Here is a 115,343-nt window from a genome sequence, read left to right as displayed (position 1 = left end):
GCCCAATGGAATTTCGCCGACCACAGTGACCATCACTTTGCCAGAAGGCGTAGTCAAGTGGCGTGAAACTGCAACGGTGGGGCCTAACTGGGCGCGAGTATCGGTGCCTGCGCCTTCCGGCACGGGCTCAAGGAACACCGAGAAGCGGGCAAGGCCATCGTCGTACATGAGGCTGCTGACCGTGCTCTTGCGTGCAGGGTCGCGGCGCACAGCACTGTTGATCAGCTCGAAACCTGGCGGAAGCCAGTCCGAACGCCAGCCGGCGACGGCTTGAGCAGTAGTTGTAGCGACCGGCTCGACCGCTTTGCAGGCATCACTGCCGGCAAGGTCGCTGTCGCTGAGGGCGTCGTCGGTATCGAGACGGGTCATCTGGAAGCGCTCAAGCAGTTGCCCTTTGTCGTTGAGCATCAACGAGCGCAGGGGCAGACCGGTCTTGCGGTCCAGGTGCAATTCGAACGCGTAGCGATGCTGGTCACGGGGCGTGAGGGTCACGATCACCGCATCACGACCGGCGACGCGGGACTTGCCCGCAACGCTCAGGTCGTACCAGCTGATGAGTTTCAGAGGATCAAGCACTCGCAGCGTGGTGTCGGCAGGGGCACCCACGCCACTCACCAACGCACCACTGACGCACTGTACCTTGCCATCGACACGCACGATTTCCTGGGCTTTGCCATCGAGCTGCAACAACCGCTCGCTGATTTTGCCGTTCTGGACGCGGTGCCAGATATCGTGGCTCGAGAAGCTACCATTGCGTTCATAGACGAACGAACCCTGGTAGCTCTGCGCTTGTTCGGCCCGGGCCAGCTTGTTCAGCCACTCAGTCGCCTCAGGCGATGAGTTGGCGGCCAAGGCCTGCACCGTGAAGCTGCTGGCCAGCAGCAGCGACAGGAGAGGTAGCGCGCGCATGATCTTCCTTACTTAACGGTTTTCCAGGCTGGCAGCGCGGGCGTAAGGCAGTGCGGTTTCGGTGCCTTTGAGCGCAGATTCCTGAGCGTGCTGGCGCAGGTAACCTGGCAGACGCTGATCCCAGCCGGCCTGGTTCTGCAGTACACCGTTGGCCATCGGGCCAGTTGCCTGGTCGGCGCTTTCGCTGTAGCCGGCCAGCACTGCCGGCCCCTGTGCCTGAGGCACGGTCACGCCTTGCTGCACGGGCTGCTGAGCAGCAAGCTCGGCACCGGTGATTTCATCCTGGTTGTACAAGCGCACGCCTGCCAGCACCGCAACGGTTACCGATGCCGCAACAGCCAGACGGCCGAGGCTACGCCATGGGCCTCGCTTGACCTTGGTCGGCACGGCTTCATCAGCCAGTGCAGCCGACACGGCCGCCGCGATATCCAGCTTGGGCAGCAGCAGTTCCTTGTGCATCGCTGCACGGGCTACCTGGTAGCGCGCCCAGGTGGCACGGGTTTCGGAATCGTCGGCTGCACTCAGCACCCGGCGCAGTTCCAGTTCGTCCGCTTGGTTGTCCATTACTGCGGACAGCGATTCCTGCAAAGCTTCACGACTCATGGCGGTTCCTCTCTTGGCTGTCGCCGCTGTCTCAGGTGTCCTGCAACAACGGTTGCAGGGCTTTGTCAATGGCCTCCCGAGCGCGGAAAATTCGAGAGCGCACGGTGCCCACCGGACATTGCATGACACTGGCAATGTCTTCGTAACTCAGACCATCGAACTCACGCAGCGTCAGGGCCGTACGCAAATCTTCCGGGAGTTGCTGGATGGTGCGATGGACAGTGCCTTCGATTTCATCCCGCAACAACGAGCGCTCTGGGGACTCGAGATCCTTGAGGCCATGATCGCCGTCGTAAAACTCCGCATCCTCGGAGCTCACATCACTGTCTGGCGGCCTTCTACCGCGGGACACCAGATAGTTCTTCGCCGTGTTAATGGCGATGCGGTACAGCCACGTGTAAAACGCACTGTCACCGCGGAAATTGCCGAGCGCCCGGTATGCCTTGATAAAGGCTTCCTGCGCCACGTCCTGCGCCTCATGGGTGTCGTGTACGAAACGCACGATCAACCCGAGAATCTTGTGCTGATACTTCAGCACCAACAGATCGAACGCTCGCCTGTCGCCGCGCTGCACGCGCTCGACAAGCTGCTGATCCTCTTCCTGGGTTAGCATGAACACTCCTCAGTAAGCTCGAAGGAGCGTTGCGCTTGCCATCGTTCAGGCTTGCAACCATAGACTCGGGCTTTACGCAAAAGTTCTCCCCCTCCAAGCAAGTTTCCTGCGGCCCTTGGTCGGCTCGCACGAAAGTCGCAGCGCGATCACTGCCGGCTGCGTCAATAATCAGGTTTCGTTACACAGGTGCCAGCCCAAGATAGAGCTGCCGCCCTGCGTCGCCGCGACAATATGTGGCGTACGGGCAGCCTTCATAGGATTTCCACGGGCGTCGGAAAGTTCCCAAGAAGATCACCGGCAGCTCGCAAGCGCCAATGGAAATCTGCCACTCAGGGCTGCTATAAAGGCGTCCCTGGGCGATTTCACGATAGTTTCACATTGCCATCTACGCTCGACTATTGTGCCGTGCCCCCCCTCAAGATTACTAGTGCCCCGACATGAGCCAACAATTCCAACATGATGTCCTGGTGATCGGCAGTGGCGCGGCGGGCCTGAGCCTTGCCCTGAACCTTCCTGGCCACCTGCGTATTGCCGTGCTGAGCAAGGGCGACCTGGCCAACGGCTCGACGTTCTGGGCCCAGGGCGGCGTGGCCGCTGTACTGGACAACACCGATACCGTGCAGTCGCATGTCGAAGACACGCTCAATGCCGGCGGCGGCTTGTGCCATGAAGACGCGGTGCGTTTTACCGTGGAGCACAGCCGCGAAGCCATCGAGTGGCTGATCGAGCAAGGCGTGCCGTTTACCCGCGACGAGCAGCATGGCGTGGAGGACGGTGGTTTCGAATTTCACCTGACCCGCGAAGGCGGCCACAGCCATCGGCGCATCATCCACGCCGCCGATGCCACCGGGGCGGCAATCTTCAAGACCCTGCTGGAGCAGGCGCGGCGCCGGCCCAACATCGAATTGCTGGAACAGCGCGTAGCCGTCGACCTGATCACCGAGCGGCGCCTGGGGCTTGATGGTGAACGTTGCCTGGGGGCCTACGTGCTGGACCGCAACACCGGTGAAGTCGACACCTTCGGCGCGCGCTTCACGGTGCTGGCCACCGGCGGCGCGGCCAAGGTGTACCTCTATACCAGCAACCCCGACGGCGCTTGCGGCGACGGTATCGCCATGGCATGGCGCGCCGGCTGCAGGGTGGCCAACCTTGAGTTCAACCAGTTCCACCCGACCTGCCTGTACCACCCGCAGGCCAAGAGTTTTCTGGTGACCGAAGCACTGCGTGGCGAAGGCGCCCTGCTGCGCCTGCCCAACGGCGAGCGCTTCATGCCGCGCTTCGACCCGCGCGAAGAGCTGGCCCCACGCGACATCGTCGCCCGCGCCATCGACCATGAAATGAAACGCCTGGGCGTGGACTGCGTATACCTGGATATCAGCCACAAGCCCGCCGAGTTCATCAAGGCCCACTTCCCCACCGTCTACGAGCGCTGCCTGACGTTCGGCATCGACATTACCCGCCAGCCGATCCCGGTAGTGCCCGCTGCCCACTACACCTGCGGCGGGGTGATGGTCGACGAGCGCGGCCATACCGACGTGCCAGGCCTGTACGCCATCGGCGAGACCAGCTTCACCGGGCTGCACGGCGCCAACCGCATGGCCAGCAACTCACTGCTTGAATGCTTCGTCTATGGCCGTGCGGCGGCTGCGGACATCGAGGCGATGCTGGGCGAGGTAGGCATGCCCACTGCCCTGCCCTGCTGGGACGCAAGCCAGGTCACCGACTCCGACGAAGATGTGATCATCGCTCACAACTGGGACGAACTGCGGCGCTTCATGTGGGACTACGTCGGTATCGTGCGCACCAGCAAGCGCCTGCAGCGGGCCGAACACCGGGTGCGCCTGCTGCTGGACGAGATCGACGAGTTCTACAGTAACTACAAGGTCAGCCGCGACCTGATCGAGCTGCGCAACCTGGCGCAGGTGGCCGAACTGATGATTCGCTCGGCCATGCAACGCAAGGAAAGCCGTGGCCTGCATTACACCCTGGATTACCCGGCGATGCTGCCCGAGGCGATGGATACCATACTAAGCCCGCGCTGAGGCGTTGGCCTGAGGCCGTGCATGCCTGCACTGGCCTCATCGCAGGCTGTCGCCAGCTCTCACAGAGCTCGCCCATCCCGTATCGGTGCCGTCTACGCGGTCAGTGTAGGAGCGGCCTTGTGTCGCGAAGGGCTGCGGAGCAGCCCCAGCGATTCTGGTGGCTGCACAGATCCTGGGGCTGCTTCGCAGCCCTTCGCGACACAAGGCCGCTCCTACACAATCAAAAGCGACTTGCCCGAAACCATAGAATCTCCCACAGTCACCGCGCCCAGCCGCGAGAGTGATACCGGACACGGTCACTGTGGGAGCTGGCGACAGCCTGCGATGAGGCCGGCACTGGGTTACGCAGACTCCAACCCCATGAACACGGCTTGGCTTATCGCCCCACCGCTGCAGCCCACCGGCGCCGGCTGAATTTCAGCCTGACCCTGAGCCTGCGGTGCTGTTCGGGGTCGAGCGCGTCGCGGGCAATACACTGGCTACGCGGCAACCATCGCCCTTGGGGCACGAAGCGCAACACCACCAGCCCGGGCAGCGCCATGCTGTCACGGCACAGCCTCACCGGTTGCCAGCCCTGCGCGCGGCTGAACAACTGCCAACCCCGCGGATCACGGCGCAGCCCGGTGATCGCGCTGGCATGGCCAAGCAAGATGCGACGGGGTATGACCCAACAGGCGTGGGCCAGGCAGCCAGTAAGCAGCAGCAGACGAAGCCAGCCCGGCACGGCGATCAGCAGAAGGGTTGCGCAGGCGGCCAGCAAGGCTGCGAAATAGGCCGCGAGCAGCAGCCGTGAGCCCTGCCAGCGGCACTCGAAGGCATTACTTGGGCTGGACACGGTCCAGGATGATGCGGACCATGCGCTGCAGCTCAGGGTCTTCGGATTCGCTACGCCCCATGAACCAGCCAAACATGTCCTGGTCTTCGCAGGCCAGCAGGCGAACGTACAGCTCGCGGTCAGCTTCGCTCAGGGTCGAATAAACTTCCTGGGTGAAAGGTACCAGCAGCACGTCGAGCTCCAGCATGCCGCGGCGGCTGTGCCAGAAAAGCCGGTTGATTTCAGTTTGTTCGACCATGGGGCCCTCCTCGAATGGGCGCGCAGTATACCGCGCAGCGAACACGGCGACACCGGGCGTTGGTCTAGTCACCTACCTATTTTGTTACTGGCGTTCTATGATGGCCGCCAGTCTCCAGTTACCGCGATGACCCATGGCCGATTCCGCTTTTTTCTGCACGCTCACCCACGAGGGCGTTCTCGCTGTCCGCGGCTCCGATGCCGGCAAGTTCCTGCAAGGCCAGCTTACCTGCAACATCAACTACCTCAGCGACGAGCACGCGAGCCTTGGCGCCCGCTGCATGGTCAAAGGGCGCATGCAGTCCAGCTTCCGCATCCTGCCGCAGGGCGATGGCTACCTGCTGGCCATGGCCTCTGAGCTGATTGAGGCGCAACTGGCCGACCTGAAGAAGTACGCCGTGTTCTCCAAGGCCACCCTCAGCGACGAAAGCGCTGCCTGGGTGCGCTTTGGCGTACAGCAAGGTGACGCTGCCCTGCAGGCGCTCGGCGTAGCACCGGCAGACCACGCCGGGGCCACCGCCCGCGGCGACGGGTTGATCGCCGTGCGCGTCAGCAGTGGCCGTTGCGAGCTGTGGGTTGCAGCTGCGCAGGCAGACAGCACCGCGCAGGTGCTGGCCGCGACGCTTGCGCAAGGTTCGCTCAACGATTGGCTGCTGGGCCAGGTCCGGGCCGGTATCGGCCAGGTAATGGGCCCGACCCGCGAGCTGTTCATCCCGCAGATGATCAACCTGCAGGCCGTCGATGGCGTCAGTTTCAAGAAAGGCTGTTATACCGGCCAGGAAATCGTTGCGCGCATGCAGTACCTGGGCAAGCTCAAACGGCGCCAATACCGCCTGGCCCTGGATGGCGCTGACGTGCCGCAGCCAGGCACCGGCATTTTCTCGCCGCCCCATGGCTCTTCGGTCGGCGAAGTGGTGTTCGGCGCAGATACCGGCAGCAATGTCGAACTGCTGGCCGTGCTCAGCGCCGATGCAGTGGCCGATGACAACCTGCACCTGGGTAGCCTGGAAGGCCCGCGCCTGACCCTGCTCGACCTGCCTTACGAACTGGACCGCGACCGGGAAATCCAGCGCTGACCAGCCTGCCCCGCCGCGTTTGCGGGGCCGTACCACCTTTGCGGTAGAGAAGTTCATGAACAAGCTGGCCGAGACGGTTCAAGCACAACTGCTGGCAGCCATCGACAACGATGACCTGGTCCTGCCGACCCTGCCGGAGGTCGCCTTGAGCATCCGCGAGGCAGCCGAGGACAGCGAAATCAGCGTCCTGGACCTGAGCAAGGTGATCGGCCGTGACGCGGCCCTGTCGGCGCGCCTGATCAAGGTGGTGAACAGCCCGTTGCTGCGTGCAGCCGCCGAAGTCACCGACCTGCACACTGCCATCACCCGGCTGGGCATCAACTACAGCTGTAACCTCGCCATTGGCTTGGTGATCGAGCAGATCTTCCATGCCCGCGCGCCGGCAGTCGAGCACAAGCTGCGCGATATTTGGGTAAACAGCATGGAAGTTGCCGGCATCAGCTACGAAGTGTGCCGGCGCTACACCCAGCTCAAACCCGACCAGGCCACCCTTGGCGGGTTGGTGCATCAGATCGGCGCCCTGCCGGTGCTTATTTACGCCCAGGAGCACAACGAGCTGCTCTCAGACCCGGTCTGCCTGCACTATGTGATCGAACAGATTCAGCCAGTGCTGGGCGACAAGATCCTCAGCGCCTGGGAATTCCCCGAGCAACTGGTCAAGCTGCCAGGCCAGGTCCAGGACCTCGACCGGCAAACCAGCCAGGTGGACTACATCGATGTGGTGCAGATTGCCCGCTGCATCAGCCAGCGCGGCCGCAGCCGACCGTTGGCAGCCCTGCCCGCCTATCGTCACCTGGGCCTGCCGTTCGGTACCGAGCTGGATATCAACGAACTGCTCGACGCCCGCACCATGCTGCGCTGAAGCGGCGCCCGACCAGGGTCTAGCCTAGGGCTAATCAGCGATAAAGCTGACTCTCACCTTCAAACCGCCGCGCTCGCCATCATGCAGGCTGATCTGCGCCAGGTGTGCGCGGCAGATCTCGCCAACGATGGCCAGGCCCAAACCGCTGCCCTGGGCGCTGCGCCGGTAGAAGCGCTCGAACACCCGCTCGCGCTCGCCTTCGGGAATGCCGGGGCCGTCGTCTTCGACCTCCAGCACCGCCGGCGTCAGCACCCGCAAAATCACATTGCCGCCGACCGGGGTGTGGGCCAAGGCGTTATCCACCAAGTTGCTGAGCAATTCGTTAAGCAGGGTCGGCTCGCCCTTGAGCCACACCGGTGCTTGGGCTTCAAGCGCCAGGGAAACCCCACGGGCGTGGGCCAGCGGCGCCATGGCCATGCCCAGCTCGCGGGCCAGCTGGCTCAAGTCCAGCCGCTGAGCCCCGCCTTCGGCAATGGCTCGCGCGCCGTTCTCGACCCGCGCCAGCGACAGCAACTGGTTGGCCAGGTGCGTCAGGCGGTCGGTGCCCTGGGCTGCGGACTCAAGCGTCTTGTGCCATTCGTCGGGTTCCTTTGAGCGCAGCCCCAGCTCTACCCGGGCCTTGAGCGCCGCCAATGGCGTGCGCAATTCGTGGGCGGCATCGGCGATGAACTGCGCCTGGCGTTCGAACTGTCCGCGCAAGCGTTCGGTGAAATGGTTGAGCCCGCGCACCAACGGCCCCAGCTCGCGCTGCACCTGCACCAGCGGCAAGGCGCGCAGGTCGTCGGGCTGGCGTTCCTCCACAGCGCGGCGCAGGCGTTCCAGCGGGCGCAGCGCGGCGCTGACGGCAAACCACACCAGCACCAGCGCCCCCAGCGCCAGCATGCCAAGGCGCAGCAGTGTATCGGCCATCAGGCTGCGCGCCATGCGCACCCGCGCCTCCTCGGTTTCGGCCACGCGAATTTCTGCCATGCCATTCATGTTCGGCTCGCTGACCGCCTTGAGCAGGCTGACCACGCGCACGTCCTGGCCCAGATACGTGGCGTTGTAGAACCGCGCCAGCGCCGGGTAGTCATCGGTGCGCGGGGTGTCGGGCGGCGGGGGCGGCAAGTGCTCGTACCCGGAAATCAGCTTCTGGTTGATGTCCAGCACCTGGTAGTAGATACGCCCTGCGCTATCGTAGGCGAAGGTATCCAAGGCCACGTAAGGCACATCGGCGCTGAGGGTGCCGTCACGCTGCGAAAGGCCGGCGGCGATGGTCCGCGCCGAAGCCAGCAAGGTGCGGTCGTAGGCCGTGTCGGCGGCTTCGCGGCCGTTCCAGTAGGCGCTAAGGCCGCTTGCCAGCATCAACACCACCAGCAACAGCGCCAGGTTGCCGAGCAGGCGCCCACGCAAGCTGCCGTTGTCACGCATCGCGGTGTTCAAGCAGGTAGCCCAGGCCGCGGAAGGTGACGATGGCAATCGGGTGGCCATCGAGTTTTTTACGCAGCCGGTGGATGTAGATTTCGATGGCGTCGGGGCTGGCTTCCTCGTCCAGGCCGAACACTTGGGCGGCCAACTGCTCCTTGCTCATCACCCGGCCTGGGCGGGCAATCAGTGCTTCGAGCACGCTTTGTTCGCGCTGGGTCAGGGTCAGTGGCTGCCCTTCCAGGCTGAAACGCCGGGTATCAAGGTCGTAGATCAGCGGCCCGCAGCGCTGCTGGCGCTCCCCTCCGAGCACACTGCGGCGCAGCAAAGCCTTGACCCGCGCCTCAAGCTCGGTCAGCTCGAACGGCTTGGCCAGGTAGTCGTCAGCGCCCAGGTTCAGGCCATGAACGCGGTCCTTGACGTCGCTGCGTGCGGTCAGCATCAGCACCGGCAGGGTCTTGCCGCGCCCACGCAGGCGCGCCAGCACCTCGAAACCGTCCATCCGCGGCAGGCCGACATCGAGCACCGCCACGGCGTAGTCCTCGCTGGCAAGTGCCAGGTCGGCCGCTACGCCGTCGTGCAGCACATCGACGGTCAAGCCCTGGCTTTTCAGGGCCTGGGCGACGCTTTCGGCCAGTTGCAAATGGTCTTCGACCAGCAACACACGCATCGGATTCTCCCTGCTCGGGTGGGGCAATGGCGCGGAGTGTACCGCTGTCATCGAGGCTGTGAAGCCCCTTGTAACAAACCTTTCTGGTTGAAAGGTTAGCGAAAGGTTCAGGCCATAGCATCGCACCACGGTCGCTCCACGCGCCGAAAAAAGCACCAGCAAGGTGCAACGAATAAGAACAATAAAACGGAGTCATCCCGATGCTGTCATTGCAGCCTCAGGCGTTCGCGCCTAGCCGTTCGCTCCCCGCACGCCCCTCAGCAGTTGCCTGCGCCGTCGCCCTTGCCGGTGTCGCGCCGCTTAGCCAGGCCGGCTTCTTCGAAGACAGCTCGGCCACCTTCGAAACCCGCAACATGTACTTCAATCGCGATTTTCGCGATGGCACCAGCGCGCAGCAGTCAAAGCGCGACGAATGGGCCCAGGGGTTCATGCTCAACTTCGAGTCTGGCTACACCGACGGCACCGTAGGCTTTGGCCTGGACGCGCTGGGCATGCTCGGGGTCAAGCTCGATTCCAGCCCCGACCGCACGGGCACTGGCCTGCTGCCCACCCACGATGATGGCAAGGCTGCTGACGAATACGCCAAGCTCGGCCTGACCGGCAAGGTGAAGATCTCCAAGACCGAACTGAAGATCGGCACCCTGATCCCCGAACTGCCCACCTTGCAGCCCAACGACGGGCGCATCCTGCCGCAGACATTCGAAGGTGGCCTGCTCACCTCGCAGGAGATCAAGAACCTGACCTTCACCGGCGGGCGCCTGGACAGAGCCAAGGACCGCAATGACACCAATTGGGAAGAGCTGGCGCTGAACAACAAGAACGGCCGTTTTGGCGGCACGTTCACCTCCGATCACCTGAACGTGGCCGGCCTCGACTACAAGCTCACCGACCGCATCACCACCAGCTACCACTTCGCTCAACTCGAAGACATCTACCGCCAGCACTTCATCGGCCTGGTCGCCACCCAACCCTGGGGCCCGGGCGCCTTCGGCGCCGACCTGCGCCTGGCGGTCAGCGATGAAGCCGGCCAAGCCAAGGCCGGGCGCATCGACAACACCACCTTCAGCAGCATGTTCAGCTACGGCCTGGGCGGGCACAAGCTCAGCGCCGGCTGGCAGCAACTGAGCGGCGACAGCGCCTTCCCCTACGTCGATGGCGCCGACCCGTACCTGGTCAACTTCGTCCAGATCAACGACTTCGCCGGGGCCGACGAGCGCTCCTGGCAAGCGCGCTACGACTACAACTTCGCAGCGCTCGGTGTGCCCGGCCTGACCTTCATGACCCGTTACATCAACGGCGACAACGTCAGCCGTGCGGCGGGCGGTGAAGGCAAGGAGTGGGAACGCAACACGGAACTGAAGTACGTGGTACAAACCGGCCCGCTGAAAAACGTCGCCGTGCGCCTGCGCAATGCCACCTTCCGTTCCAACTTCACCCGCGATGCCGACGAAGTCCGGCTGCTGGTGAGCTACAGCCTGGCCCTGTGGTAACCCATAACAACAATGCTCACGGAGACTGACCTATGACTTTTTCACTGCGCCGTCTGGTTCTGGCCACTGGCTGCCTGCTACTGGCAGGCAACGCGCTGGCCGCCGAGCCGAAACGCCCTGAATGCATCGCCCCGGCCTCGCCTGGCGGCGGCTTCGACCTGACCTGCAAACTGGTGCAAAGCGCCCTGGTGCAGGAGAAGATCCTCAGCAAGCCCATGCGTGTGACCTACATGCCCGGCGGCGTCGGCGCAGTGGCCTACAACGCCGTGGTCGCCCAGCGCCCGGGCGATGCCGGCACTTTGGTGGCCTGGTCGAGCGGCTCGCTGCTCAACCTGGCCCAGGGCAAGTTCGGCCGTTTTGACGAGAACGCAGTGAAATGGCTGGCGGCCGTGGGTACCAGCTATGGCGCCATCGCCGTGAAAAGCGATTCGCCCTACAAGACCCTCGACGATCTGGTCGCGGCGCTGAAAAAAGACCCGAGCAAAGTGGTGATCGGCTCCGGCGGCACCGTCGGCAGCCAGGACTGGATGCAGACCGCGCTCATCGCCAAGGCAGCCGGCATCAACCCACGCGACCTGCGCTACGTGGCGCTCGAAGGCGGCGGCGAAATCGCCACTGCCCTGCTGGGCGGGCACATTCAGGTGGGTTCGACCGACATCTCCGACTCCATGCCACACATCCAGAGCGGCAACATGCGCATTCTGGCGGTGTTCTCCGAAAAACGCCTGGATGAGCCAGAGATGAAGGACATCCCGACCGCCAAGGAGCAGGGCTACGACATCGTCTGGCCCGTGGTACGCGGTTTCTACCTGGGGCCAAAAGTCAGCGACGAAGACTACGCCTGGTGGAAAGAATCGTTCGACAAGATGCTGGCCTCCGAAGAGTTCGCCAAGCTGCGTGACCAGCGCGAGCTGTTCCCGTTCGCCATGACCGGTGAAGAACTCGACACCTATGTGAAGAAGCAGGTTGCTGATTACAAGACCCTGGCCAAAGAGTTCCAGCTGATTCAGTGATCATCGCCCTGTGGGAGCGGGCTTGCCGCGCGATATCGCAATCGCGGGGCAAGCCCGCTCCCACAGGGTCCGCCTTCGACCATGAGGATTTCTCCAATGATCCTGCAACGCATCTTTGCCCTCGTGCTGCTGGCCGTGTGCATCGCCCTGGCCGTGATGGCCTGGCCTTACCAGGCCGCGTTTTCCTATGAACCGGTAGGCCCGCGCGCCTACCCGTTGCTGATGCTCGGTCTGATGGGCCTGGGCTTGCTGTACCTGGTGTTCCGTCCCACGCCGATCGTGCACAAGGACGACGAGCCGGCGCTCGACCGCCCGACCCTGATCAAGATCGCCGCCTGCGTTGGCCTGTTGATCGTGTTCGCCGCCACCTTCGAATCGCTGGGCTTCATCGTCAGCGCGATCCTCATTGGCCTGCCGATGGCACGCCTGTACGGCGGCCGTTGGCTGCACAGCGCCATCGTGGTGGTGGCAATGAGCATCTTCCTCTACTGGCTGTTCGACCGCGTGATGGACGTGCCCCTGCCCCTTGGCCTGCTGAGCGTACTGGAGAACTGACACATGGATACCATGAGCTACCTGGGCCAGGGCTTCGGCGTTGCCCTGAGCCCCTACAACCTGGTCACCGCCCTGTGCGGTACCCTGATCGGCACCGTAGTCGGCCTGCTGCCGGGCCTTGGTCCGATCAACGGCGTTGCATTGCTGATCCCTATCGCTTTCGCCCTTGGGCTGCCGCCTGAGTCGGCGCTGATCCTGCTGGCTGCGGTGTACCTGGGCTGCGAATACGGCGGGCGCATCAGCTCGATCCTGCTGAACATCCCTGGCGAAGCCTCCACCGTGATGACCACCCTGGACGGCTACCCGATGGCCCGCCAAGGCCTGGCCGGCGTTGCCCTGTCGCTGTCGGCGTGGAGCTCGTTCATCGGCGCCTTCATCGCCACCTGCGGCATGGTGCTGTTCGCCCCGCTGCTGGCCAAATGGGCGATTGCCTTCGGCCCCGCGGAATACTTCGTGCTGATGGTGTTCGCGATTGTCTGCCTGGGCGGCATGGCCGGCGACAAACCCCTCAAAACCTTCATTGCGGCGCTGATCGGCCTGTTCCTGTCGGCGGTCGGCATCGACGCCAACAGCGGCGTGTACCGCTTTACCGGTGACAGCGTGCACCTGGCCGACGGTATCCAGTTCGTGGTGTTGGTGCTGGGCCTGTTCTCCATCAGCGAAATCCTCCTGCTGCTGGAAAAGACCCACCATGGCCACCAGGCGGTCAAGGCCACCGGGCGCATGCTGTTCAACTTGAAAGAGGCGGCTTCGGTATTCACGGTCAACATCCGATGCGGCCTGCTGGGTTTCATCATGGGTGTACTGCCCGGCGCCGGCGCGACCCTGGCCAGTGCCGTTGCCTACATGACCGAAAAGCGCATCGCTGGCGCCTCCGGCAAGTTCGGCAAGGGTGACGCCCGTGGCCTGGCGGCACCGGAAACCGCCATCGGCGCCTCCTGCTGCGGCGCCCTGGTGCCGATGCTGACCTTGGGCGTACCGGGGTCGGGCACCACTGCCGTGATGATCGGCGCGCTGACGCTGTACAACATCACCCCAGGCCCGCTGCTGTTCGAACAACAGCCCGATATCGTCTGGGGCCTGATCGCCTCGCTGTTCATCGCCAACATCATGCTGGTGATCCTGAACATCCCGATGATCCGCATCTTCACCCGCATTCTTGCCGTGCCGAACTGGGCGCTCGTGCCGGTGATCGCAATCATCACCGCAATCGGCGTTTATGCCGTGCATGCCACCACCTTCGACCTGTTCCTGATGGTCGGCATCGGCATCATGGGCTACATCCTGCGCAAGCTGGACTTCCCGCTGTCGCCGATCCTGCTGGGGTTCATCCTTGGCGGCCTGATGGAGCAGAACCTGCGCCGTGCGCTGTCGATCTCCAACGGCGAGCTGGGCATCCTCTGGTCGAGCCCGATCAGCCTGTCGGTCTGGGTACTGACTGCGTGCATGCTGACCCTGCCGCTGCTGCGCATCTGGCGCCGCCGTGCCCTGCAACGCCGGGCGATGGCGGATGCCTGAGCGCAGGTTGCCGCTGTACTGGGCTACCGGGCTGGTCGGTCTTGCTGGCGGTTTTGCCGCCAGCAAGGTCGGCTGGCCTTTGCCGTGGATGGTCGGCTCGTTGCTGGCGATCATCCTGGTGCGTTGCCTGACCCCGTGGCAGCTCAGTGAAATCCCCAACGGGCGCAAGTGCGGGCAGTGGATCATTGGTATCGGCATTGGCCTGCACTTCACCCCGGCGGTGATCGAGCAGGTGGCCGATCATTTCATGCTCATCGTGTTTGGCGCGCTGTTCACCACAGTCTCCAGCGTGATCAGCGTGTGGATACTCAGGCGCACCGGCGAAGACCGCGCAACCGCGTTCTTTGCCAGCATGCCGGGTGGTTCGGGCGAAATGGTCAACCTTGGCGCGCGCAATGGCGCGGTGCTCAGCCAGGTGGCTGCGGCGCAGAGCCTGCGCGTACTGGCGGTGGTGTTGTGCGTACCGGCACTGTTCAAGCTGCTGCTTGGGGATGGCGTGCCATTGCACAACGCCGGCAGCGTCAGTTGGGGCTGGCTGGCACTGGTGGCACCGCTGGGGGTACTGATGGCGCTGCTCTGGCAACGCCTGCGCCAGCCCAACCCATGGCTGTTCGGCCCACTGCTGGTAGCGGCCACAATCAGCCTAGCCGGCAACCTGCAAATTGGCCTGCCCGACGGCGCCAGCCAGGTTGGCCAATGGCTGATTGGCAGCGGCCTGGCCTGCCACTTCAACCGCGCGTTCTTCCGCCGGGCACCGTCGTTTCTCGGCCGTACGCTGCTGGCCACCTTGCTGTGCATGCTGATTGCCGCAGGCGCTGCCTGGGTGCTGAGCCTGCTGACCGAACTGGACCTGCGCTCGTTGACGCTGGGCATGATGCCAGGCGGCATTGCCGAAATGAGCCTGACTGCCGAAACCTTGCAACTGTCGGTGCCGCTGGTGACAGCGTTGCAAGTGCTGCGCTTGCTGTTGGTGCTGTTTTTGGCAGAGCCGTTGTTCAGGCGCTGGAACCGAGGCGCCACTCAATAACTACCGCCAGGCGCATTAACGGCGCCTGGCTCAGCCCCCTGTCCTGGCCCCATCGCAGGCTGTCGCCAGCTCCCACAAAGCTCGCCCATCCCATATCGATGCCGTCTACGCGGTCAGCCCTTTCGCGACACAAGGCCGCTCCTACACAATCAAAAGCGACTTGCCCGAAACCATAGAATCTCCCACAGAAACCGGGTCAGGCCTCGCTATTGTGGCTGTGCGCGGTCTTTGTGGGAGCTGGCGACAGCCTGCGATAGGGCCCGTGCAGGCTGGCTCGAAACCCCGGTTCACTGCGCCAGCGGCGGCAGCGCCCAGTTGATGGGCGCCATACCGCGCTGCTCGAGGAAGCCGTTGGCGCGGCTGAAATGCCCGCAACCAAAGAACCCGCGGTACGCCGACAGCGGCGAGGGGTGCACCGACTTCAGCACCAGGTGCTTGCTGGCGTCGATCAGTTTCTGCTTGCTCTGGGCGTGGGCGCCCCACAACAGAAACACCACGTTCGGGCATTGCTCACTGACCACCTCGATAACCCGGTCGGTAAACGACTCCCAGCCCTTCTTCGCATGGGAAGCGGCGTTGGCCCGTTCAACGGTCATGGTGGTATTGAGCAGCAACACGCCCTGCTCCGCCCAGCTTTGCAGATAACCATGGCTGGCAATCGGCAGATTGAGGTCGCGCTGCAGCTCTTTATAGATGTTCACCAGCGAAGGCGGCGTGGCAACGCCCGGTTGCACCGAGAAGCACAGGCCGTGGGCCTGGCCTGGGCCGTGATACGGGTCCTGGCCCAGGATCACCACTTTTACCTGGCCCAGCGGCGTCGAGTTCAAGGCATTGAAGATCATCGGCCCCGGTGGGTAGATCTCCTTGCCGGCAGCGTGCTCGGCACGCAGGAACTCGCGTAGTTGGTGCATGTAGGGTTTGTCGAATTCCTCGCGCAGGGCAGCTTTCCAGCTAGGTTCGAGCTTGATGCGATCATCGTCGGTCATGGGGCAGTCCAAAAGCACAATGGCGCGACACTAGGAAAGCTGCACCGGCTTGTCAATCCAGCCGACCGACGACCAGCAGCTTCGCAAGCGCAGGCCATACTGGTGGGACGACTTGCGCGAGGTAGTCCATGTCCATCCAATGCGGGGTACTCACCGGCGCCGATGGCGCCCGTATCGGCATCGCCACGCTCGATGCCGCCCTGACACTCAATGCCCTGACGTTGCCAATGATCGAGCAGCTCGATGAGCGTTTGCGCAGTTGGGCGCGCGACCCTGGCGTGGTGTGCGTGATGCTGCGCGGCAATGGCCCCAAGGCGTTCTGCGCAGGCGGTGATGTCCGCGCGCTGGCGCAGGCCTGCCGCGAGCAGCCAGGCAGCGTGCCGCCGCTGGCCGCAAGCTTCTTCGCCAGCGAATACCGCCTTGACCATCTGTTGCACACCTACCCCAAGCCGCTGCTGTGCTGGGGCCATGGCCATGTGCTGGGCGGCGGCATGGGCTTGCTGCAAGGCTCGGCGGTGCGCATCGTCACACCCAGCAGCCGCCTGGCAATGCCCGAGGTCAGCATTGGCCTGTATCCGGATGTCGGCGCCAGTTGGTTCCTGTCCCGCCTGCCGGGCAAGCTCGGGTTGTTTCTGGCCCTGACCGGCGCGCCGATCAACGCCCGCGATGCACTGGACCTGGGCCTGGCCGACCGTTTCCTGGGTGAGCACCAGCAACAAGCACTGATCGAGGAGTTGTTGCAGCTCAACTGGCAAGAGCAGACCGCCTTGCAGCTCAACAGCCTGCTCAAGGCCGAACAGCACCGCGCCTGGGCACAACTGCCCGAAGGCCAGTGGCTGGCACGGCGCACGTTGATCGACGACGTGCTGGATGTGGCCGACCCGGTATCGGCATGGCGCGCCTTGTGCGGCCTGGCCCGGCATGCCGACCCCGTGCTGGCCGCCGCCGGCAAGCAACTGCGCGAAGGCTGCCCGCTGACCGCGCATCTGGTGTGGGCGCAGCTTGAGCGGGCGCGGCACCTGTCATTGGCGCAAGTGTTCCAGATGGAATACACCCTGAGCCTGAACTGCTGCCGTCACCCCGAATTCAGCGAAGGGGTACGGGCGCGCCTGCTCGACAAGGACGACACGCCACACTGGCACTGGCCGGATGTGGCGCAAGTGCCAACGGCTGTGGTGCAGGCGCATTTTGCCAAGGCGTGGGAGGGCCGCCATCCGCTGGCGGACCTTGCATGAAGGTCGCAACCGTTAACGGGCAGCGGCTCAGCGCTGCCAGTTACGGTCCCCACCCCGCCCGCCGTCGGGGCGACGATCACGGTCGCGGTTGCCTTGGCCGTTGGAGTGCCAGCGGTCGCTCTGAGTCGGGCGCGGGCCTTGACGGTAGTCGCGCCGTTCACCCTGATGGCTACGGTAATCCTGCCGATCACGGTCGCGGCCATGGTCATAGCGCTGGCGGTTGCCGTAGTCATGCCGTGGGTTGCCCTGCCACTGCGGCGGCCTACCCGGAGGCGGGCCTGGGCGGTAATGCGGCGCAGGCGGCGCGCTGTAGTAACGCGGGGCCGGTTGATAGTAATAGCGCGGCTGCGGCGTTACGTAGTAACGCTCCTGGCGGTAATAGCCCGGAGTCGCATAGCGTTCACTGCTGTAATAGTTGCTACCGTAATAGCTGTCGCTCTCGTAATAGGGCGCGCAGCCGGTGGCTAACAGAGCAAGCAGGACGATGATAAGGATTCGTGGGGACATGGCGGCCTCCCGGACCGCTGAGGTGCCCGCATCAGCGGCGCTGACGGGCGTCGAGACAAGGCGATCGTCGACACCTGGTAGGACATCGCTGCCAGGATTCAGTGCCATTTCGGCAACAATTTGAAACAGCTGCTCCGACCTTGAAAAACATGCAGTTATTTACTGGCCACCTCTCTAGAATGTGGCCACCGGCACATATCACAGGACGATCATGCCTTCGCCTTCCGCGCTGTTTTCGCACCGCTCGCTGTTCCTGACGCTGCTGCTATTGCTCGGCTGCGGGTTTCTGGCTACCTCGCTGCTGAGCTACTACGCCTCGCGCGGGGCGATTCGCGACGGCATCATCAATACCGAACTGCCGCTGACCTCTGACACGGTCTATTCGGAAATCCAGAAGGACCTGGTCCGCCCGGTACAGATCTCGGCCATGATGGCCCAGGACACCTTTATGCGTGACTGGGTGCTGGCAGGCGAACACAACCCCGAGCGCATGACCCGCTACCTGAACGAAGTCATGGCCAGCCAAGGCACCTGGACCAGCTTTTTCGTCTCTGATCGCACCCTGACCTATTACCAGGCCAAGGGCGTACTCAAGCAGGTCAAGCCCGACGCCTGGCGCGATGCCTGGTACTTTCGCCTGCGCGCCTCGCCCGAGCCTTACCAGACCAACGTCGACCTGGACATGGCCAACCATGACAGCCTGACGGTGTTCATCAACCACCGCGTGCTCGACTACCAACAGCGCTTCATCGGCGCGGTCGGTGTAGGCCTGAGCGTCGCCTCGGTGGTCAAGCTGATCGACGATTACGAGCGGCGCTTCCAGCGCTCGATCCTGTTCACCGATGCCCAAGGCAAAGTGGTGCTGACCGGCTCCGAGGGCAGCCTGCACGGCCTGCGCGCGGGCCAGCAACTGGCCGACAGCGCCGAGTGGCAAGAGCTGCTGGCGCGCATGCCGACACCGACCGCCGGCAGCCACGAGTACACCGACAGCGACGGCCACAGCCACTTCCTGAATGTGCGCCAGTTGCCGGAGCTGGACTGGTACCTGCTGGTCGACAAGCGCGAGAGCGATGCCCTCGACCGCATCCGCCAGTCGCTGTACCTGAACCTGGCCATCTGCGCGATGATCACCTTGGTGGTGCTGTCGTTGCTCAACGCCATGGTCAAGCGCCATCAGGACAACACTGCCGCGCTGGCCACCCTGGACAGCCTCACCGGCCTGCCCAACCGCCGAAGTTTCGACCTGCTGGCCGCCCAGGCACTGACCGAGGCCCAGCGCGACAATGCACCACTGGTCGCGCTGCTGATCGACCTGGACCATTTCAAGGTGCTCAACGACACCCACGGCCACCTGGCCGGCGATGAAGTGCTACGCCAGTTCGCCAACGTGCTGCAAAGCAGCCTGCGCCAGTCCGACATCCTGTGCCGCTGGGGCGGTGAAGAATTCATCGTGCTGCTGCGCGAAGCCGAAGGCCGCCAGGCCATCGAGGTCGCCGAAAAAATTCGCCGGCGCACCGAACAGCTGATTTTCAGCTACGCCGACAAACCGCTACGCCTGACCGTGAGCATCGGCCTGTCCGGCCTGCAACCCGACGACACGCTGCACAGCCTGCTGACCCGCGCCGACCATGCGCTGTATCGTGCCAAGCAAGGTGGGCGCAACCGCGTCTGCAGCGAAACACCCGGAACCCTGCATGACTGACAAAACGGCCTGCCCCGCCTGCGGCGCGCGCAACCAGTGCGGCCTGGCCGACCCAGGTACTGCCACCCGCGGCTGCTGGTGCTTCGCAGTGACCATCGACCCGGCCATTATCGAGGCCCTGCCTGCACATCTGCGCAACAAAGCCTGCCTGTGCCCGCAGTGCGCTGCGGTGGACGAGCAGCTCAAGGCAGCGCCCCCGCCTGCAGTTCGGTAAACTGCGCGCCGATTCCAGCGACCTGCAGCCCATGCGCCTCGACCGTTTTCTCACCAACCTGCCCGCCTACAACCGCCAGCAAGTGCGCCTGCTGCTGGTGCAACGGCGTGTGCGCGTCGATGGCGTGGTCACCGCCGACCCACTGCACGAAGTGCGTGAGTTCAGCCGGGTAGAGGTCGATGAACACGTGCTGCAAGCGGGCCGAGCGGCGCGTTACCTGATGCTGCACAAGCCGGCCGGCTGCGTCAGCGCGACCCGCGACCCGGTGCACCCCACCGTGCTCGACCTGCTGCCGGCCGAACTGCGCGACGAGTTGCACATTGCCGGGCGGCTGGACTACAACACCACCGGGCTGATGCTGTTGACCAACGACGGTCAGTGGTCGCGGCGCCTTACCCAGCCGCGCACCAAGCTTGCGAAAATCTACCGGGTGCACACCGAGGACGAAATCGGCGCGCATTACGTCGAGAAATTTCTTCAAGGGTTCTATTTTGCCTTCGAGGACCTCACCACACAGCCCGCCCAGCTGGACATCCTCGGCCCGCACGAGGCGCGCCTGGCAATCGTCGAGGGGCGCTACCATCAGGTCAAACGCATGTTCGGGCACTTTCAGAACAAGGTCATCGCGCTGCACCGCGAACGCATGGGGCCTATCGAGCTCGACGCCGGGCTGCTGCCAGGGCAATACCGGGATTTGCGGCCCGATGAAATCGCGGCGATCTGACTTTCTGTAGCCCAATGGGCGAGGCCTGCCACGCAAACGATTGGGTAGCCCTCCCTTCGCATGCACTACACGACCGCCCGGCGGTCAGGGATAAAAATTCCCCCTGAAGCCCCTTGCGCGAGCCGCCCCCCACTGCTTGACTGCACTCTTGTCGGTCCGCATGTGACCAAGCAGTCACGCATGCAGTCCAAGACACCTTTTGCCGGCCACCCAGGGCCTTGATGCCTTGGGGCACGGCAAATTGCCCGCCACAACAATACCGTCGACTCAACGCGTCAAGGATCGACACAAGGGCCCACCGGTTTCAATTCCAGGCGAATGCCTACCTGTCATAAAGCACGTGCACCCTAGGTTTTGTTCGAAAGTGCCTGCGCGACGATCATGCCGCTCGGCGACTTTTCGTACAAAACCGAGGTGACGCGAATACCCTTTTTGCGCCAGGAGTCGATGACATGAGGCCAGAAATCGCTGTACTTGATATCCAAGGCCAGTACCGGGTTTACACGGAGTTCCATCGCGCGGAAGGCGCCGAGAAGACGATCATCCTGATCAACGGCTCACTGGCCACCACGGCCTCCTTTGCCCAGACGGTGCGCAGCCTGCACCCGCAGTTCAACGTGGTGCTGTACGACCAGCCGTATGCCGGCAAGTCCAAGCCGCACAATCGCCAGGAACGCCTGCTCGACAAAGAAACCGAGGCGCACATCCTGCTCGAACTGATCGAGCATTTTGCAGCCGACCATGTGATGTCGTTCTCATGGGGCGGCGCCTGCACGCTGCTGGCGCTGGCGCATCAGCCACGCCTGGTGAAAAAGGCCATCGTCAGCTCGTTCTCGCCGGTGATCAACGAGCCCATGCGCGACTATCTGGAGCGTGGCTGCCAGTATCTGGCTGCGTGCGACCGCTATCAGGTGGGCAACCTGGTCAACGACACCATTGGCAAGCACCTGCCGTCGCTGTTCAAGCGCTTCAACTATCGGCACGTGAGCAGCCTGGACAGCCACGAGTACGCGCAGATGCTGCACCACATCAACCAGGTGCTGGCGCACGACCTTGAGCGGGCCTTGAACGGCGCGCGCAATATCAATATCCCGGTGCTGTTCATCAACGGTGACCGTGACGAATACACCACCGCCGAAGATGCCCGGCAGTTCGCCCGGCATGTCGGGCAGAGTCACTTCAGCGTGATCCGTGAGACCGGGCACTTCCTCGACATGGAACACAAGGGTGCCTGCGAGCAAACCCGCAGCGCCATGCTGGGCTTCCTCAAGCCAAGCGTGCGCCAGCCGCGCGCGCGCTACGCCCACACACAGGGCCAACATGCAGTGGCCATCTGAGCGCATCGGCGACCTTCAGCCCACAGTTACCCGCTGGCTGCAGGCTCGCCGACAAGCTTTTTTATAACGTGGGCTTCTATTTCGAAGGGAGTTCTGGTAAAAAGTCGTTCGCTGACGCGGGTATAGTTTAGTGGCAAAACGAAAGCTTCCCAAGCTTTAGTTGAGGGTTCGATTCCCTCTACCCGCTCCAACCGCCTATCTAGAGCCGCTCGGCTCGCCTCCCTAGTACCCAGCGTATTTCTTGCCAAGCGCCATGCTATGCCTGGCCGCGCGTTACAAGCCCCTGGTCGACCTGCCACATTTCAACCAGAATTTCAGCCAAATCTGGCGCATCTATCAGCTCTACGTCATCAACCGCGTGTGTGGTTGTGTGGCATGCCTGGTGTATACTTCTGCAGCAAACGGAGGGCGGATGACCAGTCTAATCAAAGCGTTTCGCTCAAACAGCAAAAGCGACTTCACCACTAAAGTTTTGAATCGCTACAGCTCGAAGAAAGCTGTGGGCAGCTTCGCTCGCGGCCTGTTCAGCACGGAGAATGCTGCTTCCATCAACGAGCGTTTTGCCAACGCAAAGCGTAAACTGCAGGCATAGTGGGTAGCCGAGGGGAATCCCCCGAACTGGCCCCAGCAGCCTGCGCAGCCCCTTCAACCTCCGCCCCACCTTCCCCTCAGCACAACGGGGAGTACAACGTTGTCTATCAAAAGCTAGTCCCTGACGATACTGACATCGTTGGCCAGTTGGCCTACTGCTTGTACAAGCAGAGCAAGCAAAAGTACCTCCGCGAATTCCAGCGCCTGCACAACAGGCGGCCTACCGATGCCGAGCTTAGCATCCACGTGAGTTGCGCCGAGATACCAGCGCTCGATGACTACCGGGACAAAGCGACCCAAGTGATGGCTGAAGTCCTGGCCCAAGCTGCACAGGAAAAGCAGGAAGAACTCGAAAAGCATTTCAAGAAGCAACTGTGGGACTTCATCGACAGGCACGAACCCGAAACCCTCATTAAACGGGGATGGCGGGGCTTCAAAGGCTTGGTCTATGGAGGCGCTGGAGGCGTCTTGGGTAACCTGTTCACTACCGTGCTCGTACTACTGATTCTCTTCGGCGCCGCATCCAGCGCCACCCAAGACGAATTCACCAAGAGGGCCAAGGAAAACCTGGTTTCAGGGCTGGCCAAAGTGATGGGTGTCGCCGTCGACATCAGCGCCAAGGATGAGCAGCAACCTTCGCCCGCCACTGGCGCTGTGGATCAGCCCAATTAAACGGGCATGTAGCCAGAAACCATCAGGAGTGACCGGGCACAGCCAAAGCACTGACGCAGCCCGGTCACCGCTGCACCACTTCTGCATGGGCCGACCAGCCACCGCCCAGGGCACGATAAGCCGCAATCGCAGCACGCGCCGCTTCTGTTTGCGCAACCGCTCGCGCATCCGAAGCCCTGAGCAACTGTTGATCGGCGTTCAACACGTTTATGAGGCTTGCCGCGCCGTTCTCGAAGGCAACGAATGACGACCGCCGGGCGCGCTCCAGCGACAACTCGCCGCTTTGCAATGTGCGGGCCTGGGCCTGGCGGTTGACCAAGGCAGACAGGGCGGTTTCGACGTCTTGCGAGGCACTCAACACCGATTGCCTGTAGAAGGCCAGCGCTTCAGCTTCGCGCCCTTTGGCTTGGTCTATCTGTGCGTTGATGCGGCCAAAGTCAAACAGCCGCCACCTCAGGCCGAGCAAAACGGCTGATTGATTGGCATCGCCGCTGAACAGCGTTCCTGCGGACGTGGAGGCACTGCCGATCAGGGCGCCTAACGAGAACTTGGGGTAGTACTCGCTGATCGCACTGCCGATCATGGCATTGCTCGACATCAGCCTGCGTTCGGCAGCTATCAGGTCGGGGCGACGACGCAGCAGATCAGCCGGTGCGCCGATTTGCGCAAGCGCAGGCACCTGTGGGATGGGCGACTCAGTTGCCATCAGCGTTCGATGGGTACCCGGCGCACTACCCAGCATGACATCCAAGGCATTCAGTGCAGCCTCCAGGCCCGCGCGCAAAACCGGCACAGTCGCCTCGACCTGCGCCAGTTCGCCCTCGGTTTGGCGAACCTCGAAATCGGCCGCCACACCTTTGCGGTTGAGCAGGCTGACTTTGGCCAGAAGGTCCTGTTGCGTTTGCACCTGCTTGTGCGCAATCGCCAGCCGCGCTTGCAGCCCCCTCACCGTGGTGTAGATGTCTGCGGTTTGCGCCGCAACGGCCAGACGCGTTGCAACCGCCCCCGCTGCAGACGCCTGGTACTCGCCAAAGGCCGCTTCACGGTCACGTCGCAGCCCGCCAAACAGGTCGATTTCCCAACGTGCACCCAGGTCGAGTTCATAGCTGTTGCCGTAGCGGTCATAGCCAGGCGTTGAATTCAGCACCTGGCCCAGTGGCGTTTCCACCGACTGGCGCGCGCGAGCAGCCTGGCCATCCATAGCCGCCGAAGGCACCAGGGCGGCGTTGGCGGCCCCTAGTACAGCGCGGGCCTGCACGACACGGGCTTGTGCCTGCGCCAACTGCAGGTTCTGCTCAAGCGCCTGGTTGACCAGCCCGGTCAACACAGGGTCGGCAAAGCCCTCCCACCAGGTATCGAGGTTGACGGGCGGGGCACCACTGGCGGCATCCACCTGCGCCGCGGTGATGTAATGATCGGCCAGCGCGAGCTCTGGCTGTTTATAATCCGGGCCAACCATGCACCCTGCGGTGAGACTGGCGCTCAACAGCAGGGCAAGCGTTCGATAGGGCAGCATGATGATTCTCGTAGACCAAGAAGGGTTGTGACCATATTATATTTTGGTCACAAACTGTCAATCAGTTCCAGGATGCTTCAAGAATGACTAAATCTTCTCCACCCTCGCCGGCGCGGGGGCCTGCTGACCACGACGTGAGGGATCAGATCATCCAGGCGGCCATGGAGCACTTTGCCCATTATGGCTATGACAAGACCACGGTCTCGGACCTGGCCAAGGCAATCGGCTTTTCAAAGGCCTACATCTACAAGTTCTTTGAATCCAAGCAAGCCATCGGCGAGGTGATCTGCTCCGGCCGACTGGCGCTGATCAGGCAGCGCATCGAAGTCGCCACCGGCGATGCGCCCACTGCCTCGGAAAAGCTAAGGCGTCTGTTCCGGGCCATTGCCGAGGGCGGCTCGGACCTTTTCTTCCACGACCGCAAGCTCTATGACATAGCCGCCGTGGCATCGCGCGACCAGTGGTCGTCGGTCAAAGCCCATGAAACCACCATCAGCCAGGTCATCCAGCACATCCTTGCACAGGGGCGCGATGCCGGGGAGTTCGAGCGCAAGACCCCGCTGGACGAATCGACCTTGGGCATCTTTCTGATCATGCGGCCGTACGTGAATGCCGCACTGCTTCAACACAACCTGGACACACTGCAGGACGCGATCATCCAGCTGCCGGCCTTGATACTCAGAAGCCTCGCACCTTGAACGATCGTGACCATTGACAGAAATGGTCACCAGTATAAAAATGGGATTCCTATGTCGCCTTTCGAGAAAGGGATCCCATGCGCCTGCGTCCTGCCGCAATAGTCGGTTGCCTACTGCCACTCACCCTCGTCGCCTGCGGCGATTCAGCCCCTGCCAAAGACCCGCGCGACAAGCCGCCGGTGGTCAGGGCAGCGATCGTGCAGGACGCGGTGGAGCCTGCACGTTCATTTACTGGGGTAGTGGTCGCTCGCACCCAGAGTGACCTCGGCTTTCGCGTCTCCGGCAAGGTTCTGCAACGCCTGGTCGACACCGGCGAAACCGTCAAGCGCGGGCAACCTTTGATGCGCCTGGACCCGGTGGACTTGAACCTGCAGGCACGCGCCCAGCAGGAAGCGGTGACGGCGGCCCGGGCCAGGGCCCGGCAGACCGCTGACGACGAAGCGCGCTATCGCGGGCTGGTGGCCGAGGGCGCGGTCTCGGCCTCGGCCTACGACCAGCTCAAAGCGGCGGCCGACTCGGCAAAGGCCCAGCTCAGTGCCGCCCAGGCACAAGCTGACGTTGCCAGAAACGCCACTGAATACGCCGTACTGCTGGCCGATGTCGACGGCGTGGTGATGGACACCTTCGCCGAACCCGGCCAGGTCGTCGCTGCAGGCCAGGCCGTAGTGCGAGTCGCCAAGGCCGGCCAACGCGAAGCTGTCGTGCACTTGCCCGAAACCTTGCGCCCAGCGCCTGGTTCCACAGCCCTTGCAACGCTGTTCGGCAAGCCCGCGCAGCCCTTTCCCGCCAAACTGCGCCTGCTTTCCGATGCCGCCGACCCCACCACGCGCACGTTCGAGGCCAGGTACGTGCTGACCGGGGCGTTGGCGAGCGCACCACTGGGGGCAACCGTCACGCTTGATATTGCCAAGCCAACCAGCACTTCCCAGGCCAGACAGGTGCCCGTCGGTGCCCTCTTTGACCAGGGCGCAGGTGCAAGTGTGTGGGTGATTGCCGGCGAGCCGGCCAAGGTGACCCAGCGCGCGGTCGAAGTGCTGAGTGTCAGTGACGAAAACGCGGTCGTGAAAGGTGAGCTGAACCCTGGCGAGCGGGTGGTGGCACTGGGTGCGCACCTGCTGCGCGACGGAGCCGAAGTCATGGAGCAGCCTCAGGTCAACCAGGCCACGGAGCAGCAGCGATGAGCCAGCCGCGTTTCAACCTGTCGGCGCTGGCAGTGCGCGAGCGCTCGATCACCCTGTTTCTCATCGTGCTGATCGCCTTCGCCGGCACCCTCGCCTTCTTCAAGCTGGGCCGCGCCGAAGACCCGCCCTTCACCGTCAAGCAGATGACCATCATCACCGCCTGGCCCGGCGCCACCGCGCAGCAGATGCAGGACCTGGTTGCCGAACCTCTGGAAAAGCGCATGCAGGAACTGCGCTGGTACGACCGCAGCGAAACCTATACCCGGCCTGGCTTGGCCTTCACCATGGTTTCGCTGCTGGACAAGACCCCGCCTTCTGCCGTGCAGGAAGAGTTCTACCAGGCCCGCAAGAAGGTCGGTGATCAAGCCACGCTCATGCCTGCCGGTGTGGTTGGCCCTATGCTCAATGACGAGTTTTCGGACGTCACATTCGCCGTGTACGCCCTGAAGGCCAAAGGCGAACCCCAGCGCGAACTGGTACGCGATGCCGAAACCCTGCGCCAGCAACTGCTGCATGTGCCCGGCGTCAAGAAGGTCAACATCATCGGCGAGCAGGCCGAGCGGATCTTCGTGTCGTTTTCCCATGACCGCCTGGCCACGCTCGGGGTCACCCCGCAGGACATTTTTGCCGCGCTGGGCAGCCAGAATGCGCTGTCGCCGGCAGGCTCCGTTGAAACCAGCGGCCCACAGGTGGTGGTCCGGGTCGATGGCGCCTTCGACCAACTGGCAAAAATCCGCGAAACGCCGGTGGTGACCCAGGGCCGTACGCTCAAGCTTGAGGATGTGGCCACCGTCGAACGCGGCTACGAAGACCCGGCGACATTCCTGGTACGCCATGACGGGGAGCCTGCGCTGCTGCTGGGCATCGTCATGCGCGAAGGCTGGAACGGCCTGGACCTGGGCAAAGCCCTGGAGCTGGAAACCGCCCGGATAAACGCAGGCATGCCATTGGGCATGACACTGAGCAAAGTGACCGACCAGGCGGTAAACATCACCTCGTCCGTCGACGAATTCATGGTCAAGTTCTTCGTGGCCTTGCTGGTGGTGATGCTGGTCTGCTTCGTCAGCATGGGCTGGCGCGTCGGCGTCGTGGTTGCAGCGGCAGTGCCCTTGACCCTGGCGATCGTGTTCGTGGTGATGGCCGCAACCGGCAAGAACTTCGACCGGATCACCCTCGGTTCGCTGATCCTGGCGTTGGGGCTGCTGGTCGACGATGCAATCATCGCCATCGAAATGATGGTAGTGAAAATGGAGGAAGGCTACGACCGGATCAAGGCGTCGGCCTATGCCTGGAGCCATACCGCTGCCCCGATGCTCGCCGGCACCCTGGTCACCGCAATCGGCTTTATGCCCAACGGTTTTGCCCAGTCCACCGCCGGCGAATACACCAGCAACATGTTCTGGATTGTCGGCATCGCGTTGATTGCATCCTGGGTGGTGGCGGTTGCCTTCACGCCCTACCTGGGGGTGAAGTTGCTGCCCCAGATCAAGACAGTCGAAGGCGGCCACGCGGCTATCTACAACACCCGCCACTACAACCGCTTCCGCGTATTGCTGGGCTGGGTGATCGCCCACAAATGGCTTGTGGCAGGCACGGTGGTGTCCACGTTTGTCATTGCCGTGCTGGGCATGGGGCTGGTGAAGAAACAATTCTTCCCAACCTCCGACCGCCCCGAAGTGCTGGTGGAGTTGCAGCTACCCTACGGCACGTCCATCGAGCAGACCAATGCCACCGCAATCAAGGTCGAGGCCTGGCTGCGCAAGCAGGAAGAAGCCAAGATTGTCACCAGTTACATCGGCCAGGGCCCCCCGCGCTTCTTCCTGGCCATGGCACCTGAGCTGCCAGACCCGTCCTTCGCCAAGATCGTCGTGCTGACGGAAAACCAGGACGCTCGCGAACGCCTCAAGCATCGCCTGCGTGAGGCAGCCTCGGAAGGTTTGGCGCCGCAAGCTCAAGTGCGGGTCGCGCAACTGGTGTTTGGCCCGTATTCCCCCTACCCCGTCGCGTACCGGGTAATGGGCCCGGACCCCGCGCAACTGCGCCAGATTGCAGCACGGGTTGAGGCCGTGCTGCACGCCAGCCCGATGATGAAGACCGTCAACACCGACTGGGGCCCACGGGTGCCTACGCTGCATTTTGCCCTGGACCAGGACCGCTTGCAGGCGGTTGGCCTGACGTCCGCCTCAGTGTCGCAGCAGTTGCAGTTTCTGCTGAGCGGCGTGCCGATCACCTCGGTCAGGGAAGACATCCGCTCGGTGCAGGTGGTCGGCCGCGCCGCCGGCCAGATCAGGCTCGACCCTGCGCAGATCGAAAACTTTACCTTGGTGGGCGCGAGCGGCCAGCGGGTGCCGGTTTCACAGATCGGCGAGGTGAGTATCCGCATGGAAGACCCCATCCTGCGCCGCCGCGACCGCACGCCGACCATGACGGTTCGCGGCGATATCGCCGAAGGGCTGCAACCGCCTGATGTATCCGCTGCCATCTGGAAAGACCTGCAGCCGATCGTCAGCTCGCTGCCGCGCGGCTACAAAGTCGAAATGGCGGGTTCCACCGAGGAATCGGGCAAGGCCAGCCAGGCAATCGTTCCGCTGCTGCCGATCATGATTGCCCTGACATTGCTGATCATCATCCTGCAGGTTCGCTCGATCTCCGCCATGGCCATGGTGTTCCTGACTTCGCCGCTGGGGTTGATCGGTGTGGTGCCGGTATTGCTGCTGTTCGGGCAGCCATTCGGGATCAACGCGCTGGTTGGCTTGATCGCGCTTTCCGGGATTCTGATGCGCAACACGTTGATCCTGATTGGCCAGATTCAACACAACCAACTCGATGGCCTTGAGCCCTTCGACGCTGTGGTGGAGGCCACGGTGCAACGCGCACGGCCAGTGCTGCTCACAGCGCTGGCCGCCATCCTGGCGTTCATCCCGCTGACCCACTCGGTGTTCTGGGGCACCTTGGCCTACACCCTGATTGGCGGCACGCTCGTGGGCACCATCATGACCCTGGTGTTCCTGCCGGCGATGTATTCGATCTGGTTCAAGATCCGCCCGCGGGTGGCCCACACAGACGCTGCACAACCTGCCTGAATTCACATTCCAACCGCGCACTCCCGGCGCTAGCCGAAGGGGGTGCGCATGGTCCTACGAGAGGTCGAAATGGCTGCCAATCTGTCGCAAAAACGAATCGTGGTAACCGGTATGGGCGTTGTCAGCCCGCTGGGTTGCGGCGTCAAGGAAGTGTGGCGCCGGCTGCTGGCCGGCCAGTCAGGCATCCGCGCCCTGCCCACTGATGTGGTCGACGGCACAGGCGTGTCGGTGGGTGGCCGCGTGCCTACGCTGGATGAGGACGCAGCGGCCGGCTATCAGCCAGAGCGCGTGATCCCCGCCAAGGAACGCAAGAAGATGGATCGCTTCATCGAGTTCGCGCTGGTTGCCGCCGATGAAGCATTGCAGCAAGCCGGCTGGCACCCCGAGAGCGCGGCAGAGCGCGCGCGCACCGCCACCATCATCGCCTCGGGCGTTGGCGGCTTCGGCGCCATCGCCGATGCAGTACGGACCACCGACACCCGCGGCCCGCGCAGGCTGTCGCCGTTCACGGCGCCCGCGTTTCTGGCCAACATGGCCGCCGGGCAGGTCTCGATCCGCTACGGCTTCCAAGGGCCGCTGGGCGCACCCGTTACCGCGTGCGCAGCCAGTGTGCAGGCCATAGGCGATGCGGCTCGGCTGATCCGCAGCGGTGAAGCGGACATCGCCATCTGCGGTGGCACCGAAGCCGCAATCGACCGCGTGACCTTGGGTTGCTTTGCGGCAGCTCGCGCACTTTGCACCGGCCATGCAGACGCCCCGCAAAAGGCTTCGCGCCCCTTCGACCGTGAGCGCGAAGGCTTCGTCATGGCCGAAGGGGCTGGCCTGTTGGTGATCGAGTCGCTGGAACATGCCCTGGCCCGCGGTGCGGTGCCATTGGCCGAGCTGGTCGGCTACGGAACCTGCGCTGACGCCTACCACCTGACTGCCGGCCCCGAGGACGGAAGCGGCGCCAGGCGCGCCATGCAACTTGCCTTGCAGCAGGCAGGCGTGGCGCCTGAAGCGGTGGACCACATCAATGCCCATGCAACCTCGACCCCGGTGGGTGACGCTGGCGAACTCGCCGCCATACGCGCTGTGTTCGGCAGTGGCAGTGGCGTAGCCATCACTTCGACGAAGTCGGCAACCGGCCATCTTCTCGGTGCGGCAGGTGGCATCGAGGCCATTTTCACGGTGTTGGCGCTGCAAGATCAGGTCATGCCGCCCACGTTGAACCTGACGCACGCCGACGATGCCGCCAGCGGGCTTGATCTGGTTGCACTCAAGGCCCGCAAAAAAACCATCGAGTACGCGCTATCCAATGGCTTCGGCTTTGGCGGGGTCAACGCCAGCGTGCTGTTCCGTCGCTGGGGGGCAGGCGCTTGAACAGCCACAGCGGCAACCAAGCCCGTACTGATGACGGCGAGGCGCAAAACCCAGGCGGCCTCACTGCCAGGGTAATCATTCTGCTGGCAGCACTGGCAGCGATCAGTAACCTGTCGACCAACATCATCCTGCCCGCTTTTCCGGATATCGCTCGGCAACTCAAGGTTGCCCCGCAAGCACTGGGGCTGACGCTCTCCAGTTTCTTCATCACCTTTGCCTTTGCCCAGCTAGTGGTCGGCCCGCTTGCCGATCGCTATGGACGCAGGCGGCTGGTGTTCGGCGGCTTGATGATTTTTGTGCTGGGCACGTTCTGGGCGGCGAACGCCCAGACCTTGGACATGCTGATCATGGGACGGGTGATTCAGGCGGTCGGCGTCTGCGCGGCTGCGGTTTTGGCACGCGCGATTGCAAGGGACCTCTATGAAGGTGAGGCGCTGGCCCGGGCGATGTCGCTGACCATGATCGCCACCGCGACAGCTCCAGGGTTCTCACCCTTGCTTGGCAGCCTGCTCAACACTGCACTGGGGTGGCGAGCGCTGTTCGTGACCGTAGCCATCGCTGCGTTACTCATCGCAGTGTTCTATCTCAAAGGCATAGGGGAAACACTGCCACCAGCACGCCGCACCGCCCAGTCGTTGGCAGCCATCTTGAATACCTACACAAGGCTCGCCGGCAACAGACGCTTCATACTCCCTGCGCTCTCTACCAGCTTGCTGATGAGCGGGTTGTTCGCCTCTTTTGCCGCCACACCGTCGCTATTGATGGCTGGCATCGGCCTGTCGTCGCTACAGATGGGGCTGTACTTTGCAGCAACCGTGTTCATTGTCTTTGCGGCAGGCCTGGCGGCGCCGCGCCTGGCGCATCGCTACGGGAGCAAACCCGTCACGCTGCTGGGGCTGGTCATCGCATGTGTGGCAGGCGCACTGCTTGTTGCAGGCCCCGCCGACCCGGGGTTAGGGTGGTACACCTTGTCAATGGTCATGTTCCTATGGGGCATGGGGCTTGCGAACCCATTGGGAACGGCACTGACCATGAGTCCATTTGGCAAAGAGGCCGGCCTGGCGTCAGCATTCCTGGGCTTTCTGACCATGGGCCTTGGGGCCGTTTCTACCTGGGCCATTTCAACCCCCGGATACCCACCTGCGGTGGTACTGGGGATCACCCAAAGCGCTGCATGTGCACTGGCCATCCTTTGTTTTTCAATCTACATGCGCCCAAGCACAGAGCCGGCAAGGTAGCCGCGCGTGCTGGCTTGGCCGTATCTGCACCTTCCTTGACCTGGCCCATCACCACCTGCGCGCTGATCGGGTTGAATGCCGGCCGATTGCGCGCTTGCAAGCCAAGGGGCTTGCAGCGCATAAATGCCGACGTTCCCTGAAACATTTCCAAAGGACTGTTCATGTTTCTTTCCCGCTGGCTGCCGGGCCTTGCCAACCTGCTGCACTACCGCCGCGAGTGGTTCCACGCCGACCTGCAAGCCGGGCTTTCGGTCGCCGCCATCCAGATACCGATCGCCATCGCCTACGCCCAGATCGTCGGCTTGCCGCCGCAATACGGGCTGTATGCCTGCGTACTGCCGATGATCGTCTACGCACTGATCGGCAGCTCGCGCCAGTTGATGGTCGGGCCCGATGCGGCCACCTGCGCCATGATCGCGGGCGCCGTGGCGCCCTTGGCCATGGGCGACCCGCAGCGCATCGCCGAACTGTCGGTAATTGTCACGGTGCTGGTGGGGGTGATGCTGATCGCTGCCGGGCTTGCCCGCGCCGGGTTTATCGCCAGCTTCTTCTCGCGGCCGATTCTTATTGGCTACCTCAACGGCATCGGCCTCAGCCTGATTGCCGGGCAGTTGTCCAAGGTGGTGGGGTTCAAGATAGAAGGCGACGGTTTCATTCTCAGCCTGATCAACTTCGTCCAGCGCCTGGGCGAAATCCAGTGGCTGACCTTGTTCATCGGTTCCGCGGCACTGGCCCTGCTGATCTGGCTGCCACGGCGCTACCCGCGCTTGCCGGCCGCACTGGTGACGGTGGTCGCGTTCACCGCGCTGGCCGGGCTGTTTGGCCTGGACCGCTTCGGCGTGGCGATACTCGGGCCGGTGCCGGCGGGCATGCCGGAGCTTGCCTGGCCGCAAAGCAACCTCGCCGAAACCAAGAGCCTGCTACGCGATGCCTTGGGTATCGCCACCATCAGTTTCTGCAGCGCCATGCTGACCGCCCGCAGCTTCGCAGCCCGGCACGGCTACGCGATCAACGCCAATCATGAATTCGTCGCCCTTGGCGTCAGCAACCTGGCCGCCGGGATGTCCCAGGGCTTTGCCATCAGCGGCGCCGACTCGCGTACGGCAGTCAACGACATGGTCGGCGGCAAGAGCCAACTGGTGGGCATCATCGCGGCCCTGGTGATCGCGCTGATCCTGATGTTTTTCACCGCGCCCATGGCGTGGATCCCGCAGGCGGCGCTCGGCGCAGTGTTGCTGATGGCCGGCTGGGGGTTGATCGATGTGAAATCGCTCAAGTACATCCACACCCTCAGCCGTTTCGAGTTCTGGCTGTGCCTGCTGACCACCGTTGGCGTACTGGGCCTGGGCGTGCTGCCGGGCATCGTGTTCGCGGTCACCCTGGCCATCCTGCGCCTGCTCTATAGCATCTACCAACCGACCGATGCCGTGTTGGGCTGGGTGCCGGGCATCGAGGGCCAGGTGGACGTGCGCCAGCACCAGGACGCCCGGACCGTGCCGGGCCTGCTGGTGTACCGCTTCGACGACGCGATCCTGTTCTTCAACGCCGACTACTTCAAGATGCGCCTGCTCGAAGCGGTGCAAGCCCAGGAGCAGACGCAAGTGGTGCTGTTCGATGCAGAGGCGGTAACCAGCATCGATGTCAGCGGCATCGCTGCGCTGCGCGAGGTGCGCGACACCTTGGCAGCCCAAGGTATTCACTTTGCCATCGCCCGCGCCCGCGGCACCTTCCTGCGCATGCTGGTGCGTTCAGGCATGGCGCGGGAGATGGAAGACCGGCTGCTGTTCGGCTCGGTGCGGGCCGGTATCCGGGCGTATCGGGTGTGGCGCAACAGTGAGAAGCGGCGCGATCAGTAGCCCAACGTGCGCAGCAATTGCCCCTCGCTCTGCGCCACTGGGCGCCCGTAGAAACGCATCAGCTCGCCGGCGCGGTTGGTAAAGATGCCGTCCACGCCGGCTTTCATCGCCCGCTCGAAGTCCACGGCGTCGTCCAGGGTATAGGCGTGCACCAGCAAGCCGCGGGCATGGTTATCCTCGATCATCCAAGGCTGAATCAGGTCGGCGTAGCTTTGTTCGCCAAGCGCGTTACGCGTGGCCGAAGGGCCGGTGCCTATGGCGCCGCCCGCCTTGGCGTAGTCCAGCCAGCGCTCGAATTCGGCGTGGTCCTTGGGTTGCTGCTGGGCGTAGAACGCCGCTTTGTCGTCATCGGTGGTACCGGCGAAACTTCTGCCCGAGGCAGGCTCGATGCCGCCTTTGCCAACCCACAGCAACAAGATCTTCGGCGCTTGCGGCATGGCTTGGTGCAGCAGCTCCAGGCTGTGCCGGTCGAAGGTCTGCAACACTACACGGCCCGGTTGCTCCAACCAGCCGCGCGCGGCCAGGCGCTGTTTGAGGTCTTCCTCGATGCCTGGAAACTGCGCGGGTTGCTTGGTCTCGATGTACAGCCCTGGCCGGCGCTCAGGGTTGCCTTCAGCGATATCGATCACCTCATCCAACGTGAGAATGCGCAGGTTGCGGTACGCTGCACGGGCGCGCTCGGGGTAGACGCGGTTGAACCAGCTGCCAACATCCAGCGACTTGAGTTCGGCCAGGGTGAAAGCGCTGACCGGGCTGCCCTGCCGCTCGGGGAAGCGCTCGGCAACGTTGCTGGTGCGGGTGAGTACATCATCGTGCACGGCTACCAATACACCGTCGCGGGTGCGCTGCAGGTCCATTTCCAGGTAGTCGGCGCCGATCTCCCGAGCCAGCAGATAAGCGGGCAAGGTCGACTCCGGTGCATCGTAGGAAGCGCCGCGATGGGCGATGACCGCGGGGTTGGGGATGCCGTGCGAACTCACCGCAGCAGATGCCAGGGTCACGACGGATAACAGTGCGGCCAGGGTGAACGAATGCATGAAACAGTTGCGCATGGAGCAGTCCTCTTGTGTGCGGCAGCTGCATGGCCGCAGCCAACGGGCGCACATCATCGCCATCTCGCCCCTGCGTCCACAGGGGGCTTTGTTTCCCTGTGTGGCCACAAGCCTCGCACATTGAGCATTGCATGCTAAAGTCGCGGCGTTTTCCGCCACACCTATGGACCTGCCGATGCCCGCACACGACCTGCCCTCCTGGGCCGACCTCAACCAGCGCCACCCGTGCAGCGCCCTGTTGCTGGGCAATGGCGCCAGCCGGGCCGTGTGGAAGCCGTTCGGTTACTTCTCATTGCATGAGCAGGCCCAGCGTGCCGGGCGTAAAAAAGGCCTGGCCGTCAGCGACATGGCGCTGTTCAAGGCCTTGGCGACCGAACTGTTCGAGCCGGTGTTAAGCACCTTGAATCAGACGGTGCGGGCTAACGCGGCGCTGGCGATCAGCTCGACCGCGCCCCTTAACCGCTATTACTCGATCAAGGAAGCACTGATCCACGCCGTGCGTACCGTACATGTGCCGTGGTCACGGGTGCCGCAAGCCACCTTGACCAGCATCAACCAGGCGCTGCGCCAGTTCCGCAGCGTCTACACCAGCAACTACGACCTGCTGCTGCCTTGGGCTGTGCAACAGGCCCCGCAGGGGTTTGCCGAGCTGTTCGATGAGCAGGGCTTTTTCGATGTGCGTCGCACCCGCACCACCGGCATCCGTGTGTTGCACCTGCACGGCGGGCTGCACTTGCTGAAGCTTCCGGACGGCACTACTCGCCAGCGCAGCGCAGACGCCGCCGAATTGTTGGACGGTTTTGCGGTGAACATTCCTGGCGAGGTGCCTTTGTTCGTCAACGAAGACCGCAGTGACGAAAAGCTGCGCGCCATCCGCCACTCGGACTACCTGAGCTGGAGCCTTGGCGAACTGGCCCGTGAGCATGAAGGGCTATGCCTGTTCGGCCAGCACCTGGACAGCAGCGACCAGCACTTGCTCGATGCCATCCGCCAGGCGCGGCCCAAACACCTGGCGATTGCCATCAGGCCACTGAACGAAGCGTCCATCCTTAACCAGAAACAGCACTATATCGACAGGTTCGGCGACCTTGACCAGGTTTCACTGCACTTTTTCGATGCCAGCAGCCACCCATTGGGGCACGCGGAGCTGGCGATCAATGCACCGCTTGGGTTGCATTAAGAAGGCATTGCCAGCCACTAACCCACAAGCGGCGCGGTCTTGTGTAGGAGCGGCCTCAAGTCCGCCTAGACCATGCCAGCCTTGCTCCCTCTGAAAGCAACCGCCTCAGAGGGCAAGGCGCTCGTAAGCCTTGCACACGTTGACCCGCCTCGCCGCCTGGGCCAGTTCCAGCACCGGCTCGGCCACCGGATAACCGCCACGGGCCTGCATCCAGGCCAACACATCGGCCAGGTGCCATAGCGCCGTGCCGCCGTCGTGCACCGGTGGCGGAAAACTGCGGTAGTGGGCAAGCATGAGCTTGCGCATGTTCTGCCGGGTTACCCCTACCCGCTGCGCCACGTCAGTCAGGCCGACCAGGTCGGGGGTTGCTTCGATCAGCTGTGCCACGGGCAATGCCTGGCGCACATCTGCCAACGCGCTGTTCAAAGCGGCTTGCGCGCTTTCGGCCTCCCGGGCAAAGGCCAGCGCCAGGCGCCCTGGCTGGCCGAGGCCGACCATGGCATCGTCACAACCCGCCGCCCCCAGGCGCTCGACCAAGGCCTCAAGGTCTTCATCGCTGGCAAGTTGATACTTGAGCGTGAACTGGTACTCCATCATGGGTACTCCACTGGCTGAATGAGGGGACCGCGCTCCACCGCGCAGTTGTCTACAACACGCCGCAACTGGCGGGCGAATGTGTCGGGATTGCGTGGCGTGCTCCACACGCTGGTAATACAGAACTCACCGCAACGGCATTCGCGATCATTGCTGGGGCAATACATGCGCCCCCAACAATGGCCGCGCCCAGGCACAACGGTCCAGCCCTGCTCCTCTGCATGCCTCAGGGCGTGCTCGACTTCCTTGTTGGGGTGCGCGGGGCGGGCCATCGAATGTGCTCCAGTATGAACGTGGGATAAAAGTTGTCAAGTGACAACCCGGTGACGCCAGATTGCGTCGATCCCAAGCCAGCCTAGATAGATTCGGGGCAGTGCTTCCCTGATAAATGGCGCTTCAGACGTTTCCCCTGCGCATGAGGAAACGCCCGACATAATGCGCGAAAGATATCAGCCAGCAATCAAGCCATCAGCCCGCAACAGCGTCTCCAGGCAATGCGCCTGCACCCCGTAGAACGCCTTCAGCTCGGCAATTTTTGCCAACAACGCGCTGTTGTCCTGAGGCTGGCGCCGTTTCACCGCAAGAATCATCTTGTTCTTGTTGGTGTGTTCCAGGGAGATGAACTCGAACACCTTGGTTTCATAGCCGCAGGCCTCGAGGTACAGCGCACGCAAGCTGTCCGTCAGCATCTCGGCCTGCTGGCCCAGGTGCAGGCCGTACTGCAGCATCGGCTGCAGCAGCCCGGGGCTCTGCAACTGCGGGCGGATCTGCTTGTGGCAGCACGGCGAGCACATGATGATCGCGGCGTTGCATCGGATACCGGTGTGGATGGCGTAGTCGGTGGCCACGTCGCAGGCATGCAGGGCAATCATCACCTCGATGGCTTCGGGCACCACGCTGCGCACATCGCCGCACTCGAACACCAGGCCCGGGTGTTCCAGACGCGCCGCCGCGCCGTTGCACAGCTCGACCATGTCTGCGCGCAACTCAACGCCAGTCACCTGGGCCTCGCGCCCCAGGCTGTTGCGCAGGTAATCATGCATGGCGAAGGTCAGGTAGCCTTTGCCCGAGCCAAAGTCGGCCACCCGCAGCGGCAGGTCCGGCGCCAGCGGCGCGCCGGCCAGGGCATGGTCGAAGACTTCGATGAACTTGTTGATCTGCTTCCACTTGCGCGACATCGACGGGATCAATGCGCCGTGGGCGTCGGTCACGCCGAGGTCACGCAAAAACGGCCGGCTCAGCTCCAGGTAGCGTTTTTTCTCGCGGTCATGCCCGGCGCTGGCTTCGCGTTGCGGCTGCTGGGCCAGGTGGCGCTGCAACAACGCCTTGCCCTTCTTGCTGAAGCTCAGTTGCACCTCGCCCGCAGCGCTGAACAGGTGGGCATTGCGAAAGCTCTCAGGCAGCAACTCGGCCACCAGTTGCCCAACCTCCGCCCACGGCAGGTTGCGGGTGATGTCGCGGGTTTGATGGCGGTAGACCAGTTGCAGATAGGCTTCGCCCTTGATCTGCACAGGCTTGGCGATGATCCGCTGCAGCGTGGCATCGGCGCCGACGTGGCGGGCCAGCACCAGTTTGCTCAGGCTGGCGTCACCCAGCGCATCGGCCAGCAGGCTCAGGAACTGGGCACGCGCATCGGGCGCGGCAGGGGCGGAAATGGCGGACGACATGGGGGAAAGGTGCCTCGAAATACGGGAAGCGCTGTGCGCAATGCCGCGCATTCTACGTGGCGCACCGCCCTGCGCGAAGGGTTTGGCGATGGACGCGGCTCAATCAAGGATCACCAGCCGGTTGGGCAGCTCGTTGCGCGCCTGGGTCGGCGGCACATGCTCGCTGAGCAGCGCGCCGCAGGCTTCGATGCATTCGACAAAGCCCTGCAGCGTGTTGCCCTGGCGGACCTGTTCGGTAAAGCGCGCCACCATCGCCTCGCGGGCGCGCGCCGGCAAGTGCCGGGCGATGCCTTCATCTACCAGGATTTCCACATGCTGCTCAGCCTCGCTGACGAATATCAGCACACCGGTCGCGCCGGCAGTCAGTTGCAGGTTGAGCTCGAGAAACTGCTGGCGGGCCAGGCCCGAGGCGCGCCGGCGGCGCAGAATGGCCGGCACCAGCCAACAGGCCAGGCGCGGGTGACGCAACAGCAGGCACAGGCTGATGAAGGTCAAGGTCTGCGCCAGCAACAAGGCATTCAGGCCGATGCCGCCCTGCCAGCGGTGCAGCAGCAGCGGGATCAACAATGCCAGCAGTGCAGCCCACAGCAGCGGCAGGTACGGGTAATCGTCGGCGCGGCGCGCAAGTACCGTCACCAGTTCCGCGTCGGTACGCCGCTCGGCGCGAGCGATCGCCTCGGCGATCTGGCGCTGTTCGTATTCGGTCATGCCATCGTCTCTCGGGCGTTCTTATCATTGTTATCCCGGCATCGGGCTGGGCAGAGTGTATCTCAACATTGGCGGTAGATAAGGCATAATCGCCGGCTGCCACAGGTTCAAAACAGTGCAGCCCGGCTACGACGTACGCCTGGGGCATTGAACAATAAACAGCTGCCTGAACAACTTCGGCCGCGCACGGCCTTCGTGCCCGCCTTTATAACGGAATCGACGATGAAACTGTCCTTGCTGGGCCTGGCCATGGCCCTCGCCAGCCAGGCGGCCCTAGCCGCCCCTACCGCCCCGCCCCTGCAAGACAAGCAGGCCTTCATCGCCCATCTGCTCGGGCAAATGACCGAAGCCGAAAAAATCGGCCAGTTGCGTCTGATCAGCATCAGCCCGGAAATGCCCCGCGAGAAGATCCGCGAAGAAATCGCCGCTGGCCGTATTGGCGGTACGTTCAACTCGCGCACCGCCCCGGAAAACCGGCCAATGCAGGACGCTGCCATGCGCAGCCGTCTGAAAATCCCGATGTTCTTCGCCTACGACACCATCCATGGCGAACGCACCATCTTCCCGATCAGCCTGGGCCTGGCCGCAACCTGGGATATGGACGCCATCGCCAAGGTCGGCCGCACCTCGGCCATCGAAGCCTCGGCCGATGCGCTGGACATGACCTTCGCGCCAATGGTCGACATCGCCCGCGACCCACGCTGGGGCCGTACCAGCGAAGGCTTTGGCGAGGATACCTACCTGACCTCGAAGATCGGCCAGGTGATGGTCCGTTCGTTCCAGGGCTCAAGCCCGGCCAACCCCGATAGCATCATGGCCATCGTCAAGCACTTCGCCCTGTATGGCGCAGTGGAAGGCGGGCGCGACTACAACACCGTCGATATGAGCCCGGTGAAGATGTACAACGACTACCTGCCGCCCTACCGCGCCGCACTGGATGCCGGCGCGGGCGGGGTGATGGTGGCGTTGAATTCGATCAACGGCGTACCGGCCACCTCCAACACCTGGCTGATGAACGACCTGCTGCGCAAGGACTGGGGTTTCAAGGGCGTCACCATCAGTGACCACGGCGCCATCCAGGAGCTGATCCGCCATGGCGTGGCCCGCGACGGCCGCGAGGCGGCCAAGCTTGCGATCAAGGCCGGTATCGACATGAGCATGAACGACTCGCTGTATGGCGAAGAGCTGCCGGGGCTGCTCAAGTCCGGTGAAGTGAGCCAGGCCGAACTCGACCAGGCCGTGCGCGAGGTGCTCGGCGCCAAGTACGACATGGGCCTGTTCAAAGACCCATACGTACGCATCGGCAAAGCCGACACCGACCTTGCCGACTACTACGGCAACGACCGCCTGCACCGCGAGGCCGCCCGTGATGTAGCGCGCCGCAGCCTGGTTTTGCTTGAGAACAACAAACAGACCCTGCCGCTGAAAAAGGCCGGCACCATCGCCCTGGTCGGCCCGCTGGCCGACGCCCCGATCGACATGATGGGCAGTTGGGCCGCCGACGGCCGCCCCGAGCACTCGGTGACCGTGCGTGAAGGCCTGGTCCGCGCCACCGTCGGCAAGGCCAAGCTGGTTTACGCCAAAGGCTCGAACGTCACCGGCGACAAGGCGATGTTCGATTACCTCAACTTCCTCAACTTTGCCGCACCCGAGATCATCAACGACCCGCGCCCAGCGGCGGTGCTGATCGACGAAGCGGTCAAGGCCGCGCAGCAGTCGGATGTGGTGGTGGCGGTGGTTGGCGAATCGCGCGGCATGTCCCATGAATCGTCAAGCCGCACCACCCTGGAAATCCCGGCGGTGCAGCGCGACCTGATCAAGGCCCTCAAAGCCACCGGCAAACCGCTGGTGCTGGTGCTGATGAACGGCCGCCCGCTGTCGATTGCCTGGGAACGCGAGCAGGCCGATGCCCTGCTGGAAACCTGGTTCAGTGGCACCGAAGGCGGCAACGCCATTGCCGACGTGCTGTTCGGCGACTACAACCCATCCGGGCGCCTGGCCATCACCTTCCCGCGTTCGGTCGGGCAGATCCCGATGTACTACAACCACATGCGCATCGGCCGCCCGTTCACCCCAGGCAAGCCGGGCAACTACACATCGCAGTATTTCGAAGAGCCCAACGGCCCGCTGTACCCGTTCGGCTACGGCTTGAGCTACACCAGCTTCGAGCTGTCGGGCTTGCAGCTTTCCCAGGCCACGCTCAAGCGCGGCGGCACCCTGCAGGCCAAGGTCACGGTGAAGAACACCGGCAAGCGCGACGGCGAAACCGTGGTGCAGTTGTATGTGCAGGACGAAAGCGCCTCGATGAGCCGCCCGGTCAAAGAACTGAAGAACTTCCAGAAGCTGCTGCTCAAGGCCGGCGAAGCCAAGACCTTGACCTTCGACATCAGTGAGCAGGACCTGAAGTTCTACAATAGCCAGCTGCAGCATGTGGCCGAGCCTGGGCAGTTCAATATCCAGGTTGGCCTGGACTCGCAGAACGTGCAGCAGCAAAGCTTCGAACTGCTCTGACCCAGCGCGCCAGGCCCCGCCCCACCGCCCTCGCGCCGTGGGGCGGGCGAGCTCCGCGAAGCACCACCACCGACCACCGAACCTGCGGACCTTTGCCCATGCCCTCACCCATCCGCGCTGTGCGCCTGGGCCTGATCATCCTGCTGATCGTGGTCGGTACCGTACTCAGCGCCGGCTGGGCCATGCACCAGGCCAAGCGCGAATCGATGCAACTCGATGCGCAGCGCGCCAACCAGCAACTGGGCCTGTACGCCAACGCCTTGCACACCCTGATCGAGCGCTATCGCGCCCTGCCTGCGGTGCTGGCGCTGGACCCCGAGCTCATCGATGCCCTGAGCAGGCCGCTGAGCGAGCCGGTGCAGCACGCGCTGAACCTCAAGCTTGAACGTATCAACGGCGCGGCCAACTCCTCGACCCTGGAGCTGCTCGACGCCAGCGGCCTTGCCATTGCCGCCAGCAACTGGCGCTTGCCCACCACCTACGTCGGCTCCAACTATGGCTTCCGGCCCTACTTCAAACAGACCCGCGTCCAAGGCAGCGGGCGTTTCTATGCTGTCGGCGTGACCAGCGGCGTACCGGGTTACTTTTTATCCAGCGCCGTGAGCAATGCACAGGGGCAGTTTTTGGGTGCCATGGTGGTCAAGCTTGAGTTCCCCGAGCTTGAGCGCGAGTGGCGCCAGGGCAGCGATATCCTGCTGGTCAGCGACGCGCGCGGCATTACCTTCATTGCCAACCAGGACGGCTGGCGCTATCGCGAACTGCTACCGCTGACGCCTGCGGACCGCGCCGAGCTTGAGCAGACCCGCCAGTACGACAAGCAACCGCTGGTGGCCCTGCACAGCCAGGTGCTGACGCGTTTTGCCGAGCACAGCCACCTGTCCCGCGTGCAAGGCCCGCAGGGCAGCGTCGACTACCTGTGGGAAAGCCTGCCATTGCCCGCCGAAGGCTGGACCTTGCACCTGCTGCGCAAGCCGCAGGTTGCCGAGGACGAGCGCAACGCCGCCCTGGCCGCTGCTGCCGTCTGGCTGAGCCTGGTGTTCGCCGCGCTGTTTGTCAGCCAGCGCATGCGCCTGGCCCGCATGCGCCAGCGCAGCCGCGAAGAGCTCAAGCGCCAGGTCGAGGAGCGCACCCGCGAATTGCGCACCGCCCAGGAAGGCCTGGTGCAGTCGGCCAAGCTGGCGGCGCTGGGGCAGATGTCCGCCGCCCTCGCCCACGAAATCAACCAGCCGCTGACCACCCAGCGCATGCAGCTCGAAACCCTGCGCCTGCTGCTCGACCATGGCCGCCATGAGCAGGCGCGCCAGGCCCTCGAACCCCTGGAGCAGATGCTTACGCGCATGGCCGCGCTCACCGGCCACCTGAAGACGTTCGCCCGCAACAGCCCCGGCGGCCTGCGCGAGCGCCTGGACTTGGCCACGGTTGTCGATCAGGCGCTGCACCTGCTGGAGCCGCGCATCCGCGACGAAGAAGTGGAAGTGGCGCTGTACCTGGCACGCCCGGCCTGGGTGCGCGGCGATGCCATCCGCCTGGAGCAGGTGCTGATCAACCTGTTGCGCAATGCCCTCGACGCCATGGCCGATAAACGCTACAAACGCCTGGAAATACGTATCGAGTCCGATGCCGAGCTGTGGCGCCTGAGCGTGCTCGACTCAGGGGGCGGCATTGCCGAGGCCGACCTTGGTAAAGTCTTCGATCCGTTCTTCACCACCAAACCGGTCGGCGAAGGCCTGGGCCTGGGCCTGGCCATCTCGTATGGCATCGTTGCCGATGCCGGCGGCGCTCTGCAGGTCGAGAACCTGCCTGGCGGCGCCCGCTTCAGCCTGACCCTGCCGCGCGACCTGGAGCCTGCATGTTGAATTCCGTGATCGTCGTCGATGACGAAGCCAGTATCCGCAACGCCGTTGAGCAGTGGCTGAGCCTGTCCGGCTTCAATGTGCAGCTGTTCGCCCGCGCCGAAGAATGCCTGGCGCAGTTGCCGCCGGACTTCCCCGGGGTAATCCTCAGCGATGTGCGTATGCCCGGGCTTTCCGGCATGCAGTTGCTCGAACGCCTGCAGCAGCTCGACGCCGGCCTGCCGGTGATCCTGCTGACCGGCCACGGCGATGTGCCGATGGCGGTCGAGGCAATGCGCAACGGCGCCTACGATTTTCTGGAAAAACCGTTCACCCCGCAGCACCTGATGAGCAGCCTCGGCCGCGCCCTTGAAAAACGCCAGTTAGTGCTGGAAAACCGCCGCCTGCATGAGCAGGCCGACCTCAAGGTGCAGCTGGAAGGCACCCTGCTCGGTATGTCCCAGGGCCTGCAACAGTTGCGCCGCCAAGTGCTGGAGCTGGCGGCGCTGCCGGTCAATGTGCTGATCCGTGGTGAAACCGGCAGCGGCAAGGAACGCGTTGCTCGCTGCCTGCACGACTTCGGCCCGCGCGCCGGCAAGCCCTTCGTCGCCCTCAACTGCGCGGCCATTCCCGAAGCGCTGTTCGAAGCCGAGCTATTCGGCCACGAAAGCGGCGCCTTTACTGGCGCCCAGGGCAAACGTATCGGCAAGCTTGAATATGCCAACGGCGGTACGGTGTTTCTCGACGAGATCGAAAGCATGCCGCTGGCCCAGCAGGCCAAGCTGCTGCGCGTCATCCAGGAGCACAAACTCGAACGGCTGGGCGCCAACCAGAGCATCGAGGTGGACCTGCGAATCGTCGCCGCGACCAAACCCGACCTGCTCGAAGAGGCCCGCGCCGGGCGTTTCCGAGAAGACCTCGCCTACCGCCTGAACGTTGCCGAGCTGCGCCTGGCGCCGCTGCGTGAGCGGCGCGAGGACATCCCGCTGCTGTTCGAGCATTTTGCCCGCAGTTGCGCCGAGCGCCTGGGCCGTGAGGCGCAGCCGGTCAGTGGTGCGCAGCTGGCGCAACTGCTGGCCCACGACTGGCCGGGCAACGTGCGTGAGCTGGCCAACGCCGCCGAACGGCATGCGCTGGGGCTGGCCTCGCCGAACCAGGCGCAGGCTGCCGACGGGCAATCGCTGGCCGCGCAGATGGAGGCGTTCGAAGCGCAGTGTCTGCGCGCAGCCTTGCGCCAGCACCAGGGCGAAATCAAAGGGGTGATGGAGGCGTTGCAACTGCCTAGGCGCACGCTCAACGAAAAGATGCAGCGCCATGGGCTGTTGCGTGAGGATTTTCTTGCGCCTTGATAAGCGGATTATTGCCTATTGGGCGGCTTGGATAAGCGGAAAATCGCCTATTGAGGGGGCAATACTGCAGACTCATCGCGGGGCCAGCCCGCTCCCACAACGTACGCGCTAAGCCTGTCGGGCCGTTAAAACGGGGATGCCTGGGCTTCGGTGCACACAAACGGATCGCCTTGCCCTCATTTGGCACAGGTTCTGCAAAAGCCTTCTCAAGCTGCGCTCAGCGCGCCCCACAAAAACAACGAGAAGGTATCCCTGATGGATAACACCAGCCCCCTGCCCGCGGGAGCCGGCGCCGCGTCTGCAGCGCCTAAAACCACCTCCAGCCGCCTCAAGTCGATTTTCAGCGGCTCTATCGGCAACATGGTCGAGTGGTACGACTGGTACGTCTACGCCGCATTTTCCCTGTACTTCGCCAAGGCCTTCTTCCCCGCCGGCGACACCACCGCACAACTGCTCAACACCGCCGCGATCTTCGCCGTGGGCTTCCTGATGCGCCCGATCGGTGGCTGGCTGATGGGCCTGTACGCCGACCGCAAGGGCCGCAAGGCCGCGCTGATGGCCTCGGTGCTGCTGATGTGCGCAGGCTCGCTGGTCATTGCCCTGACCCCAGGTTACGAAACCATCGGCGTTGCCGCGCCCGTGTTGCTGGTAATCGCGCGCCTGATGCAAGGCCTGTCGGTGGGCGGTGAATACGGTACCTCCGCCACTTACCTGAGCGAAATGGCCACCAAGGAACGCCGTGGCTTCTTCTCAAGCTTCCAGTACGTGACGCTGATCTCGGGCCAGCTCATCGCCCTGGCCGTGCTGATCATCCTGCAGAACACCCTGACCACCGAAGAGCTGTACGCCTGGGGCTGGCGTGTACCCTTCGTGATCGGCGCGCTGTGCGCGGTGGTTGCGCTGTACCTGCGCCGTGGCATGGAAGAAACCGCTTCCTTCACCAAGAAGGAAAAGGCCAAGGAAAGCATGATGCGCACCTTGATGCGCCACCCCAAGGAACTGCTGACCGTTGTCGGCCTGACCATGGGCGGCACCCTGGCCTTCTACACCTACACCACCTACATGCAGAAGTACCTGGTCAACACGGTGGGCATGAGCATCAGCGACTCGACCACCATTTCGGCCGCCACGCTGTTCCTGTTCATGTGCTTGCAGCCAGTGATCGGCGCGCTGTCCGACAAGATCGGCCGACGCCCGATCCTGATCGCCTTCGGCGTGCTGGGGACGCTGTTCACAGTGCCGATCCTGACTACCCTGCACACCATCCAGACCTGGTGGGGCGCGTTCTTCCTGATCATGGCCGCGCTGATCATCGTCAGCGGCTACACCTCGATCAACGCGGTGGTCAAAGCCGAGCTGTTCCCCACCGAAATCCGCGCGCTGGGCGTCGGCCTGCCCTATGCCTTGACCGTGTCGATCTTCGGCGGCACCGCTGAGTACGTGGCACTGTGGTTCAAGAGCATTCACCTGGAAACCGGTTACTACTGGTACGTCACCGCCTGCATCGCGTGCTCGCTGCTGGTTTACGTCACCATGAAGGACACCAAGCAACACTCGCGTATCACCACTGACTGATCCGCAGGCTGCAAGGCCCAAAGGGGGCGCTCCGCTTGGCGGGGCGCCCCCTTTTTTGTGGGTCGTGAGCCGAATAGCGGGTTTATTCGGCTCACTGCATGAGCCGAATAGCGTTATTATTCGGCTCATGACTCCTTCATCCCCGTTCTGGATCTGGCAGCAGCCAGGCTGGCCGACCTTCCACTGGAACAGCCAACATCTGGCTGGGTTACTGCGCGAATGCGTGGAAACCCAGGGCCTGTTGCTGGGCAGAGCCGGTGCGGTGGCCGGCCTTGAGGCGGGCAAAGACCTGCTCGACACGCTGCTGCAGAACATCGTCACCTCATCGGCCATTGAAGGCGAACAGCTCAATGTCGAATCGGTGCGTTCTTCACTTGCGCGTCGCCTCGGTATTGAAGAGCCGGGGCCGACCAGCCCGCGCAGTGAAGGCCTGGCTGAGCTGATGCTCGACGCGACCGCCGGCCACGACCACCCTCTCGACCAGCAGCGGCTGTATCGCTGGCACCGCTGGCTGTTCCCAGAAAGCACCGGGGTGCTCACTGCCCCACTGGCTGTGGGTGAACTGCGCGACGCCGCGGCCATGCAAGTCATTTCCGGGCGAATCGACAAACCTACCGTGCATTTCGAAGCTCCGCCGCGTGCGGGGCTCGAGTTGCAACTTGAGCAGTTTCTCGACTGGTTCCAAGCAAGCCGCAGTGACGACCAGCTCGACCCATTGCTACGTGCAGGGGTTGCGCATTTCTGGTTCGTTACCCTGCACCCGTTCGCTGACGGCAACGGCCGCCTGACCCGCGCCCTGACCGACCTTGCCCTGGCCCAGGGCGAGCGTCAGGCAATCCGCTTTTATGCAATGTCTGCCAGCATTCTTGAGGACCGTGTCGGCTATTACCGCGTACTCGAACGCAGCCAGAAAGGCAGCCTGGACATCACCGAATGGCTGCACTGGTTCCTGACCACACTGCTGCGCAGCCTTGAACAGGCGTTGCTGCGTATCGACCGGGTGTTGAACAAAGCGCGCTTCTGGCAGGCGCACCGCGCCGACGGGCTGCTGCCTGAGCAAGTCAAAGTGCTCAACCGCCTGCTCGACGGCGGCCCCAAGGGCTTCGAAGACGGCATCAGCGCCAGCCAGTACCAAACCGTGGCCAAAGTTTCGAAAGCCACGGCCACCCGCCACCTGGCCGACCTGCAGGCCAAAAGCTGCCTTGTACGCTTGCCAGGCGGCGGGCGTAGCACGCGCTACGCCGTGTGCCCGGCTTGACACCGCAGGTCGCGGCTGACGACGCGGGTTGTGGGAGGGCTGACAGGCGTTCGTCGAGCGTTCTTCAGCCATAACTCAAAACCTTCAATGGGATAGCGCTGAGACAGAGCGCAAGAGTGCGCCCAAACACATCCAATTAATCGATTTATATAAGCCATTTTATGCGCTTTTTAATCAAATTAATCGACGTAGCATGGGACTCACAGCAGCAAACAACCCCAACAAAACCCTTGGAGCACCTACCATGAAAAACAAACTGATCCTCACCCTGGCCCTCTCGGTTCTGGCTACTGGCGCCTTCGCTGAAGACGGCTTCGACAACACCAACGCCCACACCTTCGCCGCCGTACAAATCCAATCGGCCAGCTATGCAGAAGATGGTTCCGACCGCACCAACGGCCAACGTTTCGCCGAAGACGGCGCCGACCGCACCAACGGCCAACGCTTTGCCGAAGACGGCGCCGACCGCACCAACGGCCAACGCTTCGCCGAAAACGGCTTCGACAACACCAACGCCCACCGCTTCAGCTGATCACTGATGCGCGTACCCAGCCCGGCTTTTGCCGGGCTTGATCATTTCCAGCCGGGCAAAGGCTTGGCACACTAGGCGCCTCGTCCGCCACCAGGAAGGGCCTTGCGGCCTTACGCAGATGTACTACTACGAACCCGCCAAAGGCCACGGCCTGCCCCACGACCCCTTCAACGCCATCGTCGGCCCACGGCCCATCGGCTGGATCTCCAGCCACGACAGCCACGGGCGCCTGAACCTTGCGCCGTACAGTTTCTTCAACGCCTTCAACTACATCCCACCGATCATCGGTTTCTGCAGCGTCGGGCGCAAAGACAGCCTGAACAATATCGAGCAGACCGGGGAGTTCGTCTGGAACCTGGCCACCCGGCCGCTGGCCGAGCAGATGAACCAAAGCTGCGCAGCCGTTGCCGCAGACGTCGACGAATTCGTTCTGAGTGGCCTCACCCCGGCACCCTCGAACGTGGTCAAGGTGCCGCGCGTGGGCGAGAGCCCGGTGAGTTTCGAGTGCAAGGTGAGCCAGATCATCCAGCTCAACCGCGCTGATCAACAGCCGGTGCCAAGCTGGCTGATTCTGGGTGAAGTGGTGGCGGTGCATATCGCCGAGCATCTGCTCAAGGACGGTATCTACGACACCGCCGCCGCTGAGCCGATTCTGCGTGGTGGCGGCCCGGCTGACTACTTCGCGCTGGGCGAATTGTTCAAGATGGGCCGCCCGCAGGCCTGATCAGTACTGCAACTCTCCGTCTTCGTTTACGCCTTGCAGGCGTTCAAGCTCGGCGCAAGCGGCCTCATCAGCCGCCAACGCGCCTTTGAACAGCTGGCCATCGAGCACCTTGTGAAAGCGCGGGGCACCGCCACCGCGCAAGGCTTTGACGGCGATTGCCGCGTGGTAGCCGCCGCCCTCTGCCGGGACCATTGCCGAAACTGCTTCAAAGTGGGTGAATTCTCTACGTGCCATGCTGCGCTGCGCCTGTGTGATCGGGGCTGCATTCTACACCCTAGGCGAAGGTGTGCAGGTCCAGGCTTGAGACGAACTGCTGCTGCACCAGTTCGCCAAACGCTTGCAGGGTGGGTGAGGCAAAGTAGCCGCGCATCGCCTGCTGGTCGCTCCAGCTGCCGCTGAGCAGCCACAGGTCGGCATCGACCTGCGAGCGCTGCACGTTGAAACTCAGGCAACCTGGCGTGCGCAACGAAGGCTCCAGCAAGTCGCGCAGGCGCATGCCGAGTTCTGCCGAGCGACCGTTGCTGGCGCGGATGAAAGCCAGGTGGGTGACCGGTTGAGTCTGGGTCATGAACGATCTCCTTGAAGCGGTGCGGACGGGATAACCAGGCAGCCAAGGTTAGGCGTTGCCCCGCGCGTGCCGTTAGGCCATTACTGCCGGCCGATTGCCTGATCCTGCACCACGGCAGGATCAGGCAATCGTCGTGCAGCTTTCGACTAGCGCCCGGCATTGCCCAAACCTATGCTGGCCCGGTCTGCCAAGGAAACCCCGCCATGACCCAGCCTCTTGACCCCTCGCTCGAACTTCAGCGCCAGGAACTGGCCGGCCTGATTCTGCGCCACGCCAGCGGCCCGCATGGCCCGGTATCGGCGGTCGAGGATCTGTACCTGTCCGCCTATCGCGAGAACGTGCGTTCGGTGCCGACCCTGGCGCAACCGGCGCTGTGCATCCTGGCCCAAGGCAGCAAGGCGCTGTTTCTGGGCGATGAGCAATATGCCTATGACCCGCTGCACTACATGGTGGTATCGGTAACGCTGCCGCTCAGTGGCGTGCGCCTGGACGCTACCCCGGAAAACCCGAGCCTGGGCCTGCGCCTGGACCTGGACGCGGCTGAAATCAGCCAACTGATTGCCGAAAACGGGCCGATGCTGGTGCCCAACCGGCCATCGGGGCGCGGCCTGTATGTAGAAAGGAGCGACCCGCAGTTGCTCGATGCGCTGCTGCGGCTGGTGCGTTTGCTGGATACGCCGCGCGATATCGCGATGCTGGCGCCGCTGTTTCGTCGCGAGATCCTTTACCGATTATTGCGAGGGCCGCAGGGCCATCGGCTGTATGAAATCGCCCTGGCCAACAGCCAGACGCACCGCGTTTGCCAAGCCATCGCCTGGCTCAACCAGCATTACCAGCAACCACTGCGTATCGAAGACCTGGCCCGCGAGGTGAACCTGAGCACTTCGACCCTGCACCACCGCTTCAAGGCGGTGACCTCGATGAGCCCGTTGCAGTACCAGAAGCAGCTGCGCCTGCAAGAAGCGCGGCGGCTGATGCTCAACGACGGGCTGGAGGCAGCGGTGGCGGCTTATCGGGTGGGCTACGAGAGCCCGTCGCAGTTCAGCCGTGAATACAGCCGACTGTACGGCGCGCCACCGCTGCGCGATGTGGCACGGCTGCGCGCCAGCGCCGGTTGAGCCTCTTGTGGCGAGCAGGCTTGCCCCGCGCAGGGCTGCAAAGCAGCCCTGAAACCCGCGCCGACAGCGCGTTAGAGACTACCGGCAAGCATTCAGCTCGTTACGGCCGCCTGCCATTGGTGTTGGTCGACCTGGATCAGGGTTGGCCGGCGCAGCCCCTGGGCGCGTTGCAACGCGGCCTGCAACTGCGCCACGTCGGCTACCTCCTCGGCAACTGCGCCCAGCGCGCGGGCGACGCCAATGAAGTCGGGGGTGTGGATGTCTACGCCCACCGGCTCGATGGCGCGGTTAAGCATGTACTTCTTGATTTCCTCATAGCCCTGATTGTTCCACAGCAGCACGATCAGCGGCACTTGGGCCTCGACCGCGCTGGCCAGCTCCGGCAGGGTGAACTGCAAGCCGCCGTCGCCAATCAGGCACACCACCGGGGCCTCGGCGCTGCCCAGCCAGGCACCAATGGCCGCCGGCAAGGCATAGCCCAACGTGCCGTAGCCGGTGGAGGCATTGAACCAGCGCCGGGGGGCAGGCATGTCCAGGGTCAGGTTGCCGGTGTAGACCGGTTGCGTCGAATCGCCCACCAGGATGGCCTCCGGCAGCGTGTGCAGGACCGCGTTCAGCAGGGCTGTCTGGCTCAAGGTCGCAGCATCCCAGGTCGCTGCATTGGCCTCCCGCAAGCGGGCGGCGCGCTGGCTGCCCCAGGCGCCCTGCCGCACAGGCTGCGAGTGGCCGTGCAGAGCCATCAGTAGAGCGTGTGCGGCTTGCTGGGCATCTGCAACCAGCGCCAGCGCAGGCAAGTAATTGCGTACCGTCTGGTCAGGGTCGATATCGACGCGCAACAGGCTGCCGGGGATGTCGAAACCACCCTTGAAGGTCACGTCGTAGTCGGTTTCTGCCAGCTCCGTACCGATGGCCAGCACCACATCGGCTTCGGCGACCAACTCGCGGGTAGCGGGCAAGGTCTGGGTCGAGCCGATCTGCAGCGGGTGGCTCGCCGGCAACAGGCCCTTGGCGTTGATGGTCAGCGCTACCGGCGCTTGCAGGTGCTCGGCCAACTGCGCAATTTCAGCGCCGGCATTCAGCGCACCGCCACCTGCCAGAATCAACGGTCGCTGCGCAGCAGCAAGGCACGCCGCCATCTGCGCGACCATGTGCGGCGCAGCACCGGCGCGAGCGGTACGCACCGGGCGTGCGGGCAACAGGTGGTCGGCAGGCTCCACCAGCACATCCAGCGGAATCTCGATATGCACCGGGCGCGGGCGGGCGCCGTCGAATACGGCGAACGCCCTGGCCAGCATCTGCGGCAGGTCAGCGGCGCTCATCAAGGTCTGGGAAAACGCAGCCACCCCCGCGACCAGCGCGGCCTGGTTGGGCAACTCGTGCAGCTTGCCGCGCCCGCCGCCCAGCTGGCTGCACGATTGCACGCTGGAGATCACCAGCATGGGGATGGAATCTGCATAGGCCTGGCCCATGGCGGTGGTGATGTTGGTCATGCCGGGGCCGGTGATGATGAAACACACACCCGGTTTGGCGCGGGTGCGCGAATAGCCATCAGCCATGAACCCGGCGCCCTGCTCGTGGCGCGGGGTGATATGGCGGATCGACGACCCCGCCAGCCCGCGATACAGCTCCACGGTATGCACACCAGGAATACCGAAGACATGCTCCACGCCATAGCCTTCGAGGAGTTTGACCAGCACTTCGCCACAGGTTGCCATTATCCAATACCCGATTCTTGTTGAAATCAGTCTTCATGGAAACAAGCCGCTGCTACCGCGACAATGCAAAAAAACACATACTCGCCATGTCCTCACATCATGGCTTACACCAATGTCCCGTCTGCCGCCGCTGCCTGCCCTGCACACCTTCCTGATCACCGCCCGGCACTGCAACTTCACCCGCGCGGCGGCGCAGTTGCACATCACCCAGGGCGCGGTCAGCCGCCAGATCGCCGCGCTGGAGGAGCAACTGGGTTACCCGTTATTTCTGCGCCAGGCGCGGGGGCTGGCGCTGACCCGCGAGGGCCAGGACTGGTTGCCCCGCGTGCAGCAGGTGTTTGCCCTGATCGAACAAGGCGTGCAGGAAGTGGGTGGGCGCAGCGCGACGTTGCAGCTCAAGGCGCCGACCTGTGTGATGCGCTGGCTGTTGCCACGCTTGATGGAGTGGCAGGCGCTGCGCCCGGACGTGCCGGTCGAGCTCACCACCACCGTGCAGCACGGTGTGGATTTTCGCCGTGAGGGCTTCGATGCCGCCGTCATCTATGGCGCGGTGCCCAATGCAGGCCAACAGGTCTGCAAGCTGTTCGATGAGCAACTGACACCGGTCTGTGCCCCGTCATTGCTCGACGGCCCGCTGCCGTTGCGCAAGTTGCAAGACCTGGCGCGGCACATGCTGCTTCACCCCTCGCGCGACGAGCATGACTGGCAGTTGTGGCTGCAAGCGGCGGGTGTCAACTTCGAGCTGCAAGGGCCGAGGCAGCATTTTGAAACCCTGGACATGGCGATGGCCATGGCTTCGCAAGGCACCGGCGTGGCGATAGGTGATTGGGCGCTGATCGGCGATGACCTGCGCAGTGGGCGGCTGTGCATGCCGTTTGCGCTGAAGGTGATGACGGGCAAAGGCTATTACCTGGTCAGCCCAGGCAAGGCCGTGGCGCCGGGGTTGGCGCAGTTGATGGCGTGGCTGCAGGCGCGCAGTGCCGGGGTGTAGCTGGCACCGGCTATGCCGGTTTTCGCGGGGCAAGCCCGCTCGCCACAAGGAGATATATCTGGCGGGAACAGGCTTGTACAAAACCATAGAATCTCCCACAGGATCTGGGCAAGGCCTCAATATTGCGACTATGCGCGATCTCTTTCGGAGCGGGCTTGCTTGGAATGCCCGCCCGCCGCGAATGGCCGCAACGCGGCCCCGGCTATGTGTGGCCCGGCTCAATACCCAACGGTAAACCGCGCCCGCGAATGCGCCGGCTTTTCCAGCTCATCAAGCAAAGCAATGGCGTAATCGGCAAAGGTGATCCAGCTTCGACCATCAGCGCCAATCAACAAGTGATCCTTGCCCAGCACATAGCCCCCGCTGCGTTCACCTTCGACAAACTCTGCCGACGGCGAGAGAAAGGTCCAGTCCAGCGCCGGCTCCTGGCGCAGCGTCTCGAGAAACTGCGCCCCGGCGGTGGCTTCGGCTTTATAAGCCTCGGGGAAATCCGGACTGTCGATCACCCGCTGCCCCGACGGCAGCAACAGGCTACCGGCGCCGCCCACCACCAGCAGGCGCTTGACGCCGGCACGCTTGACCGGCTCGATGATGGCCTGCGGCGCAAGGGTGGCAAAATGCGCGGCGCTCAATACGGCGTCAGTACCGGCAATGGCCGCTTGCAGCGCCGCGCTGTCCTTGGCGTCCAGCGCCTTCACGGTTACGCCTTCGCGCCCCTGCAACACCGAGGGGTCGCGGGCGATGGCCACGACACTGTGGCCACGGCGCAGCGCTTCTTCCAGCAGTTGGCTGCCAGCACGCCCGGTGGCGCCGATAATTGCGATCTTGCTCATGGGAGATACTCCGTCAGGTGAATAGGGGTTACCACTTCATTTCGCCCTTGGCGACCTTGGCGCTCAGCTCAAGCGAGCTCTCGTCGGCAAGGCCCGGGTAGCGCTGCTTCATCGCTGCGATCAGCTCGGCGGCGTTGGCCGCCTTGGCAGCCTCTGCGTCAAAGGCGCGGATGTAATCGGCGGTGAAACGCACCGCCTGCACATTGCGGCTGCTGTCACCCAGGTAGTGGCCGGGGATCACCGTGCGCGGCTGCAGGCGCTCGATAGCGGCCAGGGTGGCGAGCCAATCGGCATGCGACTGGGCACTTTGCGTATCGGCCATCCACACATGAATATGCTCGGACACCACCACGCCACCGACCACGGCTTTGATGGAGGGAATCCAGACAACACTGCGTTCAGGCTGCGGGCCATCCAGCCCGACCACCTCCAGAGCCTTGCCTTCCAGCTCCAGCCGATTGCCTTCCAGTACCGCAGGCAGCAGCAGTTTTGCCGGGCGGTCGGTCCCCATCTGCGGGCCCCAGTACGCCAGCTTGGCGTCCATGGTCTGGCGAATGTGGGCAACGGTTGCCGCCGAGGCGACCACACGGGCCTGGGGGAAGGCCTGGGTGATGGTATCCAGGCCGAAGTAATAGTCCGGGTCGCCATGGCTTATATAAATAGTGGTCAAGCGCTTGCCGCTGGCGCGCAGGCGTTGCACCAGCTGGGCGGCCTGGGCCTTGCCGAACTGGGCGTCGATCAGGATGGCGTCATGCTGGCCACTGACCACCACCGAGCTGACCGGGAAGATGGCCTCGCTGCCAGGGTTGTAGACGTCCAGCGACAGCGGCTCGGCGGCAACGGCAACGGGGCCGGTGAGCAGCACACTGGCCAGCAACAGCCCGCGCAGCGGAGTGAATAGAGACATGGGCGGTTCCAGTAACGATGCGAAGAACCACAGCTTAGTTGCCCGATCCGATACAAAAAATGCGATGCTTCGACATAGTTTATTTCTGAAATCGGGCAAATCATGGACCGGCTCAACGCCATGCGCGTGTTTGTCAGCGTCGTCGACCTCGGCAGCCAGTCGGCGGCGGCCGATCATCTGGGGCTTTCACGGCCCGTGGTCTCGCGCTATCTGGCAGAACTTGAGGACTGGGTGGGCGCGCGGCTGATGCAGCGCACCACCCGCAAACTCAGCCTGACCGCCGCAGGCCAGGAAACCCTGCCCCGGTGCCGGCAGATGCTCGCGCTGGCAGGCGACCTGCAAGACGCCGTGCGCCAGCCCGACGATGCGCCACGCGGCGAGCTGCGCATCAGTGTCAGCACCTCATTCGGCCAGGCCCAGTTGGTGGATGCGCTGGCGGCCTACATCAAGCGCTACCCAGGGGTGAAGGTGGAGCTACAGATGCTCGATCGCACGGTCAACCTGGTGGATGAGCGCATCGACCTGGCTATTCGAACCAGCAGCGACATCGACCCCAGCCTGATAGCCCGGCGCCTGAGCGTATGCCGCTCGGTGATATGCGCAAGCCCGGCCTACCTCGATGAACATGGCACGCCGCAGCAGGTGGCGGACCTTGCCCTGCACAACTGCCTGACCCACGCCTATTTCGGCCATAACCTGTGGCATTTCGAGGTGCAGGGTGTGGAACTTGCGGTACCGGTGCAGGGCAACATCAGCGCGAACGAGGCGATGACCTTGCAGCGTGCGGCGCTGGCTGGGGTGGGTATTGCCATGCTGCCCAGTTACCAGGCCGCCAGTGCCATTCGCAGCGGCGAGCTTGTGCGCTTGCTACCTGGTGCCCGGCCGCGAGAGCTGACCTTGAGTGCGGTGTACACCTCACGCAAGCACATGCCCGCAAGCCTGCGCAGCATGGTGGATTTTCTGGTGGAGCGGTTTGCCGGGGAGCCGGAGTGGGATCGGGGGTTGGGGATATAGCCGGTGTTTCAGGGCAAGCCTGTCCCGGCCTCATCGCAGGCTGTCGCCAGCTCCCACAGGGGCCTCAGCCAGACATCAATATCGCAGCCTGACGCGGCCTCTGTGGGAGATTCTATGGTTTCAGGCAAGTCGCTTTTGATTGTGTAGGAGCGGCCTTGTGTCGCGAAAGGGCTGCGAAGCGGCCCCAGGATTTGTGCCTCATGCAGATTCGTCGGGGCTGCTACGCAGCCCTTTCGCGACACGAGGCCGCTCCTACAGACATCGCGCACCGCCCCAACACCAGGCCTGGCCCAGATTCCTGTGGGAGCTGGCGACAGCCTGCGATGAGGCCCGAGCGGGGGCTACCGAGAACGGCTCAGCCACCCAGGGCCAGGTGAGGCGCTTACTCCTCGACGCTCATGTATTCCTTGGCCCAGCGGATGTAGTCCTCAGGCTGGGTATAGGTATGCGAAAGCTCGGTAGCGCTGAGGTTTTCCGACTTGTTCTGCTGGCCGCGCTGCAGGCGCAGGCAGTCGTAGGTGGCTTTGATCGCTGCAAAGTAAGCGGCGTGGCCGTCGACCACGATACGCACGCCAAGCCGCGCCAGGCGCTCGTCGTCGCGCAGGTTCGGGTTGCCGTAGGTCACCAGCATCAGCGGCACGGTCAGGTGCTCGGCGATCTGTTCGAGGTGATCGAAGTCCTTCACACCCACCATGCAGATACCATCAGCCCCGGCCTTCTGGTAGCTCTGCGTGCGCACGATGATTTCTTCGGTGGTGAGCACGCCTGCGTTGGTCCGGGCAATAATGGCCAGCGAAGCGTCAACCCGCGCCTCCAGGGCTGCACGGATCTTGCCCACGCCTTCGTCCACCGAAATCAGGTCAGTGGATTTGCGCCCGAACTGGGCCGGCAGCAAGGTATCTTCGATGGTCAGCGCCGCAACGCCTGCGCGCTCCAGTTCAACCACCGTGCGCATCACGTTCAGGGCATTGCCGTAACCGTGATCGGCATCGGCGAGTACCGGCAACTGCGCGACGCGGCCGATGCGGGTGGCCTGCTCGACGAACTCGCTCAGGGTAATCAGGGCAAAGTCCGGAGCGGCCAGCACCTGCAAGGAGGCGACCGAGCCGCCGAGGATGCCAACTTCAAAACCCAGGTCGGCGGCGATGCGCGCGGACATGGGGTCAAACACCGACGCGGTGTGATAGCACGAACCTGACGCAAGCAGCTCGCGGAAGGCAAAACGCAGATCTTGGTGGGAAGCCTTGGGCATGATCACTCCGCTTGTAATAAGAAATGTTGAACGGCTGACAACCGACCCCTGTACCGGGTCTACCTGACTGTTCCAACCGTCGCCATCAGGGCGGTCATGCTCGACATGCAGGCAGAGGAATAGAAGGTGTGGACTTACTGCAACGCGAAACCCTGCGACAAATGGTTGCACCAAGTCGGTGCAGCCCGCGGATTTCAGCCTCTGCGGCCCTCGCACGATATCATGCTGCCATGCAGGTAATGACCAATGCGCTAATGCCGATCTTGCATAGGGGATGCACGTACTACATAGGTAGCTACCTAAGTCAGGGTACAATCGGCGCATTACAAACTGACTGATCGCGCCAAGAAGCCCGCGATTGCAACCGTGAAGGTATGCCGTGACTGCCGCCCTGCCCCCCAACGCCTTGCGCAGTGTATTGACCGCCCTGATGCTGGCGATCTTCCTTGGCGCCCTCGACCAGACCATCGTTGCCGTGTCGATGCCAGCCATTTCCGCCCAGTTCAACGATGTCGGGCTGCTGGCCTGGGTCATCTCCGGCTATATGGTGGCCATGACCATCGCCGTGCCGATCTACGGCAAGCTCGGCGACCTGTATGGCCGCCGGCGCATGATCCTGACCGGTACCGCGCTGTTCACCCTGGCCTCCATCGGCTGCGCCCTGGCCCAGGACATGCCGCAACTGGTACTGGCGCGGGTGCTGCAAGGCATAGGTGCAGGCGGCATGGTCTCGGTCAGCCAGGCGATCATCGGCGACTTCGTGCCGCCCCGCGAGCGGGGCCGCTACCAAGGCTATTTCAGCAGCATGTATGCCTTGGCCAGCGTAGCTGGGCCGGTGCTGGGCGGCTGGCTGACCGAGTACCTGTCGTGGCGCTGGGTGTTCTGGATCAACCTGCCGCTCGGCGTGGTGGCGCTGTGGGTGATCCACCGCGCCCTGGCGGGCATCCCGGTCAAACACCGCCAGGCGCAGGTGGATTATACCGGCGCGGTGTTGATGATCATCGGCCTGGGCAGCTTGCTGCTGGGCATCACCTTGGTCGGCCAAGGCCACGCCTGGCTGTCGCAGCCGGTGCTGGCACTGATGGGCGCGGCGCTGCTCGGGCTGCTGGTGTTCATCGCCCATGAGCGGCGCTGCCGCGAGCCGTTGCTGCCGATGAGCCTGTTCGGCAACCGCGTGGCAGTGCTGTGCTGGGGGGTGATTTTCTTTGCCAGCTTCCAGTCCATTTCGCTGACCATGCTGATGCCGCTGCGCTACCAGAGCATCACCGGTGCCGGCGCCGACGCGGCGGCGTTGCACCTGCTGCCACTGGCCATGGGCCTGCCGCTGGGCGCGTTCACCGGCGGGCGCATGACCAGCCGCACCGGGCGCTACAAACCGCAGATTCTGGCCGGCGCCGTGCTGATGCCCATGGCGATTGCTGCCATGGCCATGACGCCGCCGCAGTCGGCGCTGCTCAGCGGCTTGTTCATGTTGTTGGCGGGGGTTGCCTGCGGGCTGCAGTTTCCGACCTCGCTGGTGGGCACCCAGAGCGCGGTCGAAGCGAAGGATATTGGTGTGGCGACCAGCACCACCAACCTGTTCCGCTCACTGGGCGGGGCGATGGGCGTGGCGTGCATGTCCAGCCTGTTGCTGGGGCTGCTGCACAGCGGCGGCCTGGACGTGATTGGCAACCCATTGCTGGGTAGCCTCAAGGCCGGGCAGGCAGACCTGCTGGCCCAGGGCCGCTTGCTGGAGACCTTCCGCCATCTGCTGCTGGGCAGCGCCGGGGTTGCCCTGCTGGGCCTGCTGGCGGCGCTGGCGCTGCCGGATAAACAACTACGCGGGCACTGAAGCCGCCCGCCAACCGGTAAAGACGGGCTTAATCTTGCGTTAACGCACCAAGGGCAACACTTGCTCACAAACCTTCACAAAGTGCTATTTGCGTAGTGCCGGGCTCAAGCGCAGCATATCCAGCCCGGCGTCGACCCACTTTTCAGCATCGCGCAGCAGTTCGAAGCTGTCCGGCAGCAGCAGCCAGCGCCCGATCAACCCGTCGATATAGGCAAACATCGCAACGGCCGCGCGGTCGCAATCAAGGTCGGCCGGCAGCTGTTCGCGGCGTACCGAATTTTTCATCGCCAAGGCTATGCCTTCATGGCAGTCGAGCACGGCACTCTGGCGCTGCAGGCGAATCTCACACATGTCATCGGTGAACTCGCACTTATGGTGCAGGATTTCATTGATCCGCCGGGTCCGGGCGTTGAGTACCAGGTCGCTGAACACTTGCAGCAGCAGCTTGCGCATACAGCCAAGCGGGTCCAGTTCGTCTTCGCTTTCACTGGCGCGCGCCAAGTGGTCATGGGTTTCGTGCAGGCTGTCGAGCAGCGCCTGCACCAAGTCCGCCTTGTTGCTGAAATGCCAGTAGATGGCGCCGCGGGTCACCCCGGCCAGCTCGGCAATGTCGGTGAGAGTGGTGCGCGCAACCCCGCGCTTGTAGAACGCCTTCTCCGCCGCCTCGATAATCTGGGCGCGGGTTTCCTGGGCTTCTTCTTTGGTTCGACGGACCATGGCAGCACAACCTCATCATGCCCTGCGCAGTTGGCAGGCGGAATTCAACCCGGAGCTGCCTCTTCAGGGCGTCCGCCGGTAACAATTATTTACCACCTGACCGCTAGAAAGGGCCGGTTGGTAGTATTTACAAACAACCATGAATGTAAGTATATTCCTTAGCAAGCTATTAATCCAACTGATAGCATTTTTCTGACAGAACACTTCATCTATTCTTGAGCTCCCCCGCTCCTGCGACCCGAGGATCCTCATGCAACTCAAGCCAGCTGTTACCGCTCTGGTTTCCGCCATCGCCCTGGCCACACTGCTCAGCGGCTGTAAGAAAGAAGAGGCGCCGCCCGCGGCGCAGGCTCCTCAGGTCGGCGTCGTCACCCTGCAACCCCAAGCCTTCACCCTTACCTCGGAACTGCCGGGGCGTACTACCGCCTTCCGCGTGGCCGAGGTTCGCCCGCAGGTCAACGGCATCATTCTCAAGCGCCTGTTCAAGGAAGGCAGCGAAGTGAAGGAAGGGCAGCAGCTCTACCAGATCGACCCTGCCGTCTACGAGGCAACCCTGGCCAACGCCCAGGCCAACCTGCAAGCCACCCGCTCGCTGGCCGAACGCTACAAGCAGTTGATCGATGAGCAAGCCGTTTCCAAACAGGAATACGACGACGCCAACGCCAAACGATTGCAGGCCGAGGCTTCGCTCAAGAGCGCGCAGATCGACCTGCGCTACACCAAGGTGCTGGCCCCGATCAGTGGCCGTATCGGCCGCTCCGCCTTTACCGAAGGTGCCTTGGTGAGCAATGGCCAGACCAACGCCATGGCTACCATCCAGCAACTCGACCCGATCTACGTCGACGTGACCCAGTCCACCGCCGAGCTGCTCAAGCTGCGCCGTGACCTGGAAAGCGGCCAATTGCAGAAGGCCGGCGAAAACGCCGCCCAGGTGCAACTGGTGCTCGAAGACGGCAGCCTGTTCAAGCAACAGGGCCGCCTGGAGTTCTCTGAAGTTGCCGTCGACGAAACCACCGGTTCCGTGACCCTGCGTGCGATCTTCCCGAACCCAGAGCACACCTTGCTGCCAGGCATGTTCGTCCACGCGCGGCTCAAAGCTGGGGTCAACGCCAACGCCATCCTGGCCCCGCAACAAGGTGTGACCCGCGACCTCAAAGGCGCGCCTACCGCCCTGGTGGTCGGCCCGGACAACAAGGTCGAACTGCGTCAGCTCAAGGCCAGCCGTACCCTGGGCACAGATTGGCTGATCGAAGACGGCCTCAAGGCCGGCGACCGCCTTATCACCGAAGGCCTGCAATACGTGCGCCCAGGGGTCGAGGTCAAGGTCAGCGAAGCCACCAACGTCAAGAAGCCGGGCAGCCCTGATCAGGCGGGCGCCGCGAAAGCCGACGCCAAAGCGGAGTAAACCATGTCGAAGTTCTTTATTGATCGCCCGATCTTCGCCTGGGTGATCGCCTTGGTGATCATGCTGGTCGGGGCGCTGTCGATCCTGAAGTTGCCGATCAACCAGTACCCCAGCATTGCGCCGCCGGCCATCGCCATCGCCGTATCCTACCCGGGCGCCTCGGCGCAGACCGTGCAGGACACCGTGGTGCAGGTCATCGAGCAGCAGCTCAACGGTATCGACAACCTGCGTTATGTATCGTCCGAGAGCAACTCCGACGGCAGCATGACCATCACCGCCACCTTCGAGCAGGGCACCAACCCTGATACCGCGCAGGTGCAGGTGCAGAACAAGCTGAACCTGGCCACCCCGCTGCTGCCGCAAGAAGTGCAGCAGCAAGGCATCCGGGTCACCAAGGCGGTTAAAAACTTCCTGATGGTGATCGGCCTGGTGTCCGAAGACGGCAGCATGACCAAGGACGACCTGGCCAACTACATCGTCTCCAACATGCAGGACTCGATCTCGCGTACGGCCGGTGTCGGTGACTTCCAGGTGTTCGGTGCCCAGTACGCCATGCGTATCTGGCTGGATCCGGCCAAGCTGAACAAGTTCCAGCTCACCCCGGTCGACGTCAAGACCGCCGTGGCCGCGCAGAACGTGCAGGTGTCGTCCGGCCAGCTCGGCGGTTTGCCGGCCATGCCTGGCACCCAGCTCAACGCCACGATCATCGGCAAGACCCGCCTGCAAACTGCCGAGCAGTTCCAGAACATCCTGCTCAAGGTCAACAAGGATGGCTCGCAGGTGCGCCTGCGTGATGTCGCCGACGTTGCCCTGGGTGGTGAAAACTACTCGGTCAGCGCTCAGTTCAACGGCAAGCCCGCCTCGGGCCTGGCGGTAAAACTGGCCACCGGCGCCAACGCCCTGGACACCGCCAAGGCGCTGCGCACCACCATCAGCGACCTCGAACCGTTCTTCCCGCCAGGGGTGAAAGCGGTATTCCCGTATGACACCACGCCGGTTGTCACCGAATCGATCAGCGGGGTCATCCACACCCTGATCGAGGCCGTGGTGCTGGTGTTCCTGGTGATGTACCTGTTCCTGCAGAACTTCCGCGCCACCGTCATCACCACCATGACCGTACCTGTGGTATTGCTGGGTACCTTCGGCATCCTGGCGGCCGCAGGCTTCAGTATCAACACCCTGACCATGTTCGCCATGGTGCTGGCCATCGGTCTGTTGGTGGACGATGCCATCGTCGTGGTGGAGAACGTCGAGCGGGTAATGTCCGAGGAGGGGCTGCCACCCAAGGAGGCCACCAAGCGCTCCATGGCCCAGATCCAGGGCGCCCTGGTGGGTATTGCGCTGGTGCTGTCGGCGGTACTGCTGCCAATGGCGTTCTTCGGCGGCTCCACCGGCGTGATCTACCGCCAGTTCTCGATCACCATCGTCTCGGCCATGGGCCTGTCGGTGCTGGTAGCACTGGTGTTCACCCCGGCCCTGTGCGCAACCATGCTCAAGCCTGTGAAGAAGGGCGAGCACCATGTCGCCAAGCGTGGTTTCTTCGGCTGGTTCAACCGCAGCTTCGACAAGACCGTGGTCGGCTACGAGCGCAGCGTCGGGACCATCCTGCGCAACAAGGCGCCGTTCCTGCTGGCCTATGCGCTTATCGTGGTAGGCATGATCTGGCTGTTCATGCGCATCCCGACCGCCTTCCTGCCCGAAGAAGACCAAGGCGTACTGTTCGCCCAGGTGCAGACCCCGGCAGGCTCCAGTGCCGAACGCACCCAGGTCGTGGTCGACCAGATGCGTGAATACCTGCTCAAGGATGAAGCCGACACCGTGTCGTCGGTGTTTACCGTCAACGGCTTCAACTTCGCAGGCCGTGGGCAGAGCTCGGGCATGGCGTTCATCATGCTCAAGCCGTGGGGCGAGCGCTCCAAGGAAAACAGCGTGTTCGGCCTGGCCCAACGCGCCCAGCAGCACTTCTTCACCTTCCGTGACGCCATGGTGTTCGCCTTCGCGCCACCTGCGGTCCTGGAGCTGGGTAACGCCAGTGGCTTCGACGTGTTCCTGCAGGACCGCGGCGGTGTCGGCCACGAAAAACTGATGGAAGCGCGCAACCAGTTCCTCGGCCTTGCAGCGCAGAGCAAGATCCTCGCCGGTGTGCGCCCGAACGGCCTGAACGATGAGCCGCAGTACCAGCTGACCATTGATGACGAACGTGCCAGCGCTCTGGGCGTGACCATTTCCGACATCAACAACACCCTGTCGATTGCCCTGGGTGCCAGCTACGTCAACGACTTCATCGACCGTGGTCGGGTCAAGAAGGTCTACATTCAGGGTGAAGCCAATTCGCGGATGAGCCCGGAAGACCTGCAGAAGTGGTACGTGCGCAACAGCGCTGGCGAAATGGTGCCGTTCTCCTCCTTCGCCAAAGGTGAATGGAGCTACGGCTCGCCGAAGCTTTCGCGCTACAACGGCGTTGAGGCGATGGAAATTCTCGGTGCCCCGGCCCCTGGCTACAGCACCGGTGAAGCCATGGCCGAAGTCGAGCGCATCGCCGGCGAACTACCGGACGGCATCGGCTTCTCCTGGACCGGCATGTCCTACGAGGAAAAACTCTCCGGCTCGCAAATGCCGGCGCTGTTCGCCCTCTCGATCCTGTTCGTGTTCCTGTGCCTGGCGGCGCTGTACGAAAGCTGGTCGATCCCGATCGCCGTGGTGCTGGTAGTACCGCTGGGTATCATCGGTGCGCTGATTGCAGCCAGCATGCGCGGGCTGTCCAACGACGTGTACTTCCTGGTCGGCCTGTTGACCACCATCGGCCTTGCGGCGAAAAACGCCATCCTGATCGTCGAGTTCGCCAAGGAATTGCACGAGCAGGGCCGCAGCCTGTATGACGCAGCCATCGAGGCCTGCCGCATGCGTCTGCGCCCGATCATCATGACCTCGCTGGCGTTCATCCTCGGCGTGGTACCGTTGACCATCGCCAGCGGCGCCGGCGCCGGTAGCCAGCACGCCATCGGTACCGGTGTGATCGGCGGCATGATCAGTGCAACCGTGCTGGCCATCTTCTGGGTACCACTGTTCTTCGTCGCCGTGTCGTCGCTGTTCGGCAGCAAAAAGCCAGAAACGGACGCCACTCCTCAAACCCCACGTATCGAGGCTGGGCAATGACCAAGTCTTTGTTGTCCCTGGCGGTCACCGCCTTCATTCTCGGCGGCTGCTCGCTGATCCCCGACTACCAGACGCCGGAAGCGCCGGTGGCTGCGCAGTGGCCGCAAGGCCCTGCGTACTCGCCGACCGAGAGCGCCAACGTGGCCGCCGCCGAGCAAGGCTGGCGCCAGTTCTTCCACGACCCGGCGCTGCAGCAGTTGATCCAGGCGTCGCTGGAAAACAACCGCGACCTGCGCGTTGCCGCGTTGAACATCGACGCCTACCGCGCCCAGTACCGCATCCAGCGCGCCGACCTGTTCCCGGCGGTTTCGGCCACTGGCAGCGGCAGCCGTCAGCGCGTTCCGGCGGACCTTTCGCAAACCGGTGAAGCCAACATCACCAGCCAGTACTCGGCCACGCTTGGCGTCAGCGCCTACGAGCTGGACCTCTTTGGCCGTGTGCGCAGCCTGTCGCAACAGGCGCTGGAAACCTACCTGTCCAGCGAGCAGGCGCGCCGCTCCACGCAGATCAGCCTGGTGGCCAGCGTTGCCAACGCCTACTACACCTGGCAGGCCGACCAGGCCCTGCTGAAGCTGACCGAAGACACGCTGAAAACCTACGAAGAGAGCTACAACCTGACCCGCCGCAGCAATGAGGTGGGGGTAGCCTCGGCGCTGGACCTGAGCCAGGCGCGCACCGCCGTCGAAGGCGCGCGGGTCAAGCATGCGCAGTATCAGCGCCTGGTCGCCCAGGACCTGAACAGCCTGACCGTGCTGGTCGGTACCGGCGTTGGCAACCTGCCAGCCCCGCTTAAGCTTGATGCCGACCAACTGGCCGAAGTGCCGGCTGGCTTGCCGTCCGACGTGCTGCAGCGGCGCCCTGACATCCAGGAAGCCGAGCACCTGCTCAAGGCGGCCAATGCCAACATCGGCGCGGCGCGTGCGGCGTTCTTCCCAAGCATCAGCCTGACCGCCAATGCCGGTACCCTGAGCCCGGACATGGGTGGGCTGTTCAAGGGCGGCTCCGGCACCTGGCTGTTCCAGCCGCAGATCAACCTGCCGATTTTCAACGCCGGTAGCCTGAAGGCCAGCCTGGATTACTCGAAAATCCAGAAAGACATCAACGTTGCCCGGTACGAAAAAACCATCCAGACGGCCTTCCAGGAAGTCGCCGATGGCCTGGCCGCGCGCAAGACGTTCGAAGAGCAGTTGCAGGCCCAGCGTGACCTGGTGGCCGCCAACCAGGACTACTACCGCCTGGCCGAGCGCCGCTACCGCATCGGTATCGACAGCAACCTGACCTTCCTCGACGCCCAGCGCAACCTGTTCAGCGCCCAGCAGTCGCTGATCAGCGACCGGCTGTCGCAGCTGGTCAGCGAGGTCAACCTGTACAAGGCCCTCGGCGGCGGCTGGTACGAGCAGACCCAGCAGCAGGCTTCGGTGCAAGCACCACGAGGCTGACCGTAGCCGGCAACATCGAGCCCACCCTTGCGGTGGGCTTTTTTGTGGTAGCCGCATCGCGGGGCAAGCCCGCTCCCACGCCCCGGGGACGCCGAGATAAGCGCGTGGGAGCGGACTTGCCCCGCGATAGCCTGCACACGGCCCCCCCAAACTAACCACCGCGAACATTTCGTTCGATAATCGCCCCGTTCCGCTTGCGACGAATTGCCTCGCCCTGCCCTCGCCACGCACCATCGCTCACGCAACGTTGCACAAGCTCTCAACAAGATGCCCAGCCCGCGGCCCGCACCCGCAGCGCCGAGGCTCACCCAATAAAAACAAGAGATCCACGACAGATGAGCACTTTGCCCCCTGCACGCCAGCTGCTGCCCGGCCTGTTGGCCATGTCCTGCGCCCTGCCCGCCTTCGCCGCAGAAAGCGGTTTTTTCGAAGACGCCAAGGCCACCCTCAACCTGCGCAATTTCTACATCAACCGCAACTTCGTCGACCCAGCCAACGCCCAGGGCAAAGCCGAAGAGTGGACCCAGAGCTTCATCCTCGACGCCCGTTCAGGCTTCACCCAGGGCACCGTCGGCTTCGGCGTGGATGTGCTCGGGCTGTACTCGGTCAAGCTCGATGGCGGCAAAGGCACGGCAAATACCAACCTGCTCCCGGTGCATGATGACGGGCGCCCCGCCGATGACTTCGGGCGCCTGGGCGTGGCATTCAAGGCGCGCCTGTCGCAGACCGAACTGAAAGTCGGCGAGTGGATGCCGGTGCTGCCGATCCTGCGCTCGGATGATGGCCGCTCGTTGCCGCAGACCTTCCGCGGCGGCCAGGTAACCTCCAAGGAAATCGACGGGCTGACCGTTTACGCCGGCCAGTTCCGCGGCAACAGCCCGCGCAACGACGCCAGCATGGAAGACATGTTCATGCAGGGCCGCCCTGCTGCCACTTCCGACCGTTTCAACTTCGCAGGCGGCGAATACACCTTCAACGACAAGCGTACCCTGGTCGGCCTGTGGGATGCGCAGCTCAAGGACATCTACCGCCAGCAGTACCTAAACGTGGTCCACAGCCAGCCTCTGGGTGACTGGACCTTGGGCGCCAACCTGGGTTACTTCATCGGCAAGGAAGACGGCAGCGAACGCGCAGGCGAACTGGACAACCGCACCGCATCGGCATTGCTGTCGGCGCGCTACAAAGGCCACACGTTCTATGCAGGGTTGCAGAAGGTCAGTGGCGATGACGGCTGGATGCGCGTCAACGGCACCAGCGGCGGCACCCTGGCCAACGACAGCTACAACGCCAGTTTCGAAAGTGCCAAGGAGCGCTCCTGGCAGCTTCGTCACGACTTCAACTTCGCAAGCGTCGGTGTGCCGGGGCTGACCCTGATGAACCGCTACATCAAGGGCGACAACGTGCACACCGCCACCGTCGACGATGGCAAGGAATGGGCCCGGGAAAGCGAACTTGCCTACGTCATCCAGTCCGGCACCTTCAAGGACCTGTCGCTGAAGTGGCGCAACTCGACCATGCGCCGGGACTTCAGCACCAATTCGTTCGATGAAAACCGGGTCATTGTGAGCTACCCGCTAAGCCTGTTGTGATACCCCCTGCTCCCACGCAATGGACTGCCCCCAAAAAGTTGCACACCCATCCAGTTTCTTTGGGGGCAGCCCACAACGTGGGAGCGGGCTTGCCCCGCGATAGGGTCAGCAGCCCTCCTAAAGAACCAAAAGACCTATACAAATCAAATAACATTCTTTGACGCTATAAGTAACAAAAGCTAAAACCGAGCCCTGATCCCCGCACCAGAGCCCGAGCATGGACCTCCGCCAACTGCGCTATTTCATCGCCCTCACCGAGTACCGCAGTTTTGTCCGAGGCGCCGAAGCCATGGGCATTACCCAACCCGCCTTCAGCCGCGCCATCCAGAACCTGGAAAACACCCTCGGCTGCACCTTGATCGAACGCGGCAACAAGGCCCTGCCGCCGACCCCGGAAGGGCACATGGTGCTGCAGCACGCCCGCCGGCTGGTGCAAGGCGCAGCGCAACTGAACAACGATGTGCTGCAGATGACCAAGCTCGATGCCGGCGAACTGCGTTTCGGCTGCGGCCCGGCGCTGGCCGTACACCTGGTGCCCGACGCGCTACAGCACCTGCTGACCAGCCACCCCGGCATCCACAGCGAATTGCTGGTGGACAACGCCGAGCGCCTCGGCCAGGCGCTGCGCCGCGAGCAGATCGAGTTTTTCGTCGACGATGTACGCCCATTCGAGGCCGACCCCAACTTCCACACCGCGCAGTTGAAACCGCGCCCTGGCCTGTTCTTCTGCCGTAGCGGGCACCCACTGCTGGCCAAGGACAGCCTGTCGACCAATGACCTGTTCCGCTACCCACTGGCCTGTGCGCAGCTTGCGCCCGGCGTGCGCAAGCGCCTGGCCAACCTCAGCGGGCGCAACGACTTCACCCCGCACCTGCAAACCGAGCACCTGGCAGTGCTGCGCAGTGTGGTGCTGGCCAGCGATGCGATTGGCACGGCCAGTGAAGAAGCGGTGGCCGCTGACCTTGCCACCGGGCGCCTGGTGCGGCTGCACTGGCGCAACCTGCCCCCGGCGCTGGACGTGCTGAGCGTGCGCTGCGGCGTGGTCAGCCGCAGCGGTTACCGGCTATCGCCAGCAGCGCGGGCGATGATCGAAACCCTGATGGCGCTGGATGCCTCGCCCAAAGTTGCCGCCATTCGCTGAACTGATGATGGTGGTGATGGCGGGCTATGCTCAGCTATATCGAGTGATGGGGTGGCGGTGCAGGCCACACAACGCCAGCAGGGAGGAACAACAATGAAAACCCTCGTCGAACACCTGAGCCAGTACGCGGGTTATCACCGCGACCCGCGCAACATCGCCACGCATTTTGTCGGGATTCCGCTGATCGTGCTGGCGGTGGCCATCCTGCTGTCACGGCCGGGGTGGGAGGTGGCGGGTGTCTGGCTGTCACCGGCGCTGCTACTGGCCGGCGCTTCGGTGTGGTTCTACCTGCGCCTGGACCTGCGCTTCGGGCTGCTGATGGCGTTGCTGCTGGGGCTGTGCCTGTGGGCCGGGCAAGCGCTGGCGGTGCAGGCCACCGGCCTGTGGTTGAGCGCCGGGCTGGGGGCGTTCGTGGTGGGCTGGATCATCCAGTTCGTGGGGCACTGGTATGAAGGGCGCAAGCCGGCATTCGTCGACGATGTCAGCGGGCTGATCATCGGGCCACTGTTCGTGGTAGCAGAGCTGGCCTTCATGGCCGGGCTATGTGGCGAATTGAAGCGGGCCGTGGAGGCCAAAGCGGGGCCTGTGGCGCTGCGGCACAAAGCAGTGGTGTGATGGGCGGGCCTGTTCTGGCCCCATCGCAGGCTGTCGCCAGCTCCCACGCAGGTCCTGCCCAACCACAACATTGCTGGTCGGCCCCAAACCTGTGGGAAATGATTGACAGTTGTGGCGAGCGGGCTTGCCCCGCGTTGGGCTGCGCAGCAGCCCCGAAAACCCAAGGGTAATCCTCAGGGCTGCTGCGCAGCCCAACGCGGGGCAAGCCCGCTCGCCACAAGGAAACTCGCCACACTTACTGACGCGACTCAACCCCAAGCTCATCCCACACCGACTCCGCCAGGTGGAACGTGGCATTGGCCGCCGGAATGCCGCAATAGATCGCGCTCTGCATCAGCACTTCCTTGATCTCCTCACGGGTCACGCCATTGCTGGCCGCCGCGCGCAGGTGCAGCCTGAGCTCATCAGTGCGGTTCATGCCGATCAACATGGCGATGGTGATCAGGCTGCGGGTATGCCGGGGCAACCCCGGGCGCGTCCAGATATCACCCCAGGCGTGGCGGGTGATCATCTCCTGGAACTCGCCATTGAAGTCGTTGAGCTTCTCCAGGCTGCGGTCTACGTGGGCGTCGCCCAGCACCGCGCGGCGTACCTGCATGCCGGCGTCGTAACGTTGTTTCTCATCCATGGCGAACTCCTTAGCGGGCCAGCAGAAAATCGAGAACACGCGCGGTGAAGGCGTTGCCCATCTCGACATTGGAAAGATGCGCCGCCGGGAACTCGGCATAGGTGGCACCGACGATGCCCGCCTGCATGAAACGGCCATGTTCCGGGGTGGTCACCAGGTCTGCGCTACCGGCAACGATCAACGTCGGCACCTGGATACGCCCCAGTTGCTCACGGAAATCGGCATCACGCACCGCCGCGCAATTGGCGGCATAGCCCTCGGGGCTGGTCTGCGCCAGCATCTGGCAAATGCGCTGGGTTTCGGCCGGCTGCTGGTCGACGAAGGCCGGGGTGAACCAACGGGCAATGGCGCCGTCGCGCAGGCCTTGCATGGCCTGCTGGCCGCCGCTGAGCACCGTTTCGATGCGCGGGTTCCACACCTCGTCGCTGCCAATCTTCGCCGCCGTGTTGCACAGCGTCAGGCTGTGCAGGCGCTGGCCGGCATTGATGCCCAACCACTGGCCAATCAGCCCGCCCATCGACAACCCGACAAAATGCACGTGCTGGATGCCCAACGCATCCAGCAGCGCCAGCACATCACGGCCCAGTTGCTCGATGGTGTACGGTCCTTGCGTGACCTGCGAGCCGCCGTGGCCACGGGTGTCGTAACGCAGCACACGAAAGTGCTCGCTCCACGCCGGGATCTGCGCGTCCCACATGGCAAGGTCGGTGCCCAATGAGTTGGACAACACCAGCACCGGAGCATCGGCCGGGCCATCGAGTTGGTAATTCAGTACGCCATCGGCCAGTTGCACATGCGCCACAGCGGTCTCCTTTCAGGGAATGAAACGTTGATGTTCGGCCACCGCCCGCGCCACCCACACGCGGGCCTGGCCGAGGTAATGAGCAGGGTCGAGCAGGCGGTCGAGTTCTTCGTCGCCAAGTTCGGCACTGACTTGCGGCTCGTCGCCAAGCACGGCACGCAGGTGGCGCCCCTCGGCGACGGCGCGTTGGCAGCACAGTTCGAGCAGATGGTGGGCACGGTCGCGGCCAAGGCGCTGGGCCAGCACGATGCTGACTGCCTCAGCCAGCACCAGGCCCTGGGTCAGGTCGAGGTTACGGCGCATGCGTGCGGCGTCCACTTCCATGCCCTCGGCAATCTGCTGCGCGTGGTGCAAGGCGCCGGACACCAGGCAGCAGATGTCTGGCAGGGTTTCCCACTCGGCGTGCCACAGGCCCAGGCTGCGCTCGTGCTCCTGGGGCATGGCGGCGAACAGCGTCGCCACCAGCCCCGGCACGCGGGTCGCAGCGCCGATCAGCACCGCAGCGCCGACCGGGTTGCGCTTGTGCGGCATGGTCGACGAACCGCCCTTGCCCGGCGCCGAAGGCTCGAACAGCTCGGCGGCCTCAGTCTGCATCAGCAGGCTGATATCACGACCGAACTTGCCCAGGCTGCCGGCGATCATGCCCAGCACCGAGGCAAACTCCACCAGCCGGTCGCGCTGGGTATGCCACGGCTGCTCTGGCAGGTTCAGTTGCAGTTGCCCGGCAAGCGCCTCGGCCACCGGCAGCGCCTTGCTGCCCAGCGCCGCAAGGCTGCCGGATGCGCCGCCGAACTGCAGCACCAGCAGGCGCGGGCGCAAGGCCTTGAGGCGTTCGCGGTGACGCGTCAGCGCCCCCAGTACCCCAGCCAGCTTCATGCCCAGGGTCACGGGGGTGGCGTGCTGCAGCCAGGTGCGCCCGACTAGTGGCGTGTCGGCGTGTTGCAGCGCCTGGCGGGCCAGGGTGTCGGCCAGCTTGGCCAGCGCCGCGTCGATCAGCCCGAGGGCGTCACGCAGTTGCAGCACCAGCCCGGTGTCCATCGCATCCTGGCTGGTGGCGCCAAGGTGCACGTAGCGTTCGGCTTCGGGCACGCCGCTGGCAATCACCTTGCCCAACGCCTTGACCAGCGGAATGGCCGAGTTGCCAGCCGTGGCGATGGCCTCGGCCAAGGCCCGCACATCGTAGCGCTCGGCCTTGCAGGCCGCCTCGATAGCCACCACTGCCGCGTGCGGCACAAGGCCCGCAGCCGCTTCGGCACGGGCCAAGGCGGCCTCGAAGTCGAGCATGCCCTGCAGCCGGCCACGGTCGCAGAACACCTCGCGCATGGCAGGCGCGGTGAAGTAGGCGTCGAACAGTTGATTGCTCATGCAACGTCCTTAGTGATCATCGTGCAGATACTTCGCTTGCTTGGGCAGGCGCAGGCTGAACAGGAAAGCGATCGCCATCATGGCGGTCACATACCAGTAGAACGTGTTTTCCATGCCCAGGCTCTTCAAGCCCAGGGCGACATACTCGGCCGAACCGCCAAACAGCGCGTTGGCCACCGCATAGGCCAGCCCTACCCCCAACGCGCGCACCTGCGGCGGGAACATCTCGGCCTTCACCAGGCCACTGATGGAGGTGTAGAAACTGACGATGCACAGCGCCAGGGTCACCAGCACGAAGGCCAGGAACGGGCTGGTGACGGTTTTCAGCGCCATCAGCAGCGGTACGGTAAACAGCGTACCCAGGCCACCGAACAGCAGCATCGAGTTGCGCCGGCCAATACGGTCGGACAGCATGCCGAACACCGGCTGCAGGATCATGAACAGGAACAGCGCACCCGTCATCACGAAACTGGCGCTCTTGGCGTGCATGCCAGCGGTGTTCACCAGGTATTTCTGCATGTAGGTGGTGAAGGTATAGAAGATCAGCGAGCCACCGGCGGTGTAGCCGAGCACGGTGATGAATGCCGCCGCATGGTTGCGGAACAACCCTTTGACGCTACCGGCGTCTTTGTCCTGGCGGGTTTCGGCGCTGCTGGTTTCGTGCAGCGAGCGGCGCAGCATCAGCGAGATCAACGCCGCGATGGCGCCGACCACGAACGGGATGCGCCAGCCCCAGGCACGCAGTTCCTCTTCGCTGAGCAACTGCTGCAGGATCACCACCACCAACACCGCCAGCAACTGGCCGCCAATCAGCGTGACGTACTGGAACGAGGCATAGAAACCGCGCTGGCCGCGCAAGGCCACTTCACTCATATACGTGGCCGTGGTGCCGTACTCACCGCCCACCGACAGGCCCTGGATCAACCGCGCCAGCAACAGCAGCGCCGGCGCCCAGGTGCCAATGCTGGCGTAGGTGGGCAGGCAGGCGATCATCAACGAGCCTGCGCACATCATCAGCACCGAGATCATCAGCGAATTCTTGCGCCCGCGGCGATCCGCCAGGCGGCCGAAGATCCAGCCACCGATGGGGCGCATCAGAAAGCCTGCGGCGAATACGCCAGCGGTGTTGAGCAACTGCACCGTGGGGTCATCGGAGGGAAAGAACGCCGGGGCAAAATAGATGGCGCAGAAGGCATAGACGTAGAAGTCGAACCATTCCACCAAGTTGCCCGACGAGGCGCCGACGATGGCGAAGATGCGCTTGCTGCGCTCTTCACCGGTGTAGTAGCTGGAGGTCATGGTGGGTGTGCTCCTGGAGGGGTTACAGGTAATTCTAGACATACCCCGTAACACACTCGTTCCACTGCAAGCCCGCCCACACAACCTGGCGTGGGCGGGCCCGTGTTGCTCAGACGCGTTCGATCGCCAACGCCAGCCCTTGGCCGACACCGACACACATGGTCGCCAGGCCTTTGCGCCCGCCGCTTTTCTCAAGCTGATGCAGCGCAGTGAGTACCAAGCGCGCACCGCTCATGCCCAGGGGGTGGCCAAGCGCAATCGCCCCGCCGTTGGGGTTCACCTGCGGCGCATCATCGGCCACACCCAGCTCGCGCAGTACCGCAAGGCCTTGGCTGGCAAAGGCTTCGTTCAGCTCGATGACATCGAAATCACTTACTGCCACACCCAGGCGTTCGGTCAGCTTGCGTACCGCAGGCACCGGGCCGATGCCCATGACCCGTGGCGCAACACCGCCGCTGGCCATGCCAAGCACTCGGGCGCGTGGGGTCAGGCCGTGCTTTTCAACCGCCTCTGCCGATGCCAGGATCAGCGCCGCAGCGCCATCGTTGACCCCGGAGGCATTGCCTGCGGTGACGGTTTTGTCCGGGCCGTTGACGGCCTTGAGCCGGGTTAGCGCCTCAAGGGTTGTGTCCGGGCGCAGGTGCTCGTCCTGCTCGACCACGGTTTCGCCCTTTTTGTGAGCAATGCGCACCGGCACGATCTCTTCGGCGAAGAAGCCCGCCGCCTGCGCGGCAGCCGCTTTTTGCTGGCTGCGCAGGGCGAAGGCGTCCTGGTCGGCGCGCGAGACCTGGTAATCGTCGGCGACGTTGTCGGCGGTTTCCGGCATTGAATCGACGCCGTACTGCGCCTTCATCAGCGGGTTGATGAAACGCCAGCCGATGGTGGTGTCTTCAAGCTTCATGTTGCGCGAATAGCCGCTCTCGGCCTTGCCCATCACGAACGGGGCGCGCGACATCGATTCGACACCGCCGGCGATGGCCAGCTCCATTTCACCGCTGGCGATGGCGCGGAAGGCCGTGCCGATGGCGTCCATACCCGAGGCGCACAGGCGGTTGAGGGTAACGCCCGGCACGCTTTCAGGCAGCCTGGCCAGCAGCAGCGCCATGCGCGCCACGTTGCGGTTGTCTTCGCCGGCCTGGTTGGCACAGCCGAAGAACACTTCGTCCAGGTGCTGCCACTGCACGCCCGGGTTGCGCTCGATCAGCGCCTTCAGCGGCACTGCGGCCAGGTCGTCGGCACGCACACTCGCCAATGCGCCGCCAAAACGGCCGATGGGGGTACGGATGGCATCACAGATAAATACGTCACGCATCAGGCTTCTCCTGCCACTTGCCCGTGGGCGGTACGGGTTTCAACGCCCAGAATAGGTAGGCTTACAGGTCACTGGCAATCCGATAATCGAACTGTCGTTCGATTACCGAACAACTTGTTACTCCAACCTCTGCACCTGAAAAGGCCAATCGCAGGCTGTCGCCAGCTCCCACAGTGGCGATGTGTACTGCGATATAAGAGGTCTGACTTGAACTCTGTGGGAGCTGGCGACAGCCTGCGATGAGGCCGCAACAGGCAAACTCAGGTCGCGTCAGCGTGGCTCACCAGCCCTTTGATCACCACCGCAACGGCCGCCAGCGCCGCGGGCACCAGCAATGCCGTCAGTACCTGTTCGAAGTTCCAGCCCAGGCCAAGCAGGGTCGCCCCGCTCCAGGCGCCGAGAATCGCGCCGAAGCGGCCGATGCCGAGCATCCACGACACACCGGTGGCGCGGCCTTGGGTTGGGTAGAAGCGCGCTGCAAGCGACGGCATGGCCGATTGCGCGCCGTTGACGCACATGCCCGCCACCAGTACCAAGGTGGCCAGAAGGGTGATGTTGCCCAGGCTCTGGCCCACTGCGTAGGCAAAAATACCCGCCAGCAGGTAGAACGTGCCGATCACTTTGTGTGGGTTGAAGCGGTCCATCGCCCAGCCGACGAACACCGCGCTGAGCACGCCGCCAAACTGGAACAACGCGCCGATGAACGCGGCCTGCTCCATGCTCGCGCCACTGTCGCGCATCAGCGTCGGCAGCCAGCTGGTCAGCAGATAAACGATCACCAGGCCCATGAAGTAGGTCAGCCACAGCAACACGGTGCCCACGCCGTAGGTGCCCGAGAAAATCACCGCGAAGACGTTGCGGGCGGCCACGGCCTTTTGCTCCGGTACGCTGAAGCTGGCGGCCTGGGCCACTACGTCCGGCGCAATCGGGGCCAGGGTTTTACGCACCCTGTCAGTGCCGCGGTTGCGCACCACCAGAAAACGCGCCGACTCCGGCAGCCATACCCACAGCACCAGTGCCAGCAGCAGCGGCAGCACGCCACCGATCACCAGCAGGCTGTGCCAGCCATAGGCCGGGATCAACTTGGCAGAGATAAAGCCGCCCCCGGCCATGCCAAGGTTGAAGCCGCAGAACATGCTGGTTACCAGCAGCGACTTGAGGCGCTCCGGGGTGTACTCGGACAGCAGCGTGGTGGCGTTGGGCATGCCGGCGCCAAGGCCCAGGCCGGTCAGAAAGCGCAGCACCAGCAGTTGGTCGACGTTGGTGGCGTAAGCCGAGGCCAGGCTGAAGCCGCCAAACACCAGCACCGCCCCGATCAACACGCCGCGGCGCCCGAAGCGATCAGCCAGCGGCCCGGAACCGAGGGCACCGAATACCATGCCGATCAGCGCTGCACTCATCACCGGGCCAAGGCTTGCACGGTCGATGCCCCATTCCTGCGAGAGCGCCGGGGCGATGAAGCCCATGGCGGCGGTGTCCAGGCCATCAAGGAAGACAATCAGAAAGCACAGGATCACCACCCGCCACTGGAACCGCGACAGGGGCTGGTCATTGATGAACGACTGGACGTCAAGGCAGTTGCCGACAGTGGATTGTAGTTTGTTCATTGTTGTTATCCGGATTCAAGGCGCAGACAGGCTACTGCGTACGGCTCAGGTGCAGGAGCTGGAAAAATCGGAAGGTGCGGCTGGCGTCAGCCGGGAAGGTGCAACAAGGAAGGCGATGTCATGGGAAGTGCCCTGTGTTTTTATTGTCCGGTCGGCGCAGCCGACTTGTGTGACAGACATTAATCAGCAGGCGTTGGCGGCGCAATTCACCGCGCACGACACTGTGCGTTTATCGAACAGAAAGCAGTCGCTAAACGTTTGTGGGGTGCCGGGCCGCCTGGCGGCCCGCACCCGATCAGCCGAACAACTGGTGGCAAAGGTCTCGGCTCGAGGCCAGCAGAATGGGCAAAAAGCGCTGCTCAAGCTCGCCGCGGCTGACCCGGCCCACATGGGTGCTGACGTTCAGCGCCGCCAGCACCTGGCCTGAGGCGTCATAGATAGGCACGGCAATCGAGCGCAGGCCTTGCTCCAGTTCCTGGTCCACCACGCACCAGCCTTGCTCGCGCACCTGCTGAATGCAGGCAAACAACGAGTCGTGGTCATGCAGGGTGCGGCTGGTACGCGGCTTGAGGTCGGCGCGGTCCAGGTACTCGTGCAGGCTGGCGTCGTCCAGGGCCGCCAACAGGATGCGGCCCATGGAGGTGCAGTAGGCCGGCAAGCGGCCACCTACCGAGAGGTCGACCGAGATCAGCCGCTCCACCGTGGCCGAGCGCGCTATATAAAGAATGTCGTCGCCTTCGAGGGTGGCCATGTTCGCCGCCTCGTGCAACTGGTCGCTAATGCGGTCCAGGTAAGGCTGCGCCGATACCGCCAAGGGGGTTGACGACAGATAGGCGTGGCCCAGGGTCAGCACCTTGGGCAGCAACGAATAGGTACGCCCGTCGGTGGTGGCGTAGCCCAGCTTGATCAGCGTATGCAGGCAACGACGCACGGCTGCCCGAGGGATCTCGGTGCGGTGGCTGACCTGGGCGATGGTCAGGTGGCGCTTGCGTTCCTGGAAGGCCTGGATGACCGCCAGGCCACGGGCCAGCGAGGTCATGAAATCCGGGTCGCCGGTCAAGGCCTGGATGCGCTTGGCGGGTGAAGCCACGATCGGTGGCGCCAACGCCGGGCTGCTGGCCCGTGGCGGCTCCTGCTCGGCTGGGCTGCTGGTTTCTTCGTTCATGGGCATGCCTCAAAAAAAACGGTCGCTTGTGCGATTATCGAACGAACGGGCGATAATCGCAATTGACCGCCGACACTTTTGCTTATACCTTTTGCTCTGCCACATGTGGCTTCTTGGAGAGACTGGTCAGGTACCCACCGTAGAAGTCCTAGGCAACGGCCTCGCCCAACCGCGAGGCCGTTTTCATTTGTATAACCCACTCTTGAAACTTCTGACGCCTCGGGTTTGAACTTGTGCACCGCCGCGAGGATCAATCCACTATCGGCCAATTACAACGTTGTAGTCTGATAACGCCGCCCGTGGCCTTCTACGAGTGCGTTGCTATAATCGGCCCCGTTGTACTGCCCCCGATAATCAATCGGATCCAATCTAGTTTATCGTCCTCTGCAAATCCTCAGCGCTCATGGGCCTGTGCATACTTGTCGAGGCTGGTAAACAGGCCCTGGCGTTGCATTCACACAATGACGGTGTGCATTAATGCCAGCCCTTAACTTCAACCAGTTCAGGTACCAACTGTGACGAAAGAAGAACTGCGCGCAGAACTCGAGCGCCAGGCCGAACGTTACAAGGATGTTTACGGTGGCGAAGTCACCACCTATGCCGCGCAACCCGAGCCGGAGCGCAAACCCTGGCGCAAGCGTGCCACTGTTCATGACCAGGCGTTCGCCCAGGAACTGGACAAGATGGAAAAGGAACTGCGCCAAGAAGGCGATTGAGCACCTTGCCACTACCGCGCCATCACCCTTAAGGGGTCGTGGCGTGTAGCGATCGTTACTCAACGCTGGCGGATGAAATGGAATTACACAAATTTCATACGGCCGTTTGAATCGTACAGTTTCCGGTATTTACTGCGCAATTTCTTGAAATTTCTAGATTTTCAGGAATTTTCAGCGCTTTTTCAGGCCTTCACTGCCTGCCTTCTCCCACCAAGTTCAGCGTTTCCTGCTGCCCATCAGTCTGCGGCAGGTGCATCGATTGCCGTGGTTTTCTGGCATAATCCGCCCCCCCTAAGACCGCCAGAAAACCCTTCATGATCGATTTATTCAGCGGACTGGATGCCTGGGTTGTCGTGAGCCTGATGCTCGCCCTGACCTTCGTGCTCGCATTCGAGTTCATCAATGGCTTTCATGACACCGCCAACGCGGTAGCCACTGTCATCTATACCAAAGCCATGCCGCCACACCTGGCCGTGTTCTTCTCCGGTGTGTTCAACTTCCTCGGGGTTCTGCTCGGCGGCGTCGGGGTGGCCTACGCCATCGTCCACCTGCTGCCGGTGGAGCTGCTGATCAACGTGAACACCGGGCACGGCCTGGCCATGGTTTTCTCGCTGCTGGCCGCGGCCATCACCTGGAACCTGGGTACCTGGTACTTCGGCATCCCGGCGTCCAGTTCGCACACGCTGATCGGCTCGATCCTCGGCGTTGGCCTGGCCAATGCCATGATCAACGACATCCCGTTGGGTGATGGCGTCAACTGGCAGAAGGCGATCGACATCGCCATGTCGCTGGTGGTCTCACCAATGGCCGGCTTCGCCGTCGCCGCCCTGGTGCTGCTGGGCCTCAAATGGTGGCGCCCGCTGTCGAAGATGCACAAAACCCCCGAGCAGCGCCGCAAGCTCGACGACAAGAAGCACCCACCGTTCTGGAACCGCTTGGTACTGGTGGTTTCGGCCATGGGCGTGAGCTTCGTGCACGGTTCCAACGATGGCCAGAAGGGCATTGGCCTGATCATGCTGGTGCTGATCGGTATCGTCCCGGCCAAGTTCGTCCTGGACCTGAACAGCACCACGTACCAGATCGAGCGCACCCGCGACGCCACCCTGCACATGAGCCAGTTCTACCAGCGCAACGCCGCCACCCTTGGCGAGTTCCTGGCACTGGGCAAGGCCAAGTCCAACGACCTGCCGGAGCAGTTCAGCTGCAACCCGCAGCAGACCGAGCCGACCATCGCCGCCCTGCAGAGCTCGCTCAATGGCGTGACCGACTACCGCGACCTGAGCGCCGACAAGCGCGTCGAAGTGCGTCGCTACCTGCTGTGCCTGGACGACACCGCGAAAAAGGTCGGCAAGCTGCCAGGCCTTGAAGCCCGCGAGAAGTCGGACCTCGACAAGCTGCGCAAAGACCTCACCGCCACCACCGAATACGCCCCGTTCTGGGTCATCGTGGCCGTTGCCCTGGCCTTGGGCCTGGGCACCATGGTGGGCTGGAAGCGTGTGGTGCTGACCGTTGGCGAGAAAATCGGCAAGCAAGGCATGACCTATGCCCAGGGCATGTCGGCGCAGATCACTGCAGCTTGCGCCATCGGCATGGCCAACGTGTTCAGCCTGCCGGTATCGACTACCCACGTGTTGTCGTCGGGTGTTGCCGGCACCATGGTCGCTAACAAGAGCGGCCTGCAAGGCGGCACGGTGAAAACCATCCTGCTGGCCTGGGTGCTGACCCTGCCGACCTCGATGGGCCTGGCCGCTGGTCTGTTCTGGCTGGCGTCCAAGGCTATCGGCTAAGGGCTGTTGCCGGATTGAAAAAGGCGCCTGTTTCAGGGCGCCTTTTTTGTGCCTGCCGTTCGGGCCTCATCGCAGGCTATCGCCAGCTCCCACAGGAATATGTAGTCATGCATCAATGTTGCGGCAGCCCGCGGTCTCTGTGGGAGATTCTATGGTTTTGTACAAGCCTGTTCCCGCCAGATATATCTCCTTGTGGCGAGCGGGCTTGCCACAACTGTCTATCATTTCCCAGAGGATTGGGTCCAACCAGCAATGTTGCGGTTGCGCATGGTCTCAGTGGGAGCTGGCGACAGCCTGCGATGAGGCCCGACCGCTTACCTTTTCTTCCCCCCCAACAATGACCCCATCAGCCCACGCATCAACTGCCGCCCCAGCTGATTAGCCGCCTGGCGCACGGCCGACTTGATCGCCTGCCCCGCCGCACTCTGCAAAAAATCCCCGGCTTTATCGGCAAAACTGTCTTCAGCGGCCTTGGGCTGCGGCGCCGGCTCCACCGGCTCACCCTTGCGCTGGGTCAGCAGTTCATACGCCGATTCGCGGTCAATCGGCTTGTCGTAGCGCCCTGCCAATGGCGATGCGCCAATCAGCGCACTACGCTCGGCCGGGCTCAACGGCCCGATGCGCGACTGCGGTGGCGCCACCAGCACGCGCCGGACCACTGCCGGAGTGCCTTTGTCTTCCAGGGTGCCAACCAAAGCCTCGCCAATACCCAGCTCGGTCAGCACCGCCAGGCTGTCGAACCCGGGGTTGGGGCGAAAACCATCAGCCACCGCGCGCAACGACTTCTGCTCCTTGGCGGTATAGGCCCGCAGCCCATGCTGAATACGCAACCCCAACTGCGCCAGCACCGCATCGGGCAGGTCGCCAGGCGACTGGGTCACGAAATACACACCAACGCCTTTGGAGCGGATCAGCCGCACCACCTGCTCCAGCCGGTCCTGCAACGCCTTGGGCGTGCCATTGAACAGCAAATGGGCTTCGTCGAAGAACAGCGCCAGCACCGGCTTGTCGGCATCGCCGCGCTCGGGCAACTGCTCGAACAGCTCTGCCAGCAGCCACAGCAGGAAGGTCGCGTAGACCTTCGGCGCCTCGTGCACCAGCCGGCTGGCATCGAGCAGGTGAATCCGCCCACGGCCATCCTCGGCCGGGCGCAGCAGGTCTTCAAGTTGCAGCGCAGGTTCGCCAAACAACGCCTCGGCGCCTTGCTGCTCAAGGGTGGCCAGGCGGCGCAGCAACGCCTGGGTCGAGGCAGTGGTCATCAGCGCGCTGTCCTCGCCCAGCAGTTGCGGGTTGTCCTTGAGGTGCGCCAGCAGGGCCTTGAGGTCCTTGAGGTCGAGCAGCAGCAACCCTTCACGGTCAGCCACCTTGAAGGCAGCGTACAAGGCAGCCTGCTGGCTGTCGGTGAGTTCGAGCAGGTTGCCCAGCAGCAACGGGCCCATTTCGCTCAAGGTCGTACGCAAAGGGTGGCCAGACTGGCCGGCAATATCCCACAGGCTGACCGGGTAGGCCTTAGGCTGATGCGCCAGCCAAGGCATGCTGGCAATACGCTCGGCCACCTTACCTTGCGGCGCACCGACAGCACCCAAACCACAGAGGTCACCCTTCACGTCGGCGGCGAAAACCGCAACACCGGCATCACTGAACACCTCGGCCAAACGTTGCAATGTAACGGTTTTGCCCGTGCCCGTGGCACCGGCAACCAATCCATGTCGATTGGCCAGGCGCATGCTCTGGCATGCGGGCTGTCCATCTGAGCACATTCCTACAATCAACTGAGAAATTTCTGACACGAGCTTTCATCCTCCGCTCAAGTTCTATCCAGTGATTGCCGATATTCAGGTTTGAGTAATTCCTGAATTTCGGTAAGCACCCGTAAGGATCCGCGGGACCTGTTGCACTGATTTCAACCCGTGCTTTGTGCGAACGACCCGATAAAACCTTAGCGGACGCAATCACGTCATGAATAAAAGCCTTCGTTTCAGCCACAAGATTCTTCTGGCAGCATCACTGATCGTGATTCTGGCCTTCAGCTTGTTCACGCTCTACAACGATTACCTGCAACGCAATGCCATCCGCGCCGACCTTGAGAACTACCTCGGTGAAATGGGCGATTCGACGGCCACCAATATTCGCAGCCTGTTCGAAGGGCGTATCAAACTGGTCGAGAACGTCGCCCAGAACCTGGCGCAGAACCCCCAGAACATCGGCACCCAGCTGGGCCAGAAGGCGCTGACTTCAAGCTTCCTGACCACCTACCTCGGCCAGCCAGATGGCACCTTCACCGTCCGCCCCGACGCCAAGATGCCCGATGGCTACGACCCCCGCGTGCGCGCCTGGTACAAGGATGCCCTGAACGCCAGCGGCACGATCCTCACCGAACCCTACATCGACATGGCCACCGGCAAGATGGTCATTTCGATCATCAGCACCGCTTCGCCCTCGGTCGGCGTAGTGGGCGGCGACCTGGCGCTGGACGGCCTGGTGCAAATCATCAACTCGCTGAACTTCGGCGGCATGGGCTATGCGTTCCTGGTCAACGACCAAGGCAAGATCCTGGTGCACCCCGACCAGAATCTGGTGATGAAATCGCTGTCGGACCTGTTCCCGCAGCGCACCCCGGCGCTGTCCCGCGAGCTGACCGAAGTGCAAGTCGATGGCCAGACCCGCCTGCTGACCTTCACCAAGGTAACCGGCCTGCCGTCGGCCAACTGGTACATCGGCCTGTCGGTCGATAAAGACAAAGCCTTCAGCATGCTCAGCCAGTTCCGCACCTCGGCGGTGATCGCCACGCTGGTTGCGGTGGTGATTATCATCGGCCTGCTCGGCCTGCTGATCCGCGTGTTGCTGCAGCCGCTGCACACCATGACCCGCGCAATGGAAAACATCGCCGAAGGCGAAGGCGACCTGACCCGCCGTCTGGATATCCACACCCATGACGAGTTCGGCACATTGGGTATCGCCTTCAACCGCTTTGTCGAGCGCATCCACAGCTCGATCCGCGAAGTGTCCTCGGCCACCGAGCAGGTCAACGAAGTGGCGCTGCGGGTGATCAGCGCCTCCAACTCGTCGATGAGCAACTCCGACGAGCAGGCCAACCGCACCAACAGTGTTGCTGCCGCGATCAACCAGCTCGGCGCTGCCGCCCAGGAAATCGCCGGCAACGCTGCCCAAGCCTCGCAGCACGCAAGCTCCGCGCGCCTGCTGGCTGAAGAAGGGCAGCAAGTGGTGCAGCGCAACATCGAGGCAATGAGCCGTCTGTCGGACCTGATCGTCAGCTCCAGCAGCCATATCGAGACGCTCAACAGCAAGACGGTGAACATCGGCCAGATTCTTGAGGTGATCACCAGTATTTCCCAGCAGACCAACCTGCTGGCGCTCAACGCGGCCATCGAGGCTGCGCGCGCCGGTGAGGCGGGCCGTGGGTTTGCCGTGGTGGCCGATGAAGTGCGTAACCTTGCGCACCGCACCCAGGAGTCGGCGCAGCAAGTGCAGACCATGATCGAGGAGCTGCAGGTCGGCGCCCGGGCATCGGTGGACACCATGGGCCAGAGCCAGCGCCACAGCCAGGACAACATGGAAATCGCCAACCAGGCCGGTGAGCGCCTGGGCAGCGTGACCCAGCGTATCGGCGAAATCGACGGCATGAACCAGTCGGTGGCCACGGCAACCGAGGAGCAGACCTCGGTCGTTGACTCGATCAACATGGACATCAGCGAAATCAACATGCTCAACCAGGAAGGCGTCGAGAACCTGCAAGCCACCTTGCGCGCCTGCTCGGACCTCGAACAACAGGCCGGCCGCCTCAAGCATCTGGTCGGCAGCTTCCGCATCTAACAAGCGGCAAGCTTTCAGCTGCAAGAAGAGGCGGAACGCGTTCGCGGCCGCCTTTTCTTGCAGCTCGAAGCTCGAAGCTTACAGCTGCTGTCTTTCTTTCCGATCGAACAAACTATCCTTCCAAAAGGTCAATCCTTAGGCGCGTCACTCCGGCTTGTTGCAGCCGGATGACAGACCCGAAGACGATCCCGGAGGGACGCTGATCGTGCACATCGCCGACATCACCATGTTCTACGCCCCTGCCAGTGGGGGCGTACGTACCTATCTTGATGCCAAACACCACCGCCTCGATGCCATGCCCGGCGTACGCCACAGCCTGCTGATACCCGGCCGTAGCGCCAGCCATGCCGACGGCATCTACCATGTACCCGCGCCTCCCCTGCCCTTCGGCAACGGCTACCGCTTTCCGCTGCGCCTGGCACCCTGGTGCAAAGAGCTGCGCCGCCTGCAACCGGACCTGATCGAGGTGGGCGACCCCTACCTGACGGCGTGGGCCGCCCTTGAAGCGCGGCGCCAGCTCGACGTGCCGGTGATCGGCTTCTACCACTCCGACCTGCCGTTGCTGGTCAGCAACCGCATGGGCAACTGGTTCACGCCCAATGTCGAGGCGTACGTCAGCAAGCTCTACGGCAACTTCGACCGGGTGCTGGCGCCAAGCCAGGTCATGGCCGACAAGCTGCGCCGGCTGGGGGTCAAAGAGGTGCATGTGCAGCGTCTGGGCGTGGACCTTGCGCTGTTCAACCCCGAGCAGCGCGACCCTGGCCTGCGGGCCGAGCTGGGCATTGCCGACAGCACCCGGCTGCTGGTATTTGCAGGGCGCGGCTCGCGCGAGAAAAACCTGCCCGTGCTGCTCGACTGCATGCGCGCGCTGGGCGCCGATTACCATCTGCTGCTGGTGGGCTCGAGCATGCCGGCTGCAGTACCGGCCAACGTCAGCGTGATCGACCACTTCTGCCCGCCCGCCCAGGTCGCCCGGCTGCTGGCCAGCGCCGACCTGCTGGTGCATGCCGGCGATCAGGAAACCTTCGGCCTGGTGATTCTCGAAGCCATGGCCAGCGCCACCCCGGTGGTTGCGGTCAACGCCGGCGCCTTTGGCGAGTTGGTCAACGACCAATGCGGGCGCCTGTGCCGGCCCAACGACGCGCAGGCCATGGCTCAGGCGGTACGCGAAGTATTCGAAGCCGGCGTGCGCACCTTGGGCGACCAGGCCAGGCGCCACGTCGAGCATCACTACAGCTGGGACACCGTGGTCAGCGGCCTGCTTCAGCACTATCAGGCCGTGCTCGGCCACCACCAGCCGTTGGTACATGCCCATGCGTGAAGCCAGCCAACGCAAACGCAGCGTCATGCTGGTGCTGCACGATGTGGCGCCGGAAACCTGGCCGGACTACCAGCCGTTCGTGGAGGCGGTGGACCAACTGGGCGATGTGCCCATGACCTGGCTGGTGGTGCCGGACTTTCACCACCGCAACGCGCTCAAGCATTCGCCCGCCTTCTGCCGCCTGCTGGAGCGGCGGCTGGCGCAGGGTGACGAACTGGCCCTGCATGGCTACTACCACGCAGACGACGGCCCGCTACCGCGCGGGCCGCGGGATTTCTTCATGCGCCGGGTGTACACCCACGAAGGCGAGTTCTACGGCCTGGACCAAGACCAGGCCCTACAGCGCCTGCAAGCGGGGCTGGAGGTGTTCCACAGCCACGGCTGGCCAGTAGCAGGCTTCGTAGCCCCGGCCTGGCTGATGAGCGAAGGCACGCGCCAGGCCCTGCGCCAACTGCCGCTGCGCTACACCAGCACGCCGCAGCATCTGTATCGCCTACCTGAGTTCACCGCCATCGACGCCCCTGGGCTGGTCTGGAGCGCGCGCAGTGCATGGCGCCGCGGCCTGTCGAAGGTGCTCAGCGACTGGCAGATTCGGCGCTGGCAGCAGGCCGACACTCTGCGCCTTGGGCTGCACCCGGTCGACATGCGCCACCCGAGCGCGCGCAACTATTGGCTCGAAACTTTGCAGTCACTGCTGGCCGAAGGCCGCGAGCCGCTGACCAAGTCGGCCTGGCTGGACCGTCAGGTCGCGTCGTGAACCGCTTCGCCTGGCTGGGGCTTGCGCTGCTGCTGGCGCTACTGGTGCCGGCGCTGCTCGGCGGCAGCGAGTTGCTGCCGCGCCTTGCCACCTTCTCCCCCGGCCTGATGCTGCTGTTGCTGGGGATGATCGTGCTGTGTTGGGTGATCAACGCGCAGCGCCTGCGCCTGCTGCTGGGCCAACAGGGCGAACGGGTTGGTCAGTTGCGCAGCCTGGGGGTGGTGATGGCGACCGAATTTGCCATCTGCACCACCCCTGGCGGCAGCGGCGGGCCCTTGACGCTGATGGCCTTGCTGCACCGCGAGCGCATCCCCGCTTCACGCAGTGGCGCGGTATTCGCCATGGATCAACTCAATGACCTGGTGTTCTTCTTCTGCGCCATGCTGGCTATCGCCGGATACGCGCTGTTCCATCGTCTGGGCCACAGCCAGCAAAGCATGCTGTTGGGCAGTGCCCTGCTGCTGTGTGCGGCATTAGCATGCGTGCTCGCCCTGTTGCGCTGGCGCCGCCAACTGATACGCGCCAGCGGCAACCTGCTGCGCCGCCTGGGCGTAGCTGAGCACAGGCGGCGGCGCTGGGCGCGCAAACTGTTGCGGTTCATTCACGCCCTGGCCGACACCTGGCGGCTGCCCAAACGCACCTTGGCCCTGGTGTTCACGCTCACGTGCGCGCACTGGAGCCTGCGCTACAGCGTGCTGTACCTGGTGTTGCAGGGGTTGGGCGTAGACCTTGCGTGGATCCCGAGCTTTCTGGTGCAGATGCTGGCACTCAGTGCCGGCCAGTTCAGCCTGCTACCGGGCGGTGCCGGGGCTGCGGAGCTGACGTCGGCGACCTTGCTGGCGCCGCTGGTGGGGAGTTCGACCGCCGCTGCGGCGATCCTCATCTGGCGGGCCGTTACGTACTACTTTTATCTGCTGGCGGGTGGGCCGGTGTTCGTTTGCCTGCTGGCGCGCCCGTTGCTGGCGCGTTGGCGGGGCCAGGCGGGTTGAGCGCTTGCCACAGTTCGGCGGCACCGGGGAACTCGGTGCCGTCTTCCTCGCCCAGGGCATCGGGGTCGAAGCGCGCCAGGCAACCCTCGCCCACGGTGGGCGGCACCGAGGCGCCGGCCTTGTCGCGAGGGTCGGCCATGCTTAGTCGAACACCACAGTCTTGTTGCCGTGCACCAGCACGCGGTCTTCGAGGTGGTAGCGCAGGCCGCGGGCCAGCACCATCTTCTCGACGTCACGGCCGAAACGCACCATGTCTTCAATGCTGTCAGCGTGGCTGACGCGCACCACGTCCTGCTCGATGATCGGGCCGGCGTCGAGTTCTTCAGTCACGTAGTGGCAAGTCGCGCCGATCAGCTTGACGCCGCGCAGGGAGGCCTGGTGATACGGTTTGGCGCCAACGAACGACGGCAGGAAGCTGTGGTGGATGTTGATGACTTTTTCGGCGTAGTCACGGCACAGCTGTGGCGGCAGGATCTGCATGTAGCGCGCCAGCACCACGACATCGGCGCCGTGCTCTTCGACCAGGCGCGACACCTCGGCAAAGGCTGGGGCCTTGTCCTTGGGGTCAACCGGCACATGGAAGAACGGAATGCCATGCCACTCGACCATGCTGCGCAGGTCGTTGTGGTTGGAGATCACGCAAGGGATCTCGCAGTCCAGTTCGTTGGTATGCCAGCGGTGCAGCAGGTCGGCCAGGCAGTGGGACTCGCGGCTGGCCATCAGCACCACGCGCTTTTTCTGCGCAGAGTCGGTGATACGCCAGGTCATGGAGAACTCTTCGGCGATTGGCGCAAAGGCTTCGCGCAATGCCTCAAGACCGAAGGGCAGCGATTCAGCGCGGATTTCATGGCGCATGAAGAACCAACCGCTTTGCTCATCGGAATGATGGCTGGCTTCGTTGATCCAGCCGTTATACAGGGCCAGGAAATTACTGACTTTTGCCACGATGCCGACGCGGTCGGGGCAGGCAATCACCAGTCGAAAGGTGCGCATGAGAAAAGCTCCAGAACTTCGCAAAGGGGCACATTCTAGCGGCCTGCCGGCAAAAACGCAGTAGTGTTCTCCACGCCATCGGCTAATTTGCCTCGGCCCTGTCGGCCCGGGCGTTTCCCTATGGCTGACAGGGATATGGCCATTGGCCTTAACCGTATGTAAATTTTTCTTAACCTATTACAGGTCTGGCCCACGCGGTTGTTAAATGAATCAATACGTTTAATTGTTTACTTGGGTGTAGGGGCTGTCTATTATTGCCGGTACTGTCTTCCTTCTAACGACTTTATAGGAACATCCATGTCCCTGATCAACGAATACCGCGCCACCGAAGAAGCCATCAAAGAACTTCAGGCCCGTCTGGCCAATCTGTCGCAAGATGACAAGCTGAAGAAAGAGCTGGAATTCGAAGGCAAACTGCGCACCCTGATGGGCGAATACTCCAAGTCGCTGCGCGACGTCATCGCCCTGCTCGACCCAGAAAGCAAACTGAGCAAAGGCCCACGTGGCGCCGCCAAGGCAGTGACCACCAAGCGCGCGCGCAAGGTCAAGCAGTACAAGAACCCGCACAACGGCGAAGTTATTGAAACCAAGGGTGGCAACCACAAAACTCTGAAAGAGTGGAAAGCCAAGTGGGGCGGCGACGTCGTTGAAGGCTGGGCGACCCTGCTGGACTGATCCAGGCCCTCAGCGCCTCGGTATCAACATGAAAACGCCGGCACTTGCCGGCGTTTTCCATTTATCCGTTTTACTCACAAGGCATAGCGGGTTTTCAATTGCCCGCAGTGTGCAAGCCACGCCTGCAATACTTGCCGTCCCGCGTCACCCGCCTCCTGCCAGCGGCTCTGGCACGCCACTTCGAACGCCTCGATAGTATTCGGTGCGCCCCACTGCGGGTCGCTCAGGCGCTGCCCACAGAAGTGCTGCCAACGCGCCAACTCCGGCGCGTTCAAGGTGCCTGCAAAGTTGCGGGCGCGATAACGGAACAACAGCTCTGGCAAACGGGCATCGTCGAACATCCACTGCCCGCTGGCCAATTGCTCAGGGTCGGCAGTGCGCACCTGTTCGCACAAGCGGCGGTCGCGATCACCGATAAACCCGTCATACAGTTGCTGCTCAGGGTCTTCGCTTTGGGCAAAACCTTCTTCTTGGTAAATCACTTCAAGCTTGTCGAGCCAGACCGATTGCTGGCTGGCTAGCTGTTCGGCATGTGCCTGCAATGCCGACATATCCAGCCCCAGCCGTTGTTGGTCGGCCGGGCGAATCACCGACAAGGGCGCCACTACCGGGCAACGATTGATGTGCAGCAACTTCAGCGGAACCGGCAATTGTCCATCAGGCATTTCCTCACGCCGTTGGTACAAACGCTCACGCAATGTTTCGGCACTTTCATGCAACAGCGGTGCGCTCTGCTGGCCCAAGTCGCAAACAATCAGGGCATTACGGTTACGCGGGTGCCACGCCAGCGGCAAGACAACACCGATGTAACTGCGTTGTGCAGAGAAACGCCCGGACACATGTACCAGAGGCTGTAACAAACGAATCTGGTCCATTACTTTGTGTTTGCTGCGCAACTGGAACAGCCAGTCATACAAATTAGGCTGCCGGTCGCGGATCAGGCGTGCCAAAGCGATAGTGGCCCGTACGTCGGAAAGTGCCTCGTGGGCATGCCCGTGCTCCAGGCCGTTGGCCTTGCTCAGCAGTTCCAGGCGCAGGCTGGTGCGGCCATCCTGTTGCGGCCAGACGATGCCTTCGGGGCGCAGGGCGTAGGCGGTGCGCACGATGTCGATCAGGTCCCAGCGGCTGTTGCCGCCCTGCCATTCACGCCCGTAGGGGTCGAAAAAGTTGCGATACAAACTGTAACGGGTCACTTCATCGTCGAAGCGCAGCGTGTTGTAGCCCGCGCCGCACGTACCTGGGCGAGCCAGTTCGGCATGCACGCGGGTCATGAACTCGGCTTCGCACAGCCCGTGGCTGGCCAATTGTTGCGGGGTAATGCCGGTCACCAGGCACGCAGCCGGGTGCGGCAGAATATCGTCGCTTGGGCGGCAATACAGGTTGACCGGTGCCTCGATCTCGTTGAGGTCGAAGTCGGTGCGCACACCGGCCATCTGCAACGGGCGGTCGTTGCGCGGGTTGATACCGGTGGTTTCGTAGTCGTGCCAGAAAATGCTGGAGCTCACGGGGTCGTCCTGTAACTAGGTCGACCAGAGTCTAGCGGCCCACGGCGGGCCGCGGCCAGCATTCACGCAGATGCGTTGGCGGGGTTGAAGCTGAAAAAGTCCCGCAGCGAACGCACGAACGCGTCGTATTCGGGCGGTGCCTGCAACAGCATGAAGCCTGCATCGTAATGCCCGGGGGTCTCGTCTTCACGGCACCACAGGCAACTGGCAGTCAGGTTGATGAACTGCACCCCGCCGCCGGCCAGCGGCACGCGCAGTTGCAGCTCGAAGTCGGGGCCAACCAGCATGGGCAGGTGGCTGATAACCATCAGCCCGTCTTCCGAGGCATTGCCCAGCAAGCCGATCTGCTGGTCGGTAAACCGGTTGAATACCTTCAGCACACAAGGCAGTTGATGACGTTCTATATGGCGTTCTACAAACATGGGATAAGCGCGATCCTGTACCTGGAGCCAGGAATACACGGAACTGGCAGTAATGATGACTACTTGATATGAAGACTAGCGCAGCCCGGTGCGTGATTTCCATGAAATCATCAACACCTTGGGATTAACGCCAAGGTGTTGCGTTGACCGGGTTGGCGACCGCCGCTTCGTTACCGCGCAGATGGCCGAGTTTTTCAAGGGTCTGCAGGCGTGCCTGGGCGCGGTAGCTGTACTCGTTGCGCGGGTACTGCTGGAGCATGAACTGGTAGGTCTGCGCCGCGTCGACGTACAGCTTCTGGCGTTCCAGGCATTGGCCACGCAGCAGCGAGACCTCAGGGTGGATGAACGGCCGCGAGCGGCTGGTGCGGTCGACCTGCGACAGCTCCAGCATGACCCGCGAGCAGTCACCGCGGTCGTAGGCGCGGTAGGCGTTGTTCAGATGGTGGTCCATGGACCAGCGGGTACAGCCGACGACACTGGCCGCCATGGTCAAAACGATCAGGGTGCGCATGGGAATTCTCCTTGGATACCAGGTGTATCGGCGCCTTTCGCGAATTCTCCAGCGGCGCGGTGAAAGCTGCAAGTTTCAAGCTGCAAGCTGCAAGACTCCAAGCCGCTGCCATCTGCTTGTAGCGTGAAGCTCGTAGCTTGCAGCTCAAAGCGTGCATCCGACTGCTGATTCTGCGCCCACGTAGTGCAACGGAACAATGACTACAGCGAGATTCAGGAGTAGCCTTTCGCTGCGCTTCACTATAGGAGTCTGTGCATGACCATCCGCCGTACCAAAATCGTTGCCACCCTTGGCCCCGCCAGCAATTCGCCGGAAGTGATCGAACAGCTGATCCTTGCGGGTCTCGACGTGGCACGTCTGAACTTCTCCCACGGCACGCCGGACGAGCACAAGGCCCGTGCCCGCCTGATCCGCGAGATCGCCGCCAAGAATGGCCGCCACGTCGCGCTGCTGGGCGACCTGCAGGGTCCGAAGATCCGCATCGCCAAGTTCAGCAACAAGCGCATCGAACTGAAAATCGGTGACACCTTCACCTTCTCCACCGCCCACCCGCTCACCGAAGGCAACCAGGATATCGTCGGTATCGATTATCCCGACCTGGTCAAGGACTGCGGTGTTGGCGACGAGCTGCTGCTCGACGACGGCCGCGTGGTCATGCGCGTTGAAACGGCCACCAGCGATGCCCTGCACTGCGTCGTGCTGGTCGGCGGCCCGCTGTCCGACCACAAAGGCATCAACCGCAAAGGTGGCGGCCTGACCGCACCGGCCCTGACCGAGAAAGACAAGGCCGACATCAAGCTGGCAGCCGAAATGGACCTGGACTACCTGGCCGTTTCCTTCCCGCGTGATGCCAAGGACATGGAATACGCCCGCAAGCTGCGTGACGAGTCCGGCGGCAGCGCCTGGCTGGTGGCCAAGATCGAACGCGCCGAAGCGGTTGCCGACGACGAAACCCTCGACGCGCTGATCGCCGCTTCCGACGCAGTCATGGTTGCCCGTGGCGACCTCGGCGTGGAAATCGGTGACGCCGAGCTGATCGGTATCCAGAAAAAGATCATCCAGCACGCTCGCCGCAACAATAAAGCGGTAATCGTGGCGACCCAGATGATGGAGTCGATGATCCAGAACCCGATGCCGACCCGCGCTGAAGTGTCGGACGTTGCCAACGCCGTGCTCGACAACACCGATGCGGTGATGCTGTCGGCGGAAAGTGCTGCTGGCCTCTACCCGATCGAAGCCGTACAGGCCATGGCGCGCATCTGCCAGGGCGCTGAAAAGCACCCGACCAACCAGAAGTCCAGCCACCGCCTGCACACCACCTTCGAGCGTTGCGACGAGAGCATCGCCCTGGCCGCGATGTACACCGCCAACCACTTCCCCGGCGTCAAGGCGATCATCGCCCTTACCGAAAGTGGCTACACCCCGCTGATCATGTCGCGCCTGCGTTCGCACGTGCCGATCTTCGCCCTGTCGCCGCACCGCGCTACCCAAGCCCGTGCATCGATGTTCCGTGGCGTCTATCCAATCGCCTTCGACCCGGCTTCGCTGCCGGCCGACAAGGTCAGCCAGGCGGCTGTGGACGAACTGCTCAAGCGCGGCCTGGTGCAACAGGGCGACTGGGTCATCCTGACCAAGGGCGACAGCTACCACACCATTGGTGGCACCAACGGCATGAAGATCCTGCACGTCGGTGATCCGCTGGTCGGTTGATTAGTCGGTAGCACAAATCGCGGGGCAAGCCCGCTCCCACAACGACTGTCTACAGCGTGTGGGGGCGGGCTTGCCCCGCGATCGTTACAGGGCCTCAAGCATGCTCGGCAAACACATCCGCCAGCACCTGATTACGCGGCACCCCGGCAATGAACAGGCGCCGGGCGAAGCGCTCGACCGTGCTCGGCGCACCGCACAGCAAAGCCATGGTCTGGCGCGACGCAAGTTTCAGCCCGGCCAGCGCGTCATCCAACTGCTCAGCCAGCACCAGTTCAACCTTGACCCCCGCCATCGCCTCTAAAGCCTCAGCCAGGTAATGCCCGGCACGGGTGTGCGCCACGTGCATCACCCTGATTTCCCCTTGATGGCCCTGACGCAAGGCCTCGCGCAAAATGCCCCACAATGGCGCCAGGCCCGTGCCGGCTGCCAGCAGCCACAGTGGCCGCGCCTGCCAGTCGGGGTCGTAGTGCAAGGCGCCACCGCGCAGCTCGCCAAGGCGCAGTTCGGCGCCAAGGTGCAGGTGGCGGGCGCGGTCGCTGAAGGCGCCGGGGCGGGCGCAGTCCAGGTGGAACTCCAGCAGTTCATCGTCTCCGGGCATGCTGGCCAGTGAATACGGGCGGGCCACGTCGGCGCACCATAGCACCAGGTGCTGGCCCGCCTGATAACGCAGTGCGCGCCCCGGGCGCAAGCGCAAGCGCAGGATATCGCCGAACCAGTCAAGCCCGGCGACCGTGGCCGGCAGGCCATCTTGCAGAGGGTCGAACAACGCCAGTTGCAGGTCCCCCGTCACCGAGCACTGGCAGGCCAGCCGCCAGCCCTGCTCGCGCTGCGCGGCGCTCAGGGCCTCGGGGCGGGCGTCGTCAGGCAGGCCGTCAAGGCAGCGCACCAGGCACGCATGGCAACTGCCGGCGCGGCAGCTGTAGGGCACGGCGCAACCTGCGCCATTGAGCACATCGAGCAGGTTGCTGCCAGGCGGCACGGTAAAACAGCGCTCGCCCACGCGTAGTTCGGGCATTCAGGGGACTCCAGTGACTGATGTGCCTGGGGCCCGCCGCGCGGGCCATCGCAGGCTGTCGCCAGCTCCCACAGAGAATTTGCCCAGCCTCGATATTGTGGGTTGACCCAGGCTCTGTGGGAGCTGGCGCCAGCCTGCGATGGCGCGCGTAGCGGGCCCTTGCATTCTAACGCTACCAGCAAAAAGGATGCCCACCCACCTGCCGACCTTGGTCCCGCGCCGCCGCAGGTGTTTCAGCTGCGGGCCTGCGGTATACTGCCGCGCCTTTTTGCGCCGGCCTGACCAGCCGACGCCTTGCCAGGCATTGCCGACATACCGGTGTGCGTTGTCGGTATGCCTTTACGAATGTTCCCGTCTTTAAGAGGAGCGCGCTGCATGACCGTGATCAAGCAAGACGACCTGATTCAGAGCGTCGCCGACGCCCTGCAATTCATTTCGTACTACCACCCCGTCGACTTCATCCAGGCGATGCACGAAGCCTACCTGCGTGAAGAATCGCCTGCCGCGCGTGACTCGATCGCCCAGATCCTGATCAACTCGCGCATGTGCGCCACCGGCCACCGCCCGATCTGCCAGGACACCGGCATCGTCACCGTGTTCATCCGCGTCGGTATGGACGTGCGTTGGGACGGCGCCACCATGAGTGTCGACGACATGATCAACGAAGGTGTGCGTCGCGCCTACAACCTGCCCGAGAACGTCCTGCGCGCCTCGATCCTGGCCGACCCGGCCGGTGCCCGCAAGAACACCAAGGACAACACCCCGGCCGTCATCCACTACTCCATCGTGCCCGGCGACAAGGTCGAGGTCGATGTCGCAGCCAAAGGCGGCGGCTCGGAGAACAAGTCGAAGATGGCCATGCTCAACCCGTCCGACTCGATCGTCGACTGGGTATTGAAGACCGTGCCGACCATGGGCGCTGGCTGGTGCCCGCCTGGCATGCTGGGCATCGGTATCGGCGGCACCGCTGAAAAAGCGGCGGTCATGGCCAAGGAAGTGCTCATGGAGTCCATCGACATCCATGAACTCAAAGCCCGTGGCCCGCAAAACCGCCTCGAAGAGATCCGCCTGGAGCTGTTCGAGAAGGTCAACCAGCTGGGCATCGGCGCCCAGGGTCTGGGCGGCCTGACCACCGTGCTCGACGTCAAGATCATGGACTACCCGACCCACGCCGCTTCGCTGCCGGTGTGCATGATCCCCAACTGCGCCGCCACCCGTCACGCCCACTTCGTGCTCGACGGCAACGGCCCGGCCGAACTTGAAGCGCCGTCGCTGGACGCCTACCCGGAAATCGTCTGGGAAGCAGGCCCGAGCGCACGTCGCGTCAACCTCGACGACATCACCCCGGAAGAAGTCGCCAGCTGGAAGCCAGGCGAGACCATCCTGCTCAACGGCAAGATGCTCACCGGCCGTGATGCGGCGCACAAGCGCATGGTCGAGATGCTCAACCGTGGCGAAGAGCTGCCGGTAGACCTCAAAGGCCGCTTCATCTACTACGTCGGCCCAGTCGACCCGGTGGGTGACGAAGTGGTAGGCCCAGCCGGCCCGACCACCGCCACGCGCATGGACAAGTTCACCCGCCAGATCCTCGAGCAAACCGGCCTGCTGGGCATGATCGGCAAGTCCGAGCGCGGCCCGACCGCCATCGAGGCGATCAAGGACAACAAGGCTGTTTACCTGATGGCCGTTGGCGGCGCTGCCTACCTGGTGGCCCAGGCCATCCGCAAGTCGAAGGTCCTGGCCTTTGCCGAGCTGGGCATGGAAGCGGTCTACGAGTTCGACGTCAAGGACATGCCGGTGACCGTTGCGGTCGACAGCAACGGTGAGTCGGTGCACATCACCGGCCCGGCGCTTTGGCAGGGCAAGATTGCCCAAAGCCTGGCGGTGGAAGTCAAGTAAGCCCGCCGTCCAGCCCCGAAAACCGCTCCCAGTGAGCGGTTTTTTTTCGCCTGCCGCTGGCCACTGCATAACTATCTATGCCCTGAACCCGGCCCCCAGGCGATTAACTCGGGCACTTCCACGACAGAGGAAGTACCTATGAGCAATACCATCAAAGTCAACCAGTGGCTGAGCCGCCTGCGCCTGGACATTACCTCCAGCTCCAACCGGGTTTTCGCCAACGGCCGTCAGCAAGTTGAGATTACCGTCACTGTCGAGCCGCGCGACGGCGAAGAGGTGGACGAAAACGCCATCGCGTCGATCGAATTGTTCATCTTCGATGACAACGCCAATGAACTCCAGCCAGATGGGGAATTGCACGTGGACAGCGAGCGCGACCCGCGCTTCGAATACTACGCAGCCAGTGGCGGCGCCCCCAGCCCGCTGATGAACTCCTCGCAAAGGACCGCGCGCCGCCGCTTCTATCTCAGTTCGACGCTACCTGGAGGCTCACTCACCACCATATATGCCGGGATCAGGAAGGACACGGACAATCACTTCATGACGAATACAGGGCCGTTCCAGTCATCGGTGGTGATCGAGTCGATCACCCCGCTGCGACACCCGGAAGCGGCGTTCAAGCTGGACATGCAAGAGCGGGTCAGTTTCAGGACAGCCACCGGCAAGATGCGCGACGCGGAAACGAACTGCGATGTCGGCTACTTCGGTTTCAGGGACCCCAACAATAGCATCGTCGAATCCATCCCCCACGCCGTGCCATCTGGCGAACCCTTCTACACGCGCAATAACTGGGATCACGTGATCTTTTCCTTTGAGCTGATCAACGATTACAGCCAGATCTGCCAGGTCACCACCTATGCCGAAGGCGCGCCGATGGATATCAACTACAACGGCAGACGCTTCACTCCGCGGGCCGGCAACATGGCGGTGTGCGTGTACCACCAGCGGTTCTACGACGCATGGTCCAACTCCATCAATGAAGACAAGAGCCTGTGGACGGTGGTCGACCGGCATGGCAACGAACAGGACATCGAGTTCTTCACCGAGGATTCCGGCCGAATCATCAAGTTCAGGGCCAACTGAAACCGCCGGTGACGCACGCAGCGCCCCGCCCGGGGTGCTGTCCGACGATTGTCCACAAGGATCATCCGCATGTCCGAGATACATACCCAAGCGAGCAACTTTCTTGATTTCGTGAAGACCGGGGTGGATCACCGCACCGGCCAATTCACCTTGGCCATCGCGCTCCCCATGCCACCGGCCAACCAACTGTGCGGGCCTTCGCTGACGCTGAGCCTGGCCTTCAGCACGCTGAGTTCGATGAGCAACCGGGGCTACGGTTTCGGCTGGAACCTGGCGCTCAGCGAAATCGATCTGAGCCAGGACAATCCACGCATCAGCCTGGGCTCGGGCGAGCAGTTCGCCATCGACCTCAACGCCTCCACGCTGTCCGGCGAAGGCCAACTGGCCCTGCCAGACCAGAAGCTCAAGACGTTCATCGTCACCCATCAGGCCGATGGCGACATCCGGGTCGATCGCAAGTCCGGTGAGAGCGAGATCCTGCACCCTGCGAGCCCGGACAGCGCCCGCTACCTGCTGGCGCAATTACGCTCGGCTGAGGGTCGCTCGCTGTACTTCGACTGGGCGCCGTTTGGCAACGATGGTTTCATACTGGAGCAGGTGCGTGACGAGCAGGATACCTTGCTGGCAATCGACGTCGGCGCCAGCACGGTGAAAATCAACCTGCGTCCCGGCCACGCCGAAGCCACTTCGCTGACGCTGCTGCTGAGCAATGACCGCCTGAACAGCATCCAGTTGCCCAACGTACCGCAGCCATTCGACATCGAGTACGGCACGCACCCTGTGGCTGGTGACGCACAGCTGCTGTTACCGACTGTAATCAACGGGCCGCTCGGAGGCCGTGACACCGTCCACTGGTCCGACGCTGACAACGGCCACAAACTGCCAGATGATGCACCGCTCAAGCGCCTACCACGGGTGCTTTCGTGGACGCATGTCAGCGCCGGCAAACACAACGAGATCAACCGCGGCTATGCGTGGATCGGCGAGCACAACTTCCTCGGCTATGGCAGCGACCAGGCGTTCGAGTGGAAGAGCGGACGCGACAACCTTTACCAGGTCAACGCCCAATACCAGTATGAGGTCGTCGAGACGCTCAGCGACGGGGCCGGCCAGGCGCTGGGCAGCGTGCATCGTGTGTGGAATCGCTTCCACCTGCTGATCAGCGAAACCAGCCGCAACCAGGCCTGCGAAACCATCAAGCAGACCCACTACGGCGTCGACCCTGCGCTCACCTGGGAACAGCAACCGGCCTGGTGCCAATTGCCCCATGAGACCATCACCACCTACGTCGATCACGCCAACGACAAGGCCAGCCGCAGCGAAACCACCCGCTACGCCTATGACGAATGGGGCAACGTCAGCGAAGTCACCCACCCAAGCGGGGTCAGGGAAACCTGCGAGTACTACCCTGCCGCCGGGGCCGAGGGCTGCCCGGCCGATGCGCTGGGCATGGTGCGCTACCTGCGCAGCAAAGTGGTGATCCCCGCCCCGGCCAGCGGCGATGCCCAGGCGCTGGCGACCCGCTACACCTACACCGCCCTGCCGTCGCTGATCGTAGGCGCGCCGGCCCTGAGCGTGGTTGCGTGCGAGGAAGGCGTGATCCACGCCAGCGGCGAGGTCTTCGAGCGCACCGAACAGACCTACATCACCACCCCCGGCCCCGCCTACGCGCGTGAAGACAAGGTGGTCACCACGCTCAACGACAAGGCCACGACCACCGACTACCACTACGAGGTCAAGGACGGCGCGCTGATCACCCAGACCACCATCACTGGCTTCGAAAACGACGATGAAAACCGCTCCAGCAGCAGCCGTGCGCAGTCGCTGACCAGCGGCCAGACGCTGTGGGAACTCAGCGCCAGCGGCGCATGCAGCCGTTACGAATACGACCTGCTGGGCCGAGTAGTGTGCTCCATTAGCTGTGCCGATAGCCCCTACCAAAGTGAACGCCGCGCCCACTATCACCTGGCCGACAACGTCGCGATCCAGGCGCTGGAAGGGCGCACTGACAATCCGGTGATGATCGAGGAGGTCGAGGTGACCGGGCAGCGCAAACGCCAGTGGCTGGATGGCGACGGCCGTGTAGTGCGCATCGAGGTCGAAGACCTGGACAATGCCCCCGGCGTGTTCCGCGAGGTGGCCCTTAGCGAATACGATGCGCTGGGTCGGGTCACGCGGCAAACCGCGATTGACTGGCTCGACGCCGACACCTCGCTGACGCAGACCAGCACCACCCACTACAGTGACTGGGGCCACAGCGAACGCACAGTCAGCCCGGACGGCGTGACCAGCCACACGCGCATGGACCCGGTTACCCTGCGCAGTGAGCAGTGGCAGAGCGCAGGAGAACTCACTGGGCCGCGCCAAGTGGTGCTGAGCAATGCCGCCGGCAACGCGCTCGAACAACAGGATTTCGACAGTGCCGGGCGCCTGGTACGCACCCTGAAACGGGTACGCGACGGCCTGGACCGGGTGATCGAAAACCGGGTCAAGGTCGACGGCATGGATGAAATCGTCACGCAGATGGGCTACGACCACTATGGCCGGGTGATCGAGAAACGCCTGCCGGACGGCACCACGATCAACTGGACGTTCGCAGCGCACAGCGACGACCACCATCCCGAAGCCCTGACCGTAACGGGAGGGGATCAATAATGGGCAGCGGAACATACACCTGCGGCCAGCAGACGTTCGATGGGCTTGGCCGTCAACGCTCGGTGCAGGTTGCCGGGCGCACGACCGGGTATCACTACCGCGCAGGGCAACTGCCACCTACGGCCAACACCCTGGCCGATGGCAAACGCATCGACTTTGTCTACGAAGGCGTACTGGGCAATGCACTGCTCAGTACCGAAGCGCAGGATCAGACACCCGAGCGCCTTGAATACCACCCTCTGCTCGGTCGCCCTGTCGCTGCCAGCAATGCGCTGGGCAGCCAGAAATGGCAGTTCACTGCCGCCGGCAAGCCCCTTGCCGACAGCTGGACAGTGGATGGCCAGACCCACACCACCACTTGGCAGGAGTCACTGGGTGGCACCCTGCTCGGTTTCACCGATACGAGCGGCACCCCGCACAAGCGCAGCTTCGACGCCCAGGGTCGGGTCACTGAACTGACGGTTGGCGAGGTGACCACGCAGTTTGCCTACGACGCATTTTCCCGCCCCATCAGCCTGACCACGCAACACGATGGGCGCACGCTTGAAAAGCAGATCACCTACGACGCCATGGGCCGCGAACATACCAGCACCTTCACCGTTAACGGCGTCGGTGAAGAGCGGGTCATCGTGCAGACGCTGCTCTACTCCGACCTTGACCAGGTGCTCTCGCGCACCTGGCAGGACGGCGAGCAAAACGGCGCGGAAACCTTTGCCTACGACAGCCGTGGCCGCCTGGTGCACTACTCCGCCAACGCCGACGCCGCTCCGCACGACCCATTCGGCAACCCCATTGCCGAACAGCGCTTCACCTTCAATGCACTCGATGGCTACCAAAGCATCGAGACTCGCTTTCTCGATGACACCACGGATCAGGCGAGCTTCACCCATGCCGATGACGATCCGACCCAAGTGGTTGCGATCAGCCATACCCATGCCAGTTGGCCGCAAACCATCACCCTCACCTACGACGCCTGTGGCCGCGTGATCTCCGACAGCCTGGGCCGCAGCATGGCCTGGAACGCCCAGGACCGCCTGGAGCGCATCGACTACAACGGCCAGAGCTGCCTCTACCGCTACGACCCCAGCGGCAAGCTGTGTGACCGAGTGTTGCAGGACACCCTCACCCGCAGTTTCTACAGCGGCGGTCAGCAAACCCATGAACAGTGTGGCGATGACCGCCTGCACCTGATCGGCGATGGTGCGCATCTGTTTGCCTTGAACCGCGTCGCCGAAGGTATCGCCAAGACCACCCTGCTCGGCTGCGACGGCCAGGGTAGCGTGCGTATCGAAGCCGATGACACCATCCGCCAACTCCGTTACACCACTCACGGTGCCGAGCAGAAAGGCGATGAAAAAATGCCATTCGGCTACACCGGCCTGCGCCGCGAGCCGCTGACCGGCTGGTACATCCCCAACGGCTACCGCCCCTACGACCCGCTGCTGATGTGCTTCCTCAGCCCCGACAGCGAAAGCCCGTTCGGGCGCGGAGGCATCAACCCCTACGCCTACTGCGCCGGCGACCCGATCAACCGCATCGACCCGGACGGCCACAGTTGGGTCACTTGGACGGTTGCCGGCATCGGTCTTGCGGTGGCCGCTGTAACCACGGTTGCAAGCCTGGGCACCGCAATGCCCGCCTTCGCGACGCTGTTCAGCGCCGGCATCGGCGCACTCAGTGCCAGCGGCGTCGCGGCCATTGCCAGCGCCGCACTGAATGCCATCTCGTTAGGCACCGGCGTGGCAGCGCTGGCGCTTGAAGCCACTGGCAAGGACCGCCAAGCCGCCAGCATCCTGGGGTGGGTATCGCTAGGCACAGGCGTGGCCAGCCTTGCCGTCAACCTCATCCCCGGCGCTGCGCGCGCCAGTGCGCAACTGCCGCGCAGAGCGGGCAGAGCCGGCGGCAAACCGGTTTACCGCACGCCCAGTACCGAATCACTTGGCGGGCCGACGCCGGCGTTCACGCACCGCAAAGGCGCCGAGATCATTTTCGAGCAGTTCAGCCACGACCGGGATGTCGCCTTCCACAAGAATCTGTGGGGGCAGGGCTTTGCCGGGTTCGAAACCCATGGCACCCGCGAGGGCATGCTGATGAATGCCATGGGCGCGGCGGCGGCACCGGAATATGTGGCGTTAAAGGAAATCGCCCCGCGCCTGGTCACTGCCGGCATCGCCGAGGGCCAGCCGATCGTGCTGCTGGCCTGCCATGGCGGAAAAAGCGGTGCCGCACAGCGGGTGGCAGACGTGCTGAGACGCCCCGTCTATGGCTACGACAAGAAAATCGCGGTGTTCCCTCATTCAACGCTGGAAACACTCAACACCGGCAAGGATTTCAACATTCCGCTACAGAAGATGCCGTTCATGCGCTGGCTCATGGGGCAAAAAGGCCCGTCGGCCTTGGACCCAGGGTACGAGCTCGCCACTGGCAGGCTGTATTTCCCCCAGTGAACCGCATCAGATACCTTTGAGGAGAAACGCCGTGCCCGCCCTTTCAACACTGATTGGCAGCCAGACATTCGATGGGCTCGGTCGCCAACGCTCGGTACAGGTTGCCGGGCGCACCACTCAATACCACTATCGCGCAGGGCAAGTGCCGCCAACGGCCAACACCCTGGCCGATGGCAAACGCATCGACTTTGTCTACGAAGGCGTACTGGGCAATGCACTGCTCAGTACCGAAGCGCAGGATCAGACACCCGAGCGCCTTGAATACCACCCTCTGCTCGGTCGCCCTGTCGCTGCCAGCAATGCGCTGGGCAGCCAGAAATGGCAGTTCACTGCCGCCGGCAAGCCCCTTGCCGACAGCTGGACAGTGGATGGCCAGACCCACACCACCACTTGGCAGGAGTCACTGGGTGGCACCCTGCTCGGTTTCACCGATACGAGCGGCACCCCGCACAAGCGCAGCTTCGACGCCCAGGGTCGGGTCACTGAACTGACGGTTGGCGAGGTGACCACGCAGTTTGCCTACGACGCATTTTCCCGCCCCATCAGCCTGACCACGCAACACGATGGGCGCACGCTTGAAAAGCAGATCACCTACGACACCATGGGCCGCGAACATACCTGCACCTTCACCGTTAACGGCGTCGGTGAAGAGCGGGTCATCGTGCAGACGCTGCTCTACTCCGACCTTGACCAGGTGCTCTCGCGCACCTGGCAGGACGGCGAGCAAAACGGCGCGGAAACCTTCGCCTACGACCCCCGTGGCCGCCTGGTGCACTACACCGCCAACGCCGACGCCGCTCCGCGCGACCCATTCGGCAACCCCATTGCCGAACAGCGCTTCACCTTCAATGCACTCGATGGCTACCAAAGCATCGAAACTCGCTTTCTCGATGACACCACGGATCAGGCGAGCTTCACCTATGCCGATGACGATCCAACCCAAGTGGTTGCGATCAGCCATACCCATGCCAGTTGGCCACAATCCATCACCCTGACCTACGACGCCTGTGGCCGCGTGATCTCCGACAGCCTGGGCCGCAGCATGGCCTGGAACGCCCAGGACCGCCTGGAGCGCATCGACTACAACGGCCAGAGCTGCCTCTACCGCTACGACCCCAGCGGCAAGCTGTGTGACCGAGTGTTGCAGGACACCCTCACCCGCAGTTTCTACAGCGGCGGTCAGCAAACCCATGAACAGTGTGGCGATGACCGCCTGCACCTGATCGGCGATGGTGCGCATCTGTTTGCCTTGAACTGCGTCGCCGAAGGCATCGCCAAGACCACCCTGCTCGGCTGCGACGGCCAGGGTAGCGTGCGTATCGAAGCCGATGACACCATCCGCCAACTCCGTTACACCACTCACGGTGCCGAGCAGAAAGGCGATGAAAAAATGCCATTCGGCTACACCGGCCTGCGCCGCGAGCCGCTGACCGGCTGGTACATCCCCAACGGCTACCGCCCCTACGACCCGCTGCTGATGTGCTTTATCAGCCCCGACAGCGAAAGCCCGTTCGGGCGTGGCGGCATCAACCCCTACGCCTACTGCGCCGGCGACCCCGTCAACCGCATCGACCCGGACGGCCACAGTTGGGTCACCTGGGCCGTGGCCGGGCTCGGCCTGGCAATCGGGACGGTGGTCACCGTGGCAAGCTTCGGCTCGCTCGGCGTGGTCCTGGCCGCAGGCCTCAGCGGGCTGACCGCAAGCGGCATGCTGGCAATCAGCAGTTCGGCCCTCAGTGCCATTTCGATCGGCACAGGCATTGCCGCGCTGGGGCTTGAGATCGACGGCAAGCACCAGACGGCCGCCAGCGTGCTGGGCTGGATTTCTCTAGGCACAGGCCTTGCCAGCGCCGCTGCAGCCATTGCTCCCAAGCTCACCACGGCAGTGGTCAACCTGCGCAACTCAGCCGGCCGGGCGGCCAGCAAGCTGGAGCCATTCAAGCCCTATCACATCGGCCCAGGCGGCAAAACGCGCCCGGCCAGCGTGCTGTTTGGCGCAAACGCCGGGGCTGAGGACGTCGCCTTTGTACCCGACCTGTTTGCCGAGGGGCATGCGGCATTGGTGACGCACGGGCACCCGCTGGGCATGCTGATGAATGCGCAAGGGGTGGCTGACGATGCAGTGCGCATCGCCCAGGACATCATCGCCCCCAGGCTTGCGCAGATGGGCTACCCGGAAGGCAAGAAATTCATCCTGGTCGCCTGCTGGGGCGGCAAGAGTGGCGCCGCGCAGAGCATCGCCAATGAACTGGGGCGCCCCGTCGAAGCCTTTGGCGAAAAAGTGTTCATCAAGGGGCTAGCCTCATTGCAAATGCCGCGCGCTTCTCCCAACGCACTAGCCGGCAACAATGTGCCGATCTACAAAGCATCGCTGTGGACGCGGATGTTCTGCAAGCCACGCTTCACCGAGACCTCCAAATACCGCATTGCCAAGCCGAAACTGTACATGCCGCAATAAAACAGCCCCTGATCGACGTTGCGCCAGCGGGCGTCGATCAGGGGCTGGACCCGCTACCAGACAACCCGCCTATTGTCGAGATATGGCGCCAGCAGTCCTTTGCGTATACTGCACCCTATGTTTGCCCACACTGCTCTACGCCAGCGCTGCGCCAAATGGCTCATCGCAACCGGACTCTTCCTGATGCTCGGTGCCTGTGTTGAAAAACCCAGCACCCTAGAACGCGTCAAGGAGGACGGCGTATTGCGCGTAATTACCCGCAACAGCCCGGCCACCTACTTCCAGGACCGCAACGGCGAAACTGGTTTTGAGTACGAGTTAGTCAAGCGTTTCGCCGACGATCTAGGCGTTAAGCTGCAAATCGAAACGGCAGACAACCTTGACGACCTGTTCGGCCAATTGGGCAAACCCTCAGGCCCAGTGCTCGCGGCAGCGGGGCTTGTCAGCAGCGAACGGCGTGCTGCACAGGTGAAATTTTCCCACCCTTACCTTGAAGTGACGCCGCAGGTCATCTACCGAAATGGCCGCTCCCGCCCTACCGAAGCGAAAGGTTTGGTAGGCAAAAAGATCATGGTGCTCAAGGGCAGCAGCCACGCCGACCAGTTGGCTGAGTTGAAAAAGAAATTCCCGACACTTGAATACGAAGAGTCTGACGCAGTCGAGGTGGTCGACCTGCTGCGCATGGTCGATGAGGGGCAAATCGACCTGACCCTGGTCGACTCCAACGAACTGGCCATGAACCAGGTGTACTTCCCGAATGTACGTGTGGCCTTCGACCTGGGCGACGCCCGCGACCAGCGTTGGGCGGTGGCACCGGGCGAAGACAACAGCCTGCTCAACGAAATCAACGAATTTATCGACAAATCCCAGAAAAACGGCACCTTGCAGCGCCTTAAAGACCGTTACTACGGGCATGTCGATGTACTGGGTTATGTCGGTGCCTACACCTTTGCCCAGCACCTGCAGCAGCGCCTGCCCAAGTACGAGAAGCACTTCAAGAGTTACGCCAAGGTCGAGCAGATCGACTGGCGCTTGTTGGCCGCCATCGGCTATCAGGAGTCGATGTGGCAGCCCGAGGTCACCTCCAAGACCGGCGTACGCGGCCTGATGATGCTGACCCAGCGCACTGCCCAGGCCATGGGCGTGTCCAACCGTCTCGACCCGCGCCAGAGCATCATGGGCGGTGCCAAGTACTTCATGCTGGTCAAGGAACAACTGGACGACAGCATCCAGGAGCCGGACCGCACCTGGTTCGCCCTGGCGGCCTATAACGTCGGCAGCGGCCACCTGGAAGATGCCCGCACCTTGGCCAAACGCGAGAAGCTCGACCCGAACAAGTGGCTGGACGTCAAGAAAATGCTGCCGCGCCTGTCGCAGAAGCAGTGGTACAGCAAGACCAAATACGGCTATGCCCGTGGCGGCGAGCCTGTGCATTTCGTCGCCAACATCCGTCGCTACTACGACATCCTGACCTGGGTGACGCAGCCACAGCTCGAAGGCCAGGTAGCCGAAGGTAACCTGCATGTGCCGGCGGTGAACAAAGACAAACCGGCGGAACAGACCCCGGCCATGTAGCGCCGTGCCCGGCAGGGCGCCACAAGCGATATGTACTGCACCGGGCACCACCGGCACAGCCAACCTCGGCGCTCCTAATACAACGGAGCGCCACCCCATGCCTCTCACCCAGAGCCAGGCAGACGACCAGCAAGCCCTGCAGGCCCTCGCGCTGGAGATTGCCGCACACTGCCCCGACATGCGCCAGCAGGCAAGGCAGATCGCACGGCAGATTCTCGACCAGCACAGCCTGGGCACGCAGGACCCGGATCATGTCTACCTGAACAGCTTCGACAACGCCTCCACCAGCCCGCGCACCTTCAGCGGCTGGCAGCACCATGAAAAGCCGTTCCAATCGCTTACCCTGCCCCAGCTGGTGATGCACCGCTTTGACGCCCAAAGCGCCGACAACGCCGACTTGCTCAGTTACCGTACCGGGTTCTACAGCGACGGCCTGGACAAGGACCTGTACGACGAGCACAACGAGGTAGCGCTGGATCCGCGCCAGGTACTCGAGTACTTCTGGCAGATCGACTTCAGCCAGCAGTTCAAGGCGAACATGGAGCAATTCTGGCTCAAGCATCACGATGACTTTCGCACCTTGGCCAAGGCGATGTTCCTGAGCAAGGCTTTGGAAGCGTGCAAAGACCACCCTGGTAGCGCACTGGCCAGCAGCGCGGCAGTGGCTGCCCAAGCGCTGGTCGGCGGCCACTATTGGCCACCCACCCTTGCACAACTGCGTGAGCTGGTACCACCTGGCCCCGGCGTGCGCCTATGCACCTTTGACATAGGCGGGCACGTGGCCACTGACATTTTGCGCATCGAGCTGCAAAGCGGCGCGCTGATGCTCTATATGCCCGGTGAAACTGACGGATTGCAGCTGTTCGAAAACAAGGCGGCGCTGTATCTGTGGGTGCTCAACCACAACAATCATGCCGACAATCGCGCCCGCTTCGCCAGCCACTTCGCCCTGCCAGAGCGCGGCGAGCGCGACAGCGCCATCGGCCTGAACCACCTGATCGACCTGCTGTACGAAGGGTGGGGCAGAGGCGATTACTCAGCCATCAACCAGCATGACCACACCATCGGCGAAGACGCCTTCAGCTGGCTGCGCGACAAGGCCCGCCAGCGCATGCAGGACGATGCCCAGTGGGTACTGCATTCCAATGAAGACCTGCGCAAACAACTGTGGATCGGCTACCTGAAAGCGTTCGGCACGGTGTTCGGGCCAATGGCAGCGGTGGACTGGCACGTGGCACTGGCAGTGGTTGGCGCAGGTATGGCAGAGATGGGCCTGAACGTCGACCAGGCGCTCAACGGCCGCACCACCGCTGAACGCCAACAAGGCGTAAGCGGTGCGATCATCGCCGGCATCAACGTGCTGTTCAATGCAGGCTTGCTGCACGGAGCCGTCGTAGGCGAGGCGGGTGAAATCGGTACGCACGAAAGCGCGCCAGAACATGTCGAGAACCCCGAACCCGAACACTCAGGCGCTCAAGCAAGTACCGCGCAGATCGATGAATGGGTGCCGCAACCGCTGCGCCCGCTAAACCCGCTCGATCCGCTGGATGGATTTGAAAGCAACGTGATCCTGACTGGCGAACCCGGCAGCGGCACGCTGGCCGGCATCTACTCCCAGCAGCAAAAATTTTATGTGGAGATCGATGGACAGGCGTACCAGGTGCGCCATGTGGTCGAACTGAAAACCTGGGTGATCGTCGACCCCGAAAATGAGTTTTCGTGGGCGACCGCCCAAACCATTCGCCTGGACAGCCAAGGCCAGTGGCAACTGGTCGAGCGCATGGGGCTGGACGGCGGTTGGCCGTTGAAGACTCTGAAAATCTTCGGTCGAAAACCCTCAGGCCCACAACTGCCAACCCTTGCGCCAAACGTCTACGAGATTGCGCAACCTTCCCGCGCTTTGCTGCACTCGGTATCGGACGATGCGCTCTCCGGCCAGCTCGCCAGTTTAGACGAAGACGATGCCGTAAGCGCCGAGCAGGAGTTTCGCAACCGCCGCGACCAATTGGCCGCCGACGCGGCCAGCGGCCTGGCCTCGGCGCAGTTGCCAGCAAGGCCGAACGTTCCTGAACTGAGCCCCAACACCAGCCCCAAACAGTTGCTGCGCGCCATCTACGCCAATAGCGACGGCCTGGTCATTGGCGAAGCTCACAGCGCCATCGGCAGCAAGCGCTTGTTGATCGACAACATGCGTGAGCTGCGCAAACTGAACGTGAAGACGCTGTACATGGAGCACTACCAAACCGACTTCCAGCAGCCCGACCTGGACACTTTCAACCGCACAGGCAAGCTAAGTGAGGCGCTGGACGCCTATATCAGCAGCCAGGACCGCGGGCATTTCACCGACCCTACAGGGCGTTACAACTTCCGCCAGGTGCTGATCAAGGCGCAGCAGCAAGGCCTGCGTATCCAGTCCATAGACTGCATGGCCAGTTACCGGCAAGCCTGGTTGGACGTCCCGCCGCCGCTGGCGCGGACCCGGATGATGAACTTCTACGCCGGGCTGATCATCGACGCCGACCAGGCGCTGCACGGGGCGGGTAAATGGGTGGCACTGGTGGGTAACACCCACGCCAACAGCTTCGAAGGGGTGCCGGGTATCAGTGAACTGCAAGGTGCCATCGGCCTGCGCGTAGAAGACGTTGCCATCGGCCAGCCTGATACCGTCGAGGTCGACCCAGGCCTGGATGTTATCGAAAGACGTATCACTCGCCATGTCAAGAGCGACCTGCGCCTGCGGGCGGCGGTCAAGCCTGCGAGTGCCACCGCGCCGGACCTGCAGAGCAACCTGAGACGGCCCGGAGACTATGCCATCGAGGAGCAGGCCGATGGCAAGCGCTACCTGGTCAACCGCAGCAGGGATGGCAGCCTGCGCCGCACGCAGATAAAACGCGACGGCCGCTACCTGTATATAGAACGCCCAGACTGGCCTGACCTGCATGGCCGCCGGTTCGCTGAGCTTTCCGAGCTGTACACGCTACTGGCGCTGCGGGGGATGAGCCATATCGTGCGGTAAGGAGCAGGAGGTGGCGCTGGCGCGGTCTGTGTACAGATTCCAGCTTTTTTACAAGGCCTGCGCCGCCCTCATCGCACGCGGTCGCCGGCTCTCATAGAACAAACGCTAACTAACTGATTTACATCGAAACGTGGGAGCGGGCTTGCCCCGCGATAGCGATAGCACTGCCAACATCGCATCGCGGGGCAAGCCTGCTCCCACGTTGCCCAGTTCTCTGCGCGGCAGCGCAGCCCGGCAAGGCTGGGTGATCTCCCACACGAATCTTGGCCAGACCTCCATACTGCGGCTGTGCGCCGACTCTGTAGGAGCGGCCTTGTGTCGCGAAAGGGCTGTGAAGCAGCCCCAGGATCTTAGCACCCACCAGAATCGCTGGGGCTGCTCCGCAGCCCTTTCGCGACACAAGGCCGCTCCTACACTGACCGTGTAGACGGCATCGATTGGGGATGGGCGAGCTCTGTGGGAGCTGGCGCCAGCCTGCGATGAGGCCCGAGCAGGCAGTGCAATCGCTTGGGCTAAGCGCCTTTGGCCCGGCGCGCCTTGAAGAACTCGCTGAGAATCGCCCCGCACTCCTGCGCCAGCACCCCGCCCTCGACCACCACCCGGTGGTTCAAGAAGCCCTGGGCGAAAAACTGCCCCTGGCTCTGCACAACCCCAGCCTTGGGTTCAAGCGCACCAAACACCACCCGCGCAACCCGCGAATGCACGATCAGCCCCGCGCACATGCTGCACGGCTCAAGCGTGACATACAGCGTGCTGCCCGGCAGCCGGTAATTGCTGGCTGCCTGGGCCGCTGCGCGAATCGCCACCATTTCAGCATGGGCGCTGGGGTCGCTATCCAGGATCGGCCGATTGAAGCCCTGCCCCAGCACCTGGCCATGCTGCACCAGCACCGCCCCCACCGGGACCTCACCCCGTGCAGCGCCTTGCGCCGCAAGTTCCAGTGCCATGTGCATGAATTCCTGATCGCGGCTGCGATCGATGATCAACGGCCGCATCACACCACCGCAATCGCGGCCATCAGGCCGGTTTCCATGTGGTCAATGACATGGCAGTGGAACATCCAGGTGCCTGGGTTATCAGCCACCAGCGCCACTTGGGCACGCTCGTTCTTGCCCAGCAGGTAGGTGTCGGTGAACCACGGTTCGACGATCTTGTGGCGATTGGACGCGATCACCTTGAAGCTCATGCCATGCAGGTGGATCGGGTGCTGGTACTGGGTCATGTTCTTCAGCTCGAAGATGTAGCTGTTGCCGCGCTTGAGCGTGGCAATGGGCCGGTCGGCGCAGGTCTTGTCGGTGATGTCCCAGGCCTGGCCGTTGATCTGCCACAGGCTCGGCGGCTTGCCGTTGTCGGTATTCACCGACACCTTGCCGACCCATTCGAAATTGAAGTTCAGCTTCTCGGCGTTTTCCAGGTCCGGCTCGGCGATAGGGTTGGCCGGCAACGCCTTGGGCCAGTCGCCAGGCGCATCCTGGCTAGGTACCGAGCGCAGGGTGCCCAGGCGCACGAAACCATCACGCAGCGAAACCTCTTCACCCGCCTGTGGAATGCGGATCGCCAGGCAAATGCGCATGCCCGGCCCGAGCCAGTAATCATCGTCCAGCGGGCGCGGGGTGACCGGGTTGCCGTCCAGCGCGTAGATCATCGCCTCGCAGTTGCCCTTGAGGTTGATGCGGTAGGTCCAGGTGTTGTCCAGGTTCAGCAGGCGCACACGCACCACCTGCCCGGCGGGCAACTCGGTGACCGAATCGGCCTGGCCGTTGATGGTGATCAAGCGGCCCGCCGTGCCGTTGCGCGCAGCTTCACGCGGGATGCTGAACGGCAGCCAGGCGCCTTGCTCATCGACGTGCCAGTTTTTCAGGCTGAGGGTGCGCTCATGGTTGAAGCCGGTGGGCTCGCGCTCCTCGACGATCAGCGGGCCGACCAGGCCACGGCCCAGTTCTTCGGAGCTGCTGACGTGCGGGTGATACCAGTAACTGCCGGCGTCCGGCACCCGGAACTTGTAGTCGAAATATTCGCCCGGCTTGACCGGCAACTGGGACACATAGGGCACGCCGTCCATTTCCAGCGGCAGGCGGATGCCGTGCCAATGAATGGTGGTTTCAACCGGCAAGTGGTTGATGAACCGCACGCGCAGCCAGGTGCCCTGGCGCACTCGCAACTCGGTGCCCGGCGCCGAAGGGCCAAAAGCCCAGGCCTGGGTCTTGAAGCCCGCAACCAGCTCGACATCCAGCGGGGCGGCGATCAGCTCGTAGTCATGCCCGGCGTTGTCGTCTTCGACCTTGCCCAGCCAGTAACGCGCCGCGCCACCAGCGCCAAGGCCTACCACCACCAAGCCGGTCAGGCCTTGGAGCATTTGTCGACGGGTAAAGGACATCGCTGCGGGTACCTCGTGTTCTGCGCAAGCAAACTGCCAGCATCGGCCGACAATGAAGGGCGATTACGATACACCTGCATTTGCGAAATTTTAAGTGAAGTCTTGCCGCAGGGGCGCCGCACCACGGCATGCTTGCCCAAACCATGGCGCGCTGTTTAAGTGACGTCATTCAATGACCCGAACGAGCGAAGCGCCATGGGGCGAAACAATCACCTGCTTGGCCTTGCGCTACTCCCGGCCGCGGCACTGTTACTGGTGCCGAAGATTATCCTGATCAGTTACTTTTCAAGCCGTTGGGTCGACACCGACGCTGCCAGTATCGCCCTGTACCTGCTGCAAGACCTGCTGCTGGCAGCTTTGGTGTATGTGCTGGGCGTCAGCCTGCTACCACGCTACAAGGTCGCATTCTGGCCGCTGAGCGTGCTGGCAGGCGCGCTGCTGCTCTTGCTGCTGATCGACATGCGTGTGCGTGAGCTGTGGCTCAAGCCGCTGGACCTCACCCTGGTCGCCTACAGCCTGCAGCATGCGAGCAACCTGACGTCTGGCGCACAGGTGTTTTTCAACCAACTGGCCGGCTTCGGTTTTACCTTCCGCTTCATAGTCTTCGTACTATTTCTGGCGTATCTGGCAACCTGGGCGCTGGTGGGGCTGGCAAGCTACCGGGCCCTCAGAACCCCAGCCAAGCCGCTGGCAACCCGCAGCACGTTGGCGCTCGCGGCAGGTGCCGCCTTGCTGCTGGGCGCCCCCTTTGCCAACGATGCCCGCTATCACCTCAACCAGAACATCGTCACCAGCCCGCTGATCAATGCACTGCGCAGCGCCGGCCTGAACAACACTGCCCGGCAGCCCAACCTGCTGCCCTTCGAACAACCCGCCTACCCGATATCCGCGATCAACGCCCTGCCCCGCCCAGAACCTACGCCGCCTTTCACCAACCTGGTGTTCATCGTGATGGAGTCGGTGCGCTGGAACAGCACCTTTGCCGAGGGTGCGGACACTGATGCGCGCTACCCCACACTCGCCCGGCTGGCCCGCGAAGGCATGCTGAGCAAGGCCTATGTGACCGTGCCACATTCTTCCAAAGGGTACTTTTCGATTTTCACCGGGCTGCATGCGTTTCCCGGCGTTGAAATCAAGGAAGCCATGCCGCTGTATCAACCCGGCGTGATCCATGAACTCAAACAACAGCGAAACATGGAGGCCGTGGCCTTCAGCTCGTTGTTTCTGCAATTTGAAAACATGGACGGTTTTCTGAGTTCGATCGGGGTTTCCAAGGCGTATTCGGTTGCCGACATGTCGCCTGCCCTTGCGCAAGGCAACAGCAGTTTCGGCGCAAGCGACGAACAGCTTTTTCTACCCAGCATTCCTGACCTGAAGGCCCTACAGCAGAGCGGCAAAGGGTTTATTGCCTTGTACTTCCCAAGCGCCGCACACTACCCGTACGACTGCCCAGGCAAGCGCGTGCCGCGTAACCAGTTGGACAAGTACGAGGCCTGTATCGAAACCACCGACGCCTTGATCGGGCAAATGCTGGAAGGGTTCGACAAAAATGGCCTGCTGGACGCGACCCTGTTCGTATTGGTGGGCGACCATGGCGAGTCGTTCGGCGAACATGGGTTGTTCATCCACAACTCCTCGATGTACGAGGAGGAAGTCACGGTGCCGCTAATATTCTGGGCCAAGGGGCAGCCATTACCCAAACCGGCCTCGACCACCAGCCAGCAAACCGATATCGCCCCCACCGTCGCGGACTTCTTCGGCGTCCACAATGCCTCGTTCCAGGTGCAGGGCATCAGCTTGCTCAGGCCCCACGGCAAGCGCGCTTTCTATATGTCGACGTTTTTCGATCAACTGTCGTCGGCGCTGGTGGAGCACCCGTACAAGTACATTTACGATTTCAGCCCGGACACCTTGGTCAAATACAACCTCGACCAGGACCCGCAGGAAACCAACCCGCAACAGGTAACGGGGGACGAATTCACCGCGACCAGGAACCGGCTGTTGTCCTATGACGCCTACCAAAAGGCGTTCTTCGAGCAGGACCGACAGCAACCGCAATAACGACCGCTGCCCGGGCAACCGAGCCCGTCAGGGCTTGAGGGAGTTGAGGATCGAGCGGTAGCTGGCCGCGAGAATTTCATCTGCCAGTGGTGAGTCGTCCGGGCATGCCCGCGACATCACGATGGCGCCCATCGCCTGGGCCATGATCGACAGCGACTTGGCCCGCACCTGCCCTGCCTGCTCGGCAGTCAGGTCCTTGGCCCCGTGCAACACCTTCAGTTGCGCCTCTATGCCGGCCGCAAACATCGCACGCACTTCATCTTCCTTGCGCGCCGCATCCGCACACAACGCCGCCAAGGTGCAGCCGCTTGCGCGATTATCGCGATGCTCGCGCGAGAGGTAGACCTGCAAAAACGCTTCAATCGACGCACCAGCGGTCAGCGCGGCCGACTGCGCCATGCCGCATGCCGATGACTCGGCCATCAGATCGGCTTTTGAGCGGAAATGCTTGTAGAACCCACCTTGGGTGAAGCCTGCGGCCGCCATCAGGTCGGCGATGCCCACACCGTCGTAGCCACGCTCGCGAAACAGCGTGGAGGCGGTTTCAACGATATGCGCGCGGTTGGCCTGGGCCTGCTGCTTGGTGACTTTCATGGTTTGCCCACCCGTTGTGAATCTGCGCCGAAGTATACATTGATGTCACACAACATCAAAACGTTGACTTTTTTAGAGTTCGGTCACAATCATTAGCGCCATTCCAACACCCCACGCTGTCAATCCACGGAGATTCACCATGACTACGCTGCCAACCGTCCTGATCACCGGCGCCTCCAGCGGCATCGGCGCCACCTACGCCAAACGCTTTGCCGCCCGCGGTCACGACCTGGTGCTGGTTGCCCGCGACCAGCAGCGCCTGGACGCCCTGGCAGCGCAACTGCGAGAGCAGCACGGCATCACGGTGGACGTGCTGCAAGCCGACCTCACCAACGCCAACGACCTCAGCGCCGTCGAAGCCCGCCTGCGCGACGACGCGCACATTGGCGTGCTGATCAACAACGCAGGGCTGGCGCAATCCGGCGCCTTCGTCGAGCAAAGCGCCGAAGCCATCGACCGGCTTGTCGCGCTCAACGTGGTCGCCCTGACGCGCCTCGCCGCTGCCGCCGCGCCGCGCTTTGCCCAGGCAGGCGCCGGCTCGATCGTCAACATAGGGTCGGTGGTGGGCTTTGCCCCGGAGTTCGGCATGTCGATCTACGGTGCCTCGAAAGCCTTCGTATTGTTCCTGTCCCAAGGCCTGCAAGTGGAGCTGGCGGCAAAAGGCGTCTATGTCCAGGCCGTGCTGCCAGCAGCCACCCGCACCGAAATCTGGGAGCGTGCAGGCATCGACGTCAACAGCTTGAGCGAAGTGATGGACGTCAACGAGCTGGTCGACGCCGCACTGATCGGCTACGACCGCCGCGAGCCCGTGACCATTCCGCCCCTGCATGCCGAACCACGCTGGGCGGCTTTGGAGCAGGCCCGCCAAGGCGTGCTGTCCGACATCCGCCAGGCCCACGCCGCCGAGCGCTACCAGCCGCAGGCCTGAGGCTGCTCTTACCCGCCGCAACCGGAACCTGCTCGCAATGAAAGCATTCACCTTCAAACGCTACGGCAAAGCGCCAGGTCTGGGGTTCGAGCAACTGCCCCGCCCCGCGCTTGAGCCTGACCAACTGCTGGTGCAGGTTTACGCCGCAGGCATAAACCCCATCGACAACATGATTCCGACCGGCATGTTCAAACTGGTCCTGAAATACCGCCTGCCGGCGATCCTGGGTAGTGACGTGGCGGGGGTGGTAACCGAGGTAGGCAGTGCAGTAACGCGCTTCAAGGTGGGGGATGCGATCTACGCCAGCCTGTTCGATCGCGGCACCGGCACCCTCGCCGAGTTTGTCGCGGTGCCCGAGGCCTGCGCCGCACTCAAGCCAGCCAACTTGAACTTCGTGCAGGCCGCATCGCTGCCGATGGTCAGCTTGACCAGCTGGCAGGCGTTGCATGAACGCGCACAGCTAAAACCCGGCCAGGCTGTATTCATCCCGGCCGGCTCAGGCGGCATTGGCACCTTCGCGATCCAACTGGCAAAACACTTGGGCGCTACCGTTGGCACCACCACCAGCAGCAAGAACACCGAACTGGTGCGCAGCCTGGGTGCGGACGACGTGATCGACTACAAGAACCAGGCATTTGAACGCCTGCTCAGCGGCTACGACCTGGTACTGGGCACCACCCGTGGCGATGAACTGGAAAAAGCGGTGGGCATTGTCAAAGCAGGCGGGAAGATCGTGTCCCTGGTCGGCCCACTGGACCGGGCGTTTGCCAAGGCTCGTAACATGAACATGTTGCTGGTGCTGCTGTTT

At 63.2% G+C, this 115,343-nt stretch carries 96 protein-coding genes and 1 tRNA gene (2 of these 97 running past the window's edge); 58 read left to right on the top strand and 39 right to left on the bottom strand.

The features are described from left to right. The 3 genes in view from HU719_RS02565 to rpoE are tightly spaced (at most 31 nt apart) and all read right to left on the bottom strand, a layout consistent with a single transcriptional unit that may run on beyond the window. On the bottom strand, positions 1–909 hold the 5' portion of the coding sequence (locus HU719_RS02565) for a MucB/RseB C-terminal domain-containing protein (RefSeq protein ID WP_186535719.1). It extends 57 nt beyond the left edge of the window; the window shows 909 of its 966 coding nt (coding positions 1–909); it begins with the start codon at positions 907–909; the stop codon falls past the left edge of the window. A gap of 12 nt (positions 910–921) precedes the next feature. Beyond that, positions 922–1,512: an RseA family anti-sigma factor gene (locus tag HU719_RS02560; RefSeq protein WP_186535718.1), complete on the bottom strand. Its 591-nt coding sequence runs from the start codon at positions 1,510–1,512 to the stop codon at positions 922–924. 31 nt (positions 1,513–1,543) lie between these two features. Further along, the gene (gene rpoE, locus HU719_RS02555) at positions 1,544–2,125 is read right to left on the bottom strand and encodes an RNA polymerase sigma factor RpoE/AlgU (protein WP_008094990.1); all 582 of its coding nucleotides are present in this window, start codon (positions 2,123–2,125) and stop codon (positions 1,544–1,546) included. Between the two features lie 437 nt (positions 2,126–2,562). Here rpoE and nadB point away from each other — a divergent pair, with 437 nt between their 5' ends. Beyond that, entirely contained in the window at positions 2,563–4,167 is a 1,605-nt protein-coding gene (gene nadB, locus HU719_RS02550) for an L-aspartate oxidase (RefSeq protein ID WP_186520734.1), read from the top strand. A gap of 376 nt (positions 4,168–4,543) precedes the next feature. Here nadB and HU719_RS02545 read toward each other — a convergent pair whose 3' ends face one another. Then, positions 4,544–5,002 (bottom strand): protein YgfX, encoded by a 459-nt coding sequence (locus HU719_RS02545; RefSeq protein ID WP_186520895.1) that lies wholly within the window; start codon positions 5,000–5,002, stop codon positions 4,544–4,546. Continuing rightward, the gene (locus HU719_RS02540) at positions 4,986–5,240 is read right to left on the bottom strand and encodes an FAD assembly factor SdhE (RefSeq protein WP_186535717.1); all 255 of its coding nucleotides are present in this window, start codon (positions 5,238–5,240) and stop codon (positions 4,986–4,988) included. The genes HU719_RS02545 and HU719_RS02540 overlap by 17 nt, the downstream gene beginning before the upstream one ends. Positions 5,241–5,373: 133 nt before the next feature. Between HU719_RS02540 and ygfZ the strand changes: the two genes are divergently transcribed. Beyond that, on the top strand, positions 5,374–6,315 hold the full coding sequence (gene ygfZ, locus HU719_RS02535) for a CAF17-like 4Fe-4S cluster assembly/insertion protein YgfZ (protein ID WP_186535716.1): 942 nt from the start codon (positions 5,374–5,376) through the stop codon (positions 6,313–6,315). Between the two features lie 55 nt (positions 6,316–6,370). Continuing rightward, positions 6,371–7,177 carry an HDOD domain-containing protein gene (locus HU719_RS02530; RefSeq protein ID WP_186520898.1) on the top strand — a complete coding sequence of 269 codons (807 nt, stop codon included), beginning with the start codon at positions 6,371–6,373 and terminating at the stop codon, positions 7,175–7,177. 30 nt (positions 7,178–7,207) lie between these two features. Here HU719_RS02530 and HU719_RS02525 read toward each other — a convergent pair whose 3' ends face one another. After that, on the bottom strand, positions 7,208–8,587 hold the full coding sequence (locus HU719_RS02525) for a sensor histidine kinase (RefSeq protein ID WP_186535715.1): 1,380 nt from the start codon (positions 8,585–8,587) through the stop codon (positions 7,208–7,210). Beyond that, positions 8,580–9,251, bottom strand: a complete 672-nt coding sequence (locus HU719_RS02520; RefSeq protein ID WP_186535714.1) for a response regulator — start codon at positions 9,249–9,251, stop codon at positions 8,580–8,582. The genes HU719_RS02525 and HU719_RS02520 overlap by 8 nt, the downstream gene beginning before the upstream one ends. A gap of 200 nt (positions 9,252–9,451) precedes the next feature. On the opposite strand from HU719_RS02520, the gene HU719_RS02515 reads away from it, so the two are divergent. From HU719_RS02515 to HU719_RS02495, 5 genes are all read left to right on the top strand, one after another. Continuing rightward, entirely contained in the window at positions 9,452–10,741 is a 1,290-nt protein-coding gene (locus HU719_RS02515; RefSeq protein ID WP_186535712.1) for an OprD family porin, read from the top strand. A gap of 32 nt (positions 10,742–10,773) precedes the next feature. Then, on the top strand, positions 10,774–11,754 hold the full coding sequence (locus HU719_RS02510; protein ID WP_186520902.1) for a Bug family tripartite tricarboxylate transporter substrate binding protein: 981 nt from the start codon (positions 10,774–10,776) through the stop codon (positions 11,752–11,754). Between the two features lie 96 nt (positions 11,755–11,850). Next, entirely contained in the window at positions 11,851–12,309 is a 459-nt protein-coding gene (locus HU719_RS02505) for a tripartite tricarboxylate transporter TctB family protein (RefSeq protein ID WP_186535711.1), read from the top strand. Positions 12,310–12,312: 3 nt separating this feature from the next. Continuing rightward, positions 12,313–13,827, top strand: a complete 1,515-nt coding sequence (locus HU719_RS02500) for a tripartite tricarboxylate transporter permease (protein WP_186520904.1) — start codon at positions 12,313–12,315, stop codon at positions 13,825–13,827. Beyond that, positions 13,820–14,854: an AbrB family transcriptional regulator gene (locus HU719_RS02495; RefSeq protein WP_186535710.1), complete on the top strand. Its 1,035-nt coding sequence runs from the start codon at positions 13,820–13,822 to the stop codon at positions 14,852–14,854. The genes HU719_RS02500 and HU719_RS02495 overlap by 8 nt, the downstream gene beginning before the upstream one ends. 287 nt (positions 14,855–15,141) lie before the next feature. On the opposite strand, the gene ung is transcribed toward HU719_RS02495, so the two are convergent. Continuing rightward, entirely contained in the window at positions 15,142–15,840 is a 699-nt protein-coding gene (ung, locus tag HU719_RS02490; protein WP_186520906.1) for a uracil-DNA glycosylase, read from the bottom strand. A gap of 128 nt (positions 15,841–15,968) precedes the next feature. Between ung and dspII the strand changes: the two genes are divergently transcribed. Beyond that, positions 15,969–17,075: an enoyl-CoA hydratase/isomerase DspII gene (dspII, locus tag HU719_RS02485; protein WP_186535709.1), complete on the top strand. Its 1,107-nt coding sequence runs from the start codon at positions 15,969–15,971 to the stop codon at positions 17,073–17,075. Between the two features lie 27 nt (positions 17,076–17,102). Here dspII and HU719_RS02480 read toward each other — a convergent pair whose 3' ends face one another. Next, positions 17,103–17,582, bottom strand: coding sequence for a hypothetical protein (locus HU719_RS02480; RefSeq protein WP_186535708.1), 480 nt, complete (start codon positions 17,580–17,582; stop codon positions 17,103–17,105). 211 nt (positions 17,583–17,793) lie between these two features. On the opposite strand from HU719_RS02480, the gene HU719_RS02475 reads away from it, so the two are divergent. From HU719_RS02475 to HU719_RS02445, 7 genes are all read left to right on the top strand, one after another. Then, the gene (locus HU719_RS02475; RefSeq protein WP_186535707.1) at positions 17,794–19,284 is read left to right on the top strand and encodes a sensor domain-containing diguanylate cyclase; all 1,491 of its coding nucleotides are present in this window, start codon (positions 17,794–17,796) and stop codon (positions 19,282–19,284) included. Further along, positions 19,277–19,498, top strand: coding sequence for a cysteine-rich CWC family protein (locus HU719_RS02470; protein ID WP_186520910.1), 222 nt, complete (start codon positions 19,277–19,279; stop codon positions 19,496–19,498). Before HU719_RS02475 ends, HU719_RS02470 begins: the two co-directional genes overlap by 8 nt. Positions 19,499–19,529: 31 nt before the next feature. Continuing rightward, the gene (locus HU719_RS02465; RefSeq protein ID WP_186535706.1) at positions 19,530–20,222 is read left to right on the top strand and encodes a pseudouridine synthase; all 693 of its coding nucleotides are present in this window, start codon (positions 19,530–19,532) and stop codon (positions 20,220–20,222) included. 452 nt (positions 20,223–20,674) lie between these two features. Then, positions 20,675–21,559 carry an alpha/beta fold hydrolase gene (locus HU719_RS02460; protein ID WP_186520912.1) on the top strand — a complete coding sequence of 295 codons (885 nt, stop codon included), beginning with the start codon at positions 20,675–20,677 and terminating at the stop codon, positions 21,557–21,559. Between the two features lie 116 nt (positions 21,560–21,675). Next, positions 21,676–21,749 (top strand) — tRNA-Gly (locus HU719_RS02455). Positions 21,750–21,800: 51 nt separating this feature from the next. Then, positions 21,801–22,151, top strand: a complete 351-nt coding sequence (locus HU719_RS23525; RefSeq protein ID WP_225917098.1) for a hypothetical protein — start codon at positions 21,801–21,803, stop codon at positions 22,149–22,151. Between the two features lie 158 nt (positions 22,152–22,309). Continuing rightward, positions 22,310–22,822, top strand: coding sequence for a hypothetical protein (locus tag HU719_RS02445; protein ID WP_225917097.1), 513 nt, complete (start codon positions 22,310–22,312; stop codon positions 22,820–22,822). A gap of 64 nt (positions 22,823–22,886) precedes the next feature. Here the strand turns inward: HU719_RS02445 and HU719_RS02440 are convergent, their stop codons facing one another. Beyond that, a complete protein-coding gene (locus HU719_RS02440) occupies positions 22,887–24,338 on the bottom strand; it encodes an efflux transporter outer membrane subunit (RefSeq protein ID WP_186535704.1) in 1,452 nt (483 codons plus the stop codon). A gap of 83 nt (positions 24,339–24,421) precedes the next feature. On the opposite strand from HU719_RS02440, the gene HU719_RS02435 reads away from it, so the two are divergent. From HU719_RS02435 to HU719_RS02410, 6 genes are all read left to right on the top strand, one after another. After that, positions 24,422–25,036: a TetR/AcrR family transcriptional regulator gene (locus tag HU719_RS02435; protein ID WP_186535703.1), complete on the top strand. Its 615-nt coding sequence runs from the start codon at positions 24,422–24,424 to the stop codon at positions 25,034–25,036. 77 nt (positions 25,037–25,113) lie between these two features. Further along, positions 25,114–26,217, top strand: a complete 1,104-nt coding sequence (locus tag HU719_RS02430) for an efflux RND transporter periplasmic adaptor subunit (RefSeq protein WP_186535702.1) — start codon at positions 25,114–25,116, stop codon at positions 26,215–26,217. Further along, positions 26,214–29,300, top strand: coding sequence for an efflux RND transporter permease subunit (locus tag HU719_RS02425; protein WP_186535701.1), 3,087 nt, complete (start codon positions 26,214–26,216; stop codon positions 29,298–29,300). Before HU719_RS02430 ends, HU719_RS02425 begins: the two co-directional genes overlap by 4 nt. A gap of 69 nt (positions 29,301–29,369) precedes the next feature. Beyond that, positions 29,370–30,662 (top strand): beta-ketoacyl-ACP synthase II, encoded by a 1,293-nt coding sequence (gene fabF, locus HU719_RS02420; RefSeq protein ID WP_225917096.1) that lies wholly within the window; start codon positions 29,370–29,372, stop codon positions 30,660–30,662. Beyond that, entirely contained in the window at positions 30,659–31,900 is a 1,242-nt protein-coding gene (locus HU719_RS02415; RefSeq protein ID WP_186535699.1) for a multidrug effflux MFS transporter, read from the top strand. Before fabF ends, HU719_RS02415 begins: the two co-directional genes overlap by 4 nt. Positions 31,901–32,061: 161 nt before the next feature. Continuing rightward, entirely contained in the window at positions 32,062–33,756 is a 1,695-nt protein-coding gene (locus tag HU719_RS02410; RefSeq protein WP_186535698.1) for a SulP family inorganic anion transporter, read from the top strand. Here the strand turns inward: HU719_RS02410 and HU719_RS02405 are convergent. Beyond that, on the bottom strand, positions 33,750–34,793 hold the full coding sequence (locus HU719_RS02405; RefSeq protein WP_437179652.1) for a glycerophosphodiester phosphodiesterase: 1,044 nt from the start codon (positions 34,791–34,793) through the stop codon (positions 33,750–33,752). The two genes, HU719_RS02410 and HU719_RS02405, sit on opposite strands and share 7 nt — an antisense overlap. 190 nt (positions 34,794–34,983) lie before the next feature. Between HU719_RS02405 and HU719_RS02400 the strand changes: the two genes are divergently transcribed. Further along, entirely contained in the window at positions 34,984–35,988 is a 1,005-nt protein-coding gene (locus HU719_RS02400) for a DUF4917 family protein (RefSeq protein ID WP_186535696.1), read from the top strand. Positions 35,989–36,093: 105 nt separating this feature from the next. On the opposite strand, the gene HU719_RS02395 is transcribed toward HU719_RS02400, so the two are convergent. From HU719_RS02395 to HU719_RS02385, 4 genes are all read right to left on the bottom strand, one after another. After that, positions 36,094–36,582, bottom strand: coding sequence for a helix-turn-helix transcriptional regulator (locus HU719_RS02395; RefSeq protein ID WP_186535723.1), 489 nt, complete (start codon positions 36,580–36,582; stop codon positions 36,094–36,096). Further along, the gene (locus HU719_RS23520; RefSeq protein ID WP_225917095.1) at positions 36,582–36,854 is read right to left on the bottom strand and encodes a hypothetical protein; all 273 of its coding nucleotides are present in this window, start codon (positions 36,852–36,854) and stop codon (positions 36,582–36,584) included. Before HU719_RS23520 ends, HU719_RS02395 begins: the two co-directional genes overlap by 1 nt. A 177-nt stretch (positions 36,855–37,031) precedes the next feature. Further along, the gene (locus tag HU719_RS02390; protein ID WP_186535695.1) at positions 37,032–38,249 is read right to left on the bottom strand and encodes a class I SAM-dependent methyltransferase; all 1,218 of its coding nucleotides are present in this window, start codon (positions 38,247–38,249) and stop codon (positions 37,032–37,034) included. A gap of 99 nt (positions 38,250–38,348) precedes the next feature. Then, positions 38,349–38,957, bottom strand: a complete 609-nt coding sequence (locus tag HU719_RS02385) for a TPM domain-containing protein (RefSeq protein ID WP_186535694.1) — start codon at positions 38,955–38,957, stop codon at positions 38,349–38,351. 222 nt (positions 38,958–39,179) lie between these two features. Between HU719_RS02385 and bglX the strand changes: the two genes are divergently transcribed. From bglX to HU719_RS02350, 7 genes are all read left to right on the top strand, one after another. Continuing rightward, entirely contained in the window at positions 39,180–41,468 is a 2,289-nt protein-coding gene (gene bglX / locus HU719_RS02380) for a beta-glucosidase BglX (RefSeq protein ID WP_186535693.1), read from the top strand. A gap of 98 nt (positions 41,469–41,566) precedes the next feature. Beyond that, positions 41,567–43,324, top strand: a complete 1,758-nt coding sequence (locus HU719_RS02375) for a sensor histidine kinase (RefSeq protein ID WP_186535691.1) — start codon at positions 41,567–41,569, stop codon at positions 43,322–43,324. Continuing rightward, positions 43,318–44,649 (top strand): sigma-54-dependent transcriptional regulator, encoded by a 1,332-nt coding sequence (locus HU719_RS02370; RefSeq protein ID WP_186535689.1) that lies wholly within the window; start codon positions 43,318–43,320, stop codon positions 44,647–44,649. Before HU719_RS02375 ends, HU719_RS02370 begins: the two co-directional genes overlap by 7 nt. A 255-nt stretch (positions 44,650–44,904) precedes the next feature. Beyond that, a complete protein-coding gene (locus HU719_RS02365) occupies positions 44,905–46,224 on the top strand; it encodes an MFS transporter (RefSeq protein WP_186522146.1) in 1,320 nt (439 codons plus the stop codon). 127 nt (positions 46,225–46,351) lie between these two features. Then, positions 46,352–47,482, top strand: a complete 1,131-nt coding sequence (locus HU719_RS02360; RefSeq protein WP_186535687.1) for a Fic family protein — start codon at positions 46,352–46,354, stop codon at positions 47,480–47,482. Between the two features lie 244 nt (positions 47,483–47,726). Next, the gene (locus HU719_RS02355; RefSeq protein ID WP_186522150.1) at positions 47,727–48,014 is read left to right on the top strand and encodes a hypothetical protein; all 288 of its coding nucleotides are present in this window, start codon (positions 47,727–47,729) and stop codon (positions 48,012–48,014) included. A gap of 118 nt (positions 48,015–48,132) precedes the next feature. After that, on the top strand, positions 48,133–48,738 hold the full coding sequence (locus tag HU719_RS02350) for a flavin reductase family protein (protein ID WP_186522152.1): 606 nt from the start codon (positions 48,133–48,135) through the stop codon (positions 48,736–48,738). Here HU719_RS02350 and HU719_RS02345 read toward each other — a convergent pair whose 3' ends face one another. Both HU719_RS02345 and HU719_RS02340 read right to left on the bottom strand, forming a co-directional pair. Next, a complete protein-coding gene (locus HU719_RS02345) occupies positions 48,739–48,972 on the bottom strand; it encodes a hypothetical protein (protein WP_186535686.1) in 234 nt (77 codons plus the stop codon). A gap of 40 nt (positions 48,973–49,012) precedes the next feature. Continuing rightward, positions 49,013–49,306 carry a putative quinol monooxygenase gene (locus tag HU719_RS02340; RefSeq protein ID WP_186522156.1) on the bottom strand — a complete coding sequence of 98 codons (294 nt, stop codon included), beginning with the start codon at positions 49,304–49,306 and terminating at the stop codon, positions 49,013–49,015. Positions 49,307–49,509: 203 nt separating this feature from the next. Between HU719_RS02340 and HU719_RS02335 the strand changes: the two genes are divergently transcribed. Beyond that, positions 49,510–50,424 carry an AraC family transcriptional regulator gene (locus HU719_RS02335; protein WP_186535685.1) on the top strand — a complete coding sequence of 305 codons (915 nt, stop codon included), beginning with the start codon at positions 49,510–49,512 and terminating at the stop codon, positions 50,422–50,424. Positions 50,425–50,516: 92 nt separating this feature from the next. On the opposite strand, the gene HU719_RS02330 is transcribed toward HU719_RS02335, so the two are convergent. After that, positions 50,517–52,139: a 5-guanidino-2-oxopentanoate decarboxylase gene (locus HU719_RS02330; protein ID WP_186535684.1), complete on the bottom strand. Its 1,623-nt coding sequence runs from the start codon at positions 52,137–52,139 to the stop codon at positions 50,517–50,519. A gap of 112 nt (positions 52,140–52,251) precedes the next feature. Here HU719_RS02330 and HU719_RS02325 point away from each other — a divergent pair, with 112 nt between their 5' ends. Further along, complete coding sequence (locus HU719_RS02325; RefSeq protein WP_186535683.1) at positions 52,252–53,130, top strand: LysR substrate-binding domain-containing protein; 879 nt, start codon at positions 52,252–52,254, stop codon at positions 53,128–53,130. Positions 53,131–53,348: 218 nt separating this feature from the next. Here the strand turns inward: HU719_RS02325 and HU719_RS02320 are convergent, their stop codons facing one another. Next, complete coding sequence (locus tag HU719_RS02320) at positions 53,349–53,963, bottom strand: NAD(P)-dependent oxidoreductase (RefSeq protein WP_186536261.1); 615 nt, start codon at positions 53,961–53,963, stop codon at positions 53,349–53,351. A 28-nt stretch (positions 53,964–53,991) separates the two neighbouring features. After that, complete coding sequence (locus HU719_RS02315; protein WP_186536262.1) at positions 53,992–54,870, bottom strand: MBL fold metallo-hydrolase; 879 nt, start codon at positions 54,868–54,870, stop codon at positions 53,992–53,994. 102 nt (positions 54,871–54,972) lie between these two features. Here HU719_RS02315 and HU719_RS02310 point away from each other — a divergent pair, with 102 nt between their 5' ends. Beyond that, a complete protein-coding gene (locus HU719_RS02310) occupies positions 54,973–55,884 on the top strand; it encodes a LysR family transcriptional regulator (RefSeq protein WP_186536263.1) in 912 nt (303 codons plus the stop codon). Positions 55,885–56,266: 382 nt separating this feature from the next. Here the strand turns inward: HU719_RS02310 and HU719_RS02305 are convergent, their stop codons facing one another. Then, positions 56,267–57,136, bottom strand: a complete 870-nt coding sequence (locus HU719_RS02305; RefSeq protein WP_186520298.1) for an isocitrate lyase/PEP mutase family protein — start codon at positions 57,134–57,136, stop codon at positions 56,267–56,269. 379 nt (positions 57,137–57,515) lie between these two features. Between HU719_RS02305 and HU719_RS02300 the strand changes: the two genes are divergently transcribed. Continuing rightward, complete coding sequence (locus HU719_RS02300; RefSeq protein ID WP_186536264.1) at positions 57,516–58,967, top strand: MDR family MFS transporter; 1,452 nt, start codon at positions 57,516–57,518, stop codon at positions 58,965–58,967. Positions 58,968–59,051: 84 nt separating this feature from the next. Here HU719_RS02300 and HU719_RS02295 read toward each other — a convergent pair whose 3' ends face one another. Continuing rightward, entirely contained in the window at positions 59,052–59,684 is a 633-nt protein-coding gene (locus HU719_RS02295; RefSeq protein ID WP_186520300.1) for a TetR family transcriptional regulator, read from the bottom strand. Positions 59,685–59,934: 250 nt separating this feature from the next. Here HU719_RS02295 and ttgA point away from each other — a divergent pair, with 250 nt between their 5' ends. The 6 genes from ttgA (at position 59,935) to HU719_RS02265 (ending at position 69,029) form a co-directional block, all read left to right on the top strand. Beyond that, entirely contained in the window at positions 59,935–61,089 is a 1,155-nt protein-coding gene (ttgA, locus tag HU719_RS02290; protein ID WP_186520301.1) for a toluene efflux RND transporter periplasmic adaptor subunit TtgA, read from the top strand. 3 nt (positions 61,090–61,092) lie between these two features. Continuing rightward, positions 61,093–64,245, top strand: a complete 3,153-nt coding sequence (gene ttgB, locus HU719_RS02285; RefSeq protein ID WP_186536266.1) for a multidrug efflux RND transporter permease subunit TtgB — start codon at positions 61,093–61,095, stop codon at positions 64,243–64,245. Beyond that, on the top strand, positions 64,242–65,684 hold the full coding sequence (gene adeC / locus HU719_RS02280) for an AdeC/AdeK/OprM family multidrug efflux complex outer membrane factor (RefSeq protein ID WP_186520303.1): 1,443 nt from the start codon (positions 64,242–64,244) through the stop codon (positions 65,682–65,684). Before ttgB ends, adeC begins: the two co-directional genes overlap by 4 nt. A 383-nt stretch (positions 65,685–66,067) precedes the next feature. Then, positions 66,068–67,273 (top strand): OprD family porin, encoded by a 1,206-nt coding sequence (locus HU719_RS02275; protein ID WP_437179651.1) that lies wholly within the window; start codon positions 66,068–66,070, stop codon positions 67,271–67,273. Positions 67,274–67,490: 217 nt separating this feature from the next. Beyond that, entirely contained in the window at positions 67,491–68,414 is a 924-nt protein-coding gene (locus HU719_RS02270) for a LysR family transcriptional regulator (protein WP_186520305.1), read from the top strand. A gap of 93 nt (positions 68,415–68,507) precedes the next feature. Then, positions 68,508–69,029, top strand: a complete 522-nt coding sequence (locus HU719_RS02265) for an Mpo1 family 2-hydroxy fatty acid dioxygenase (RefSeq protein ID WP_186536270.1) — start codon at positions 68,508–68,510, stop codon at positions 69,027–69,029. Positions 69,030–69,264: 235 nt separating this feature from the next. Here HU719_RS02265 and pcaC read toward each other — a convergent pair whose 3' ends face one another. The 7 genes from pcaC to pcaR all read right to left on the bottom strand — a co-directional run bounded on the left by pcaC (position 69,265) and on the right by pcaR (position 77,207). Beyond that, positions 69,265–69,657 carry a 4-carboxymuconolactone decarboxylase gene (gene pcaC / locus HU719_RS02260; protein ID WP_186536272.1) on the bottom strand — a complete coding sequence of 131 codons (393 nt, stop codon included), beginning with the start codon at positions 69,655–69,657 and terminating at the stop codon, positions 69,265–69,267. Between the two features lie 10 nt (positions 69,658–69,667). Next, the gene (gene pcaD / locus HU719_RS02255; protein WP_186536274.1) at positions 69,668–70,459 is read right to left on the bottom strand and encodes a 3-oxoadipate enol-lactonase; all 792 of its coding nucleotides are present in this window, start codon (positions 70,457–70,459) and stop codon (positions 69,668–69,670) included. A 12-nt stretch (positions 70,460–70,471) separates the two neighbouring features. Next, positions 70,472–71,824, bottom strand: a complete 1,353-nt coding sequence (locus HU719_RS02250) for a 3-carboxy-cis,cis-muconate cycloisomerase (protein WP_186536275.1) — start codon at positions 71,822–71,824, stop codon at positions 70,472–70,474. A 9-nt stretch (positions 71,825–71,833) separates the two neighbouring features. Continuing rightward, positions 71,834–73,123: an MFS family transporter gene (locus tag HU719_RS02245; RefSeq protein ID WP_186536277.1), complete on the bottom strand. Its 1,290-nt coding sequence runs from the start codon at positions 73,121–73,123 to the stop codon at positions 71,834–71,836. Positions 73,124–73,232: 109 nt separating this feature from the next. Further along, positions 73,233–74,438, bottom strand: a complete 1,206-nt coding sequence (gene pcaF, locus HU719_RS02240; RefSeq protein WP_186536291.1) for a 3-oxoadipyl-CoA thiolase — start codon at positions 74,436–74,438, stop codon at positions 73,233–73,235. A 257-nt stretch (positions 74,439–74,695) separates the two neighbouring features. Next, positions 74,696–76,042: a 4-hydroxybenzoate transporter PcaK gene (gene pcaK / locus HU719_RS02235; protein ID WP_186536278.1), complete on the bottom strand. Its 1,347-nt coding sequence runs from the start codon at positions 76,040–76,042 to the stop codon at positions 74,696–74,698. Positions 76,043–76,337: 295 nt separating this feature from the next. Next, on the bottom strand, positions 76,338–77,207 hold the full coding sequence (gene pcaR, locus HU719_RS02230) for a pca regulon transcriptional regulator PcaR (protein ID WP_186520312.1): 870 nt from the start codon (positions 77,205–77,207) through the stop codon (positions 76,338–76,340). A 515-nt stretch (positions 77,208–77,722) separates the two neighbouring features. On the opposite strand from pcaR, the gene HU719_RS02225 reads away from it, so the two are divergent. Further along, positions 77,723–77,923, top strand: a complete 201-nt coding sequence (locus tag HU719_RS02225; protein ID WP_186536279.1) for a hypothetical protein — start codon at positions 77,723–77,725, stop codon at positions 77,921–77,923. 314 nt (positions 77,924–78,237) lie between these two features. Then, complete coding sequence (locus HU719_RS02220; protein WP_186520314.1) at positions 78,238–79,710, top strand: inorganic phosphate transporter; 1,473 nt, start codon at positions 78,238–78,240, stop codon at positions 79,708–79,710. A gap of 314 nt (positions 79,711–80,024) precedes the next feature. On the opposite strand, the gene HU719_RS02215 is transcribed toward HU719_RS02220, so the two are convergent. After that, on the bottom strand, positions 80,025–81,470 hold the full coding sequence (locus HU719_RS02215; RefSeq protein ID WP_189659907.1) for a helicase HerA-like domain-containing protein: 1,446 nt from the start codon (positions 81,468–81,470) through the stop codon (positions 80,025–80,027). Positions 81,471–81,669: 199 nt separating this feature from the next. On the opposite strand from HU719_RS02215, the gene HU719_RS02210 reads away from it, so the two are divergent. From HU719_RS02210 to gpgF, 4 genes are all read left to right on the top strand, one after another. Beyond that, positions 81,670–83,544 (top strand): methyl-accepting chemotaxis protein, encoded by a 1,875-nt coding sequence (locus tag HU719_RS02210; protein ID WP_186520316.1) that lies wholly within the window; start codon positions 81,670–81,672, stop codon positions 83,542–83,544. 199 nt (positions 83,545–83,743) lie between these two features. Next, a complete protein-coding gene (gene gpgS, locus HU719_RS02205; protein ID WP_496197691.1) occupies positions 83,744–84,865 on the top strand; it encodes an N-acetylglucosaminyl phosphatidylglycerol synthase in 1,122 nt (373 codons plus the stop codon). Then, entirely contained in the window at positions 84,858–85,622 is a 765-nt protein-coding gene (gene gpgD, locus HU719_RS02200; protein ID WP_186536281.1) for an N-acetylglucosaminyl phosphatidylglycerol deacetylase, read from the top strand. The genes gpgS and gpgD overlap by 8 nt, the downstream gene beginning before the upstream one ends. Beyond that, positions 85,619–86,611, top strand: coding sequence for a glucosaminyl phosphatidylglycerol flippase (gene gpgF / locus HU719_RS02195; RefSeq protein WP_186536282.1), 993 nt, complete (start codon positions 85,619–85,621; stop codon positions 86,609–86,611). The genes gpgD and gpgF overlap by 4 nt, the downstream gene beginning before the upstream one ends. On the opposite strand, the gene HU719_RS23515 is transcribed toward gpgF, so the two are convergent. Both HU719_RS23515 and purU read right to left on the bottom strand, forming a co-directional pair. Beyond that, entirely contained in the window at positions 86,517–86,750 is a 234-nt protein-coding gene (locus HU719_RS23515) for a hypothetical protein (protein ID WP_225917094.1), read from the bottom strand. The genes gpgF and HU719_RS23515 overlap by 95 nt on opposite strands. A gap of 2 nt (positions 86,751–86,752) precedes the next feature. Further along, entirely contained in the window at positions 86,753–87,604 is an 852-nt protein-coding gene (gene purU / locus HU719_RS02190) for a formyltetrahydrofolate deformylase (RefSeq protein ID WP_186536283.1), read from the bottom strand. Between the two features lie 297 nt (positions 87,605–87,901). On the opposite strand from purU, the gene mvaT reads away from it, so the two are divergent. Continuing rightward, positions 87,902–88,279, top strand: coding sequence for a histone-like nucleoid-structuring protein MvaT (gene mvaT, locus HU719_RS02185; protein WP_186520320.1), 378 nt, complete (start codon positions 87,902–87,904; stop codon positions 88,277–88,279). A 74-nt stretch (positions 88,280–88,353) separates the two neighbouring features. Here mvaT and sbcB read toward each other — a convergent pair whose 3' ends face one another. From sbcB to HU719_RS02170, 3 genes are all read right to left on the bottom strand, one after another. Continuing rightward, positions 88,354–89,784 carry an exodeoxyribonuclease I gene (sbcB, locus tag HU719_RS02180; RefSeq protein ID WP_186536285.1) on the bottom strand — a complete coding sequence of 477 codons (1,431 nt, stop codon included), beginning with the start codon at positions 89,782–89,784 and terminating at the stop codon, positions 88,354–88,356. Between the two features lie 62 nt (positions 89,785–89,846). Further along, positions 89,847–90,206, bottom strand: coding sequence for a PilZ domain-containing protein (locus HU719_RS02175; RefSeq protein WP_186520322.1), 360 nt, complete (start codon positions 90,204–90,206; stop codon positions 89,847–89,849). Between the two features lie 124 nt (positions 90,207–90,330). After that, entirely contained in the window at positions 90,331–90,717 is a 387-nt protein-coding gene (locus HU719_RS02170; RefSeq protein WP_186520323.1) for a tetratricopeptide repeat protein, read from the bottom strand. A 255-nt stretch (positions 90,718–90,972) separates the two neighbouring features. Between HU719_RS02170 and pyk the strand changes: the two genes are divergently transcribed. Continuing rightward, positions 90,973–92,427, top strand: coding sequence for a pyruvate kinase (pyk, locus tag HU719_RS02165; RefSeq protein ID WP_186520324.1), 1,455 nt, complete (start codon positions 90,973–90,975; stop codon positions 92,425–92,427). A 94-nt stretch (positions 92,428–92,521) separates the two neighbouring features. On the opposite strand, the gene HU719_RS02160 is transcribed toward pyk, so the two are convergent. Next, on the bottom strand, positions 92,522–93,442 hold the full coding sequence (locus HU719_RS02160) for an iron-sulfur-binding ferredoxin reductase (RefSeq protein WP_186520325.1): 921 nt from the start codon (positions 93,440–93,442) through the stop codon (positions 92,522–92,524). Positions 93,443–93,817: 375 nt separating this feature from the next. On the opposite strand from HU719_RS02160, the gene HU719_RS02155 reads away from it, so the two are divergent. From HU719_RS02155 to HU719_RS02125, 7 genes are all read left to right on the top strand, one after another. After that, entirely contained in the window at positions 93,818–95,341 is a 1,524-nt protein-coding gene (locus HU719_RS02155; protein WP_186520326.1) for a fumarate hydratase, read from the top strand. Positions 95,342–95,479: 138 nt separating this feature from the next. Continuing rightward, positions 95,480–96,424 (top strand): hypothetical protein, encoded by a 945-nt coding sequence (locus HU719_RS02150; protein WP_186520327.1) that lies wholly within the window; start codon positions 95,480–95,482, stop codon positions 96,422–96,424. 69 nt (positions 96,425–96,493) lie between these two features. Continuing rightward, positions 96,494–99,079 carry an RHS repeat domain-containing protein gene (locus tag HU719_RS02145; RefSeq protein ID WP_186536287.1) on the top strand — a complete coding sequence of 862 codons (2,586 nt, stop codon included), beginning with the start codon at positions 96,494–96,496 and terminating at the stop codon, positions 99,077–99,079. Next, positions 99,079–101,526: an RHS repeat-associated core domain-containing protein gene (locus tag HU719_RS02140; RefSeq protein WP_217843689.1), complete on the top strand. Its 2,448-nt coding sequence runs from the start codon at positions 99,079–99,081 to the stop codon at positions 101,524–101,526. The genes HU719_RS02145 and HU719_RS02140 overlap by 1 nt, the downstream gene beginning before the upstream one ends. Positions 101,527–101,557: 31 nt before the next feature. Next, the gene (locus HU719_RS23740; protein ID WP_217843688.1) at positions 101,558–103,984 is read left to right on the top strand and encodes an RHS repeat domain-containing protein; all 2,427 of its coding nucleotides are present in this window, start codon (positions 101,558–101,560) and stop codon (positions 103,982–103,984) included. 117 nt (positions 103,985–104,101) lie between these two features. Continuing rightward, positions 104,102–105,559, top strand: coding sequence for a membrane-bound lytic murein transglycosylase MltF (mltF, locus tag HU719_RS02130; RefSeq protein WP_186536196.1), 1,458 nt, complete (start codon positions 104,102–104,104; stop codon positions 105,557–105,559). Positions 105,560–105,656: 97 nt separating this feature from the next. Further along, positions 105,657–108,575, top strand: coding sequence for a membrane-targeted effector domain-containing toxin (locus tag HU719_RS02125; protein ID WP_186536198.1), 2,919 nt, complete (start codon positions 105,657–105,659; stop codon positions 108,573–108,575). 512 nt (positions 108,576–109,087) lie between these two features. On the opposite strand, the gene tadA is transcribed toward HU719_RS02125, so the two are convergent. Beyond that, positions 109,088–109,570, bottom strand: a complete 483-nt coding sequence (gene tadA, locus HU719_RS02120; protein ID WP_186536200.1) for a tRNA adenosine(34) deaminase TadA — start codon at positions 109,568–109,570, stop codon at positions 109,088–109,090. Next, entirely contained in the window at positions 109,570–110,952 is a 1,383-nt protein-coding gene (locus tag HU719_RS02115; RefSeq protein ID WP_186522752.1) for a multicopper oxidase family protein, read from the bottom strand. Before HU719_RS02115 ends, tadA begins: the two co-directional genes overlap by 1 nt. 195 nt (positions 110,953–111,147) lie before the next feature. Here HU719_RS02115 and HU719_RS02110 point away from each other — a divergent pair, with 195 nt between their 5' ends. After that, a complete protein-coding gene (locus tag HU719_RS02110) occupies positions 111,148–113,013 on the top strand; it encodes an LTA synthase family protein (protein ID WP_186536202.1) in 1,866 nt (621 codons plus the stop codon). Positions 113,014–113,040: 27 nt separating this feature from the next. Here the strand turns inward: HU719_RS02110 and HU719_RS02105 are convergent, their stop codons facing one another. After that, positions 113,041–113,607 (bottom strand): TetR family transcriptional regulator, encoded by a 567-nt coding sequence (locus HU719_RS02105; protein ID WP_186522756.1) that lies wholly within the window; start codon positions 113,605–113,607, stop codon positions 113,041–113,043. 139 nt (positions 113,608–113,746) lie between these two features. Here HU719_RS02105 and HU719_RS02100 point away from each other — a divergent pair, with 139 nt between their 5' ends. Together HU719_RS02100 and HU719_RS02095 are read left to right on the top strand one after the other, a co-directional pair. Further along, complete coding sequence (locus tag HU719_RS02100; protein ID WP_186536203.1) at positions 113,747–114,535, top strand: SDR family NAD(P)-dependent oxidoreductase; 789 nt, start codon at positions 113,747–113,749, stop codon at positions 114,533–114,535. A 37-nt stretch (positions 114,536–114,572) separates the two neighbouring features. Beyond that, positions 114,573–115,343: the 5' portion of an NADP-dependent oxidoreductase gene (locus HU719_RS02095; protein WP_186536204.1), read on the top strand. The gene runs 243 nt beyond the window's last position; the window shows 771 of its 1,014 coding nt (coding positions 1–771); it begins with the start codon at positions 114,573–114,575; the stop codon falls past the right edge of the window.

It is taken from the genome of Pseudomonas farsensis (assembly GCF_014268805.2).
GTDB lineage: Bacteria > Pseudomonadota > Gammaproteobacteria > Pseudomonadales > Pseudomonadaceae > Aquipseudomonas > Aquipseudomonas farsensis.
Note: the sequence above shows the minus strand (reverse complement) of the source record. Positions and strands in the feature narration are given on the sequence as shown.

What these genes read in the sequence shown, in the direction of transcription:
- HU719_RS02560 (WP_186535718.1), bottom strand. Translation starts at nt 1,512, where the DNA reads ATGAGTCGTGAAGCTTTGCAGGAATCGCTGTCCGCAGTAATGGACAAC.
- adeC (WP_186520303.1), top strand. Translation starts at nt 64,242, where the DNA reads ATGACCAAGTCTTTGTTGTCCCTGGCGGTCACCGCCTTCATTCTCGGC.
- HU719_RS02365 (WP_186522146.1), top strand. Translation starts at nt 44,905, where the DNA reads ATGGATAACACCAGCCCCCTGCCCGCGGGAGCCGGCGCCGCGTCTGCA.
- HU719_RS02435 (WP_186535703.1), top strand. Translation starts at nt 24,422, where the DNA reads ATGACTAAATCTTCTCCACCCTCGCCGGCGCGGGGGCCTGCTGACCAC.
- fabF (WP_225917096.1), top strand. Translation starts at nt 29,370, where the DNA reads ATGGCTGCCAATCTGTCGCAAAAACGAATCGTGGTAACCGGTATGGGC.
- ttgB (WP_186536266.1), top strand. Translation starts at nt 61,093, where the DNA reads ATGTCGAAGTTCTTTATTGATCGCCCGATCTTCGCCTGGGTGATCGCC.
- bglX (WP_186535693.1), top strand. Translation starts at nt 39,180, where the DNA reads ATGAAACTGTCCTTGCTGGGCCTGGCCATGGCCCTCGCCAGCCAGGCG.
- dspII (WP_186535709.1), top strand. Translation starts at nt 15,969, where the DNA reads ATGTCCATCCAATGCGGGGTACTCACCGGCGCCGATGGCGCCCGTATC.
- HU719_RS02270 (WP_186520305.1), top strand. Translation starts at nt 67,491, where the DNA reads ATGGACCTCCGCCAACTGCGCTATTTCATCGCCCTCACCGAGTACCGC.
- HU719_RS02245 (WP_186536277.1), bottom strand. Translation starts at nt 73,123, where the DNA reads ATGACCTCCAGCTACTACACCGGTGAAGAGCGCAGCAAGCGCATCTTC.
- HU719_RS02370 (WP_186535689.1), top strand. Translation starts at nt 43,318, where the DNA reads ATGTTGAATTCCGTGATCGTCGTCGATGACGAAGCCAGTATCCGCAAC.
- HU719_RS02465 (WP_186535706.1), top strand. Translation starts at nt 19,530, where the DNA reads ATGCGCCTCGACCGTTTTCTCACCAACCTGCCCGCCTACAACCGCCAG.
- HU719_RS02115 (WP_186522752.1), bottom strand. Translation starts at nt 110,952, where the DNA reads ATGTCCTTTACCCGTCGACAAATGCTCCAAGGCCTGACCGGCTTGGTG.
- HU719_RS02385 (WP_186535694.1), bottom strand. Translation starts at nt 38,957, where the DNA reads ATGACCGAATACGAACAGCGCCAGATCGCCGAGGCGATCGCTCGCGCC.
- HU719_RS02110 (WP_186536202.1), top strand. Translation starts at nt 111,148, where the DNA reads ATGGGGCGAAACAATCACCTGCTTGGCCTTGCGCTACTCCCGGCCGCG.
- HU719_RS02395 (WP_186535723.1), bottom strand. Translation starts at nt 36,582, where the DNA reads ATGGAGTACCAGTTCACGCTCAAGTATCAACTTGCCAGCGATGAAGAC.
- HU719_RS02480 (WP_186535708.1), bottom strand. Translation starts at nt 17,582, where the DNA reads ATGTCCCCACGAATCCTTATCATCGTCCTGCTTGCTCTGTTAGCCACC.
- HU719_RS02540 (WP_186535717.1), bottom strand. Translation starts at nt 5,240, where the DNA reads ATGGTCGAACAAACTGAAATCAACCGGCTTTTCTGGCACAGCCGCCGC.
- HU719_RS02275 (WP_437179651.1), top strand. Translation starts at nt 66,068, where the DNA reads ATGTCCTGCGCCCTGCCCGCCTTCGCCGCAGAAAGCGGTTTTTTCGAA.
- HU719_RS02495 (WP_186535710.1), top strand. Translation starts at nt 13,820, where the DNA reads ATGCCTGAGCGCAGGTTGCCGCTGTACTGGGCTACCGGGCTGGTCGGT.
- mltF (WP_186536196.1), top strand. Translation starts at nt 104,102, where the DNA reads ATGTTTGCCCACACTGCTCTACGCCAGCGCTGCGCCAAATGGCTCATC.
- HU719_RS02125 (WP_186536198.1), top strand. Translation starts at nt 105,657, where the DNA reads ATGCCTCTCACCCAGAGCCAGGCAGACGACCAGCAAGCCCTGCAGGCC.
- pyk (WP_186520324.1), top strand. Translation starts at nt 90,973, where the DNA reads ATGACCATCCGCCGTACCAAAATCGTTGCCACCCTTGGCCCCGCCAGC.
- HU719_RS02355 (WP_186522150.1), top strand. Translation starts at nt 47,727, where the DNA reads ATGAAAAACAAACTGATCCTCACCCTGGCCCTCTCGGTTCTGGCTACT.
- HU719_RS02430 (WP_186535702.1), top strand. Translation starts at nt 25,114, where the DNA reads ATGCGCCTGCGTCCTGCCGCAATAGTCGGTTGCCTACTGCCACTCACC.
- pcaC (WP_186536272.1), bottom strand. Translation starts at nt 69,657, where the DNA reads ATGGATGAGAAACAACGTTACGACGCCGGCATGCAGGTACGCCGCGCG.
- HU719_RS02335 (WP_186535685.1), top strand. Translation starts at nt 49,510, where the DNA reads ATGACCCAGCCTCTTGACCCCTCGCTCGAACTTCAGCGCCAGGAACTG.
- gpgD (WP_186536281.1), top strand. Translation starts at nt 84,858, where the DNA reads ATGCGTGAAGCCAGCCAACGCAAACGCAGCGTCATGCTGGTGCTGCAC.
- HU719_RS02295 (WP_186520300.1), bottom strand. Translation starts at nt 59,684, where the DNA reads ATGGTCCGTCGAACCAAAGAAGAAGCCCAGGAAACCCGCGCCCAGATT.
- HU719_RS02400 (WP_186535696.1), top strand. Translation starts at nt 34,984, where the DNA reads ATGCCCGCACACGACCTGCCCTCCTGGGCCGACCTCAACCAGCGCCAC.
- HU719_RS02500 (WP_186520904.1), top strand. Translation starts at nt 12,313, where the DNA reads ATGGATACCATGAGCTACCTGGGCCAGGGCTTCGGCGTTGCCCTGAGC.
- HU719_RS02325 (WP_186535683.1), top strand. Translation starts at nt 52,252, where the DNA reads ATGTCCCGTCTGCCGCCGCTGCCTGCCCTGCACACCTTCCTGATCACC.
- pcaR (WP_186520312.1), bottom strand. Translation starts at nt 77,207, where the DNA reads ATGAACGAAGAAACCAGCAGCCCAGCCGAGCAGGAGCCGCCACGGGCC.
- HU719_RS02305 (WP_186520298.1), bottom strand. Translation starts at nt 57,136, where the DNA reads ATGCCCAAGGCTTCCCACCAAGATCTGCGTTTTGCCTTCCGCGAGCTG.
- nadB (WP_186520734.1), top strand. Translation starts at nt 2,563, where the DNA reads ATGAGCCAACAATTCCAACATGATGTCCTGGTGATCGGCAGTGGCGCG.
- HU719_RS02175 (WP_186520322.1), bottom strand. Translation starts at nt 90,206, where the DNA reads ATGTTTGTAGAACGCCATATAGAACGTCATCAACTGCCTTGTGTGCTG.
- HU719_RS02215 (WP_189659907.1), bottom strand. Translation starts at nt 81,470, where the DNA reads ATGTGCTCAGATGGACAGCCCGCATGCCAGAGCATGCGCCTGGCCAAT.
- HU719_RS02345 (WP_186535686.1), bottom strand. Translation starts at nt 48,972, where the DNA reads ATGGCACGTAGAGAATTCACCCACTTTGAAGCAGTTTCGGCAATGGTC.
- HU719_RS02405 (WP_437179652.1), bottom strand. Translation starts at nt 34,793, where the DNA reads ATGCATTCGTTCACCCTGGCCGCACTGTTATCCGTCGTGACCCTGGCA.
- HU719_RS02160 (WP_186520325.1), bottom strand. Translation starts at nt 93,442, where the DNA reads ATGCCCGAACTACGCGTGGGCGAGCGCTGTTTTACCGTGCCGCCTGGC.
- HU719_RS02265 (WP_186536270.1), top strand. Translation starts at nt 68,508, where the DNA reads ATGAAAACCCTCGTCGAACACCTGAGCCAGTACGCGGGTTATCACCGC.
- ygfZ (WP_186535716.1), top strand. Translation starts at nt 5,374, where the DNA reads ATGGCCGATTCCGCTTTTTTCTGCACGCTCACCCACGAGGGCGTTCTC.
- HU719_RS02250 (WP_186536275.1), bottom strand. Translation starts at nt 71,824, where the DNA reads ATGAGCAATCAACTGTTCGACGCCTACTTCACCGCGCCTGCCATGCGC.
- HU719_RS02150 (WP_186520327.1), top strand. Translation starts at nt 95,480, where the DNA reads ATGAGCAATACCATCAAAGTCAACCAGTGGCTGAGCCGCCTGCGCCTG.
- ttgA (WP_186520301.1), top strand. Translation starts at nt 59,935, where the DNA reads ATGCAACTCAAGCCAGCTGTTACCGCTCTGGTTTCCGCCATCGCCCTG.
- HU719_RS02350 (WP_186522152.1), top strand. Translation starts at nt 48,133, where the DNA reads ATGTACTACTACGAACCCGCCAAAGGCCACGGCCTGCCCCACGACCCC.
- HU719_RS02145 (WP_186536287.1), top strand. Translation starts at nt 96,494, where the DNA reads ATGTCCGAGATACATACCCAAGCGAGCAACTTTCTTGATTTCGTGAAG.
- HU719_RS02360 (WP_186535687.1), top strand. Translation starts at nt 46,352, where the DNA reads ATGACTCCTTCATCCCCGTTCTGGATCTGGCAGCAGCCAGGCTGGCCG.
- purU (WP_186536283.1), bottom strand. Translation starts at nt 87,604, where the DNA reads ATGCGCACCTTTCGACTGGTGATTGCCTGCCCCGACCGCGTCGGCATC.
- pcaK (WP_186536278.1), bottom strand. Translation starts at nt 76,042, where the DNA reads ATGAACAAACTACAATCCACTGTCGGCAACTGCCTTGACGTCCAGTCG.
- HU719_RS02155 (WP_186520326.1), top strand. Translation starts at nt 93,818, where the DNA reads ATGACCGTGATCAAGCAAGACGACCTGATTCAGAGCGTCGCCGACGCC.
- HU719_RS02320 (WP_186536261.1), bottom strand. Translation starts at nt 53,963, where the DNA reads ATGAGCAAGATCGCAATTATCGGCGCCACCGGGCGTGCTGGCAGCCAA.
- HU719_RS02210 (WP_186520316.1), top strand. Translation starts at nt 81,670, where the DNA reads ATGAATAAAAGCCTTCGTTTCAGCCACAAGATTCTTCTGGCAGCATCA.
- tadA (WP_186536200.1), bottom strand. Translation starts at nt 109,570, where the DNA reads ATGCGGCCGTTGATCATCGATCGCAGCCGCGATCAGGAATTCATGCAC.
- HU719_RS23515 (WP_225917094.1), bottom strand. Translation starts at nt 86,750, where the DNA reads ATGGCCGACCCTCGCGACAAGGCCGGCGCCTCGGTGCCGCCCACCGTG.
- HU719_RS02510 (WP_186520902.1), top strand. Translation starts at nt 10,774, where the DNA reads ATGACTTTTTCACTGCGCCGTCTGGTTCTGGCCACTGGCTGCCTGCTA.
- HU719_RS02140 (WP_217843689.1), top strand. Translation starts at nt 99,079, where the DNA reads ATGGGCAGCGGAACATACACCTGCGGCCAGCAGACGTTCGATGGGCTT.
- HU719_RS02460 (WP_186520912.1), top strand. Translation starts at nt 20,675, where the DNA reads ATGAGGCCAGAAATCGCTGTACTTGATATCCAAGGCCAGTACCGGGTT.
- HU719_RS02220 (WP_186520314.1), top strand. Translation starts at nt 78,238, where the DNA reads ATGATCGATTTATTCAGCGGACTGGATGCCTGGGTTGTCGTGAGCCTG.
- HU719_RS02105 (WP_186522756.1), bottom strand. Translation starts at nt 113,607, where the DNA reads ATGAAAGTCACCAAGCAGCAGGCCCAGGCCAACCGCGCGCATATCGTT.
- HU719_RS02170 (WP_186520323.1), bottom strand. Translation starts at nt 90,717, where the DNA reads ATGCGCACCCTGATCGTTTTGACCATGGCGGCCAGTGTCGTCGGCTGT.
- HU719_RS02330 (WP_186535684.1), bottom strand. Translation starts at nt 52,139, where the DNA reads ATGGCAACCTGTGGCGAAGTGCTGGTCAAACTCCTCGAAGGCTATGGC.
- HU719_RS23520 (WP_225917095.1), bottom strand. Translation starts at nt 36,854, where the DNA reads ATGGCCCGCCCCGCGCACCCCAACAAGGAAGTCGAGCACGCCCTGAGG.
- HU719_RS02470 (WP_186520910.1), top strand. Translation starts at nt 19,277, where the DNA reads ATGACTGACAAAACGGCCTGCCCCGCCTGCGGCGCGCGCAACCAGTGC.
- ung (WP_186520906.1), bottom strand. Translation starts at nt 15,840, where the DNA reads ATGACCGACGATGATCGCATCAAGCTCGAACCTAGCTGGAAAGCTGCC.
- HU719_RS02375 (WP_186535691.1), top strand. Translation starts at nt 41,567, where the DNA reads ATGCCCTCACCCATCCGCGCTGTGCGCCTGGGCCTGATCATCCTGCTG.
- HU719_RS02520 (WP_186535714.1), bottom strand. Translation starts at nt 9,251, where the DNA reads ATGCGTGTGTTGCTGGTCGAAGACCATTTGCAACTGGCCGAAAGCGTC.
- HU719_RS02475 (WP_186535707.1), top strand. Translation starts at nt 17,794, where the DNA reads ATGCCTTCGCCTTCCGCGCTGTTTTCGCACCGCTCGCTGTTCCTGACG.
- rpoE (WP_008094990.1), bottom strand. Translation starts at nt 2,125, where the DNA reads ATGCTAACCCAGGAAGAGGATCAGCAGCTTGTCGAGCGCGTGCAGCGC.
- HU719_RS02425 (WP_186535701.1), top strand. Translation starts at nt 26,214, where the DNA reads ATGAGCCAGCCGCGTTTCAACCTGTCGGCGCTGGCAGTGCGCGAGCGC.
- HU719_RS02525 (WP_186535715.1), bottom strand. Translation starts at nt 8,587, where the DNA reads ATGCGTGACAACGGCAGCTTGCGTGGGCGCCTGCTCGGCAACCTGGCG.
- HU719_RS02505 (WP_186535711.1), top strand. Translation starts at nt 11,851, where the DNA reads ATGATCCTGCAACGCATCTTTGCCCTCGTGCTGCTGGCCGTGTGCATC.
- HU719_RS02310 (WP_186536263.1), top strand. Translation starts at nt 54,973, where the DNA reads ATGGACCGGCTCAACGCCATGCGCGTGTTTGTCAGCGTCGTCGACCTC.
- HU719_RS02100 (WP_186536203.1), top strand. Translation starts at nt 113,747, where the DNA reads ATGACTACGCTGCCAACCGTCCTGATCACCGGCGCCTCCAGCGGCATC.
- HU719_RS02515 (WP_186535712.1), top strand. Translation starts at nt 9,452, where the DNA reads ATGCTGTCATTGCAGCCTCAGGCGTTCGCGCCTAGCCGTTCGCTCCCC.
- HU719_RS02530 (WP_186520898.1), top strand. Translation starts at nt 6,371, where the DNA reads ATGAACAAGCTGGCCGAGACGGTTCAAGCACAACTGCTGGCAGCCATC.
- HU719_RS02410 (WP_186535698.1), top strand. Translation starts at nt 32,062, where the DNA reads ATGTTTCTTTCCCGCTGGCTGCCGGGCCTTGCCAACCTGCTGCACTAC.
- HU719_RS02315 (WP_186536262.1), bottom strand. Translation starts at nt 54,870, where the DNA reads ATGTCTCTATTCACTCCGCTGCGCGGGCTGTTGCTGGCCAGTGTGCTG.
- HU719_RS02390 (WP_186535695.1), bottom strand. Translation starts at nt 38,249, where the DNA reads ATGTCGTCCGCCATTTCCGCCCCTGCCGCGCCCGATGCGCGTGCCCAG.
- mvaT (WP_186520320.1), top strand. Translation starts at nt 87,902, where the DNA reads ATGTCCCTGATCAACGAATACCGCGCCACCGAAGAAGCCATCAAAGAA.
- HU719_RS02340 (WP_186522156.1), bottom strand. Translation starts at nt 49,306, where the DNA reads ATGACCCAGACTCAACCGGTCACCCACCTGGCTTTCATCCGCGCCAGC.
- HU719_RS02440 (WP_186535704.1), bottom strand. Translation starts at nt 24,338, where the DNA reads ATGCTGCCCTATCGAACGCTTGCCCTGCTGTTGAGCGCCAGTCTCACC.